This window comes from Providencia sp. PROV210, from assembly GCF_028479445.1.
Lineage (GTDB): Bacteria > Pseudomonadota > Gammaproteobacteria > Enterobacterales > Enterobacteriaceae > Providencia > Providencia rustigianii.
Window position 1 is genome coordinate 115344 of the sequence record NZ_JAMPNQ010000012.1, and the last position, 115343, is coordinate 230686.

106 protein-coding genes, 1 tRNA gene and 2 pseudogenes (2 of these 109 cut by a window edge) are annotated in these 115343 nt (G+C 40.6%); 45 read left to right on the forward strand and 64 right to left on the reverse strand.

Annotated elements, in window-relative coordinates:
• The 9 genes in view from PR761_RS09415 to PR761_RS09455 are tightly spaced (at most 23 nt apart) and all read right to left on the reverse strand, a layout consistent with a single transcriptional unit that may run on beyond the window.
• Positions 1 to 249 carry the 5' end (the start) of a FliM/FliN family flagellar motor switch protein gene (locus PR761_RS09415; RefSeq protein WP_006813897.1) on the reverse strand. It extends 681 nt beyond the left edge of the window, so the window shows 249 of its 930 coding nt (coding positions 1-249); the start codon lies at positions 247 to 249; its stop codon lies beyond the left edge, outside the window.
• Positions 250 to 251: 2 nt separating this feature from the next.
• Entirely contained in the window at positions 252 to 1397 is a 1146-nt protein-coding gene (locus tag PR761_RS09420) for a SpaN/EivJ family type III secretion system needle length determinant (protein WP_006813898.1), read from the reverse strand.
• Positions 1372 to 1827, reverse strand: a complete 456-nt coding sequence (locus PR761_RS09425; protein WP_230083576.1) for a hypothetical protein — start codon at positions 1825 to 1827, stop codon at positions 1372 to 1374. Before PR761_RS09425 ends, PR761_RS09420 begins: the two co-directional genes overlap by 26 nt.
• Positions 1824 to 3116 carry a type III secretion system ATPase SctN gene (gene sctN / locus PR761_RS09430; RefSeq protein ID WP_154610980.1) on the reverse strand — a complete coding sequence of 431 codons (1293 nt, stop codon included), beginning with the start codon at positions 3114 to 3116 and terminating at the stop codon, positions 1824 to 1826. The genes PR761_RS09425 and sctN overlap by 4 nt, the downstream gene beginning before the upstream one ends.
• 6 nt (positions 3117 to 3122) lie before the next feature.
• Positions 3123 to 3527, reverse strand: a complete 405-nt coding sequence (locus PR761_RS09435) for a type III secretion system protein (protein ID WP_006813901.1) — start codon at positions 3525 to 3527, stop codon at positions 3123 to 3125.
• An 11-nt stretch (positions 3528 to 3538) separates the two neighbouring features.
• Complete coding sequence (locus PR761_RS09440) at positions 3539 to 5605, reverse strand: EscV/YscV/HrcV family type III secretion system export apparatus protein (protein WP_154610979.1); 2067 nt, start codon at positions 5603 to 5605, stop codon at positions 3539 to 3541.
• A gap of 23 nt (positions 5606 to 5628) precedes the next feature.
• The gene (gene sctW / locus PR761_RS09445) at positions 5629 to 6726 is read right to left on the reverse strand and encodes a type III secretion system gatekeeper subunit SctW (protein ID WP_006813903.1); all 1098 of its coding nucleotides are present in this window, start codon (positions 6724 to 6726) and stop codon (positions 5629 to 5631) included.
• Positions 6717 to 8420 carry a type III secretion system outer membrane ring subunit SctC gene (gene sctC / locus PR761_RS09450; protein ID WP_006813904.1) on the reverse strand — a complete coding sequence of 568 codons (1704 nt, stop codon included), beginning with the start codon at positions 8418 to 8420 and terminating at the stop codon, positions 6717 to 6719. Before sctC ends, sctW begins: the two co-directional genes overlap by 10 nt.
• On the reverse strand, positions 8410 to 9186 hold the full coding sequence (locus PR761_RS09455; protein ID WP_006813905.1) for a helix-turn-helix domain-containing protein: 777 nt from the start codon (positions 9184 to 9186) through the stop codon (positions 8410 to 8412). The genes sctC and PR761_RS09455 overlap by 11 nt, the downstream gene beginning before the upstream one ends.
• Positions 9187 to 9435: 249 nt before the next feature.
• On the opposite strand from PR761_RS09455, the gene PR761_RS09460 reads away from it, so the two are divergent.
• The 12 genes from PR761_RS09460 (at position 9436) to PR761_RS09515 (ending at position 25546) form a co-directional block, all read left to right on the forward strand.
• Entirely contained in the window at positions 9436 to 10599 is a 1164-nt protein-coding gene (locus tag PR761_RS09460; protein ID WP_272519355.1) for a PrgH/EprH family type III secretion apparatus protein, read from the forward strand.
• Between the two features lie 9 nt (positions 10600 to 10608).
• The gene (locus PR761_RS09465) at positions 10609 to 10923 is read left to right on the forward strand and encodes an EscF/YscF/HrpA family type III secretion system needle major subunit (protein WP_006813907.1); all 315 of its coding nucleotides are present in this window, start codon (positions 10609 to 10611) and stop codon (positions 10921 to 10923) included.
• A 53-nt stretch (positions 10924 to 10976) separates the two neighbouring features.
• Positions 10977 to 11273, forward strand: a complete 297-nt coding sequence (gene sctI, locus PR761_RS09470; protein ID WP_006813908.1) for a type III secretion system inner rod subunit SctI — start codon at positions 10977 to 10979, stop codon at positions 11271 to 11273.
• Between the two features lie 3 nt (positions 11274 to 11276).
• The gene (sctJ, locus tag PR761_RS09475) at positions 11277 to 12026 is read left to right on the forward strand and encodes a type III secretion system inner membrane ring lipoprotein SctJ (RefSeq protein ID WP_006813909.1); all 750 of its coding nucleotides are present in this window, start codon (positions 11277 to 11279) and stop codon (positions 12024 to 12026) included.
• On the forward strand, positions 12010 to 12561 hold the full coding sequence (locus tag PR761_RS09480; protein ID WP_006813910.1) for a hypothetical protein: 552 nt from the start codon (positions 12010 to 12012) through the stop codon (positions 12559 to 12561). Before sctJ ends, PR761_RS09480 begins: the two co-directional genes overlap by 17 nt.
• On the forward strand, positions 12539 to 13183 hold the full coding sequence (locus PR761_RS09485; RefSeq protein ID WP_006813911.1) for a hypothetical protein: 645 nt from the start codon (positions 12539 to 12541) through the stop codon (positions 13181 to 13183). Before PR761_RS09480 ends, PR761_RS09485 begins: the two co-directional genes overlap by 23 nt.
• Positions 13173 to 13664 carry a hypothetical protein gene (locus PR761_RS09490; RefSeq protein ID WP_006813912.1) on the forward strand — a complete coding sequence of 164 codons (492 nt, stop codon included), beginning with the start codon at positions 13173 to 13175 and terminating at the stop codon, positions 13662 to 13664. The genes PR761_RS09485 and PR761_RS09490 overlap by 11 nt, the downstream gene beginning before the upstream one ends.
• 330 nt (positions 13665 to 13994) lie before the next feature.
• Positions 13995 to 14423 (forward strand): winged helix-turn-helix domain-containing protein, encoded by a 429-nt coding sequence (locus tag PR761_RS09495; RefSeq protein WP_154610978.1) that lies wholly within the window; start codon positions 13995 to 13997, stop codon positions 14421 to 14423.
• Positions 14424 to 14449: 26 nt separating this feature from the next.
• Complete coding sequence (locus tag PR761_RS09500) at positions 14450 to 14875, forward strand: YbaY family lipoprotein (RefSeq protein ID WP_006813914.1); 426 nt, start codon at positions 14450 to 14452, stop codon at positions 14873 to 14875.
• A gap of 321 nt (positions 14876 to 15196) precedes the next feature.
• A complete protein-coding gene (locus PR761_RS09505; protein WP_154610977.1) occupies positions 15197 to 22318 on the forward strand; it encodes an Ig-like domain-containing protein in 7122 nt (2373 codons plus the stop codon).
• A gap of 925 nt (positions 22319 to 23243) precedes the next feature.
• Positions 23244 to 23528 (forward strand): helix-turn-helix domain-containing protein, encoded by a 285-nt coding sequence (locus PR761_RS09510; protein WP_039854640.1) that lies wholly within the window; start codon positions 23244 to 23246, stop codon positions 23526 to 23528.
• Between the two features lie 776 nt (positions 23529 to 24304).
• On the forward strand, positions 24305 to 25546 hold the full coding sequence (locus PR761_RS09515; RefSeq protein WP_112835864.1) for a M20 family metallo-hydrolase: 1242 nt from the start codon (positions 24305 to 24307) through the stop codon (positions 25544 to 25546).
• A gap of 162 nt (positions 25547 to 25708) precedes the next feature.
• Here PR761_RS09515 and PR761_RS09520 read toward each other — a convergent pair whose 3' ends face one another.
• Together PR761_RS09520 and dcuC are read right to left on the reverse strand one after the other, a co-directional pair.
• Complete coding sequence (locus PR761_RS09520) at positions 25709 to 26974, reverse strand: amidohydrolase (RefSeq protein WP_112835862.1); 1266 nt, start codon at positions 26972 to 26974, stop codon at positions 25709 to 25711.
• A gap of 15 nt (positions 26975 to 26989) precedes the next feature.
• Positions 26990 to 28264, reverse strand: a complete 1275-nt coding sequence (gene dcuC, locus PR761_RS09525; RefSeq protein WP_006813920.1) for a C4-dicarboxylate transporter DcuC — start codon at positions 28262 to 28264, stop codon at positions 26990 to 26992.
• A gap of 805 nt (positions 28265 to 29069) precedes the next feature.
• Between dcuC and codB the strand changes: the two genes are divergently transcribed.
• The 6 genes from codB to PR761_RS09555 all read left to right on the forward strand — a co-directional run bounded on the left by codB (position 29070) and on the right by PR761_RS09555 (position 35540).
• Positions 29070 to 30317, forward strand: coding sequence for a cytosine permease (codB, locus tag PR761_RS09530; protein WP_006813921.1), 1248 nt, complete (start codon positions 29070 to 29072; stop codon positions 30315 to 30317).
• The gene (locus PR761_RS09535; RefSeq protein ID WP_265694397.1) at positions 30310 to 31596 is read left to right on the forward strand and encodes a cytosine deaminase; all 1287 of its coding nucleotides are present in this window, start codon (positions 30310 to 30312) and stop codon (positions 31594 to 31596) included. The genes codB and PR761_RS09535 overlap by 8 nt, the downstream gene beginning before the upstream one ends.
• A gap of 206 nt (positions 31597 to 31802) precedes the next feature.
• Positions 31803 to 32474: a response regulator transcription factor HprR gene (hprR, locus tag PR761_RS09540; RefSeq protein WP_006813923.1), complete on the forward strand. Its 672-nt coding sequence runs from the start codon at positions 31803 to 31805 to the stop codon at positions 32472 to 32474.
• Positions 32471 to 33835, forward strand: a complete 1365-nt coding sequence (locus tag PR761_RS09545; RefSeq protein ID WP_154610976.1) for a heavy metal sensor histidine kinase — start codon at positions 32471 to 32473, stop codon at positions 33833 to 33835. Before hprR ends, PR761_RS09545 begins: the two co-directional genes overlap by 4 nt.
• An 89-nt stretch (positions 33836 to 33924) precedes the next feature.
• The gene (gene msrP / locus PR761_RS09550) at positions 33925 to 34935 is read left to right on the forward strand and encodes a protein-methionine-sulfoxide reductase catalytic subunit MsrP (RefSeq protein WP_112835860.1); all 1011 of its coding nucleotides are present in this window, start codon (positions 33925 to 33927) and stop codon (positions 34933 to 34935) included.
• Positions 34935 to 35540, forward strand: a complete 606-nt coding sequence (locus PR761_RS09555) for a sulfite oxidase heme-binding subunit YedZ (protein WP_115163832.1) — start codon at positions 34935 to 34937, stop codon at positions 35538 to 35540. The genes msrP and PR761_RS09555 overlap by 1 nt, the downstream gene beginning before the upstream one ends.
• Positions 35541 to 35589: 49 nt before the next feature.
• Here the strand turns inward: PR761_RS09555 and dmsD are convergent, their stop codons facing one another.
• The 6 genes from dmsD to PR761_RS09585 all read right to left on the reverse strand — a co-directional run bounded on the left by dmsD (position 35590) and on the right by PR761_RS09585 (position 42905).
• Positions 35590 to 36204, reverse strand: a complete 615-nt coding sequence (gene dmsD / locus PR761_RS09560) for a Tat proofreading chaperone DmsD (RefSeq protein WP_006813927.1) — start codon at positions 36202 to 36204, stop codon at positions 35590 to 35592.
• A 102-nt stretch (positions 36205 to 36306) separates the two neighbouring features.
• Positions 36307 to 37164, reverse strand: a complete 858-nt coding sequence (locus tag PR761_RS09565; protein ID WP_006813928.1) for a DmsC/YnfH family molybdoenzyme membrane anchor subunit — start codon at positions 37162 to 37164, stop codon at positions 36307 to 36309.
• Between the two features lies 1 nt (position 37165).
• Positions 37166 to 37783 carry a DMSO/selenate family reductase complex B subunit gene (locus tag PR761_RS09570; RefSeq protein ID WP_154610975.1) on the reverse strand — a complete coding sequence of 206 codons (618 nt, stop codon included), beginning with the start codon at positions 37781 to 37783 and terminating at the stop codon, positions 37166 to 37168.
• 11 nt (positions 37784 to 37794) lie between these two features.
• The gene (dmsA, locus tag PR761_RS09575; RefSeq protein ID WP_154610991.1) at positions 37795 to 40239 is read right to left on the reverse strand and encodes a dimethylsulfoxide reductase subunit A; all 2445 of its coding nucleotides are present in this window, start codon (positions 40237 to 40239) and stop codon (positions 37795 to 37797) included.
• 568 nt (positions 40240 to 40807) lie between these two features.
• Positions 40808 to 42109 carry an anaerobic C4-dicarboxylate transporter gene (locus PR761_RS09580; RefSeq protein ID WP_039854644.1) on the reverse strand — a complete coding sequence of 434 codons (1302 nt, stop codon included), beginning with the start codon at positions 42107 to 42109 and terminating at the stop codon, positions 40808 to 40810.
• Positions 42110 to 42197: 88 nt separating this feature from the next.
• Complete coding sequence (locus PR761_RS09585; protein ID WP_154610974.1) at positions 42198 to 42905, reverse strand: aspartate/glutamate racemase family protein; 708 nt, start codon at positions 42903 to 42905, stop codon at positions 42198 to 42200.
• Between the two features lie 405 nt (positions 42906 to 43310).
• Here PR761_RS09585 and hypT point away from each other — a divergent pair, with 405 nt between their 5' ends.
• The gene (gene hypT, locus PR761_RS09590) at positions 43311 to 44219 is read left to right on the forward strand and encodes a hypochlorite stress DNA-binding transcriptional regulator HypT (RefSeq protein WP_006813934.1); all 909 of its coding nucleotides are present in this window, start codon (positions 43311 to 43313) and stop codon (positions 44217 to 44219) included.
• Between the two features lie 85 nt (positions 44220 to 44304).
• Here the strand turns inward: hypT and PR761_RS09595 are convergent, their stop codons facing one another.
• Entirely contained in the window at positions 44305 to 44793 is a 489-nt protein-coding gene (locus PR761_RS09595; RefSeq protein ID WP_039854645.1) for a cold-shock protein, read from the reverse strand.
• Positions 44794 to 44970: 177 nt separating this feature from the next.
• On the opposite strand from PR761_RS09595, the gene PR761_RS09600 reads away from it, so the two are divergent.
• A complete protein-coding gene (locus PR761_RS09600; protein ID WP_112835854.1) occupies positions 44971 to 45669 on the forward strand; it encodes an RluA family pseudouridine synthase in 699 nt (232 codons plus the stop codon).
• Positions 45670 to 45686: 17 nt separating this feature from the next.
• Here PR761_RS09600 and PR761_RS09605 read toward each other — a convergent pair whose 3' ends face one another.
• From PR761_RS09605 to PR761_RS09685, 17 genes are all read right to left on the reverse strand, one after another.
• A complete protein-coding gene (locus PR761_RS09605) occupies positions 45687 to 46226 on the reverse strand; it encodes a DUF2058 domain-containing protein (protein WP_039854648.1) in 540 nt (179 codons plus the stop codon).
• 155 nt (positions 46227 to 46381) lie between these two features.
• Positions 46382 to 46912, reverse strand: a complete 531-nt coding sequence (locus PR761_RS09610) for a fimbrial protein (protein WP_230083574.1) — start codon at positions 46910 to 46912, stop codon at positions 46382 to 46384.
• A 41-nt stretch (positions 46913 to 46953) separates the two neighbouring features.
• Positions 46954 to 47856, reverse strand: a complete 903-nt coding sequence (locus PR761_RS09615) for an MrpH family fimbial adhesin (RefSeq protein WP_126436179.1) — start codon at positions 47854 to 47856, stop codon at positions 46954 to 46956.
• 52 nt (positions 47857 to 47908) lie between these two features.
• Entirely contained in the window at positions 47909 to 48535 is a 627-nt protein-coding gene (locus PR761_RS09620; RefSeq protein WP_039854650.1) for a fimbrial protein, read from the reverse strand.
• A 34-nt stretch (positions 48536 to 48569) separates the two neighbouring features.
• Positions 48570 to 49310 carry a fimbria/pilus periplasmic chaperone gene (locus PR761_RS09625; protein WP_006813941.1) on the reverse strand — a complete coding sequence of 247 codons (741 nt, stop codon included), beginning with the start codon at positions 49308 to 49310 and terminating at the stop codon, positions 48570 to 48572.
• 76 nt (positions 49311 to 49386) lie between these two features.
• The gene (locus PR761_RS09630; RefSeq protein WP_154610973.1) at positions 49387 to 51912 is read right to left on the reverse strand and encodes an outer membrane usher protein; all 2526 of its coding nucleotides are present in this window, start codon (positions 51910 to 51912) and stop codon (positions 49387 to 49389) included.
• A 27-nt stretch (positions 51913 to 51939) separates the two neighbouring features.
• Positions 51940 to 52470, reverse strand: coding sequence for a fimbrial protein (locus PR761_RS09635; RefSeq protein WP_154610972.1), 531 nt, complete (start codon positions 52468 to 52470; stop codon positions 51940 to 51942).
• A 71-nt stretch (positions 52471 to 52541) separates the two neighbouring features.
• Positions 52542 to 53075: a fimbrial protein gene (locus tag PR761_RS09640; protein ID WP_006813944.1), complete on the reverse strand. Its 534-nt coding sequence runs from the start codon at positions 53073 to 53075 to the stop codon at positions 52542 to 52544.
• 82 nt (positions 53076 to 53157) lie between these two features.
• On the reverse strand, positions 53158 to 53511 hold the full coding sequence (locus tag PR761_RS09645) for a helix-turn-helix domain-containing protein (protein WP_006813945.1): 354 nt from the start codon (positions 53509 to 53511) through the stop codon (positions 53158 to 53160).
• An 894-nt stretch (positions 53512 to 54405) separates the two neighbouring features.
• Positions 54406 to 55341, reverse strand: a complete 936-nt coding sequence (locus tag PR761_RS09650; RefSeq protein WP_392397986.1) for a fimbrial protein — start codon at positions 55339 to 55341, stop codon at positions 54406 to 54408.
• Positions 55342 to 55355: 14 nt separating this feature from the next.
• Entirely contained in the window at positions 55356 to 55847 is a 492-nt protein-coding gene (locus PR761_RS09655) for a fimbrial protein (protein WP_039854653.1), read from the reverse strand.
• A gap of 34 nt (positions 55848 to 55881) precedes the next feature.
• Positions 55882 to 56385: a fimbrial protein gene (locus PR761_RS09660; RefSeq protein ID WP_006813948.1), complete on the reverse strand. Its 504-nt coding sequence runs from the start codon at positions 56383 to 56385 to the stop codon at positions 55882 to 55884.
• A 43-nt stretch (positions 56386 to 56428) separates the two neighbouring features.
• A complete protein-coding gene (locus PR761_RS09665; RefSeq protein WP_126436178.1) occupies positions 56429 to 59065 on the reverse strand; it encodes a fimbrial biogenesis usher protein in 2637 nt (878 codons plus the stop codon).
• A gap of 91 nt (positions 59066 to 59156) precedes the next feature.
• Positions 59157 to 59855, reverse strand: coding sequence for a fimbria/pilus periplasmic chaperone (locus tag PR761_RS09670; RefSeq protein ID WP_039854655.1), 699 nt, complete (start codon positions 59853 to 59855; stop codon positions 59157 to 59159).
• Positions 59856 to 59919: 64 nt separating this feature from the next.
• Positions 59920 to 60456, reverse strand: coding sequence for a fimbrial protein (locus tag PR761_RS09675; protein WP_006813951.1), 537 nt, complete (start codon positions 60454 to 60456; stop codon positions 59920 to 59922).
• A gap of 80 nt (positions 60457 to 60536) precedes the next feature.
• Positions 60537 to 61085, reverse strand: coding sequence for a type 1 fimbrial major subunit FimA (gene fimA, locus PR761_RS09680; RefSeq protein WP_006813952.1), 549 nt, complete (start codon positions 61083 to 61085; stop codon positions 60537 to 60539).
• Between the two features lie 150 nt (positions 61086 to 61235).
• Complete coding sequence (locus PR761_RS09685) at positions 61236 to 61511, reverse strand: helix-turn-helix domain-containing protein (RefSeq protein WP_006813953.1); 276 nt, start codon at positions 61509 to 61511, stop codon at positions 61236 to 61238.
• A 1513-nt stretch (positions 61512 to 63024) separates the two neighbouring features.
• On the opposite strand from PR761_RS09685, the gene PR761_RS09690 reads away from it, so the two are divergent.
• From PR761_RS09690 to PR761_RS09750, 13 genes are all read left to right on the forward strand, one after another.
• Complete coding sequence (locus PR761_RS09690) at positions 63025 to 65313, forward strand: FdhF/YdeP family oxidoreductase (protein ID WP_039854656.1); 2289 nt, start codon at positions 63025 to 63027, stop codon at positions 65311 to 65313.
• A gap of 786 nt (positions 65314 to 66099) precedes the next feature.
• Complete coding sequence (locus tag PR761_RS09695; RefSeq protein WP_039854658.1) at positions 66100 to 66423, forward strand: helix-turn-helix domain-containing protein; 324 nt, start codon at positions 66100 to 66102, stop codon at positions 66421 to 66423.
• Positions 66424 to 66789: 366 nt separating this feature from the next.
• Positions 66790 to 67332, forward strand: coding sequence for a hypothetical protein (locus tag PR761_RS09700; RefSeq protein ID WP_006813957.1), 543 nt, complete (start codon positions 66790 to 66792; stop codon positions 67330 to 67332).
• Between the two features lie 84 nt (positions 67333 to 67416).
• Positions 67417 to 68142, forward strand: coding sequence for a fimbrial biogenesis chaperone (locus tag PR761_RS09705; RefSeq protein WP_006813958.1), 726 nt, complete (start codon positions 67417 to 67419; stop codon positions 68140 to 68142).
• The gene (locus PR761_RS09710; protein ID WP_006813959.1) at positions 68126 to 68677 is read left to right on the forward strand and encodes a fimbrial protein; all 552 of its coding nucleotides are present in this window, start codon (positions 68126 to 68128) and stop codon (positions 68675 to 68677) included. Before PR761_RS09705 ends, PR761_RS09710 begins: the two co-directional genes overlap by 17 nt.
• Before the next feature lie 22 nt (positions 68678 to 68699).
• A complete protein-coding gene (locus tag PR761_RS09715; protein WP_006813960.1) occupies positions 68700 to 69281 on the forward strand; it encodes a fimbrial protein in 582 nt (193 codons plus the stop codon).
• A 21-nt stretch (positions 69282 to 69302) separates the two neighbouring features.
• On the forward strand, positions 69303 to 69881 hold the full coding sequence (locus PR761_RS09720) for a fimbrial protein (protein ID WP_006813961.1): 579 nt from the start codon (positions 69303 to 69305) through the stop codon (positions 69879 to 69881).
• Between the two features lie 13 nt (positions 69882 to 69894).
• On the forward strand, positions 69895 to 70662 hold the full coding sequence (locus PR761_RS09725; protein ID WP_119246295.1) for a fimbrial biogenesis chaperone: 768 nt from the start codon (positions 69895 to 69897) through the stop codon (positions 70660 to 70662).
• Entirely contained in the window at positions 70649 to 71446 is a 798-nt protein-coding gene (locus PR761_RS09730) for a fimbrial biogenesis chaperone (RefSeq protein WP_006813963.1), read from the forward strand. The genes PR761_RS09725 and PR761_RS09730 overlap by 14 nt, the downstream gene beginning before the upstream one ends.
• Before the next feature lie 81 nt (positions 71447 to 71527).
• Positions 71528 to 74272, forward strand: coding sequence for a fimbria/pilus outer membrane usher protein (locus PR761_RS09735; protein ID WP_154610971.1), 2745 nt, complete (start codon positions 71528 to 71530; stop codon positions 74270 to 74272).
• Between the two features lie 18 nt (positions 74273 to 74290).
• Complete coding sequence (locus PR761_RS09740) at positions 74291 to 75406, forward strand: hypothetical protein (protein ID WP_006813965.1); 1116 nt, start codon at positions 74291 to 74293, stop codon at positions 75404 to 75406.
• A gap of 68 nt (positions 75407 to 75474) precedes the next feature.
• Positions 75475 to 76596: an SPOR domain-containing protein gene (locus tag PR761_RS09745; RefSeq protein ID WP_230083573.1), complete on the forward strand. Its 1122-nt coding sequence runs from the start codon at positions 75475 to 75477 to the stop codon at positions 76594 to 76596.
• A 100-nt stretch (positions 76597 to 76696) separates the two neighbouring features.
• Complete coding sequence (locus PR761_RS09750) at positions 76697 to 77059, forward strand: YibL family ribosome-associated protein (RefSeq protein ID WP_039854928.1); 363 nt, start codon at positions 76697 to 76699, stop codon at positions 77057 to 77059.
• Positions 77060 to 77399: 340 nt separating this feature from the next.
• Here PR761_RS09750 and PR761_RS09755 read toward each other — a convergent pair whose 3' ends face one another.
• The 13 genes and pseudogenes from PR761_RS09755 to PR761_RS09815 all read right to left on the reverse strand — a co-directional run bounded on the left by PR761_RS09755 (position 77400) and on the right by PR761_RS09815 (position 86310).
• A complete protein-coding gene (locus PR761_RS09755) occupies positions 77400 to 77756 on the reverse strand; it encodes a DUF7079 family protein (RefSeq protein WP_148449423.1) in 357 nt (118 codons plus the stop codon).
• 20 nt (positions 77757 to 77776) lie between these two features.
• Positions 77777 to 77968: pseudogene (locus PR761_RS09760) on the reverse strand (hydroxyacid dehydrogenase); the annotation flags it as partial.
• Positions 77969 to 78409: 441 nt separating this feature from the next.
• A complete protein-coding gene (locus PR761_RS09765; RefSeq protein WP_154610970.1) occupies positions 78410 to 79102 on the reverse strand; it encodes a toll/interleukin-1 receptor domain-containing protein in 693 nt (230 codons plus the stop codon).
• A 285-nt stretch (positions 79103 to 79387) separates the two neighbouring features.
• Positions 79388 to 80431 (reverse strand): virulence RhuM family protein, encoded by a 1044-nt coding sequence (locus PR761_RS09770; RefSeq protein ID WP_154610969.1) that lies wholly within the window; start codon positions 80429 to 80431, stop codon positions 79388 to 79390.
• Between the two features lie 97 nt (positions 80432 to 80528).
• A complete protein-coding gene (locus PR761_RS09775) occupies positions 80529 to 80978 on the reverse strand; it encodes an IrmA family protein (protein ID WP_154610968.1) in 450 nt (149 codons plus the stop codon).
• 64 nt (positions 80979 to 81042) lie between these two features.
• Positions 81043 to 81531, reverse strand: a complete 489-nt coding sequence (locus PR761_RS09780; protein ID WP_132496407.1) for a hypothetical protein — start codon at positions 81529 to 81531, stop codon at positions 81043 to 81045.
• A 155-nt stretch (positions 81532 to 81686) separates the two neighbouring features.
• Complete coding sequence (locus PR761_RS09785) at positions 81687 to 82154, reverse strand: hypothetical protein (protein WP_154610967.1); 468 nt, start codon at positions 82152 to 82154, stop codon at positions 81687 to 81689.
• A 4-nt stretch (positions 82155 to 82158) separates the two neighbouring features.
• Complete coding sequence (locus tag PR761_RS09790; protein ID WP_068908467.1) at positions 82159 to 82344, reverse strand: hypothetical protein; 186 nt, start codon at positions 82342 to 82344, stop codon at positions 82159 to 82161.
• Positions 82341 to 83048, reverse strand: coding sequence for a helix-turn-helix transcriptional regulator (locus tag PR761_RS09795; protein ID WP_154610966.1), 708 nt, complete (start codon positions 83046 to 83048; stop codon positions 82341 to 82343). The genes PR761_RS09790 and PR761_RS09795 overlap by 4 nt, the downstream gene beginning before the upstream one ends.
• Positions 83049 to 83261: 213 nt before the next feature.
• Entirely contained in the window at positions 83262 to 84098 is an 837-nt protein-coding gene (locus PR761_RS09800) for a DUF932 domain-containing protein (RefSeq protein ID WP_154610965.1), read from the reverse strand.
• Positions 84099 to 84112: 14 nt separating this feature from the next.
• Positions 84113 to 84538 carry an antirestriction protein gene (locus PR761_RS09805; protein WP_068908472.1) on the reverse strand — a complete coding sequence of 142 codons (426 nt, stop codon included), beginning with the start codon at positions 84536 to 84538 and terminating at the stop codon, positions 84113 to 84115.
• A gap of 91 nt (positions 84539 to 84629) precedes the next feature.
• Positions 84630 to 85493, reverse strand: a complete 864-nt coding sequence (locus tag PR761_RS09810) for a GTPase family protein (protein WP_154610964.1) — start codon at positions 85491 to 85493, stop codon at positions 84630 to 84632.
• 52 nt (positions 85494 to 85545) lie between these two features.
• The gene (locus PR761_RS09815; protein ID WP_230083572.1) at positions 85546 to 86310 is read right to left on the reverse strand and encodes a hypothetical protein; all 765 of its coding nucleotides are present in this window, start codon (positions 86308 to 86310) and stop codon (positions 85546 to 85548) included.
• A 490-nt stretch (positions 86311 to 86800) separates the two neighbouring features.
• On the opposite strand from PR761_RS09815, the gene PR761_RS09820 reads away from it, so the two are divergent.
• The 4 genes and pseudogenes from PR761_RS09820 to PR761_RS17160 all read left to right on the forward strand — a co-directional run.
• Positions 86801 to 87388 carry an inovirus Gp2 family protein gene (locus PR761_RS09820; RefSeq protein ID WP_154610963.1) on the forward strand — a complete coding sequence of 196 codons (588 nt, stop codon included), beginning with the start codon at positions 86801 to 86803 and terminating at the stop codon, positions 87386 to 87388.
• A gap of 104 nt (positions 87389 to 87492) precedes the next feature.
• On the forward strand, positions 87493 to 87702 hold the full coding sequence (locus PR761_RS09825) for a helix-turn-helix transcriptional regulator (protein ID WP_154610962.1): 210 nt from the start codon (positions 87493 to 87495) through the stop codon (positions 87700 to 87702).
• Positions 87703 to 87764: 62 nt separating this feature from the next.
• A complete protein-coding gene (locus tag PR761_RS09830) occupies positions 87765 to 87914 on the forward strand; it encodes a hypothetical protein (protein ID WP_154610961.1) in 150 nt (49 codons plus the stop codon).
• A 107-nt stretch (positions 87915 to 88021) separates the two neighbouring features.
• Positions 88022 to 88503, forward strand: a pseudogene (locus tag PR761_RS17160) (integrase core domain-containing protein); the annotation flags it as partial.
• 119 nt (positions 88504 to 88622) lie between these two features.
• Here PR761_RS17160 and PR761_RS17165 read toward each other — a convergent pair.
• From PR761_RS17165 to PR761_RS09865, 8 genes are all read right to left on the reverse strand, one after another.
• Entirely contained in the window at positions 88623 to 88835 is a 213-nt protein-coding gene (locus PR761_RS17165; RefSeq protein ID WP_154610960.1) for a KTSC domain-containing protein, read from the reverse strand.
• Between the two features lie 16 nt (positions 88836 to 88851).
• Positions 88852 to 90612, reverse strand: coding sequence for an ATP-binding protein (locus PR761_RS09835; protein ID WP_154610959.1), 1761 nt, complete (start codon positions 90610 to 90612; stop codon positions 88852 to 88854).
• The gene (locus PR761_RS09840; protein WP_154610958.1) at positions 90602 to 91795 is read right to left on the reverse strand and encodes an SIR2 family protein; all 1194 of its coding nucleotides are present in this window, start codon (positions 91793 to 91795) and stop codon (positions 90602 to 90604) included. The genes PR761_RS09835 and PR761_RS09840 overlap by 11 nt, the downstream gene beginning before the upstream one ends.
• 5 nt (positions 91796 to 91800) lie before the next feature.
• A complete protein-coding gene (locus PR761_RS09845) occupies positions 91801 to 92268 on the reverse strand; it encodes a hypothetical protein (protein ID WP_195848290.1) in 468 nt (155 codons plus the stop codon).
• Positions 92269 to 92314: 46 nt separating this feature from the next.
• Positions 92315 to 92872 (reverse strand): SLATT domain-containing protein, encoded by a 558-nt coding sequence (locus tag PR761_RS09850; RefSeq protein ID WP_230083571.1) that lies wholly within the window; start codon positions 92870 to 92872, stop codon positions 92315 to 92317.
• Between the two features lie 63 nt (positions 92873 to 92935).
• A complete protein-coding gene (locus PR761_RS09855; protein WP_154610957.1) occupies positions 92936 to 94138 on the reverse strand; it encodes a tyrosine-type recombinase/integrase in 1203 nt (400 codons plus the stop codon).
• The gene (locus tag PR761_RS09860; protein ID WP_154610956.1) at positions 94125 to 94574 is read right to left on the reverse strand and encodes an Arm DNA-binding domain-containing protein; all 450 of its coding nucleotides are present in this window, start codon (positions 94572 to 94574) and stop codon (positions 94125 to 94127) included. The genes PR761_RS09855 and PR761_RS09860 overlap by 14 nt, the downstream gene beginning before the upstream one ends.
• Positions 94575 to 94728: 154 nt before the next feature.
• Positions 94729 to 94823, reverse strand: a tRNA-Sec gene (locus PR761_RS09865).
• 286 nt (positions 94824 to 95109) lie between these two features.
• On the opposite strand from PR761_RS09865, the gene prlC reads away from it, so the two are divergent.
• The gene (gene prlC / locus PR761_RS09870) at positions 95110 to 97152 is read left to right on the forward strand and encodes an oligopeptidase A (protein WP_154610955.1); all 2043 of its coding nucleotides are present in this window, start codon (positions 95110 to 95112) and stop codon (positions 97150 to 97152) included.
• A complete protein-coding gene (rsmJ, locus tag PR761_RS09875; protein ID WP_039854665.1) occupies positions 97145 to 97915 on the forward strand; it encodes a 16S rRNA (guanine(1516)-N(2))-methyltransferase RsmJ in 771 nt (256 codons plus the stop codon). The genes prlC and rsmJ overlap by 8 nt, the downstream gene beginning before the upstream one ends.
• Positions 97916 to 97995: 80 nt before the next feature.
• Here rsmJ and gdhA read toward each other — a convergent pair whose 3' ends face one another.
• Together gdhA and uspA are read right to left on the reverse strand one after the other, a co-directional pair.
• A complete protein-coding gene (gene gdhA / locus PR761_RS09880; RefSeq protein WP_006813981.1) occupies positions 97996 to 99330 on the reverse strand; it encodes an NADP-specific glutamate dehydrogenase in 1335 nt (444 codons plus the stop codon).
• 266 nt (positions 99331 to 99596) lie between these two features.
• Positions 99597 to 100031, reverse strand: a complete 435-nt coding sequence (gene uspA / locus PR761_RS09885) for a universal stress protein UspA (protein WP_006813982.1) — start codon at positions 100029 to 100031, stop codon at positions 99597 to 99599.
• A 417-nt stretch (positions 100032 to 100448) separates the two neighbouring features.
• Between uspA and uspB the strand changes: the two genes are divergently transcribed.
• Entirely contained in the window at positions 100449 to 100784 is a 336-nt protein-coding gene (uspB, locus tag PR761_RS09890; RefSeq protein WP_039854671.1) for a universal stress protein UspB, read from the forward strand.
• Between the two features lie 126 nt (positions 100785 to 100910).
• Here uspB and pitA read toward each other — a convergent pair whose 3' ends face one another.
• Complete coding sequence (gene pitA / locus PR761_RS09895) at positions 100911 to 102398, reverse strand: inorganic phosphate transporter PitA (protein WP_006813984.1); 1488 nt, start codon at positions 102396 to 102398, stop codon at positions 100911 to 100913.
• A 376-nt stretch (positions 102399 to 102774) separates the two neighbouring features.
• Between pitA and PR761_RS09900 the strand changes: the two genes are divergently transcribed.
• Both PR761_RS09900 and PR761_RS09905 read left to right on the forward strand, forming a co-directional pair.
• The gene (locus PR761_RS09900) at positions 102775 to 103977 is read left to right on the forward strand and encodes an NAD(P)/FAD-dependent oxidoreductase (protein WP_112835831.1); all 1203 of its coding nucleotides are present in this window, start codon (positions 102775 to 102777) and stop codon (positions 103975 to 103977) included.
• A 449-nt stretch (positions 103978 to 104426) separates the two neighbouring features.
• The gene (locus tag PR761_RS09905) at positions 104427 to 105125 is read left to right on the forward strand and encodes a pirin family protein (protein WP_112835829.1); all 699 of its coding nucleotides are present in this window, start codon (positions 104427 to 104429) and stop codon (positions 105123 to 105125) included.
• Positions 105126 to 105216: 91 nt separating this feature from the next.
• Here PR761_RS09905 and pckA read toward each other — a convergent pair whose 3' ends face one another.
• From pckA to PR761_RS09925, 4 genes are all read right to left on the reverse strand, one after another.
• A complete protein-coding gene (gene pckA, locus PR761_RS09910; protein WP_039854675.1) occupies positions 105217 to 106836 on the reverse strand; it encodes a phosphoenolpyruvate carboxykinase (ATP) in 1620 nt (539 codons plus the stop codon).
• 203 nt (positions 106837 to 107039) lie between these two features.
• Positions 107040 to 107912 (reverse strand): Hsp33 family molecular chaperone HslO, encoded by an 873-nt coding sequence (gene hslO, locus PR761_RS09915; protein WP_006813988.1) that lies wholly within the window; start codon positions 107910 to 107912, stop codon positions 107040 to 107042.
• A gap of 28 nt (positions 107913 to 107940) precedes the next feature.
• A complete protein-coding gene (hslR, locus tag PR761_RS09920; protein ID WP_154610954.1) occupies positions 107941 to 108351 on the reverse strand; it encodes a ribosome-associated heat shock protein Hsp15 in 411 nt (136 codons plus the stop codon).
• Between the two features lie 67 nt (positions 108352 to 108418).
• Positions 108419 to 110518 carry an IgaA/UmoB family intracellular growth attenuator gene (locus PR761_RS09925; protein WP_112835827.1) on the reverse strand — a complete coding sequence of 700 codons (2100 nt, stop codon included), beginning with the start codon at positions 110516 to 110518 and terminating at the stop codon, positions 108419 to 108421.
• A 299-nt stretch (positions 110519 to 110817) separates the two neighbouring features.
• On the opposite strand from PR761_RS09925, the gene nudE reads away from it, so the two are divergent.
• Positions 110818 to 111372 carry an ADP compounds hydrolase NudE gene (nudE, locus tag PR761_RS09930; RefSeq protein WP_006813991.1) on the forward strand — a complete coding sequence of 185 codons (555 nt, stop codon included), beginning with the start codon at positions 110818 to 110820 and terminating at the stop codon, positions 111370 to 111372.
• A 98-nt stretch (positions 111373 to 111470) separates the two neighbouring features.
• On the opposite strand, the gene mrcA is transcribed toward nudE, so the two are convergent.
• Positions 111471 to 114008 carry a peptidoglycan glycosyltransferase/peptidoglycan DD-transpeptidase MrcA gene (gene mrcA / locus PR761_RS09935; RefSeq protein ID WP_272519353.1) on the reverse strand — a complete coding sequence of 846 codons (2538 nt, stop codon included), beginning with the start codon at positions 114006 to 114008 and terminating at the stop codon, positions 111471 to 111473.
• 116 nt (positions 114009 to 114124) lie between these two features.
• On the opposite strand from mrcA, the gene pilM reads away from it, so the two are divergent.
• Both pilM and PR761_RS09945 read left to right on the forward strand, forming a co-directional pair.
• Entirely contained in the window at positions 114125 to 114952 is an 828-nt protein-coding gene (pilM, locus tag PR761_RS09940) for a pilus assembly protein PilM (RefSeq protein ID WP_154610952.1), read from the forward strand.
• Positions 114953 to 115343: the 5' portion of a PilN domain-containing protein gene (locus PR761_RS09945; RefSeq protein WP_006813994.1), read on the forward strand. Its footprint extends 149 nt past the window's final position; 391 of the gene's 540 nt are visible here — the first part of the coding sequence; the start codon lies at positions 114953 to 114955; its stop codon lies beyond the right edge, outside the window.

Here is a 115343-nt window from a genome sequence, read left to right on the forward strand (position 1 = left end):
GGTAAAAACCTTACACAGACTCTTGCCGTCTAACATATCCCATGCGTAATGTGCCAATTTCGGCCAACGATGGCGGCACCAATCCTCCGCAGCCAGAAATACATACGATTTTTGAGTATCACTCTGTAGGGTTAGTTGAAAATAACGTTCCCCTGCTTTCGGCGTTTGCAGTGTCATTTCGTTCTGGAAGCGTTGCTGCCATTCTTGAAGTTGTTTTTTTCGGGTACTGATTCGACGCAAATTAAGCATGATTACTCCTCATCGTTCTGCTGTTGTTGCTGTTGATGACGTTGTTGACCCTCATGCTCTTCGCGTCGAATAACCACTTTTTGTTCGCCGTGGAATAAATGCTGACTGTCTCGCAAAGCCTGTTGAACTTCATAACTGTAAGTGGATGCCACGACTTCTTCTCGATTCGCTAATGTAAAAGAGACCGAAGGCGTATTTTTCCAGTGGCTAAATGTATAACTCAGAGTTCGTGCCGGTACAGTTTCATGGTTGTCATTCGACATACCGGATGCCATTAATTCAGCCAACTGCACCGCTTTATCAGCAGATGATTGGGTCGAAGGCGTTGGTGTAGTTACAGGCGCCCGAACTGAAGACTCTGCCATCACCTGAGCTACAATATTTTTTGTAATATCAATTTGATCTGGCTGAATAATTTCTGATTGCTCCAACTGGAAGCTTTTGGCATCAGGAAAATGTTGCATTTGTGGCGCATCACTCGGTTGAGGCTTATCGGCAATGGCCAATGCGTCTTTGGCTTGAGTAATATTATTCTGTGTAGAAGCCTTATTTTCCGATCCCGCTAAATACGGCCCCGTTATCGCTGACAATTTTTTATTTTCAAATGATTTTGGTGATGATGAATCCATAAATGTTGTTTGTTGATTCAACGATGTTGCCAGCCATGATTGTTCAATTAACGACGTAGAATTTGTTTTATGTCCATAAGTCGGGATATTAGCCCCTAACTTTAAGGGGAAAATTTGATTTGTCGTCAATGGGATTGCCATAATATTAACCAATGGAATAACCTCCTCATCCTTCGATATTGGTGGTGATTCCGTCGCCGCTGTTTTCATCAGAAATTCAGTCGGCTGATCATTCGCTGGGGTCATTTGAGCGAATAACGCGATGTTTGACCCTGAACGAATGTTTTGAACATTGGCTGATAATGCCATCATGATGGGAACTCCACCCTCATCAACATTATTCTTGTTTTTTTTATGGCTGTTAGCTTGCTCCATCTTTTTTTGCACAATAGCTTGAGCCACTTTTTTCGCTGAGTGTTGTTGACCATACTTTTGATGGTTAAAACCTACCGATGTATTTTTACCTTCCGCTATGGAATTAAATTTACTCTCGTTAGGAATAGATTTTATTATCGACATGGACTAACAGTTCCTCAGTTTCGTTCTGTTGCCGATGCTCTAATTTTAACCATCTAGCACGACATTGTTGCTTGAGATATTTTCGGAATTTCTCGCACTTATTACGCAAAATGAACCCGCGCTCAGACATTTGCTGCTTCAATAAATGGTACTTAGATAATTCACTGACAATATTTTCTATTTGATACTCAAATTGGGCGATTTCTGATAAAACCACGGCTTTTAATCGTTGACGTTCCCAAAAATCAATTTGATTTAATTCTTCTGATTTTTCATACACCGTGACGTGGGTGAATAAAATGTCTATCTTTTGGCGTAAATGAACCTGTTCCTGCTGTAAATGAATCATCGCCAATCGCAGTTTCTTCTGTTCAAGCTGTACTCTTTCGAGTCGTTTTTCAGTTAACGCCAAAAGATTAGAAATCATCATGATGCTAGGTCACCTAATCGAGCCAAGGTTTCCTCTGCGCTGACAAAATCATCCATTGGCTGTTGTAAAAAGCGGGTTATTTCTGGTTGCTTATCTAATGCTCGGTCGTTTTCAGCACTTTCTCCACGCTGGTACTCTCCCAACTCTAGGTACAACTGAATTTGCTCCAATCGTGCTAAGTTATCTCGTACATCCACCGCCCACTGTCGATGTTCTGGTGTAGTCACCTTTTGGAATACACGGCTAATACTGTGCAGAATATCAATTGCAGGGTAATGCCCGCGCCCCGCTAGCTTATGGCTCAGGTAAATATGCCCATCAAGAATCGAGCGAATTTCATCGCCAATGGGGTCTGATTCATCTTCACTTTCTAGCAATACCGTATAAAAGGCGGTAATTGCCCCTTCTTTGATTCGCCCAGGACGTTCGAGTAATAAAGGGAGCTGTTCAAAAACAGATGAGGGATAACCGCGACGTGCCGGTAGCTCTCCCGTTGATAACGCCACATCCCGTAAAGCACGGGCATAACGGGTCATCGAATCCACATACAGTAAAACGTGACGTCCAAGGTCACGGAAATATTCCGCCATTGCGGTGGCTAATAGCGCCGCATTACAACGCTCAATTGGCGGGCTATCCGAGGTGGCATACACTAAAATTGTTTTATCTGCATGAGGTGAAGTTTTTAACTCTTCAATAAATTCAATAATTTCCCGACCACGTTCACCAATCAACGCCACAATATGAATGTCCCCATGGGCATGATTGATCAACATGTTCATCAGCGATGTTTTACCGCTTCCCGCCGACGCGAAAATACCGAGTCGCTGCCCCAATCCACACGTTAATAGCCCATCAATAGCGCGGATCCCCGTGACCAAAGGTTCACTTACAGGTCGCCGCTTAGTAACACTAATGGGAGGGTTATCAATCCGTTGTAAGCGATTTTTTAACTGAGAAATTTCAATATTTTCATCAACTAATGATCCCACTTGTTCACCTGCCGCATTGAAAATGCGCCCAGCAAGATGCTCCCCCATTTGGAAAACAAACGGGTATCCGCTAGGTCGGATAACCACTTCGCGGGTTAATCCTTGAGCTCGACCAATCAAGCTCAAGACAGTAATGCCCTCTTTAAAGCCAATCACTTGAGCTTTAGCAATCACCTCTGGCTGAGTGAGAGATTGCTCAACAAAACAAATCTCACCGATAAACACGCCATGAAGAGGAGCCTCGATTAGGCATCCATGAATGCGCACTGGATGTGCGCAGGAATCAAATAGTTTCATAATGAGTTACACTAATTGTGTTCTAATTTCGTTAGCTCGCTCGAAAAATTCTTCAAAACTATCGGCGAATAACTGCATGTTATCCATAGACTTTTCTTTTAATACCGCAGACAACACCAAGGTATTGTCAATGATATTTAATGCTGGCTGCCCCGGTTGAAAATTACGAGGTGGATACTCGATTAAGCTTCTTAACAGCGAGGCGCTAACTGAATCCAATCGGCTATAATTACATTCAGCTAAATTGCACCAAATAATTAATTCATCCGTGGATAAATCAATATTAATTGCCGGAGAATCATTCATCTCCAACTGAATATTTGAATGGCAATCTAATTGTGAATTAATTAAATCACTACGACCCATTGAATTTAAAAATTCATTTAATTTTTCGACAAAACGATACTTCATTGATAAGTTCCTTATATTGTTTTAATAACATTCACTTTCACCATTTCAGAGACTTCATTAAATGACAGCACCTCTAATTCTGGGAAACGACCTTCCAAGATTTTTTTCACAAATCGACGAATATCGACTGGCACCAACACGTTAATATCTCGTGTTGATAAGTAACTATTTTCTAAAGCTAATTCGGCGGCTTGAATCAGCTCATTGGTTTTTTCAGGTTCTAAGTGTAAATAGACTCCACCCGATGATTGACGAATTCCCTGACGAATGGTGTCTTCAATTTCCGCATTGACCATCAGCACATTTAAACGCCCATCCACGGAAAAACGTGACGATATATAGCGCGCCATTGAACTGCGGATATGTTCAACCAGCATCATGCTATCTTTCTCTTTTGGCACCCATTGCACCAAAGTTTCAATGATTAACTTCATATTTCGTACCGAGATTTTTTCCGTTAATAAACGCTGGAAAACCTCTGTCACTTTTTGAACCGTGGCGTGGCGATAACATTCTTTCAGTAATTCGGGGTATTTTCTTTCAAGATCATCCAGTAAATTTTTAGTTTCCTGTATGCCGAAGAATTCATTGATATGTCGAAGTAATAGCGTACTGACACAATCGATCATTTCGGTCACATCATCACGCGCCATTAATCCAAGCTGCTCAATATCCGATAAATATTGATGACCGAACCACGTACTTACGGAACCATATTCATCGGCATACTTGATTAATTCCATGCCGAGATATTCCAATTCATCGTTCGCCGTTAATAAGCGATGCCCATGGAAATAAACGTCGTATTCACCCGCTTTAACTTCATTAATCAGCACCACAATTTTATTTTCAGGCACAATGGGCGAGTAATTGATAGCAATATCCGGAATGCGATAGCCGTAGCGAATAAAGACATCTTTTTTCATGCGAGATAAAAAAGCGTTATCCTCAAGGTGCTGCTTATATTGCTGATTTACTGAGATAATGACGGGAAGAGTTTCTGGAATATAGTCATCGTCAAAATCGGCATTGGAACGCTGAGTTTCCCCTTCCGTCGCCTCTGTTTGTACATTTTCTCGATTAGAGAGCTGCTCGTTACGCTGGTTTTTACGTTTTTTAATGTAACGTGCCGCAAATAATCCCATTAATAATGAAGACAGGAATAAAAATATTGTTGTCGGGAATCCCGGTAAGAACCCCATAAAAAATACAATTAATGCAGTAATTAAAATGGTGAAATCATTATCAAATAATTCGGAAACAATATTTTCACCCAAGTTTTTATCATTGCCGCCTACGCGCGTCACAATAAAACCAGCACTAATGGAAATTAATAATGCGGGGATTTGCGCCACTAACCCATCACCGATAGTTAATAATGTGAAGGTGTTTAATGCCGTGGAAACATCCATGCCTTGCTGAGCTGTTCCCACCGAAATGCCGCCAATAAAGTTAACAAAAATAATGACAATACCCGCGATTGCATCCCCTTTAATAAACTTCATCGCACCGTCAAATGAACCAAATAACTGGCTCTCTTTTTCCAATTCACCACGCTTGATTTTGACCGTCGCTTCATCAATAACGCCAGCACGTAAATCTGCATCGATGCTCATCTGTTTACCGGGCATCGCATCCAACGAGAAGCGTGCGGCCACTTCGGCAATACGTTCAGAACCTTTGGTAATAACAATGAATTGCACAATCGTAACAATGGCAAATACCACCATTCCCACGACCAAGTTATCCTGAATAACAAACTTACCGAAAGTATCAATAATGTCTCCAGCATCGGCCTCTAATAAAATAAGTCGACTGGTACTGATGGATAATGCCAATCTAAATAACGTGCTAATTAATAGAATTGAAGGAAATGATTGGAAGTTAAGGACTCGGGTTATATAAAACGAGCTCATAAAAATCAGCACTGAAATCATAATATTCAGTGCAATTAGCAAATCAACCAGCACCGTAGGTAACGGGATAATTAGCATCGCAATAACCATGATCATGATGACTAAAACCATCAATTCTGGGCGATTACGGATTTGTAATAAAAATCCGGTGAAATTGTTCATGGGGTAATTTATTTCCTATCAAATCATGGCTGACGACGTAAGCGCTGTTCTTGCGCCAGTAATGAATCCATGTATATTTTTAATTGGTCGAGTAATTCTTCCCGCGCTTCTAGCGAATGAAATACGCCGACGGGTATGACTGAAAATGCAATAATCAGCAGCTGTAAAAACCGAGCCCGTAAATCGCTGGTCATGACCTGAAGTTCATCACGAATAAAGTGCATAACTTTGTCACTAAAACTGTCTTGGCTACGAATGCCACTGGTGAATAATTGGCTCAACACCTTTTCCAAATGGCTCTGCGATAATGCCGCTCGATGGCGAAACAGACCCGATTGGATAAATTGCTGACTAAAAATACGGTCTAAAGATTGCAGTTCTCGCAGTCGCCCAATGCGCGTAAAGAAACTTCCAAACTCACTAATATTCAGGTCGCCGAGAGGCAGTGCTTGCAGGTCACACGCCAATGCGCGGGCAAGGTAGCGCATCATATTTTCACGCTTCACCATTTCCATCTCTTCAGCCCATTGCTCGTACAGGTATACAACCGGACCGTCATAACCAATAAATTCGCGATATAACCCGCGTAAATTACCCGCACTTTCCCGCAATGTTTGCGCAAACGCTTTGGCAATCAGAGCCACATTGATCCCAGCTTGAGCAGTACGCTGGGTATCTTCAGCCAGTAACAAACTTTCTAATTCTTGTAAGCTATCAATTTGTTCTTGCTTGAGTTTTTTTCTATTAATTAATGCGGCTAATACCATCAATAAATCACTGGGATCCAAAAAAAACTGCAATAAAAAGGCACGTAATTGCTGAGGCGTCATTAATTGGCGATTTAATATTCCCTCAATGCGCAATACTTTTTCATCTGCATTATTTTCCAAAATGCGTTCTGCAAAACGCATCCATTCCTCTTCATTATCCTTTCGTGCATTACCTCGGCGAATATGACTCGCGGCTAGCATCGACATCGAGGCATATTCACTGGCACTGTCTATCACACCTAAACCACGAGCAACCTCACCAGCGTCATCACTGTTTTTGGTTGTTGAACGGCTTTTTTCTTGCGAGTTCAGCAACATCCGGCTGTTGTAGTTCAGTGGTGTTATTGCCATGAATCCCTCATGTATTGCTGCAAGAACTGCACCGTGCCATGTAGCTGACTATCTTTTTCAGTAATACGATGACTTTCTGAAAATTGTCGCCCATCCCATGCTTCGTTCTCATCTAATAAACGCGGCTGGATTAAAAAAATACGGACCATTTTTTGTTGGTTGGTCGATGTATGGCTGAATAAACGACCGACCCATGGAATATCCCCTAATAATGGAATTTTGCTTTCATTTTCAACATATTGTTCCCGAGTATATCCACCGATTAACAAGCTGCTGTTTTTCGCAATACGCGCCACAGTATTAATACTGGTACGGTTAACTGAAGGCAGACCTTCAACATTGGATGTTTTTCCGCTGCTATCGCGATTTTCTGCACCGTCTTCAATATTGACTTCCATTTCCACACTTTGACCCGCAGATATACGCGGCATCACGCTGATCATGGTTCCGTAAGTCACTTGCTCTAAGGTGGCAATACGCTCCCCTTGTAACTTGGCGTAGAAGCTGGTGTTGTTATCAAATAATGCCGGGACGTTTTCTTGGGTTAACAGCACGGGGCGGGAAACAATTTGGCTATTCCCATTTTTGCTCAGTGCATCAATTTGGACTAGAAACTTGCTGGTATCCGGTAATGTACTGCGGTTAAAAGAGATAGCCCCGCCACCCGCTTTAAAAGAACCGACTTCCCAATTGACTCCTAAGTTATCTAATTCAGAACGAGTGATATCGATGATCCATAGGGACAATTCAACTTGGCGACGACGGTTATCTAGGTTTTTTACCAGCTCACGCACATAGCGAATTTGCTCTGGGCTCCCTTTTACAATCAAACTGTTACTATCTGGATGAGCCACAAGAGAAAAGGTGCTTTTCGCGCCACCGCCACGTTTGATGACAACTTGTCGATTGTTTGTGTTAGTGCTGCCACCAATTGGGGCATCCATCAACGCATCAATATCATCGTCCGAGGAATTCAACCTGGCAGGTTCAATATCTAATGTTTCCTCAACCGTGCTACCCCCGCTTTTAAACAGTGAACTCATTACCGATAACATACCGGGTACCGTGACTGTTTGACCGCGTAATGAGTAACTACGATCTGTAACAGAAGCATGTTTTAACGGAATAACCGCTACATTGCCGCTGCCTTTTTCTTCTTGTTTAACTTGTTCACTAAGATATAACGCAGCACCTTTAATCAGTTCCACATATAATGGTGGGCCAGAAACAAAGAGCATGGTATCGCCACCTTGTGAACGCACAGGGAAGCGCGAGTCATAAATTCCATTACGTTGAATGTAGCTAATAACCTGCTGGCTACTCACTTTATGGGTTGGGATAATTAAGCTACGCATTTCACTATTGTCATAAACATAAATCCCTGCACCGTCGTCATACCAAACTAAGGCAATTCGGCGGGTTAATGCTTTAAACATCTCATCCGCATTCGCAAGATTAAAATTTCCAGTGACTTTCTTTTGTGCAGCTAACCGACTCAAAATAATCGGTTTATTGATTCGTTCTGCTACCGCATCAAATACTTTTCCTACTGCAATATTATTTGCAACGAAAGTATCGTAGTTTTTTTCCTGTGTAACTGGCTGTGCAATCATCATTTCTGATTGCGCAGTATTCATATTTACACTCAGTAAAAATAGCGATAAAACAACCGCTACGTATCTTTTACTGTTCATATAACATTGCTCCAAGGTGCCTTATCTCTGAGGGTGTTAAGCCCAATTCTTTTTTAATATCATTAGTAAAGTGAGATGCAGAGCAATATCCTGCCTCTAATCCCACATCAAGAATTGAATCTTCGCTTTCAATTAATTGCAAAATGGCATGTGCCATACGAACACTCATTATTTTTCGTTTAGCTGTTTTATTAAAATTCTCTCTGTATAGCTGTCTAAAATAAGAGGCTGAAATACCATAGCGAACACATAATTGGTTAATGTTGGCATTTTTATCTTTTTGCGCAAACGTAATTAAAAAACGCATCATGCCATAGGCTTCATAGCGTCTTAATACATCGCACCATTGTTCAAAGTGGATTTGATTTTTAATAATTAGGTCAATAATAATATTCTTTATTAATATTGGAGATGATATTTCATCTTCAATAAAAATTGATTCTGGAAAAGTATCTTGTTCATTTACTTTACGCTCTTTTTTTGCAAGAAAAGATTGTCCCATTGCAGTATCTATAATAGCGAGAGTCTCAACCAATTCAGATACGCTCATGGTATATATATCCCAAAATTCATTATCAACACTTAAATGTTTAAGCTGGCAAATAAAAATAGCGGGTTCTTGTATTTTAATATTCAAATTAGAATATACGGATTTATAAAAAAGCGTCGCTGTATTTCTTTTGGGGATTGACAAGACCAATGTGTCCTGTAAAGAAAAGCAACTATTTCTACTTTCCAATAATTTAGCAATCTCTTTATCTGACATTATAAATAGGCCTTAACCATTGATTTCCAGTGAGCGTAGAGTGGGTGATTAGATAATAAAAGACAAATGAATACTCCGGAATAAATCGGAATATGAAATGAAAATACAAAGTGTGAATGAATAAGATAAATTCAGCTGACTCAACAATGAATTTAATCTTTAATACTTTTTATTGATATCGAACAGACTTAATCAAATTTATTAGTTGAGATTATATTTATGATAGATACAAATAGCCGCAATTACATAATGAAAATTATTAGCGGCCCGATGAATGGTCAAGAATTAATGATAAGTATAGATAAAAATCTTATTATCATTGATAGCAACATTAGTTATCACACTGATGTCGATGAAAATGGATTAACTACCTATTATATCCCAAGTGATGGGGAGCGATGTGAATTTTCTATTGATTCTGATCCAGCTCAACAAGACACGCTATTTATTCGATTTAGTCAAGGTCGTAATAACTATATATTACCCGTCGTTTTTCAAGAAGTTTTATTAGCAGACTCATTTCCAATAGCAGTCAAGCCATTGAATGACAGATGGAATTCGTTAATTTCTCAGGCGCTGAATTTAAATGCACCTGAAATTAAAACAAACCCATCAAATCAATCTATCGTTAAACAAAAATCCAATTTTAATAAAAAAATCATTACAATCTTATTAATATTAGTCATTATTTTATTAATTATTTTTTCATTCCAAATTAATCCTAAAAATAATGATGATAAAAAATATCAAACACTAGAAAATATCCTAAATGATAGTCATCATCCAATATCATTCGCACAAGATAATAAAAATAAAACCTTGATCATTGTAAGTTCTCAACGTGATGAAGATTGGAGTAGGCAAAATTTAATAAAAGCTAAATACAATGAGAAATTTACAATCATCAATAGCTATAAACTAGAATCTGAAATTGAAGACACTCTTATTGATATTGTACCAAGCCTATTAAAAGTTGAAATTAAAAACCCTTGCAATCCTATTGTTAGAGTTATCAAAAATCAAAAAAATATCAATATTAATGAAGATATTGACCGAGTTATATCTAAACGTTTTAGCTGTTATACAAAAAGTAAAATTGAATATTTTAATTTTGATGATTTATTAAAAAAAGCCGAGCTAGGATTAACAGAAAGCAATGTTCAATGGAATAGAATAACCAAAGGTAATAAAGTTATCTTTGTTATAAGAGATAGTTTAAATGATAAACAGACGATCTCTTTAATTAACTTCACCAATTCATTTAATAAAAAATGGGGAAATAAACAAATTCAATTTTCTGTTTCCCTAGCAAATAATGAACTTGCTGGAAAATCGTTTATCACCCATGTCAATGGTTATACGCTTTTAGGTAAAAACCATTGGTTATTTAATGCAAATAAATTTAATCAATGAGGTATCAATATGTCAGGTATTGACAAAACAACGGGGAATTGGGTTGGGGCAAATTTTGAAAATACAGTCACATCTTCAGCAACCAGTAATGATAGCAAGTGGGGAATGATGTATCGCAGCACTGCAGGCGTTAGTGAAAGAACAAAAACTATTGCTGATGAATTAAAATCAATGCTGGATGATAAATCTCTGGAAGTTGATAACCCATTAGTACTCGGAAAAATTACTGCTCTGAGTGGTAATTATAATATGGCTCGTCAATTACAAAGTAACGTAATGAAATCGATTAAAGATGCGGCACAAGCGATTATTCGTAACGTGTAATTCCCCATGAGCATCGCGCATTTTGATGCTCTATTCCTTATAGGAAAAAATTTATGTTACCTATTATTTCGAGTATTGCAGTATCGAATATTGTAGACATTGATGCACTCACAGCACCATCGATGCCAATCGAAGAGAAAGTGAAAAAACTGTTCTCTGAATATACAACATCAGTGGGTCAGGAGAAGGCCGATATTATAGAAAAAGTTAATAATATCGATCCCAGTAATCCAGCAAAACTTCTGGAATTACAAAACCAAGTCGGTAATTACAGTCTAGCCATGAATATGATCAGCACACTGACTCATAAAAGTGTCTCGGCGATTGATACCGTTTTAAAAGCACAGTAGATCATGAATATATTGAAAAAGCTTCTCTTAGTGGGTTTTGTTGGCTTATTACTTGGCTGTGATAACCAATTGCTGTTGAGTGACCTCAGCCAACGACAAAGCAATGAAGTTCTTGCTGTTTTACAAGAGCATGGTATTGAAGCACAACGTAAACAAGACTCCAAAAACGGGGATTCAATCCGCGTTTCACCCGATGATTTTGTGATCTCGGTAGACTTGCTACGTCAATATAATTTGCCATCTAAGGGACCTGTAGAAATCATCCATGCCTTCCCGGGTGATTCGTTGGTTGCTTCACCTCAGGCGGAGCGAACTCGTGTGCTTTCATTAATAGAGCAGCGCCTCGAACAGTCTTTACTGACGATCCCTCATGTGGTAAACGCGCGAGTTCACGTCAGCTACCCTGTTGCTGGTAATGGTCCAATTAAACCAGTACAAAAAGTATCTAGTCTCGTGACTTATTCAGGGAATGAAGATCCTAAAGTCATGATGAATAAAATAAAACTGTTTTTAAACAATAGCTTTGCGGAAACTACCTATGACAATGTTTCCGTGGTTATCGTTAATCGCAAGCCATTAATCTATCAAACCAAGAAAGGGCCAGAACGTACATTCAATCCAGTCATTCTCACTGCAACAATTGCGGCGATTATCGGTTCATTAATTGCATTATTCATGTATTTACCGCAGAGATTAAAAAAACAGAATAATGAAGATGGAACGGAGAATCCAAAAGATGACCCAGTTGAATAAACTGCTAATTGATCAAAAGGATATTTTTTTAGCACCCGGATGCTATTTTCACCCAGAATTTAACCATGATAACTACCATCTGTTACCGGTGCCATTACAGCACCGGCAGAATCAAAAATTGATACAGCGGTATTCTCTCGGTTTACCTGATGAGAATACACAAATGTTGCCAGATGCAGTTGCTCAGAACTGGGCGCAATTACCTAAAGTGGCATGGGGTTTAGGTGTGATTCAATCCCCAAAACCACTTCCATGGTGGGGTGAGCTATCTCAATACCAAGAGCTGCATTCACAATTGAGCCATCCATTATGGCAGGTAAAAAATACGTTGGTAGCAACGCCACAAACATTACTCGCACTGGGTGCTTGGCAACTATTAACCTGTTTAGCCCCTTTTTGTGAGAGCTACTCCGCACGCGCAAAATATATGTTTAGTCGTTCAACTCAGCGGTTAATTGATACCTCTGAAAATGTGTTGTTACCTTGGAACATTATTGAAGAAACTTGCCATTATGTCAGAAAAAACAGCACCTAATATCCAGCAAACCATGATTGAGAATGTGCTGATTAAGCATCAAGCTTTAAGCACCAATCAATATGCTCAGGCAGTGATCAAGCAAGCACAGCAAAAGGCCAGTGACTGCCATCAGCAAGCTCAACTAGCTCAAGAAGCTATTCATGCAATCGCCTATCAGCAAGGCTATCAAGATGGCCTAGCCCAATTATTGCATGATTTTATTGATGCGATTGAAACCAGCGAAAAAGAGTATCAGAAGACCATTAACCAAACTGAAACTCATCTCGTGAATTCATTAACATCTCTGTTCTCTGATGAACGGTTGCAACAGATTGTCGCTGAGCACTTTACACAGTCATACCATCATGGAAGCAATGCAAGATTGCATATTCCGGCTAAGTTGCAGGCAAAAATTCCCAATAACATGGTAGGACTAACTGTAATACCGGCATCCGATAATACGATTGCTTTTGAAATTGATAATAAAATTACTTATTTTTCCCCAAAAATTGCGACTAAAAAAACACTACCACAAATATTTGCCATCTCAACCCGCTGTCAGATACACCAACAACATAAGCAAGCCTATAACAATTTAATAAAGCAATTACAGGTAATGGAAAACCACAATGAAGATTAGTACTTTTTCGCCACATAATTTTTCAACACCAGGTACTCATGAAGTGAAGTCGGTGAGTACACACGATCTACACACAAAAATGAGTAACCTTTGGACAAGCCGCAATATTATGAAAGATATACAGAATTATCACGCTAAAAACATTCCCCATATCTCTGAGGAAACAGATGTTAAGGTAACAAAATTCATTACGGAGTTACAAAATCATGATAATGAAAAAGCTCGATTTGCCTTTGTTTTTAAAACAATGATTAACCTAAATCGGAGTGAAAAAGAGTCATTTATTGAGCAAGTTGGAAAAACATTAAAATCTTCATCTGAAGAAGGTTCTCCTTTATATAAAGATTTTACTAAAGCTCTACAGCGATATATGGCAATCAGCTTAATGAATACTCCGTTTACTGACCAATTAAACAAAAATATGACGAATATTAATATAAATGATGACGCTGATGATGAGGACGATGACTTGTTTATATAAATCCCATGATTAGATTATTTCATTTCATCCAAACTCTATTAATCTCTCATCCGGCGAATATTGATAAGCTTAGGCTATATTTTCTATAGTCTAATTTTTTTCATCTATCAAATTTTAGAAATATAAAAAAAATAAATTTGAAATTGATATATACACCCACAGGTAGTAGTTTAAATTTACATCATCAAAACACCTTGTTCACTTTTAAAAAAACGATTTAATCTTTTATTTATCGTATACCTCATCGTTTTTTTATATTGAACACCACTTTACTGGCGGTTACGATGTATATAATTATTTTTCTATTTAACTATATTCGTGGGAATTATTATGAATAAAATGGAATACACACAAGTAGAACCAATGATTCTTTTATGTGATCAGGTTGTCTATGACCCACTGAAAAGAACACTTTCTCGCGGTAAAAAAACCATTAATTTATCAGAAAATGAATCCTGTTTATTAAAATTATTATTATTGAAAACCAATAGTAAGCGAGAAGTGATGTATGAAATTTGGGAGAAGCGAGGAACCATCGTGACTGAGAGCAGTTATTATAAGCTTGTCAGACAATTACGCCAATCCTTTAAAAAGGTTGAATTAGATGAAAATCTGATCATGACACTGCCAAGAATCGGTATATTATACACAGGCGAAAAAGCAGAAATGCCAATATTAACAAGGAATTATGAGAGAAAAAACATGTATAGCTATGTACGGTGCTTTTTCCAAAAAGTCTTTAAGCGTTCATTCCAATAATCTATTCATATAAAAGAAAGATAATCATGCCTAAATTTTATATCTCAAAAAATAGTCTATTTTTAATATTTATATTAGTGAGTAGTTTATTTTTATTAGCATGCAATACTCCACTAAATAAATCAAAAAACACATTTAATCTCAGAGGTGATATCTACTCCCAATCGATAGATATCCCTGCTGATGCTCTCATTACCCTTTCAGTATCCTCATTAAATGGTACTGATTACACAGAAAAAAGTCATTATGATTATAGCTTTACTACTCGCAAAGCAGGCCGAACCGTTAATTTCTCCATTAACTTACCCGAAGAACTATTAAATCAAGATCGTTATTTTGGGCTCAGTGTACGCGTTGAGGTACAAGGAGAATTATTGATGATGAGTAATCAAATCATTCCTGTCATTCGGAATTCCTCGGAAAGACTGTCATTAAGAGTTAACGCTATCTAACTCAGTTATATAAAAAACAAAATAATAGGCAATATTTAATTAGCTTAATTGCTAATAGATATTTATTTTTTGAATAGGGCATCCCAGTGAAAGCCCAGTAAATCACATTGATTATCTGAATATTCATTTAAATTCCAAAACAATTCCAAATTATTCACGCAGAACAAACAGAAATAATAAATATAATCACAACACGTTTATATCAAGGATGATTTTGAGTATTACCGATAAATAAACATCATTAAATATTCTTCGGAAAATGGATTTAAAAATCACTCACTTAAAAAATTTATTTTACCCATTTTGTTTCGGAGTTATTTAATGAATAGCGGATCAGGGAACCACATTCCTCATCGTTTAAAATTTATTGCATGGATAAATATTGCTATACAAATTATTTTTCCTTTAGCCTCTATTTTCACTCCTGTTGCCGTTCGTGCTTTTAATGAGCAAAACGATAAGCAACATGAATTTTTATTACCTAAAAATAACCGTTCCGTATTTAGAGAAACGCAACGCTATACGCTACAAGTGGGTGAAACAGCTCAAAGTATTGCAGACAAATATAATATTAACCTGCAACAATTACGAAAATTAAACCAATTTCGAACTTTCTCTCAAAATTTTGAAAATTTACAGCCTGGCGATGAATTAGACATCCCAATGGCTCCGCTACCAATTGTGGAATGGGATGATGATAAGCCTGAAATCGTTCTGCCTTCTTCAGCAAGTGAAAACGAAATACGCGTTGCTCAATTAGCATCTCAAGCAGGTAAATTTTTCTCCACCAATCCTGATCAAGAAAAAACGAAAGCTTTTGCCCGTGAACTGCTGACCACTGCCGCTAGCAGCTATGCTCAAGATTGGTTTAATCGCTTTGGTAGCTCACAAATCCACCTTGAGGCTGATAAGAAATTTTCGTTAAAAAACTCGCAGATAGACTTACTCATGCCTTGGTATGAGACAGAAGATAATCTGATTTTTAGTCAAACCAGTTTGCACCGAAAAGAAGGCCGCATCGAGACCAACTTAGGTCTCGGTGCTCGTTGGTATGGTGAAGGCCAAATGATCGGTGGCAATACATTTTTCGACTATGATATTTCACGCAAACATTCCCGTTTAGGGCTGGGTGTCGAATATCGTCGTGACTTCTTAAAATTATCTGCCAATAGCTATCATCGTCTAAGTGGCTGGAGAAGTTCTCGAGATTTAGCGGATCATTCTGCTCGTCCTTCCAATGGTTGGGATGTCCGTGCTGAAGGCTGGCTACCAAGCTATCCACACATTGGTGGAAAACTTACCTACGAACAATATTATGGGGATAGCGTTGCTCTATTCGGCACAAAAAATCTACAACAAAACCCTTATTCCATTACTGCCGGACTCAACTATACGCCAATTCCATTAGTCACATTTAATGCTGAGCACCGCCAAGGGAAGGCCAGTAAACAAGATTCCCGCTTTGGTCTCCAGCTAAATTACCAATTTGGTAAAACATGGAAACAACATTTAGACCCTGGATCAGTGACCACATTCCGTTCATTAATGGGTAACCGCTACGATTTCGTTAGCCGTAATAATCATATTGTTTTGGAATATAAGAAAAATGATGTTATTCAGTTAAATATCGCTAATTCTATAACCGGCTATGCAGGGGAAAAAATTCCACTGAGTTTCACGGTGGCCAGTAAATACGGTCTTAGCCATTTAAAATGGAACGCAGAGACTCTGGTTGCTGCCGGAGGTCATATTGTTCAAGAAAATGGTAAATATAGTCTTGTTCTCCCCGCTTATCGCAATGATGCCAAAAGTGCTAACAACTACACCATCAGCGCCGTTGCTATCGATAAAAAAGGGAATATATCACCCAATACCATGTTACGTGTTGTCGTCACCCAGCCGGCGATTTATCCCATAAAAAGTGCACTAACCCCCAGAAAGATCGACTTAATTGCTGATGGTAAAAATACAAAAAAGTTATCTCTCTCTATCAGAGATAAAGCGGGAAACTACATTGACCTCGCCGCAAATGAAATTGGCATTGAAAAAGTGGTGGCAAATAAGACAGCCGCACGAAGTGTAAATTCCGCTAATACTGCCAATTTAACAACCGTCAGTGGCTTTACCCGTATCGCTGCAGGACAATATGAAGCGATATTAACAAGCGGAACGACACCGGAAAATTTTGTTTTAGTGTCTAAAGCACGCAATGCCGTTTTTCCAGAAATCAAAGTTTCTGTCCTTGCTGATGGTGCCACAACGCAAATTGCCAAATTGATGACCAACATCTCGCAGTCACAGCCTGCTGATGGTAAAACGCCACTCGAAATCAAAACGCAATTAAAAGATGCTAACGGCAACCCACTGATTAACACACGGGTCACGTGGAGCTCAGACAAAAATCCGAATAAGGTCTCTTTCAGTAGCAACACCACCAGCACCGATCAAAACGGTTTTGCCTCTACCACTGTCACCAGCACCCTTGCTGGTGATGTACTGATCACAGCTAGCGCTGGTTTGGGGGAGTCTCAGGATCTCACAGTCACCTTTATTCCCGATATAAAATCAGCGATGATAAGGCCTCAAAATTTTCACGCATCGCAATCCCATACCCTCGCTGATGGGATAACACCCAATACATTAACCGTGACCGTAACGGATGCTAGCGGCAATATTATTCCCAATGTTGAAGTTCAATTTGCCACAGATAAAGGTCAGTTAACTAACGATAAAGTCGTGACCAATCATCAAGGTATTTCAGAAACACAGATCACCAGCACCCAGTCTGGTAGTGCAACTATCACAGCCTCAGTTGGTAATCACACTCTAAATAAAACCCTTTTATTCTCCGCAAATGGTCAAACTGCCAAGGTTGACTATGTGCTACCTGAGCCAAAAGCTAGCTATATTGCAGATGGCAGAACCTCTGTAACTTATACTGCAAAAGTCCTTGATACCAACAACAACCCAGTTTCTGATGTTGATGTTAACTGGTTATCTAACCTCAATGGATCTGAGCTTCACTTTGAGAAAGAAACATCCAAAACCAATGCTCAAGGGATTGCAACAACGTCAATCATCAGTAATAAAGCCGGAATTGTCATTGTGACTGCCTCTACCAATGGGAATGGACAATTGGCAGTACCTATTACTTTTGTCGCAGATAAAAACCAAGCCAAAGTGGCAACATTAGCTATCAATAAAGCGACTATCATCGCCAATGGGAATGACAAAGCCCAGCTGGATGTTATCGTCACGGATAATTTTGGTAATCCTGTTGAAGGTATCGACGTTCTATTACAAGCCAACAATGGCGCCACGATTACCACGTTAACTCCGTTCTCCAAAACCACCGTCGACGGTAGAGTAAAAGCGGAACTGGCCACTAACCAAGCTACGGGCGATATTATGGTTGCGGCAAATGTGGTGGGCTCACAATCACAACCTGTTGCTAAGCATATCAAAGCCCTCGCAGATAATAATACCGCTAAGGTGACTATCGTCTCTTCGACTGATCGAGTTCAAATTAGTCAACAAACACCAACTGTTATCTTAACGGCCACCGTAATTGACGATCAGCAAAACCCATTAATTGGTACTCCAGTGACATGGTTAACCAATCATAACCGGTTAAGCACCAACACCACCGTGACTGACCTAAGAGGGCAAGCTAAAGTTGAACTGTCTGGTTATATTTCAGGTGAAACACAAGTCACCGCACAATTGATGAATCGCCAAACAGCTCACCAGAATATCCAATTTATGGCGGACATTCCTCATCAACAAAACAGTGTATTAGAGATAAAACCACAAACTATCGTGGCAAATAATCACGAACAAGCGACAGCAACGCTCATCTTAAGAGACCAATGGAATAACCCAGTATTAGGGCAAAATATCCAATGGAGTAAGAACAACACCGGACTCAGTTTATCAGGAGCTAGAGAGCTGCCGAATAACGGCGAATACCAAGTTAATATCAGCGGTAATCTTGCTGGAACATTTGATATATCCGCACAAACGGGTTCTGTCACCAGCCAAAAAATGATTGGACTGATTGCGGATAGCAGTACCGCACATCTAAAAAATATTAATATAGTAGGAAAAACCACAGCACCTGCCGATGGTACAAATCCCATTACCCTGCGAGCGACAGTCACAGATGCGACCAACAATCCAGCACCAGCCGGCATTGCCGTTGGTTGGCGTAGCGATATTGGCGAACTTTCTCAGCCTGTTAGCTTAACGGACAATAATGGTATTGCGCAGATAACCCTAACTAGCACCGTTGCCGGGAAAGGTAAGGTCGCCGCTATCGTCGGGCAATCAACCAAAGAGACAACCAATCAAATTGAGTTTCTTGCAGGTACAGTGTCTCGTAGTGCCTCGAGCGTAACACTCGCAGTGCCTTCTATTATCGCTGCGACGGGTGAAACCAACATCACCATAATGTTAAAAGATAATGCTGGTAACCCATTAACTGGCTTAGCCAATAAAATTATTCTCGATTATTCAGCTAATTTAAGTATCGCTACTCCACGATTTAACGAAATCAGTAAAGGCGTTTATCGCGGAAAATTGAGTGGCGTTAAAGCTGGAAGCACATTGATTAAGGTAAAAGCAAATAATGTGACGTTGGATAATTCTGTGTCTCTAACTATCACTCCGGATAGCCAAACCGCACGTGTGAGAGGCGGGATCACCGCTAGCAAAACAACTGAAACCGTTGGTCGCTCCGTCACCTATAGTGCAATTTTTGAAGATGCTAATAGCAACTTATTAGGTGCTGGAGTACCTGTGTTTTGGGTGGGTAATGATAATACTCTATTATCCGATAACCAGACGATGACAGATACAACGGGCCGTAGCGCGATCCAAGTTCAACGAGATACCATCGGTGAAGCATTAGTCAGCCTTAATCTGATATCACAAAATAGTGCTAGAGCCCCAATAGTGGCTTTCGTTCAAGGCGCACTTGATGTCAGTAAATCATCATTGAATTTAACGCCAAGTACGGTCACTGCGGGTAAACCGACAACGTTAAAACTAGTATTAAAAGATCAATTTGGTAATCCATTGGTCAATCAACAAACAGCTATTCATGTTCGTAAGGATAAAAATCATGTTGTTATCTCGCCGGTAACCGTTGTAGATGACGGAGTTTATCAAGTTTCCGTCAGCAGCGAGCAAGCGGATACTGCTATTTTATCCGTCGATATTGGTACTCAATCTTTACCTCAGACCAAAACCTTAACGGTACAGGGAGATACTGCCAATGGTTCAATTTCTAGTTTGATGCCAAGCGTTAACCATATGCAGGCAGGAAACCAAACTGGAGTGACCTATTACGCCACCGTTGTGGATCAATTTAATAATCCACTCCCAAGTATTCATGTTTCATGGCACCTGCAAGGAAAAGCAGAGCCGTTTGCTCACTCGACGGTGACTAATGCCCAAGGTGTCGCACACGTAAAAGTCACCAGCCACCAAATGGGACAATTAGTGATGACCGCGGTGCTATCAAGCAGCCAAAATAAAGTGGCCACCCCAGTTCAAGTCAATGCGGGAGCCGTCAATAGCCAAAACTCGACATTTACTGCCAGTAAAATGGATATTGGCCCTGATGGTATAGAAGAAACCATCCTCACGATTAAGTTACAGGATGATTTTGGTAACCCACTCAGCAATGAAATAGTGACTATCAATAGTAATGCACCCAATACTGACTTCACTATTGCGAGAATCACCAATAACCAAGATGGTAGCTATACCTCTACGGCAACGGCCACCAAACAAGGTACGGTGAGATTAACCGCTAGAGTGGGCAGTGACATCATCGCTAACCCACTGAATATAAAAGTGGATGCTATCAATCCGACTTTACGCTTTGATAATATTCAAAAACGTTTAACTTACTCATCAATAACTGATAATGGACAGGTTATCAAAGGTTTACCCGCTGGAGCAGCCCCTGTTTGGTCAAGTGATAACACCAGTATTGCAACCGTGGATAATCAAGGGAAAGTGAAACTGAAAAAAGCAGGACGCACTAAGATTTGGGCGCGCATCGATGGAAATGGCGTGTATAAATCTGCGGCAGCTAACTATGAGTTAGAGGTTGAGAAAGCCAGACCAAATCTAACCTTAACCAGTAATAGTACAATTTCGGCAACTTGGGCGGATAATAACAATCATCCTATTCAATCTGCATTTAATCATACTGATGCAGCCAGTATCCCTGTGGAATATATCAGCCAAGATGCCAGTATTGCTCAAATTGATTCTGCTTCAGGCGCTATTACTCAAGTAAAACCTGGAGTGACCAAATTAACGATTCGTTCCAAAGAAACCGAACAGTTTTTATCGGAAAGCCAAGAGGTCACTTACAACCTAGCTAAAGCTCGCTTTAATATCGATTTTGCGCAAAAAGAGCAAGAAATTACCGATGAAAAAGGTCATTTTGCTCTACAAAATACTCAAATAACAGTGCCTTCCAAAGCCGATATTGTTTGGACTTCTGGCGCTGACAGTGTCGTTAATTTAGAAAAAAATGGTACGTTAAAAGACCTTGCGAAAGGTGAAGCGAATCTCATCATGACAGTAAAAGCCAACGATTATTTTGAGCAAACTAGTGGGGAATATCGTGTTAAGGTTTATACCAAACCAGCTATCAGCGCAAATATCATTACCTACGGAAATAATGGTAATAGACAAGATAATACAAGTAATTGGTCACCCGTCTATACCGATGATAATTTGGAAATTAACTGGTCATTAAATGGTAGCAGTGAATTTGATACCGCGGCGACAATCAAAGCTGTTGTTACCGAGCCAAATGGTAATACCTTTGAATATCCTGTCACAGTTCAAGCGGGTATTCAAAAAATTACGCTTCCACCTAAACGTGAATATTTCAGCCAATCGGGAAATTTAAAGGTCACAATTTCGGCGACAGGTAAATCGAGTCATAAACTCAAAAATGAATTTGTGGTGATAGATACTCCGATTCAGGTGACATCACCAAAAGAAATTGGTCAACAAACATTAGGGCACAAAGTTAAGTATTTTCTTGAAGGACAAACGAGTGAAAGAAACATTTGCGCTTATTATCTAACGGATAGAACTATCGACCTTGTGATTGCACCGACTATGAATATTAATACTAATGGCAGACGTTTGCTGGCGCCTATTTATGTCAAACATGAGATTCTCTCTAGTGAATATTCTGGAACGGGGGCTGCGGGCATTAGCTATCCTGAAATCAGTACTCCGAATACTAATGATGACTATGTTTACAGTAATAACGATATTTACAGAAAGGTATTGAAAAATAATTGTTATGAAAATCACAGTGGTAGCGGAAACATTACCACCACGTTAAGTTTCTTAGGAAGTAGTGATGAACTTAAACATCACTTTTCATGGAACGGAAAAAATAATTAATCAAAAACAGGGAGCTTTGCTCCCTGTTTTTACTAACAACCGCTTCCTTATCAACTGACTCTCCCTTTCTATCACTAAGATATAAGCATAATTACCTAACTTTGATGTAATATAATCACAAAAAAATTAATATACTTACAGCTCATCGTATAAATTTAATTGCCCACCTAACAATCTAAAAAAGTGTATTTTCATGTACTAAAAGAGAGGAATAGAAGCGTAGTTATCAAGAAAAATACGTTTAATGAAAAATTTATCAAAATAATGTTAACGATAACTTTTCATGTTAATTATCATACAAAATGGCTATATCTCTACATAATATCTTTAGCCCCAAAATCAGAATCAAACTAAAAACAAAAAAATGGAAAGACTCAATTGTAAATTTATTAATCAACATTCCTAGATATATTTAGTGTAATAAAAAATAAAATTGATCAAATAACGATCTTCTTAGTTTGACTCTTTAATCAAATAAACCAAAAATTGAAAATAACTAAGCTAAATCACATGAAATAAATAGATTGATTGAATATTATTCATGTTTTATTTTGCATTTTTTTGGATTATAATCCTGCAAGACAGTAAATGATCGAAGCATAAAACTGGATATTGGTCATGTATTAAAATTTCCATTTACTTACTCATTATATGAAATCAAATTTAACCCATTGAAAATAATAAATTTATCAAAGCTCAAAATATTAAAAAATATTGAACATAATAATTATAATATTTAAAAAGTCATTTTTTGACCAATTGAAAACAATTATAAGGATAGTATATCATTTACTTAGTGACTCCCAATGGTCACTATATATCCAGCTAAAAATGAAAACACAAAGACTATATAAAATGATATTTATAAGGTCTAAGGATTCATGTTTAACGTTATTCCAATAAAATAATTTAATAGAGAATGTTTATGAATAGAAAATTTCCTATTGCTTACGCTGTCGGGCAAAAAGTTAAATCATTAAGAAAATCTCAAGGTTATACTGTTTTCCAATTAGCACGAGAGTGCAATATCAGTGAACAACAGCTGTTTCGTTATGAGCGTGGTGTTAATCGTATTGATATTGATTGTTTAGCTCGAGTATCAAAAATATTGAATGTAAATATCAGTGATATATTCAGTGATATCTTCCAAGAAGATCTCGAGATTAAGCCTGTACATAAAGCCCAAGAATTTGTTGAATCTTTTGCATAAAATGAGTCATTACGCTTCATTTTTAAATAGGTGAAGATTTTGGTTAAAAAACAAAATTACTCTATATTTGAGTAACGTAATTCAATTTACTCTAATTATGATAAGTCAGCATAAAAAGTAAAAGCTAACTTGAAGGCTTTTACTTTTTATTTTACCTATCGACTCAATTTATTCAGCGAAACTCAGTAGCAAAATCAAGTGATAATAAGTAAAACAACCTAGTGTTCCATTCCATCCATAAACACCGACGTTCATCTTACCGAGATAATCACAGCTCCGCTTACAGCGGTTGAAAAATTCAACGTAACAATAATATTGCACTCTACTACAACTATTTAGATGCTAACAATTAAAGATAAAAAATAACAATTAATGACAGTATGAAAACAAAAATACAAATTATCTCTGTAAAATAATTATTTAAAATAAACGCCTTATTAAAATAGTAATTTAAAAATATAAATTCAATTCTAAATTAAAAAATAATTTAATTTTTAAAATTATTCTTTAATTATAACCATGCTCTGAACTGTGTTTTGAAAACGTAAATATTGTTATTTTTTCGTTTAATATCAGTAATTTGATAAATATCATACAATCCCTATCTTTCCTATCTTCTGTTTGACACATCCAACTTAGATTTGTCATATTGGTATATTCAATAGTCTCTTACTTATATTTATATAATTTTCAAACCTTATTTCTCACATTGCTATTTTTATTTTTAACACACCAAAATTAAATATATCCGATTACGTTTAATAAAAGAGGTTTTCATGACTAGGGAATTATTTTCTACTAATAAAATGAAATTATTATTTGAAAAATTAGCGTCATTTTCTTCTCATCCCAATAATAAAGGAGTCACACGTATAGCGTATACTCCCACTGACCAAGCAGCCCATCAATATATGATGGAAACCATGCAGCAAGCCGGGTTTATCGTTCGCCAAGATGCCATTGGTAATATATTTTGCCGCTTACCTGGTAAAAATCCTGATTTACCCGCCGTCGGTACTGGCTCACATCTTGATACTGTTCCCGATGGTGGAGCTTACGATGGTACACTCGGAGTCGTTGCTGGATTTTATGCCCTAATGCAATTTCAGCCACAGCAATTATCCCGAGACCTTGAGCTGATCGTCTTCCGCGCAGAAGAGTCCAGCAGATTTGGATTCTCATGTATTGGTAGCAAAGTGTTACTTGGTGCTGTAGACAACGAAAAATGGGCGTTAAATCTTGATGATAATGGGCAGAATTTCTTTGAGGTTATCGATGAGTGTGGCTATAACAGCCAGCAAATTGAACAATGTAAATTACCCGATGATTATTTTTCTGCCTTTATTGAGCTCCATATTGAGCAAGGTCGCCGACTGGAATTGGAAGAGAAAAATGTCGGTATCGTGAATGGGATTGCTGCCCCGACACGTTATAGCGTTAAAGTGACCGGTCACGCCGACCACTCTGGTGCCACGCCAATGTACCAGCGCCATGATGCTTTAGTCGCCAGCGCTGCCATTATCGATGATTTGAACCGAGCAGCCTGTAAAGAAGCAGTTTGGGGAACCGTCGGTACTATCGGAAAATTAAACGTTTATCCGAACTCCATGAATGTCATTCCCGGAGAGGTTAATTTTTTAGTTGATATTCGTGGCATCGAACCAGAAAGTATTCGCCGCGTCGCCGATCATCTTAAAGATTCCATAAAAAAATCTGAACATGACAACGAAGTATCCATCAATATCCGTGAAATTTCATCCGAGAATCCAGTGAAATTAGACAATGAAATTTGCCATGTTATTGAGCAGCATTGTATTGAAAAGCAATTGAAATATATGACTATGTTGAGCGGTGCAGGGCATGACTCCATGAATATGGCGAAAAAATTCCCAACCGCTATGATTTTTACGCCATCAAAAGACGGTATCAGCCATCATCCCGATGAGTTTACCGACTTTAACGATATTATTATTGCCGCCGATTTACTAAAAGAGACACTGTACTCCCTCGCTAAATAATTTTTCCAATCATAAATTATCGCAATGACCTTTATTTTTATTGTTTCTATACAATATAAAGGTCATTTTTTGACTTTGATAAATTAGAAATAAAAAAATAGCTGCAAGTCGAAAACTTCCAGCTATTTGATTCTTTATTTTAGAAAAATATTTCAGATTAATTTATAACAAAGATAATAAGCAACCCGTATAAAGTTTATAGGCGGTTAGCATCTCATTTTCATCAAAATCAAAACCGGCTTGGTGATGCCCAGCGGTTCTATCTGCACCCACCACAAAATAGAGTGATTTCCCACCGTTACGCTGTACGCGTTTAGCAAGGATAGTCGCGTCCTCACTCCCCCCGAAAGGTCGAGTCGCCACTGCGGTTAATTCCCCGTGCTGACCAACAACATTGGTGAGCGTATCAATCAGCTCTTGGTCATTGGTTAAATCAACAGCTTCCCCCATGACTTCGCTTTCCATTTCTAATTGGAAGCTATGTGCTGAACCCTCTGCCATACGAATGGCGTTTTCACTCATAAAACGGTTGATTTCTTCATTTTCACCGCGAACTTCAACCTGCATTTGTGCATAAGATGGCGTGACATTGCGACCTTCACCCGCATTCAAAACCCCGACATTGATGCGAGACATGCCTTTACCGTGTCGAGAAATTCCTAGCATTTGGGTTGTTGCATGGCAAGCACCTGCAAGCGCATTTAACCCTAGCTCAGGCTCTGCCCCTGCATGAGATGGCGCACCTTTGAAACGAAAATCCAGCTTAGTGGTACAAAGGAAATGCGTTGGATTAATCACAATTTCCCCACTGTTGGCGATAAAACCGAGATGCGCCCCTAAGAAATAATCAACATCATCCACAATCCCACTTTCTGCCATGGCTCTTGCACCACGCACGCCCTCTTCCGCTGGCTGGAACAGCAATTTTACTTTTCCGGTTAATTTATCTTTATTCGCCACTAACCAATGGGCAACAGCTAAACCAATAGAAATGTGCCCATCATGACCGCAAGCGTGCATTTCCCCTGGATGGCAGGAACTAAAATTATCCATTTTTGGTCGATGGTTTTCTTGACTGCTTTCCGTCACACCGACACAGTCAATATCAAAACGTAGAGCAACAGTTGGACCTGGTTTTCCACTATCAAAAATAGCGACACAACCGGTCAATTCCTGCATTTCAGCTAATAACGCCTCACTCACATTATGCTTTCTGGCGACACCTAATCCCTTATCCACCACTTTCTGCTGGCGACCAAAGGCATACTCGGGATTAATAACCGCAGTGCCCACTTTCACCTCTAAACCGAGGTCGCGTAATATATTAACGATTTTCGCCGTGGTTAAAAATTCAGACCAACCAATTTCAGGATATTGATGGAACTCGCGACGCCATTTTATCAATTGTTCTAATGTGATGACTGACATAGTAACTCCTTACAATTAAAGCATAATTAGTGCAATAAAGATCACCCCGACAATCATGCCAGGTGCGGTACGCTTAACAATTTCCATCGGGTTAACGTTGGCTAAACCCGCACAGACAATCGCGGCACCCGCCAGTGGTGACATGGTTCTTCCTAAAGCCCCTGAAATTGCAGAAGCCATACCAAGATCCGGTATTTCATAACCAAACTGTTGAGCAAATGGCGTCACGGTTTCATTAAAAGCAAATGCTGCCGCATCACCTGAACCGGTAATAATCCCCATTAAGAATGGACCCAGTGTTCCACCCCAGCGAGCAAATTCCGGTGAATGGATCAGGAAACTAATGAATGAATCAATTAAGCCTGAGGCTTTTAGACCCGCAGAGAATACAGCGGCAGCAATAATGATCCCCAAGACATCACCATAAGCATTTCCCATTCCTTTAAAGAATTCTTTGGTAATGGTTGATGGATTTGTACGAGTAATCACCAGTGCATAGATTGCCCCGATCACCATCGCAGCAGGTACGGTAATTTGATACGCTTTCAGCGCATCCATAAACGGTAAAATTAATAAAATTAAAGGAATAAAAGGGGCCGTTGCATACAGATAATTCGGTTGTTCTGTCGCAACATTTTGTCCTTGTTCCGCCGTTCCGTTAGTCTCTAAAGTCACTTTCATGTTGTACTCTTTCTTGACCAGAGCAACAACAGCTAAAGAAACCGCTGCAATTCCACCTACTGCGAGGCTATAAGGACCATGACGAGCAATTAAGTCAACGATGCTCATATTCGACATTTGAGCGACAAAAGGGTTATGAGACAGACCAGGGCTTAACATCGACCCAATGGTGCCACAGAGAACAGCCCCACCAGCAATCGCAGGATGAATACGTGCGGCAATCAATAACGGGATCAATGTTGCCCCTACTGCCGCGGCACAGCCTGCAGCGGAAGGAATCGCGATATTGATGAAGAATGTCAACACAACAGCGGCGGGGATCAGAAAGAATCCAAGACGACTTAATACTTTGGATAAAACCAAAACTAAATGTTTATCGCATTTGGTATATTTCATGACATAAGCGAAACCCATACTCGAACAGATCGCCTGAATCAATGGAGCGGAGACCATTCTTTCACTGAACGCCGCCAAGGCTTGCATCGGAACAAGGCTGATAATACAAAGCACCAGTCCAGCCGCAATTAATACCATCCGTGTTTCATATTTTTTTATTAAAAGATAAATCGTAATAACAATAACTAATGCCGCGATAAATTGAATTATCATGACCGCACCTCTTATATTCCCGGGTTAAATTGATAAGAATAAATAAAGAAAAAAATTTTTTTGGTTGGTAATTCATTGTGAGCATTAATTGTTTTATTTAATTGAGGGATATCAATTTTATTCTCCAATAGAGAATTCACCTGCTATTTTGTGACCTACCACAAAATTATCATGCGGTTATTTTTTAAGATTAAAAATATATTTTAATTCGAATTATATATTTAACCGGAGAGAAACATCTTATTTGTTTTTAATCTAACCGGGCTTAACCCAATTTAACCCAAGTGCCACAACCCTATAGTTTCAGTAAAATTTTACTGCTAAATTAACCATTTAAGAATTTGTTAAATTTAAACGATAACTCGGAGAATAAAATTCCAGCCAGAGTAGACATTTATTTCCCTATAATTTAAAAATTTAGCCTCATTCCCTATTTTTCGAATAAAAAACATCATATTTTATTAAAAATAATTTAGTTTTAATTTTATTACAAAATGAACAAATATAAATAAAAGGCATCATCAATTAACTCACTCTTATTCGGAAGCATTTTATTTTTAACTAATCTGATTTATCGGGTCTAAATTCTATTTACCATTTTTACACTTCAATTAATTTATCTGGCAGATAAATCGGCTAGAGCCCAATCCCACCTCCCTACCCACTACATTAGTCGAACGAAAAGCGTACAAAATCCGAATGCATTAATTATGTTTAACTAGAAAAGAAAACGTTTGCTTTTTATTTTGGTGGCTATAGAATTCGTCAGATTTTTTTGGCCTGAGAATAGTAACGGGAGGTAATTGTGTCTGGGGATAAAAATTACAGTCATGGGCCAGTGCCCATATCCGCGCGAAAAGGCGGACTCGCATTAACCTTTGTAATGCTGGGTTTAACGTTCTTTTCCGCAAGTATGTGGACCGGAGGTGCTCTCGGTACCGGTCTTAGTTTCAATGATTTCTTCCTCGCAGTTCTTATCGGTAATCTTATTCTTGGTGTCTACACCGCCTTTCTTGGTTTCATTGGTTCAAAAACTGGCTTAACAACTCACCTTCTCGCTCGTTATTCCTTCGGTATTCGCGGTTCTTGGCTCCCCTCTTTCTTACTCGGTGGTACACAGGTCGGCTGGTTCGGCGTCGGTGTCGCTATGTTTGCCATTCCAGTGGGAAAGGCGACGGGCTGGGACATCAATATGTTGATTGGCGTTTCCGGTGTTTTGATGACTGTCACAGTGTTCTTCGGGATATCAGCATTAACGGTGTTGTCGATTGTCGCGGTTCCGGCAATTGCCGTTTTAGGTAGTTATTCTGTCTATCTCGCGGTCACTGGCGCAGGCGGTTTGAGTACCTTGCAAGCTATCACGCCAGCACAACCAATTGATTTCAATTTAGCGCTTGCGATGGTTGTCGGTTCATTTGTCAGCGCCGGAACCTTAACCGCAGACTTCGTTCGCTTCGGGCGCAAACCAAAAATTGCCGTCCTCGTGGCGATTGTGGCATTCTTCCTCGGTAACTCATTGATGTTTATCTTTGGTGCTGCGGGCGCCGCCTCCCTCGGAATGGCAGATATTTCTGACGTCATGATAGCTCAAGGGCTGCTGATACCTGCGATTATCGTACTGGGTCTGAATATTTGGACCACCAACGACAATGCGCTGTATGCCTCCGGCTTAGGCTTCGCTAACATCACCGGGCTATCAAGCAAAACGTTATCTATCGTCAACGGCTTAGTGGGCACCATCTGCGCACTGTGGCTATACAATAATTTTGTCAGCTGGCTAACCTTTTTATCCGCCGCCATCCCACCAATCGGTGGCATTATTATTGCGGATTACTTAATGTACCGTCATCGTTATAACACCTTTGACGCAAGCAAAATGCGCGATGTGAATATGAGTGCGATAATCGCTGTCGCTGCGGGTGTTGCCGCAGGACATTGGCTACCGGGCATTGTCCCTGTGAACGCCGTTCTTGGCGGCGCTTTCTGCTATGTGATTTTAAATCCACTCATGAATCGCTTTCGCGTCACCAATTCGGAGATGACCCGTGCTTAATCAACAAGTCCAACATATCTATAATGTCCGCTTACCTGAACGTGATGGTTTGTGGCGTATCGATATCGAAAACCAAAAAATCACCGCCATTGTTCCTTATACAGAAGGTGAAATCTTACCTAATAGCCTCGATGGTGAAGGCGGTTTAGTCATTCCACCTTTTGTTGAGCCGCACATCCATTTGGATACCACACAAACGGCGGGGCAACCTAACTGGAACCAATCCGGCACACTGTTCGAAGGAATTGAACGTTGGGCAGAACGTAAAGCGCTACTGACCCATGAAGATGTAAAATCCCGTGCATGGCAGACATTAAAGTGGCAAATCGCTAACGGTATCCAACACGTTCGTACCCACGTCGACGTTTCTGATGCCACCCTCGTGGCGCTCAAAGCGATGCTGGAAGTGAAAAAAGAAGTGGCACCGTGGGTCGATATGCAAATCGTTGCCTTCCCACAAGAAGGCATCATGTCTTACCCGAACGGGGAAGAGCTATTAGAAGAAGCACTGCGTTTAGGTGCAGATGTTGTTGGCGCTATCCCCCATTTCGAATTTACCCGCGAATATGGCGTAGAATCACTGCATAAAACGTTTGCCTTAGCGCAGAAATATGACCGTTTAATCGATGTGCATTGTGATGAAATCGATGATGAACAGTCTCGCTTTGTGGAAACTGTTGCTGCCCTTGCTCACCGTGAAGGGATGGGCGCTCGTGTAACCGCAAGTCATACTACCGCGATGCATTCCTATAACGGCGCTTACGCTTCTCGTTTATTCCGCTTATTGAAGATGTCCGGAATTAACTTTGTGGCGAATCCATTAGTGAATATTCACTTACAAGGGCGTTTCGATACCTATCCAAAACGCCGCGGTATTACTCGCGTGAAAGAGATGCTGGCCGCCAATGTGAATGTCTGCTTTGGTCACGATGATGTGTTCGACCCATGGTATCCATTAGGAACAGCGAATATGCTGCAAGTGCTGCATATGGGTCTGCATGTTTGCCAACTGATGGGTTACGGTCAGATCAATGATGGTCTGAAGTTAATCACTGAGTACAGTGCGAAGACGCTGAACTTACAAGATTATGGCGTAACTGAAGGGAAACGCGCTAGCTTGCTGATCCTGCCAGCTGAGAATGGTTTTGATGCTGTGCGCCGCCAGGTTCCAGTACGTTATTCTGTCCGCGATGGTCGCGTAATTGCCACCACCCAGCCGACGGTTACCCAGATCCAACTCGACGACGTTGAAACTGTGCGTTACGGTTATCAACCGTAAGTTAGCGCAAAGTTTAATACCGTTATATTGCTCATCCTCCTTATGGATGGGTGAGCAATTTCAATTGAATACCGCTCTAAATTAAATTAATCGATAATTTTCACTTCTCAATCACCTCCTTGCTCCACCATAAATTTTTGATTGTTCAACCTCTGAAAACTTGATTAAGATGAAATTAAGCAAAATTGAGGTGATAGTTGGAGTGCATGAAAATACTATTAATTGAAGATCATCTGAAAACCCAAGGCTGGGTAAAAAATGGCTTAGAAGAAGCCGGCTTTCTGGTTGATGTAGCCACCGATGGACGCGATGGGCTCTACTTTGCCTTAGAAAATAATTACCAGCTGGTCATTCTCGACATTATGCTACCCGGTATGAATGGCTGGGATATCCTGAAAGTATTGCGTACCTCTAAAAATATTCCTGTCATTTGCCTCACCGCCCGTGATGCCGTTGATGACCGTATAAAAGGGTTAGAATTAGGCGCCAATGATTATTTAGTGAAACCCTTTTCTTTTTCTGAGTTATTGGCTCGGGTTAAAAATCAATTAAAAGTTCATCAACCCACCTCAACCAACATGACGATTGCCGATTTAAAAATCGACCTCGTCCGTCATGAAGTGGAACGTGGCGGCCAAAAAATCATTCTGACTCGCCAAGAATTCTCTTTATTACTGTTTTTTGTGCTGCATTGCGATGAAATATTACCCAGAACCTTAATTGCCAGTGAAGTGTGGGGCATCGATTTTGACAGTGATACCAATATTATCGATGTGGCCATTCGCCGACTACGCAAAAAAATTGATGATGGGTTTGACGTTAAGCTCATTGAAACCATTCGAGGAATGGGATATCGACTCAATAGGCCGACAGAATGAAAAAAAAGTCCCTACGCTTTAAATTAATCTCTCTGTTTATCATTCTGATGGTTGCCAATGCCAGCTTTGTGACTTGGATTTTGTATCACTCACTCAAAAGTGAGCTAGCAGAGCAGGATAATAATTTACTGGTTAATCGCGCGAACCAGCTATCTAAACTGATTGCCAGCGGCATTAATATCAAAACGCTCCCCATGTATTTTCAAAGTATGATGGACATGCGCCAAGATATTATTCAAATATCGGATGCATCAGGAAATATCTTGGTGGAAACCCATTCGGAACCCCTCAATACCCATCGCCTGCAACTCGTCAATCTTGAGCAACTGAATATTAATGCCATCAATCATTGGCAAACATCTCAAGGTATCCCAATTGCGGCGGTTTATTTCGAGATGAATTCGCCAATGGGTCAATTGTATGTGGTATTAGGTAAAGTCTCCGTCGACCGAAGCGGCGTGCTAAACCAATATTTGACCCAAAGTTTGCTGATTTCGGTCTTATCCATTTTACTGATGGGAATATTAAGTTTATGGCTATTGAAAAAAGGGTTATCCGATATTCAATCATTAAGCCGTATTACCGTAAAAACCGATGTTCACTCTCTTAATAATCCCATTGATATTGAACAACTTCCCCAAGAGCTGAAAGAGCTGGGGGAATCCATGAATATCATGCGCCAGCGGCTGAAACATGATTTTGTCAAATTGACGCAATTAGCCGACGACTTAGCCCATGAGCTGAGAACACCGATAAATGCTATTCGCGTACAAAATGAGATTATCCTGCAACGCTCACGCAGTGTTGAAGAATATGAAGCCATGATAATCAGCAATATCGAAGAGCTGGATAAACTGGCACAGATGATCCAAAGCGTGCTGTTTATTGCACGAGCAGAAAATAAAAACATCCCGTTAAATCGAGAAAACCTGTCTATATCTACGTTAGTTAATGAGGTTTATGAGCTATTTTCTGCTTATGCAGAAGAGAAACAAATTTCGCTATATTGCGAGCCATCCTCCCTATCGATATTTGTCGATAAAGTTCTGCTCACTCGGGTGTTAATTAATTTAGTTTCTAATGCCATTAAATATTCCGATCCTCAAACTCAAGTCATGACGACAATCAGCCAGCAAGATCGGTGCGTGATCATCCAGATCGAGAATCATGGTGAAATGCTGCTGAACAACCCTGAAATTTTTACCCGCTTCTGGCGCGGTGATAATGCGCGTACCACGGAAGGAACAGGCTTAGGTCTCTCGATTGTCAAAGCTATCGTCGAGCTACATGAGGGTACCGTTGATTTTGAACACCGTGAAGGCACTAGCACGGTAACGTTGCGTTTTCCAACAACACAGTAAGATGACAAATTTGTCATCTTACTGTCAGCTATTTTTGATTGCGCTTTCGGTATAACAAACCCAATAAATCTTTTGCTATGGAGCGCACAATGAAAAAGTCCCCTAAAATTCCGTCATCTCAAGTGACCTCTGAATCCGTCTTTTTTATGAAGCGTCGGGAACTGCTAAAGGTATTAGGCGTTGGCGCCGCAGGTCTTGCGGTTGCCTCGACCGCCAATGCGGGGTTATTTTCGTGGTTCAGTGACGATCAGCCTGCCGTGCCCACCGTGCCCAGAAAAGAACTGACTTTTATTCAACCGCAAGAGTATCAATCCTCTTCACTGGTCCTCACACCTGAAGATAAGGTGATTGGCTACAATAATTTTTATGAGTTCGGACTGGGAAAATCCGACCCAGCGGAGAATGCCCATACACTAAAAACCGATGAGTGGACACTGACTATCGAGGGTGAAGTCAATCGTCCACTCACCCTCAATTTAGATGATATCAATACAAAATTTCCCCTTGAGGAACGTATTTATCGCATGCGCTGTGTCGAAGCATGGTCGATGGTGATCCCATGGGTCGGCTTTCCTCTTGCGAAGCTACTCGCATTAGTTGAACCCACCAGCAAAGCCAAATATGTCGCTTTTGAAACCCGCTACGCACCGGAAGAAATGCCGGGGCAAAAAAGTCGCTACATTGGCGGTGGATTGCCTTATCCGTATGTTGAGGGACTCCGGCTGGATGAAGCGATGAACCCGCTAACATTACTGGCCACTGGGGTATATGGGAAAACGTTACCGAATCAAAATGGCGCGCCAATTCGCTTAGTCGTACCGTGGAAATATGGGTTTAAAGGCATCAAATCCATCGTCAAAATTCATTTAACTGAACAGATGCCACAAACCACATGGAATTTATCCGCTCCTAGCGAATACGGTTTTTATGCCAATGTGAATCCGAACGTTGACCATCCCCGTTGGTCACAAGCCACAGAACGTTGTATTGGCGCAGGGGGACTAGGACAAGTGACTCGACAACCCACCTTGCTATTTAATGGCTATGGTGAACAAGTGGCGAGTTTGTATCAGGGCATGGATTTACGGAGATATTATTGATGCCTCAAGAAAATCGCTGGCTCCTGTGGGGAACTAAAGCTTTTTTCCATTTAGTCGGGTTACTGCCCTTACTCTGGCTGATTTTTTTAATTGATTCGGGGCAACTCGGTGCTGACCCCGCCAAAGATATCCAACACTATACGGGAATTGCCACTTTACGTTTGCTAGTGCTTATCGCCCTAATTCCATTAGCGGTACGTTTATTGCGGTTTAACATCCTGTTTCAGACTCGAAAATTGCTGGGATTATGGTGTTTTTTCTGGGCGGCGCTGCATTTAAGTAGCTATTTATTATTGGAAATTGGCGTGAATAATTTAGCGCTATTTTTCGACGAGGTGTTTTCTCGTGTATATTTAATTCTCGGTATGGTCGGTTGGCTTTGCCTGTTTTTGATGGCGATCAGCTCATTCAATGGCATACGGATCCGCTTAGGTGTGTGGTGGAAAAGAATTCATACGCTGCTTTATCCCACCCTGTTACTGGTTATCACACACTATATTTTATCCATGAAAACCATGACACCCGAGCCGATTATCTATTTCGTGATTGTCGGTTGTGCGTTTGCTTATCGAACTTGGAGTCTGAAAAAACCAGCGGTGATATAGGGATTGAAAATGGTTGGCGACACGGAATGGTCGCCAACATAAATCCAGTTTAACGATAAAAAATAATTTTTTTATCCGCTACTATGTTTAACGTTTCCTGCCACGCAGCTAAGGTTAATTGGGCTAATTCCGCCAGCCCCACGTAAAATGGTGAATCGCCTTTTTCCTGCATTTTATTTAAATAGGCAAAGCCCCAAGGCAAAATATGCTGCGCTAATAGTTCTGTTAATTTATCTGGGCAATGTTCTGCCACCCAGGCGGTCATCATCAGCAGCAAGCCAAAATGATCTTCCGGTTCATTTTGCGTCAGCTGAATATCTATCTTATTGCGTTGCATCCACTCACGTAATTGCAACGTCGACTCACCAAATAACACATTTTCTTTATCTAACCACACCGAGCCCCAAGGTGGAGATGGCAGCGCATAAGGCCCGATAAATAATCGCTGATAAGCCTCGTCCAAGGTTTCATCATCACGTTGTGCCTTCGTCATTTTCTCAGTAATCGCCTGCTTTTGCTCGACGGAACCGTAGGGCCAATCCTCTACCCACTTCGACGAAATCAATAATTCGATAATATCAGGCACTTGGTCTGGCGCGTAATAAAATGCAGCACCAAGCACTCGTGCAGTTACGTCAATATCATTCAAGGATTGTTCGCTCATAGTGTCTTTGATTCGCTTATTATTAGTGACTTAGCTAATTAATATTATCCTACCAGAAAAAAGGCTTAGCGATATTCTGCTAAGCCTTTAATTCAATCTGGCTTAATTCACGGCCATTCCAACGGTCATATGCAGACCGTAGAACACTCCGCGCCCTACGATTTCACCCACCATCACAAGTAGGAAACCAATACCTAAGTTCAGTATGGATGGATTACGTTTTGCTATCATTGGCATGATCCAGCAACCCAATCCCATCGCCACTGCCACGATTTTAATATCCATTAAGAAACCGTAGTCAGGTACTAAATCTGTGGCTTTTTGTACCGATGTCTCAATACTCGCCAAGTCAAAACCTTGGGAAATAGCGGCTGCCGCGCTGACCAGTAACGCAATCACGCAAATAGCAGGAACGCGGCGAATACACTGTAAGTCAAACCCTGCCACACGCAATAACAAAGCAGCTAAAATCGGGCCACCGAGGAATGCGGTTAACACAAAGTTGATCATAGTGTAGTGGTTATTCCAAGTTGGCACGGTCGAGATTTGGTAGACTCGAGACGTTGCCACGACAAAAATAACCGCCAATACCGCCACCACCACCAGCCATAATTTACCTAGCGCCGCCGGCATCTTGTTTAATACAGCTAATAGCCAATATAAACCGCCCAATGCAAAGAATAGCGCCCCACTGGCAATTTCATTACTCAGCGAAGAAGCACCTAGGCGATTAAAGGCATTAAATGCACGCAGCGGCGTTCCCATGTGCATAGTAGATAACAGAAAACCAATGCCCATTAACACCCATAAACCAAACATGCTGTAATGCACTTTGCGATTAAGATCGACGGATAATTTGCCACAAAATAGCACCGCCGCCATCATCACAAATGCTCCCGCCACACTTTGACCAATGACCGTAAAAAACATCAATGGCCATTCATGAATTCCCGCGCCCATATTAAACTTCCTCCGGGTTAGCCAGATGCCCCGTGGTATCACCGACAGGTTTGCTATTGGCATTCAGTTTTAAAACAATATTCGGATGGGTATATTCCGCTGAAGGTAATGGTGCGATTTCCGCTAAATCGCCATATTTAGCGCGTAGCTCTTCAATCGGTGCCATATCCAATGCGCGCAGTGGGCAAGATTCCACACAGATTGGTTTTTTGCCTTCTGCCACGCGCTCATAACAACCATCACATTTGGTCATGTGACCTTTTTCTTGGTCAAATTGAGGTGCACCGTAAGGGCATGCCATGCTGCAATAGCGGCAACCAATACACACTTCCTCATCCACAACCACGAAGCCATCTTCACGTTTATGCATCGCCCCACTTGGGCATACTTTAGCGCAAGCTGGGTCGTCACAGTGGTTACAAGAAATAGACAGATAATAGGCAAAAACATTTTGCCCATAGACACCGTTTTGCTCTGTCCAATCCCCACCTACATATTCATAAATCCGACGGAAATTCACTTCCGGAGATAAATTTTTAAAGTCTTTGCACGCTAGCTCACAGGTTTTGCAGCCAGTGCAACGGCTTGAGTCGATATAAAAACCATATTGCGTTGACATAACTGACATCCTTAAGCTTTCACAACTTCAACAAGATTAGAATGTGATGGGTTGCCTTTCGCCAATGGCGATGGGCGCTGAGTGGTCAGCACGTTAATACTTCCCCCATGGTCAACACGATTACCATCTGGGTCATACCAAGCACCTTCCCCCATTCCCACCACACCCGGTAAAATACGTGGCGTCACTTTGACTTTAATTCGTACTTCGCCTCGGTCGTTAAATACACGCACTAAGTCACCCTGTTTTAGGTCGCGCTTAGCCGCATCTTGTGGGTTGATCCAGAGTTCTTGAGGACACGCTGCTTTCAATACATCCACGTTGCCATAGGTTGAGTGGGTTCGTGATTTGTAGTGGAAACCAGTCAGTTGCAATGGATATTTTTCCATCAGTGGGTCGCCATGGTGTTCAAAGCCCATCGCGTAAATTGGCAGCGGATGGATCACATCCCCTTCATTTAATTCCCACGTGTCTTGCAACTCCGCTAATTGCGCCGAATAGATCTCAATTTTACCGGATGGTGTGGTTAATGGGTTCGCAACAGGGTCTTCACGGAAGCTCTTATAGGCGACATGGTGTCCGTTAGGGTCACGTTTTTTGAAAATACCTTGAGCGCGGAACTCTTCAAATGTTGGCAGCTCCGGTAATGCTTCGCGAGATTGCTCATACAAATGACGTAGCCACTCTTCTTGGGTCCGGTTTTCAGTAAACTGCTCACCAACCCCCATGCGTTTAGCAATTTCGCTGGTCATTTCATAAATATTGCGGCTTTCAAAACGCGGTTTAATCGCTTGATCTGCAAAAATCACATAGGACATATTCCCCGCTGAAGCATCCAAGCAGAAATCCATTTGCTCAGAAGCTGTGCAGTCTGGCAGTAGAATATCCGCATATTTTGCTGATGCGGTCATGTGGTTATCAATCACCACAATCATTTCGCACTTCGATTCATCTTGAAGAATGTCGTGGGTACGGTTAATTTCTGAATGTTGGTTAACTAAGCAGTTACCCGCGTAGTTCCAGATCATTTTGATTGGTACATCCAGTTTATCTTTACCACGTACACCATCGCGGGTTGCCGTCATTTCAGGGCCACGTAGGATGGCGTCGGTCCACATAAACATGGAGATGCTCGTTTGCACTGGGTTAGTTAAGGTCGGCATCCGCACAAATGGAATACTGTATGAGCCTTCACGCGCCCCAGTGTTACCGCCATTAATACCAATATTGCCCGTTAAAATAGCGAGCATGGAGATAGCACGGGACGTTAATTCACCGTTAGAACGGCGCTGAGGCCCCCAGCCTTGTACGATATAAGCGGGTTTTGCCGTCCCAATTTCGCGAGCGAGTTTCACGATACGGTCTGCTGGGATACCCGTAATTGTGGCTGCCCATTCCGGCGTTTTCGCTTGCCCGTCGGGTCCATCACCTAAAATATACGCTTTATAGTGCGCATTTTTTGGTGCCCCAGCTGGCATCGTGGTTTCATCGTAACCTACACAATATTTGTCGAGAAATGGCTTGTCGACGAGGTTTTCAGTGATCATCACATAAGCAATGGCGTTCACCAGCGCGGCATCGGTACCCGGACGGATTGGGATCCATTCATCTTCACGCCCAGCCCCTGTATCCGTGTAGCGAGGATCGATGATAATCATCTTCGCGTTAGATTTTTCGCGTGCTTGTTCGACATAATAAGTCACCCCGCCGCCACTCATGCGTGTTTCACCGGGGTTATTACCGAACATCACCACTAATTTTGAATTTTCGATATCTGATGGGCTGTTACCATCCGCCCAGCCACCAAAGGTGTAATTCAAGCCTGCGGCAATTTGCGCGGTGCTGTAATCTCCATAATGGTTTAAGTAACCACCACAACAGTTCATCAGGCGAGCAATCAAGGTTGCGCCCGGTGGCCATGATCTTGTCATTGTGCCACCCAGAGTACCCGTACCATAGTTTAGGTAGATTGACTCGTTACCATACTCTTTGATGATGCGTTTCATGTTGTCAGCAATGGCATTATAAGCCTCTTCCCAACTGATCCGCTTGAATTTACCTTCACCGCGTTTGCCTACGCGCATCATTGGATAGCGCAGACGGTCTGGGTTATAAACGCGACGGCGCATGGAGCGACCCCGTAAGCACGCCCGTACTTGGTGTAGTCCGTCGTAAACGTCATCGCCGGTATTATCGGTTTCGACATATTTGATTTCACCATCAACCACATGCATGCGTAACGGGCAACGGCTACCGCAGTTAACGGTGCATGCACTCCAAACCACTTTTTCATCCCCTGCCGGGGCAGCTGTTTTTTGCTCGGTCTCCGCTGAGGCGCTGAACGGGAGAGAAAATCCTCCAGCCGCCGCAGCTAAACCCGTTATTGTTCCGGCTTTAACAAATCCACGACGGGTTAGAGGAGCAAAAACAGCGGCTTTCTCTTTGATATTGGCCATATATAACTCGCTCACTTAGATTGCTTAAAAGGGTATGACGTCTGTTCGCTATAATTATTTGAATGTAGGCACGCAACCTGCGTGCGATTAGCGATAAAACTACGAGCCACAAAAGTGGCAGTAATTAAAATTTTGATTTAATCAATATACCAATCACAAGAATTGAGGAGTTGTTTTAGGTCAAGAAAGTTATGGCTTATTAAGCGAATGAGATTTATTATCCAATTGATTTTATAAGTAATTTTTAGCCTTACGTTATATACTCGAATACATAAATAAGCGTTTTATACAAAAAATACTACTGATGGTTGTAGCGGGATGAATAAATTACTTTAGTTTTCTTATTCCATATTAGTTATTTCTATTCCAGAAAAATAAGATTCAGAGATCATAAAAAAGGCTTTATTTTTGATGGAAAAAATTTATTCCTCAAAAATAAAGCCAAGTCATCAAATTTAAATGTCATTTTGTTTAAGGATGTCGAACCTCTTAAATCAGCCAGAAATAGTTATCTTAACGTTTTCCTATTTCTGGCGATTATTCTCTGGTGCTGGTGATATTTAAACGGTTACACCACCATAGGCGCGATAATGAAACCGAATGCGACTCCAGCAATAATTCCGCCTAATCCCGGCAACATAAACGGATGATTTAAAATATATTTCCCTACCCTAGTTGAACCTGTTGAGTCAAACTCCATGGCAGCCAATGAGGTTGGATAGGTCGGTAAAACGAATACCCCCGTAACCGCAACAAATGATGCAAGTATCGCCCATGTTGGTACATCCAATGCGATGGCTAAAGGAATAATGAGTGGCGTGGTGGCCCCTTGGGAATAAAGTAATGCACAGGTAAAGAATAAAACTAATGAGAGTAAAATAGGATAGGAAGAAAGAACATTTCCTGCGATCTCTTTTATTTGTACCATATGAGCATCAACAAATGTGGTACCTAACGTGACAATACCTAATATGACGGCCAGTGAACTCATTCCAGAGCGGAAAGTCGACGCTAACACAATCGAGTTCGGTGATGTCTTACAGAAAACTACCATTAAACAAGCCGCACTCAACATGCAGATAATAATGATGTCTCGCGTCCCCATTGGTTTTCCAATATCAAAACCAGGACGTAATTGAGGGAATGCCGCCAGAATAACAATACCGATAGTTGCAATAATAAATAAGATGACAGAGAATTTTTCTTTTGGTGTGCTTTCCCCTTTTTTCTCTTCATATTTATGGATTAAACCTTTCTGTAAACGGTCTAAATAAACTTCATCATCCTCTAATTCACAACCTTGACGTGACGCAATGAATGCCGCAACCATTGCCGCGACAAAAGAGGCTGGTAAGCATACAGACATCACGGTAATAAATGTGACGCCATTGCCTTCCATGATGGTGAGCATTGCTGCCATTGCGGCACTAATTGGTGAACCTGAAATTGCAATCTGCGATGCCACAACTGAGCCAGCCAGTGTTCTTGACGGTCTAACACCAGAGTCTTTCGCAATCTCGGCAATAACGGGAAGCATGGAGAACACGATAAAGCCTGTTCCCGCCATAATGGTCATTACCCACGTTGTAATCGGCGCAATGATATTGATATATTTTGGATTTTTCCTCATAAATGTACCCGCAAGGCGTACGAGGTAATCCATTCCTCCCGCCGCTTGTAATGCGGAAGCGGCGACAACAACAGTCATGATGATTAAAATAACATCAACCGGGGGAGAGCCTATCGGTAAACCAAATCCGATGGTTAAAATCGCTAATCCTAATCCACCACATAAACCGATACCGATTCCTCCCATTCGTATCCCGAAGAAAATCGCCCCTAATACAACAATGATTTCTAGAAAAACCATAATCGTCTCCAATAGACAATATTTTGTCATTAGTAATATGAGAATTTATTTTTGTATTAATTTAGTTTTTAAATAATTATTGTTATTTTTAATTTATTTTACCGATTCTTTTTTTATACCAATTAATACCCGCCCGAACTAATGCGCCCGTTGAGTCGATATATTTATCAGGATGAGATTTAACTTCATTAGAAAGAATGACTGGAACTTCAGTACACCCTAAAACAATAATTTCAGCACCATTTGAAAATAAAATATCTGCTTGTTTTTTCATAATGTCTTCTGCTAAAGAAAATTCACCTGATTTTAATAAATAAATACTTTTCATTATCATTTTTTGGTTTTCATTATCAGGTTTAATACAAATCAAACCTTGGTCTTCAATACTCTTCTGATACAGCCCCATATGCATGGTGGCATCAGTAGCTAATAAACCAATTTTATTTTTCTGTGTAGAAATAACTTCATTCATTGTCGCTTCAATAATACTTAATATTTCAACATGGCATGATTTCTTAAGCTCATCAAACCAAAAATGGGCGGTATTACAAGGAATAACGATGCATTCTGCGCCTGCCACTTCAAGTCTTTGAAGATAGTCCTCCATCAATGGAAGCGGTGAAACCCCATGATTGAGTAGTGCCTCTGTACGGTCTGGAATATCTGGGATAGATGATATTATTAATGGAATGTGTTCCTGATCCTTACTTGCATGATTAAAAGTAACAAATTTATTAAATAAATCGACAGTTGCCGCGGGTCCCATTCCACCTAGAACACCAATCAAACCTTTCATAATTAAAACTCCCAATATTTTATATCTTAATTCTTTGATTGAAATATTTGAATATTTCAAATGAACTTAATTATTAATTTGTTCAATAAATTAAATCATGAATAAGATTTATCAGTATTCTGAGCGTAAGAGAAATGCAAGTATGTATAGGCTGATGCAAAAAGTGCATAGCAAATTTATTGGTTATTTCGATTTACTTCATTAAACTCGTGGTTAATAACTAATATTTATCACTTTTTATCAAAATAAAAAATAGAGTTTGATTTTTATTAATGTTTGAAACGTTATCGGCATGCATAATACGAATAATAGCGCCACAATAAATATTGAATAGTGTAACTAATAATTAACGTTAAACATCATTGTTATTATCTTTCCGTTTTATGTCATTTTAAGGCCAAGCAAATGAAAAATATTGAAACTAAGTGGCTGTATGACTTTTTAACGCTAGAATCTTGTCGCCACTTTTCTCATGCAGCAGAACAAAGAAATCTATCTCAGCCCGCATTTAGCCGACGAATTAAAGCGTTAGAAGAGGCAATCGGCGTAGAGTTATTCGATAGAACAACATCACCCTTACAGCTTTCTGAAGAAGGTAAAATATTTCATTCACAAGCTCGCAGTCTTTTGCAGCAATTGGAGTGCAACCTTAATGAGCTGTCAGGGCATAATATTTTGAGCCTACCGAATATCAAAATTGCCGCAGCACATTCATTATCGTTAGCTCTGCTACCCAAATTAGTGCATTCATTGTCTGATTATGGTGGGGAGTTTGTTTATCATGTGGAAGCCATCGATGTCGTGCAAGTGGTCAACACACTAAGGGAGGGTAAGAGTGATTTTATTATCTCTTTCTATGACGAAGATTTAATGCAATCTCCTTTTTGCTGCTTAAACGTATTTGAATCCGAGCTATACCCCATTTGTGCGACAGATAAAAATGGAAAGCCCCTTTTTGATATTTACCAGCCCGAAGTTCCGTTATTGAATTATACCAGCGCCTCATATATGGGAAGGTTGGTCAATCGTCGGTTAAGTGAATTTGGAGCCATCAGTTCTAAAACTCTGTTTATGTCTTCAATGAGTGAGTTATTGAAAAACATGGCATTAGATGGGCATGGTATTGCTTGGTTACCCATTTATTCTGTTATCAACGAATTGAAAGAGAAGAAACTAGCCTGTTTGAATACCCCTGAACTGACAATTCCTATCCAAGTTTATATTTATCGCATGAATACGCGATTAAATAAAACCGCAGAAGATTTTTGGCGGATCTTAAAGAAAAATATACCCGAAGATTTAAAGCATCTATAGCAGGTAAGATAGGCAACTAGTGATAGGATGGAAATGCAAAGATTTTGCCGCCAGCACAACGCTAACGGCAGAATATTGGAAGCAATTATTTGATAGATTTTAACTGCTTGAGCGTATCATCGACATCAATTTCGTCTTCGGTAAAAGTCAGCGTCGTGCCATGAAGCGTCTCGATAATTAATTTTTTCAGTGTACGCATTTGACCCGGCTTAATGTCAGATTTAGGTTTGATACTGTTCATCAAGGCGCCAATAGACAGCACCGTATTTTCTTTATCAATACGGGTATCTGCGGGTACATCTTCATAATAAATACGGAAGGATTTTATCGCAGTCAGTTTAATGCGCTCGCCTGCAATATAAATATATTTGCTTTCCGGTATGACTTTAACGGCATAGGCAGACAAACCTTTGGTATTGGTAGTCGGTTCGAAAGTCACCGCCGCATCTTTCTTGATCAGATCAGGATTGGAGACCTTAATCACATGAAAATAACGGTTATCCCCATTTTCATCTTTGATAAAGCCAAAACCTTTCTCTTCAAACCACGTTGTGATTATTCCGTTCATCGTTATTACCGCCTACTTAATATTTACTCAGTGTTCACAGCGCGCAGTATAAAACACAATGCTTGTACAGACCACGCCTTTGGTTTAAGTCTAGATGATAATTTTTTGGTGCGTGAATAGTGGGTTCGCTAGTCTGATTAAAATTGGTTATCATCCAGCCTCACTCTTCGTCCGGATAGCCCGATGTCTACCATTATTGATACCTTTATTGCCCCATTTTGCCATGATCCGATTGAGTATCTCTATCAGGATGACCACCTGATATTAATCAATAAGCCCTCGGGGCTACTTAGCCTGTCGGGAAAAAACCCCCAAAATTTGGATTCAGTGCATCATCGTATGGTCAAAATTTTTCCTGAATGTACGCTGGTTCATCGTCTCGATTTTGGGACATCAGGATTGATGGTGGTGGCTCGCAATAAAGCCATTAATGCCGCCCTTTGCCACCAATTCAGCCAACGCACTGTAGGCAAAATGTATAGTGCGCTACTTTGTGGGCATTTGGATGATGATGAAGGTGTGATTGATGCACCGATAGCTAAAGATCCCGCGCTGTTCCCGCTCATGTCGATTAGTGCAATTAATGGCAAGCCCGCTCGCTCCCGCTATCGCGTTATTGAACGTTTTTATCGAGAGTTGGATGATGGGGGGCAGTTACCGTTAACTCGGGTGCAACTTACGCCAGAAACGGGGCGGACTCACCAACTCCGTATTCATTGCCAGCTGTTAGGGCACCCGATTTTGGGCTGTGATTTGTATGGTGGGCGCCTGTTATTAGGAACCGAACAGACTCCGCGATTAATGTTACATGCCTGCGAACTGGATTTTATTCATCCGGTCACCGGCGAACCGCTCAATACCCATAATGCTAGCCCGTTCTAAGCGGATATTATTGCGAATTACCACATCAAATCATCAGGGATTTTAAAGTCTGCATATGGGTCGTCTTCGTCTTGCGCTTCCTGACTCAATGCATTATTTAATACGATATAGCTCTCATCACGTTGAGCAATTTTGTCGGCAACAACCGCAGGGATAATCGCGTATTCATTCACTTCTGGGTTGTCCGTTAATAAACGCGCGATGGCGAGACGCCCACTAATGAGCTGAGCTTGAGTGGTTTTATCCACAGAGACGTTTTTAATGAGATTATTATCAGTGAAGTTAAAACTGATATCGCCTCTTGCGATATGAATTCTATTCATTTCAATCAGCTGCTTCACTTGTGCTTTTGCTTCTTTCGATAACACCGCTTGTTTTTGTTGTTCGCTTAGCTGCTTATCGCGCTCAAGCTGTGCTTTTTTGTTTTCTTCTACGGCTTCTCTAGCTTCTCGAGCCTGAACTCGTGATTTTTTTGCTGTTCTTTGGACTTTCGCCATTTTTTTGCTGGTGACGAGTCCCGCTTGGAGCATCTGCTCTTGTAAGGTAAGTTTTGCCATATTGGTTTTAAGCCCATTGAATAAGATTTGAGGGATTATACCTGTTATTTCAGCGGGAGTGTTAGGGAATGGGGAGCAAAGGCTCTGACTGTCCCCATATCGCCAATATCCAAGTGACATTAAGTCATGGGCTATTTCTATACGTAAAAAAGAGATTATTGATATTCCACCTTGAGCCTTCCTATTGCCGTGAATGCCCCAAACTCGATCTTTTTCCCTTCATCAAAAACCGGAGATACACTCAGTAATGGCTTGTTAGAATAGGTAAAATTACGGTACTCATTAGGGGATAATAACTTATTATCTGCTTGAATTTTTAAACCTAATTTTGGATTTGATGTCTTCACTAAAGTGGCATCAAAATCTGAAATATCACTCTCAAACTTGAGTTTTAAATTTGGGTTACTCGATGTATTACCACCGCAGTCTATAGCGTAATGAATATCTCTGGTATACCTTTCGCGGGTGAAACCATTCAAGTTCATTTCACCAAATGAAACCTCAATAGGGTTACCTGGTCCATCATTACCATAAATATCACAGGTACTTTCAATCACATCAACTTTAATCGTCAATGAATACGTTTCTGCAAAACAAAAACCACTAAAAAAAATAATCAACGTGTTAATAAATACTGTAAATAATAAAAAGACTCTTTTTTTTATTATTTTAATAAAAATCATCATAGCGATTCATACTCCAATCGTTATAGTCAATAAGCTGCATTTTAATTAATCACAATCGATAGAATGACATTTCCAACCCTCGAACCAGGCTCAGGATTCCCCAATGCAGATAATGTTGAATTAACGGAGAATGCTAAATGGGTATTTTTCTTTATCTCGGCTTGAACCACATTATTCGACATGCACTTTCCTGAAACACACACATCCAATTGGCTTTTGACACCTTGTGATAAATCAACTTCATTTTCAGGTAAAAATTGAAATGTCGCACTCATGTCCCCAGTACATGTGATATCACCATTAACCTTGGCAATATTACCGTTCACATTATTTGCATTCACTTCACCGTGAGATAGGGTTAATGGCATAAATATATCGCAAGAAGGCAATACCGGAATTTCTGGAACATGGATTGAACACGTTGTGCCCACATTTTTATCATTGATGATGATTTGTAAACAGGTATCTGCATAACCCGTTAGTGATGCATTATAATCAAAAAAGTTTATATACTTAGCTGCAAATCCTCCAAATTTAACGCCAAAATCAGGTAATATGTCTCTACAGTGCTTTGTTGAATTTCTGGTAACTGTGTACGATTTCACTACCCCAGTGATACCATAGATACTACTGAAACCATTTAGAAGGTAAGAAGATGGTGTTGTGATAGAAGTAACGGTTCCTGTTGATGACCTTCCTGTTACAATAGCTTTAATATTACACTCTGAAATAGAGCTATTTTTAATATCATCAGGAATATACAAAAAATAAGGCCCTAACGTTCTTGGCTCTGTATAGTATGAATTATTAATCTGTGGATGCTTTATACTAGTGGTATAAATACTATTCGGGTTTAATGGGTTTGCACCCACATTAAAATTAATTATAAATAATAAAATAAGTATAATCGATTTTATAAAAAAAATATTTTTGTTTCTTAGCATTACGCTATTACCTATTCATTTTTATCAATCAGTATATTTAAATACGATGGAATTAATCATATAGCATTTCAAATGCAATCAATGCAGAGAAAGCACCGGGAATAAGTGGGCCAGACGTTCTTATTGCAGAGACATAATATATTAGGCTATTTTGACCCGATGAGATTAACGTAGGATTACTCGCTTTTCCTATTGGCAACATTTGCCCAGCTGAATTGGCGACTTGTAATCCAAAACCATGCGCACCATTAATACGAATAATATTAGCGTTTTCAGGTACGCTTGCTGCTAAAAATTTAACTTTAACCGCGGGTTGTGTGCTACTCCACACTGATTGCCCCGTTTGGAAATTTTGCAGCTCAGTTTGGACTTGTAAGCAATTTAACAACTCAATTTTGAATGGCACAGGTTGCATTGTTCGCTCAGAATGATTCAGCTCACTGAATGAAATATTGCCCAGCGATACCGATTGGTTACTGGACTCCATCGCTAATTCGCATGGGTTTTCAGTTAAAGACCCTGAAACATGAATGACACCATGTTGGCCATCAACCTCCCAGCCATCTGTAGGCCGGAATAAATAACGGTTATCATTGGCAACCGCGGGCAATACGGCAACTAAGCAAAGTGCACCGATGGTATATTCTTGGTACAGCCAGCGATATATAGTTGAGATCATAAAGATATCTCCATTTAGCTTCATTTTGATTTTATTATTTAGTTAATGAGTTTGCTGCAACGGAGCATATTGTATTTTTACAATCAAACGTCAATTTTGGGCGACCACCATAGTCATTGATATAGGTAATGACTGGTGTATTTCCTAACTGTTCACTTGTTATTCCTATATTTTCCTCACCAAACGGTGCGATCATGATGGGATTAAATTCTTTTGCATCCGTATTTGCATGAGCACCAGCATTAATTATTGTGATGTAATAAGGCGTTGAGTTCTTAGCAATAACAAGATTCCCTTTTTTTTCAAGCTGCATTTTTTCTTGCCATGGTGCGCTATTTTGTTGTGGTGCAATGGCAGCCGGACGATAAAATAATTTTATTTTTGTTTGTAATGCAATTTGTAATGTATTTGGTTTATCACTTTTAGGCGGAATTTCACGCATATTAAAATAGAATAAAGATTCTCTATCCTGTGGTAAATTTTTTATACTGGGTAGAGATTCAATTTTCATTTGGCTTGATTTCCCTGGTTCTAATCGTTGAACTGGTGGAAGTACAATTAATGGCGACGTTATTTTTTTACTTTCTTCATTTTCAATCCATCCCTGTGCAAGATATGGAAGCTGTTTATTATTATTATTAATACTTAAAGAAACTGACTTATTTTCCCCATCAAATATAATTCTTGTTCTATCTAATGATACTGCAGCCTCGGATAGGTTAATTAGGGCTAAAGATCCAAAAATACCACTAATTAATATCGTTTTAATATTCATTTGGTTATTACCTCTATCTATAACTTTTATCTGGTTAAATTCAATAATCTTTGAAAATGAGAACTGATTAAATTTCTTAGCTTTTAATTACTTCATGGCAAGGAAGTAATAAGCTATCTTGGATTTCTCGATTCATTAATTCAGATGGGAAAATAATTTCACAAGACCTATTTTTACCCCATGAGACATTCATAACTTCGGAGGAATGAACACCACTAATATAGGTATTACCTAAATCACCAACAATCCCAACATTTTGTTTTTTGTGATTTGTTACCTGAGCACCCAATGGTGGATGAGAGCTATCACTTAATGCAATTACGGTCATTATTTTTTGACCTGAAATAACGGAAAATGAACGATAGCCTACCGCTCCTTCTGTTAATGTTGCTTGAACAACTGACTGCTGGGCATCAACATCATCAGGCAGCTTATTTAAATCAATTTGAGCCTTATTACGATAATAGCTACTGACATCGGAAATAACCGCTTTCCCAAATCGATTCGATGCGACTGGAGCACCAACACCGCGAATAGCAATATCGGGAACACTATCCGTATCAACAAGTAGGCGAGTTCCACCTAGATTATTCATGCGGTGAGCTACCGCACCTTCTGTCGTTAAAGTAAAGCCACCAGCGGCAGACAAACCAACTGCACTGTATTGATTATTCGTATGACTCGCATTTGCTGACCAACGAGCATTATCACCTTGATGAGTAATAAAGGCACTTGCGGTGCCGCCTTTTCGATTTGCTCCAGCACTGATTTGATAATTTGTTCTATCACCTAATCGATCATAATAAGAAATTCGGTTGGTGGTATCATCGCGGCTTGTATTCATCGAATAGCCAACATTGGCCCCGTTACTTAATGGGAAAGATAATGATACATAAGCGCTATCATCTTTAACTCCATTATAAAAATTACGATTAGCAGATACACTGATACTCACATTTTTAATCGAACCGATATCCATATATTTCGATAGCATCAAACTATAATAATCATTGTCCGGTCGATCCCAATATGTCTGATGGTTGTAGTTTAAATATAGCGATAGTCCTATATCGTTGAAATTTTTATTCATTGATATCGTGTACAATTCCTTACTACCGTAATAGCGCTCACCCGTTTTTTGGGCATTCAGAAAATCACTCATACTCATATAGCTACGCTCCGAAAAACGATAGCCTGCAAATTGTATTTGGCTATCGAATTGTTCAAATCGCTTAGAGTAGTTGATGCGATATGAGCCACCACTTAATGTATCTTCGCCCGACAAACGAGCAATAGACTGTGTTACATCAAATGAAAGCGCGCCAAAGGCAAGTAAGTCACGACCAAGACCAATAGATAACGCATTATAATTTTGGCTATTTAAACTACCGCCAATTAAAGACCAACCGTTGCTTATACCCCAAGAGAATTCTCCCGTAATAAAATTTTCCCCTTCACTCTGACGGTCGATATTCGTTGGCTGTCCTAACGCTAATTTATATTGAATTTGTCCAGGTCTTGTCAGATAGGGCAAGTTTGCTGTATCGACCTGAAATTCTTGCACAGAACCATCTTGTTCTTTAACAATGACATCCAACGTTCCCGTTATGGCATCACTTAAATTTTGGATACGAAAAGGTCCTGAAGCAACTTGGGTTTCATGCAATACTCGCCCTTGTTGCATGATAATTACCGTCGCATTACTTTTTGCTATCCCTGTTATTTCCGGAGCATATCCACGTAAGTTCGGCGGCATCATACTCAATTCAGATTGGAGGCTAGCACCAAGAAATCGGAATCCATCAAAAATATTTGAGGCCAGATAGTCTTCACCCAACACTAATTTAGCCTTTAATGCCGACAATGCTCGATAAGCATAAAAACGGTTCCAAGTGAAATCAGTTTGGTTGCTACCTTGTCGACCCGTGGTATGAGTATAACGACTCTGCCAGTCTGCTCTAAACCGCCAAGCGCCCAAATTAATCCCCGTCACCCCATTGCTGTTTACCGAGGAGGAGTCTGAGCCTCCGATGTAGGAGCGTGTTGTATTAGCATTGACATTATAATCAAGAAGTAATGCCGATATTCCATCATCCCAACGGGAAGGCGGATCCCAATTTGGTGAGGTATATTCCATATAAGCTTGAGGAATACTGACATATAACGATGACGTAGCTAAATCCCCTCTCAATAATAATCCGGGTAAGCTATTCTCATTAAGGCACAGCCCATCATGCCACCATGTCAATTTTTTCAATGACTCGGGTGTTAATTCTAATTGATTAACCAATTCAGGGGATAAACAAGGCAAACTATTCTCGGGGTCATGCTCACTTATATAGTAAGGTATCTCGACATCAGAGATCTGTTCATTGTTAACTTTTAACGTAAAATTATAAATACCGGGCATAATATACCCAGCACGAGAGAATTGGTTTAAATCAATGTTATTTTTGTCTTCTAAATCTAAAACGTCAGTATTAAATTCCATATAATTAGTCGCAGTCGCTGCTGACGAAATAAAACCGACCGTTAATCCAAGAATAATACTTAAACATTTTAATTGCGGTGTATAAATAGGTAACGAAGACATAAAAAACATTCCTAAAATCTGTCAATAATTTATTATTTAGTAGTAATCAAGTTTAAAGCGGATCGATGCCTGATATTCCCCAGCACGCAACGGTGTCCTATCTGAAACAATTTTAAATTGGTAATTTAAAATGTTATTTCCAGATTTTATATTTTTAGGAAGTAGTTTTCCCCCTGGGTAAATTGATTCCCCAGCAGAATCCGTTAATGATAATGCAACACCTTGAGCAGAGCCTGACACAGAAAACCAATTACCATTAACTGGCCCCTCAAAGGAAATATCAAAAGTTTTCCACAGTTCCCCAGTATAAGATGTTAGCTTGCAACCAATTAATGTAATAAAAAAATCCTGAGCTTGTCCCTGACCTTGATTCTTTATTAATGAGAGAGGCAAAACTCCCATATCAATAGATTGTTCATAAGATCCCGTATTAATAGCGCATGCGGTATCCATAATGCTACCTTGCATTATGAGATCCATTGAGTTTTTTGCAAAAGAACATCTGGAAAACATTAATATTAAAAAAAATGGTAATAAAAAAATAACTTCTTTTTTCTTTATTCTCATATTATAGCCATTAAGATATACACCACGAGTCTCATTAACTCGTGGTGAAGGAGCATCTTATAAAGGTTTATTTAGTTATATGCTAATGTAAAGTTAGTCACCGCTTGGAATTGGCCTGGTGTAACAGGAAGAGGTTTACTATCTTTATCAACTAATTGTAATCCAATTAATGATGCTTGGAATTTTAATGTATTATTTCCTTCAACATAATTTTGTTTAGCACTAGAGTTAACTTTAATCTGAGCGCCGGATCCATTCATGATCTTTACTGCTGCACCAGTTGCATCGCCCGTGATTTGTAAATAACCCGTATTTGTTCCCGCTTCGGTTCCTTTGAAGGTGACGGCAACTTGATTATCACCTTTGAGATTACAACCTTCTAATTTAATCTGGAAAGGTTGTGCCGATGACTCGCTACCATTATCTAAAGTCACATTAGATACTTGGCCCAATGCAACTTCTTGGTTTTCTTCACCCGGAGCAATAGAACACGGTGCTTCAATAATAGAACCAGAAAATGTTACTGTTCCGCTACCTGCATCAACAGCTAATGCAGATGAACTCATTACGCCAGAAATCAGTGTTGCTAAAATAATCTTTTTCATACTTTCCTCAAACGATAGATATAGATACACATATAACTATTTATATGTGTTTTACATAAATAAATAATTTTATTTAATTTGGTTAATAAAAATAAATCATATCAGACGCTGATATTTTATTTTTTAATATAGTTGCATTATCTGAAGGAGATTTTTGAACTTCAGAAATCACAGTTTTGATTAATCTTTCAAATGGAATATTTAAAGCAACTGTTATATCAAATAACATGTCAATACTAAACTTATTGATTCCACGTTCGTAACGGGACATTTGCTGCTGTGAAATATTTACTTTTTTTGCTAGTTCACATGCAGAAATACCATTTTCTTTTCTAATTTTTCTTATAACTAGCCCACAATATAAGGAAAATACATTCTCTGATGAATTGTATTTTTTTAAATCTAAATTAATTTTATTCATAATTAATAACTGCATCTCAAATTAACATCTTTAACTTAATTGGTTTTAAGAATAATTGCCTTAAGTGCTTACAATTATAAGGAGTGATTATTTTAAATCAAATGTATGGAAATATGAGACTCCCCCGAAATAGCTATATTTACACTTTTTACAATTCAATTATGTTTTTATATAACAGCACATTATGTAATATTAAAGTTTTTATTCTTTTTAAAGAAATCAGATTTAGACATTAACATTCCAATATTTATATCTATAAAATTAATAAAAACAATATTTTTACCTAAAATTAACATTTTTTAATAATTACTCGTGATTAGTAACAGAAAAACTTGATTTTCATCAAAAAAACACAAATAGAGAGTAATTGAAACATTAAGAAAGAAAGGATAAAACAAAAAAACCAAAATAAATCAAATCATTAAGCCTCACTCTTTTTACAGGTGCAAATCTACAAAAAACTACAATTAAATTCTTGTTATAAATAATGAATCACTGTAATTAAGTGATGTAATTCGCTTATCTTAAAAAATACCATTTCAAATAAAGACATTAGAAATTGAATAAAAAATCTCATTGCACATCAATTTATACCCATATCCTTTGAATGCAACAGCGTCATCCTCCAAAAAATTGATGACGTTATATCTAAGCAACGACTCTAGATAACAGAGGGCAAGTTCAACCATGATAATATCTTTATACAGATAAAATACAGTCTATTGAATATAGATGGGATAATAAATAAGGTTTCTTTTTTCTAATATTAGATGAGTGCTAGAGAGTAAAATAATCAAGAAAAAACGGAGTGAAAACTAAGCTATTCGAGGTGAGTAAAAAATAGTATATAAAGATAGCAAACCAAAGAACCACAATACTCCCAGCGTATTGCGGCTCCTTGATGTACTTCTAGTCGTACATGAAAGTTACACCAATCACAGATTGCACCTTTCCGGCCGTAACTTGCCCTTTCGTTCTAGCATAATTGGTCGTTAAACCTAAATTTACTGCCGATGTTCCGACTCGCCCCAACTGGACATTCTGATTAGCAGAGATCGCCGTTCCATTACGCAATATTTGAATTCCAATTCCTGTTGCCGTATTAGTACCAGAAAGCGTATTCGCAAATATCGAGGTACTGGTATCCGTCGCACCAGATAAGTAATAAGAAATATTTTGATTGGATGCACAATGAATAGAAATAGGGACAGGCTGAGCACTGCCTGGATATTCAGGTAATGTCACCACAACATTACGAGAAGAAACATCGCAGCCACCCGTAGGAACAACCACATCATTATTGGCGTATAAGTTCCATGTAAATGTCGATGTATTGATATTTCCGCCACCGGGGATATCCGAGCCGACTTGGTACATAACCAGCGTCGCAAAATGCGTTCCTTTTTTTAGTACAACGCCCCCCGCCGCTGAAACTGGCGTCAGATACAACTGCGTATTCCAAGGCGTAAAACTACCTGAATTGAAATTTTGTTGATGGGTTGCGGAATTTAATGGGAATGGATAGCTAGAACCATAGTACCTTAATGAACCTGTAAAATTTGTTAAGACACCACCATAAGCAGAGCCTCTGGTCATACTCACTAAGTCTTTTCGTCCTGTAGGATCATCGTTCCGACAAGAAATGGATTGCGATAAATCGACAACTAAGTTTTGTCCCGTTTGAACACTGGGTACCAGATTAACGTAGGCATTTGCAGTCGCAGGACTTTGAGTGTAACTCAAGACGTTGCCTGTTGTGTCACGGCAGGTAAATGCAGATGCTGAAGAAATCCCAGCAAAATAAATAAACGCGTTAACCGACAGTAACTTCAACACTTTTTTTATATTCATAACGTAACTCACTGATAAGTGTAGGTGACATCAATAGTCGCTTGTATGCTTCCTTGCGTCGCACCGCCTTTCACCGACAATGCTCTAACCTGTAACGGGAAACTTGTCGATAATGTAGAGTCATTGACCTGTAGTTTTTTCTGAACGCCGTTATTTAAATTGTTACCCGCGGTATCTTGTAATTGCAGTTGGATATTCGTCGCCGTTCCCTGATTTTTGTAATATCCCGTGGTATCCGTCGTTCCTTTGAATGTCGCCGTTACCGCAGATGTTCCAACCGGGCAATTCACTAAATCCAACGTCACCTCATGCCATTGTGAGGCAGCACCTGGAGACACCAAATTAAAGGTATACAGATCCCCTAAATCCACATTCGCGGTTGTTGTCGCTACCGTACAAGGCTTAGCAACCACACTTCCATTAACCGTAACAGTTACATCTGCTGCAAATGTTGACGTGATGGATAACGAGATCAATCCCAATATCAGTGCCGTCCTCATTTTCCATTTCTTATTTATCATGACATCCCCCCGCTTACTGAAATTCAAGAGTAAAAGTTGCGGTTGCACGAATATGCCCAGCCACGACAGGCGTTTTAGAGGCCATTAATCGGGCATTGAAATGTAGCGTATTACTCTTACCAGCCATCAAGGGTGTCCATGAAATATTATTGCTATCTGCATTGAGTACCAGAGGCGTTCGAGCACCATCTAAGATCTGTATTCCCACGCCAGAAGCATTGGCACTACCCGCCTCCAAAGCAAGTAATGACTTATTATTTCCATCTGCAATGCCCACAAAACCGACTTTGACCGCTGTCACCGCTGTCCCACAAGGCGTGAGGTCAATACTAAATGGAACAAGCGGCGTCACTTCGCCGTTAGAATGCAGCTGTTTAACCGCATTTATCAGTAAATCAACAACTTGATTTTGTGATCCTGGGGCAACGGCACAGGTATTATCCTTAATATTGCCTTTAATATTTATCGTACTGTCTGCGGCAAATGCATTTTGACATAGCAGCATAAATGTCAGCATCGTGGCAGAAAAAACGGTTGATTTGTCAGACACTATTCGCTCCTTAGAGGCATTCTGCACGGTACTTACTGAGTATTTCTTGCTGGCTCTGTTCCGGCAAAGTGTAGTTAACATGGCACTGTGCATCAGGACCATCGCCCCAACGAGCAATAAGCTGTCCCGAGAGTGGTAATCCGGTTAAGTAAACTTGACCATCATCCGCAACAATACTGCCGCCGCTGTTCTCTTCTGAGGAAACGACCGCACCAAATGGCACGGGTTTTCCATTTCGCAGCAATGTCATCAATACCTTCACACCGACTTTAGGGTGGAAATCTGCACGGACAACCGCACCACGAGTAGGAACAACACTCACAACCGGATCTTCGAGGTCAACATTATTCGCCAAAGTGTTTGTGTTGAGAGCAATGCGATTTTCACGATACTCGGTGGCATACGGTAAAACCGCATAGCCACGCCAATCTGTCTCTACGCCAGTTTGATTCTCAACTTTGACATGCCCAGCACCCGGTGCTTTGACCAATACCACAGTGTCATTCATCGGCTGACTCAGTGTGACGCCGTTAGCATGCGCTAAAATGCCGCCGCTAAAGCCGTAATAAATTTGGCGGAAGCTATCGGTATAGCTATAACCGACGTTCGCATTACCATATGCCCCACGGTAATTCAACGAGGTATACCCAGTCGCCGAAGACGTCCCTTGCCCACCTCCGGAATACCCAGTTTGTACGCTATAACTTAAATTATTATCTTCTAGCAATGTGCCATACAAACCGGCGGTGTTGGTCATTCGCCCTTTCAGATCATTGGATACGTTGTAGCTAGCACTGGCATTGCGCCAGATAGACTGACTATCAGAACGAAGCCAATGACTAAACGGAATATTCACGTTCAGCGCCAACATTTGGTCATTCGATTCTTGCCAAGAATTCTTAGATAAACTGTAACTTAAGCCCCAGTTAATTCCTTCAATTAGCGTATTAATACCAACCTGTAATTGCTTATCAGATTTACTAGTATTCCAATACGTTTCATGACTTCCCGTCACATATAAAGTGGATTGCTCTCCGATTTGCTGAGTTAAACTCAACTGAACTTTTTCACGCTTGTTGTACGCTAAATTGTAATAATCTGAGAATTTTGGCGTGACATAGATGACACCATCTTGGGTTGCCAAGTTGTACCCATCCATGCGCTTGTAAGTCGTATCCGCAAATGAGTAATACCCTTTTGTGGAATAGCGATAACCAGCAAGCTGAATAATTGTGCCCGTCTCATTCAAAGACTTGTTATATAGGAACCGTATTGATTGCCCTTCATGGTTACTGTCATCTGGCAACTTAGCATTCGCATGAGTAATATCGACAGATAGCGCCCCAAATATGCCAATATTTTTACCGATACCCGCATTAATCGCTTGATAGCGATTTGCCAATTGCGTTCCACCATATAGTGTCCAACCATATGATAAACCACGCATTACTGTACCTTGTAAAAAGGTTGGTTTTTCTTGTTGCCCATTACCCGAACGGTAATCACCCACCGTGACCGCATATTGCGTGTGACCTTCACGTTGTAATAAAGGTACGGATGAATAAGGCACTGTAAAACTTTTGGTTGAACCATCTGCTTCAGTGATCGTGACTTGAAGGTCGCCACTGCTCCCTGCGGCATAGAGATCATTAATAACAAATGGCCCCGGCGGGAAAGTATTACGGTAGATTTCATAACCATTTTGTTTAATGGAAACATCTGCCGTACCTTGTGCCATCCCACGAATAACGGGCGCAAAGCCTCGCTGACTTTCCGGTAACATATTGTCATCCGACGCTAATTGAATACCGCGAAAATTAAAGCTATCAAAGATGTCACCTGGCGTATAACTGTCACCAATCGTTAAACGGGAACGAATCTGATTAATCCCACGTTCAAGATAAGTATTAATATGCTCCCAACGCGTTTCACTGTTCGCACTCCCTGTACTGTGACTCCATGTCGAGTTATCACGTAAGCGCCACGCCCCAAAATTTAATCCACTTTGCAGGTTTAAATAGCTGTAGCTGCTGTTTTTACCATCTTGGTTACGTGCATTACTTCCTGTCAGGCTATAGTTTAAAATTCCAGCTGTAATACCCGAATCCCATAATTCTGGCGGAATAAAATCTCGAACCCTATCCTTCATAAATAATTGAGGAACAGTGATATTTAAACGCTGTAAACCAACATCGAATCTCGCGGTTGAATCGGTGACCAATGAAGTTAAAGGCTCACAAGTATCCTTGGCTATTTTACTGATCTCAGGAATAGCGAGCGTATTTACCCCCATTTTGGCTAACTCACTTTGAGTTACACATGGCGATAATTCTTTATTATTTCCATCAATGACAAAGCGAACATCACGTGTAAACAGATAGCCATCATTAAGATAGACATCCACACGGTAAGTACCTTCTGGAACCTCTTGCCCTTTTTCAAAAGCCGATAAGTCAGCCACTGCGGAAGGGTCGTCTGCCAAAAAGCGCGGATTAAAATACAGCTCAGCCCCTGCCCAAGAGGGATACAGAGATATGCCAATAAAGAATGTCAATGGAATTAAGGGAAAACGCAGATCAAATCTACATCCCAAAAATGATCCTTTTTCCGAAATTAATTGCCTTTTTTCAGATGCCAGATATGACATGATCCCTCCAATCCGATCAATGACGTCTCTCAGTAAACTCTTTGATTCAGAATGATATTTAGCGCTTTATTAAGAATAAGAAAGCCAGCCTTTACTGAGTTTTCCCTGTCATTTTCGCAGTTAACGCACCGTAATCATTGATGGTTTTATAGCTAATCGCACCATTCGCATTTACAGGCACATTAATAGATACCTCACCAAACGGAGGAACGAGGGTATTTTCCAATTTCACTGAACCGACATTGAGATCTGTCACTGTGGCGTAATACGGTGTTGGATTGATAACAGACAGCACTTGAGCTTGTCGTTTGAAACGCAATGCTTCAGCAACGGTATCCGGAGAAACCGATAAACCGGTTGGGCGATAATACAATTTGATACGGCTGATAATGGCAAGTTGCAGCGTATTTTCGTTCATCTGAGCCTTATCCATCGCCGGTATCGCTTTAACGTTTAACCAGAAAAGGCTTTCTCTATCTTTCGGTAGCTGGTTATTTGTTGCATCAATAATGCGTAACGTATTTTCTTTTTTACCTTTCATCGAAAACAGTGGTGGTGTAATCGCAAATTGGTTATCTTTCTGGCCGTTAGCGTTTTCTACCCATGATTGGATAAGAAATACACTTTTGTCATCATTATTTGTTACGGCAAGTTGAACCTGCTTTTGATCCGCAGGATAAATTACGCGAGTTGCACCTAATGCAACCCCTGCATAGACCTGAGTGGATACACCAGAACAGAGTAAGATAAATAAGGCTGTAATAAGTTGACGAGTTATTCTTGTTTTCATGTTTACATCTGTCCTTCTTTGACTAAAAAAATTTAAAATATCTGTGACTATTTTTTTTAGATTCTTATTCATAGGTTAGCGAGAACAATGCTTGTGCATTGGCCTTTCCACCGGTAATTTCATAGCTAGTCGCACGATACTTAGCGACAAAATGTAATGTCATATCACCATTGGTGATGCGATCAATTCTTCGAGGTGTGCTGTTTATAGGAATCAACGTATTGGTTGAATCAAAAATAGCTAATCCCACGCCTTGCGCAGTATTCGGTTCATCACCAACAGAAAATATATCGGGGTTCTTATCATTCGCGACCCCAGAAAAAGTGATGGAAACATATTCACTGACAGCCTGAGTACATTCTCGAAGATGAATATCAAAGATAACGGGTGCCGTATCTTGACCCGGAGCATGCAACATATTGGTTCGCAGTTGCCCCATGTTAACGGTCAAAGTTCGATCTGACGTTTCGACACTACAAGCCTCTGCAATCAACACCCCTTGAAAGCGCATTCCGCCGCCGGGAAGCTGAACTTTCCATTTATTTCCAGCTTGCAGAAATGGGGAAAACAGAAGCAGTAGACCAAGCATCAGCCCTCTCATGAATATTCACCTTTTTAGTTTCGTTTATAAAAAACCATCCTTGGTTTATCTAACTCGATATCCTTAACGTTTTTTAGTGATTATTCGTATTGAACAGCAAATGTTGCATCCGCATTAGCAACACCCGCAGTGGTTGCACCCAATGCGAAGTAGCGAGCTTGGAATGGCAGCACGTTAGCACCATCATTTAACGTAATCGGGCTACCAAATGTTGCGCCATCCAGACCTAATGGTACGCTTTTACCATCTAAAATTTGGATACCAACATTTGTTGCTGCACCTGAAGCAGAAGAAGCAACGGATAATACTGTTGGGTTAGCTGCGTTAGCAGATACGCCGGTGAAAGCAACTTTTGCAGAAGTTGCAACTTCAGTGTCACAGTCATTCAGCTGGATATTGAAACCAACAGGACCACTGGTATCGCCTAATTTTGCCAGCTTAGCGGTACGAACTTGACCAAGGCGAACAGTTTGCTCTACAGAGCCAGCATCAACAGCACACGCTGCGTTTACTAACTCACCTTTAAAATGTACAGTGCCGCCATTAACTGTTGTGGTTGCAGCAAAAGCAGCAACTGAACTTAAAGACAGAGCAGAAACAACAACAAGTGCTAATGATTTAACTTTCATAAAGATTCCTTATGTTTATGTTTATTTATTGCAAAAATTAATAATACAAGAGGGTTAAATGACGCCTGATAACACCATAATTAAAATGATCGAATTTAATTGAATTACGATTTTATAATTCAATTAAATTTAAATGTTTTTTAGATGCTATTACCTGTTTTTTGAGTTCCCGTGTTCATAGGGATCAGCAAAGCATTTTATTTGCTCAAAGAAAATATCGATATCATATCTATTCATCTCTAGAGCATTGAATAGGATCATTAGCTTATCAAACGTTATATTATTAACACCATTTTCATAACGTGATATTTGCTGTTGGCTGACATTAATTCTTTTCGCTAATTCAGTTCCGGTTAATCCAGTTCTCCTACGATAAGACTTCAACATTTTGCCAATATTATTTGATAGCGGATCATTCTCTTGCATACTAAACCTCTCAAATCATTTTAGTTGACTAATTTTATGTATTGTCGATAAAGGAAATATTCGTCAACTCTTATTAAGGTATAGAATGATACTTATAGTTAAAAATTGGTTTTTCCGATCAAATAAGTGATATTTGATAGCCAGTAACTATTATGAGTGCTAATTTTGATCGGTTTTTTCGATCAACTCAGCTAGAGAGTAAAAAAAAGTCTTTATTTATTATAAGTCTAACCAAAGTTAAATTTGACACAAAAAATGAAAATCGAATTTAGACATTTAGACGTTAAAAATCAATTACGCGCAATTCGCGTAATTTAGAAACAATAATTTACAATAAATAAGTAAATTCCACATAAAATAGAAAAAACAAAAAACTTGATCTAGATTTTGAATATTTAATACAAAACAAAAATATCCGAAATAAGAGTTTTTTTAATAAGCAGTCATAAAAAGACTGATTGCAAAATAAGATAGATAAAAGAATAAAATAATCAAAACAGAAATAACCAACAATTATAGACGCCAAAACAATACACTAAAAAGTTATAATTATGTAAAAAAAAATATAAAAAAAATGACCTCGATCAATAATCAATATAGTTTACTAATATATAAAATGACATTTTAATTAGAAAAAAATTCTATATTTATAATATTTGAAAGGTTATTAATAAGTTGTTCTTCATTTAGAGGCACCAACTCACCATGAGAGTATTGTCAATAATTATTAATGATTCGCATTCACAACGCTTTCAGGGCAATCCCACCATTCTAGATTTCCCCCCTAATCCATAACCGTTCCAATAGGTAAGAATAATTTTAGAATTTTAATGAAAGATTGAAATCTGATGTGAGCACTTCACAGGAAAAATGAGCATTGAAAAAATAGACTATGGACCATCACGAAGGGTACTAATGAGACTACGCTTCCAATATGGCAAGTAATTAGCCCGTACTTTTCTAGCCAAACGTATAAAAATATTGCTGATAAATGTCAAAATACGATTTAGCCTTTTGCTCAATAACATCAACTAATGAAAAAATTCGTAGTAAAAAAAGAATGCATCCACCCCTAAATTTTTATTTAAAATAAGATAAACCAAAGGATTAGCATATTTACTATTATGATGAAACGGATAAATGCTTAATTGAAAATAGTCGAATTCTTGATGGGAATTTTAGATTCCATTATCGAAATAGGCCTAAAAACAACTCAATCAAGAATAAAACCCCAGTATTTTCAAGTGATTGAGATTATCTTGAGGTATATCAAATCAATCTAAGGTCAAATGAAAATTTGATTTGCCTTTAATAAATTATCACTTTATTAATATAAGGTAGTCTCTTATTGTTATTATTAATATTTGATATGTTTTTATTGGTTATGAATTTAGTTTCTCATCATAATTAGACTGTAATAAACCGATGTTTCTCGCTCTATTCAAATCATAATTAGACTGTAATAAATCAATGTTTATTTTTTGTTATATTTAAATTAGAAAGAGTAATGCAAATGAAAGAAAAAATTGAAGATTATACTGGGCCTGCTGCAGGCTGGGGGGCAGTTAAAGCCGTTGCTGAAGCGATACGCGAGCAAATGGAAATAGTGCCAGATATTATTACCATGTTTGAAATGAATAAACCGCAAGGTTTTGATTGCCCTGGCTGTGCATGGCCAGATCCTAAACACAGTGCATCATTTGATGTTTGTGAAAATGGTGCGAAAGCCATGGCATGGGAAGCGACAGCAAAAAAAACCACACCTGAATTTTTTGCGAAACACACTGTCAGTGAATTGTTAACATGGGCAGATTACGATTTAGAAAATGAAGGGCGCTTAACTCACCCAATGAAGTACAATGCTCAAACCGATCATTATGAACCCATAGAATGGAATGATGCATTCAACCAAATAGGTCAACTCTTATCCCATTACCCCGACCCAAACTCTGTCGAATTTTATACCTCCGGTAGAACCTCTAATGAAGCCGCATTCTTATATCAACTTTTTGCCCGAGAATACGGTACCAACAATTTCCCTGACTGCTCGAATATGTGCCATGAACCAACCAGCGTTGGTCTTGCTGCTGCGATAGGGGTCGGCAAAGGAACGGTGTTACTGGAAGATTTTGATAAAGCGGATTTGGTTATTTGCATTGGTCATAATCCGGGCACTAACCATCCCAGAATGCTCAGCTCCCTACGGGAAATATCAAAACGTGGCGCTAAAATTATCGCCATTAATCCACTTCGAGAGAGGGGATTAGAACGATTTACCTACCCTCAAGATCCGATCGAAATGTTAACGCTTGAGTCTACCCCTTTAGCAGAACATTACTATAAAGTGCGCATTGGTGGGGATACCGCTCTAATGAAAGGTATCATGCGCGTAATTATTGAGCTACACGATGCCGCAGTAGCCAAAGGGCAAGCCCCAATATTAGATAATGAATTTATACAAAACCACACTGTTGGTTTTGATGCGCTTAAACACGATATTCTGTCTACCCGCTGGGAGGATATTTTATCTATTAGTGGTGTAACTCAAAGTGAAATAGAGCAAATCGCTCAGCTCTACATTGAAGCAAAAAGCACCATAATTTGTTACGGCATGGGAATTACTCAGCATCAACATGGTACTCAAAATATTCAGCAACTTGTCAACTTACTGTTATTAAAAGGTAATATTGGTAGAGATGGTGCAGGAATTTGTCCATTACGAGGTCATTCGAATGTACAAGGTGACCGAACTGTTGGTATCACAGAAAAACCAAGCCAAGCATTTCTAGATAAAATTGAACAACGTTTTGGCTTTAAGCCGCCAGCAGCTTTTGGGCATGCTGCGGTTGCAAGTCTGCAAGCCATTTCACAAGGTAGTGCGCGGGCGCTGATCTGTATGGGTGGAAATCTCGCGGTTGCAATGCCAGATAAAGATGCCTGTTATAGCGGAATGAAAAAACTCGATTTAGCCGTTCATATAGGAACAAAGCTCAATCGCTCACATTTGTTAACCTCAAAAAATACCTTTTTATTCCCTGTATTAGGGCGTACGGAAAAAGATATTCAAAAATCTGGACCACAAAGTATTACCGTTGAAGATTCAATGTCGATGGTACATGCCTCCCACGGGAAATTAAAACCTGCCAGCCCACATTTGAAATCTGAATGTGCAATTGTTGCTGGACTCGCTAAAGCGACTCTTCCTCACACGAAAGTTGAGTGGGATGAGTTTATTGATGATTACGATAAAATTCGTGATGCCATGGAAGCTATATTACCGGGTTTCGAAGATTATAATGCACGAATTCGTGTTCCTGGTGGTTTCCATCTAACCAATGCAGCCTCACAGCGTAAGTGGTTAACATCATCTGGAAAAGCTAACTTTATGACAACCAAAGGGGTTATTGAAGATCCCAAATCCGCAATACACAGTGAGTTAATTTTGGCGACGCTACGCAGTCATGACCAATATAATACGACGATTTATGGGATGAATGACCGTTATCGTGGTGTTTTTGGGCAACGAGATGTGATGTTTATTAGCGAAGCTCAAGCCAAAAAACAAAATTTATCTGCGGGTGATCGCGTCAATATTATCGCTTTAGATAATGAACAAAAGCGCACAAATCGCCGTTTAGATAATCTGAAGGTGGTGATCTATGATATGGCCGATCGCTGTGTTGCTACCTATTTCCCTGAAGCCAATAATTTAATTGCGCTCGATAATTTTGATCCTCAAAGTGGTATTCCAGCTTATAAAAACATTCCAATTCTTTTGGAAAAAGTGGATGTTGCCAGCTAGTTATTGTGCCCAGATAAAGCGGTCTTGATAACACATCGAGGCTGCTTTTTTTGAAATGCTAGGCATATAAATGTCATTTTTGGGAATAATGGTTTGATACAAACTGAGCAGTGTAAGTTATAGCGCCCTTATCCTAGCTTTCAGACTGATATTGAAGGCTATACCACTAAATTCCTCATTTTGACCAGCCTCCCCCACTTAAATTTGTTTCAATACCATAAATGAAACAACAGTCTTAAAGCCATTGTGTTATTTTTAATCCAATCAAATGTGATTTACATCACAATCAATCACCCCCTAAGTCAAATTAAATGTTGTTTAATGTCATAAAAGTCACATTTCGACATATTTTTTTATACCTTCGATTTTAAATTCATAATTGTTACTAAGCATGTATCTATAAAATAAAGCATAGATGATTGAATTTTATTGTTTTTTTTAACTTCAATTAGAGGGCACCCTTTTAACATCAAGATTTCAAAATGTAAGTGTTAATAAATGTTATTTTTAATACTTAATTCTGTATTCGACTCTTAAAGTGACAAAAAATGAAGTTTATCACTACCAATTTTAAGCACATTACGAGTAAGGATATCGCAACCTTTTGTTATTTATTTAATTTAACAAAGCTAGCGTGTTAGTAATATGTAAATCATGCTTTAAATGAACAAACTCATAAATTTCCTACTATTGTTTTTACTCATATATTGTTTAAAAATAAAAACAGATTCGTGCTTACGCATTTGTTTAATATGTTTTGAAATTGATTCTTATGTAAGGTTTATGATGAGTTTGAAAAAAATAGAGAGAATTACAGAATCATTTTCTCAAGCTATCGCAGATGAAATTGCAAGCTTAAGAAGGAAAAGATTATTATCAGGTAGACAATTAGGTTCACTCATTGGAGTTTCCCAACAACAGATTTCACGCTATGAAAATGGTATCTGTGAAATAACGTTATCTACTTTATGTATTTTGCTTCATTACTTGGGTGTATCTTTAGAAACATTCTTCTTCTTTGTTTCTGAACGTATAGAAACTAAGGAACCTGAGCTTTACGGTGAGTTTAATTTATTATTTGAGCAACATGGTGCTCTAATTTCAAAATAAATCACAGTGGATTAATAACACTATATTAGCGTTAAATTTAACTTTATTTAAATTAAACCAACTTATTAATTAAGATTAATATTATTAATCCATAAAAACCATTAAATTAAAAATCCATTTCTCATGGATATTTTCTATTTATTTCAATAAATATTTTTAATATGGCTTTATTTAAAGCTATCTATTTTTTTAATTAATTAAGTCAAATTAGATTAATACAAAAATCATTGTAGACACGCTTGCTTTTAGCTCAATGAGCGCGTCTGTTTTTGCTGTGAATGTGGGTAAATGTATCGCCACCTTCACTGGTTTCTTGAAGTACGTTTTATTTCGTTTTTTATTTTTTATATATAAAGGAATTTCAATATGGCTTTTAAAAAATTAGCGTTAACAACATTATTCGCTGGCGCTTCCTGTGTAAGTTTAAACGCAATGGCTGCACCTTCTGCAGAAGTGACTTTGCAAGGGATCCTGACCAACACAACTTGTGATGTCACTATCAATGGCGGTAAATCAGTCTTAAACGTAGGTGTTTTAAAAACCTCAGTGGGTGAATCAGATTCAGACTTTGCTGCTGTCAATGCAATGTCCTCTACACCCGTTGATATGCCGGTTACTTTAGTCGGTTGTACCAAGGGTGAAAACGGCAACCTGATCATTCAAGGTATTACTTCAGTGGGTAACAACGAACATAACCTCTTTGTTTCTGACGATTCGAAAACCGTTGGTTTTATGATTAAAAACGAAGCTAATGCCACCGTCACTAATGGCGAAAAAATCGCATTTGGTGTTGGTGCAGAAAATACTGACGCTCAATATACCTTCAAAGTCGGTATGGCAACGACAACAGATTCACCTGATGCAGGTTCCTACAGTGCACCCATCTTAGTTGCTTATATCGTTGACTAATTCGATTTAATTAACTCAGTAGACTGAGGTAAGGCGGGCGCCGTCTTACCTACATTCTGCCACAAAGACTATGAGGATAGACAAATGCGAAACAACCGATTTATACAAGGGATCTGCGCTGGCTTGCTATTGCTATCTGGTTCATCGATAGCAGGGATCGCTATCGATACCACTCGAATTATCTTTTCAGAAAGTGATAACACCACCGGAAAAAGTGTGGGGATCACCAGCTCGAGTCAATCACTCACGCCTTATTTAGTCAAAGCACAAATTTTGCGAACCCCCTATGGTGACAATGGTGAGACTCCCTTTGTGGTGACTCCTTCGTTATTCCGATTAGAGTCAGGTTCGACCAATCAAGTTCGCATAATGAAAAAAAACGTGGTGCTCCCGCAAGATAAAGAATCTGTTTTTTATTTTCGTACCGTCGCGATGCCGACCAGCGAAAAAGGGCTGAATACACCACAAAATAATATTGATGGCGCCGTACAAGTTTCGACGGGAAATGTCATCAAGCTGTTTTATCGCCCGAATCATTTAGGCATGACTCAGCAACAAGCCATGAAATCGCTGAAATTTTCAAGTGTGAATAATGGGGTTCAAGTGTCCAATCCTTCCCCGTACTACATCACATTAGACAGCGTAAAAATTGCCAATAAATCCGTTCCTTTGAGCACAACAAAAGGAAATAACATGATTGCGCCTTTTGGCAGCATCACCTATTCCCACGTTCAACGACAAGGCACTGTTGAATGGAAAGCCATTAATGACTATGGCGGAAAGGACCAGTTTCATGCGCAAATTCAATAAATTACTCATTGTTTTTTTTGCCATGTTACTTAACAGCTGGCACGTGGCACTGGCAGAAAATACCGAGATTAAAGCAGTAATCACCGATGATGTCGGGTGTGAAATTCGCATCCCCAATTCATTGCAATTTACACCGATGCGTACATCCGATTTTCAAGGCGCGGTTACCACGCATCAAATTAAGCCATTGAAAGCACAATTTATCTGTGTGGATAAAACGGGAAATCTCACCCCAAAAATTACGTTACAGGGAAATACCCCCTATAACGAAAGCACCATTTTCTTGGATGGAACCCCAAACAGCACAGGGTTTATGTTACGCCTCAGCGACGGCACGCCGCTCTCCTTGAGTGATTTTTATGACACAAGCAAAGCCTTTAAACGCGGTGAACAAATTGCCTTAACACCACTGACCAAAGAGAACTATCACCAAACTGAAGAGACTTTTCTCGTGGGTTTAGTGGGGCCCGTGGATGGGGAGGCTATCCCCGGTGAGTTCTCAGCTTCGTTGACGTTTAACCTTATTTTTCAGTAATACCTAAAAATAGGAACTCATCATGACACTGACTAAAAAGTCACTCTATTCCCTGCTCATTCCCACCGCATTGTATGCGGCAAGCATGGGGCAATCCGCAATGGCGGCAACCACGGCAACCACCAAAATCAGTGCCAGCATTGTCGGTGGTGGCTGCCAAATTACGGCGCCATCTACCGTATCAATCCGTAATGGGGATCTGATTCCCGCAGAAGAAATCACAACGACCAGCGATATTAGCGAGCCCTTTGATATCACTATCCTTGGCTGTAAAGGTTACGGATTGACCCCCTCGATAACTATCGAAGGGGACTCTGATAGCACCTCAGGAAAAGACCTTTTTGTCAGTACAGGCAGCACCAGTACAGGTTATGGCATTTTATTATCCACAGAAGGTAATACTAATTTTACTGCTAATGACAACCTCGCTACCGATAAAAAAATCACGGCGCTAGCCACCAAAGAATGGTCTAAGACCTTTGCCAACACATTGGATGGAAAAATCCCACTGAAGGCGGCGGTAAGCTGTGGAACATGCACCGCCAATGACTTACAAGGTGGTGAACTGACCGCCTCATTAACATTTAATTTTTTCTATAACTGATTTTGAAGGCTGTTAATAACAATGATACGAAAACTTTCTTTCTTTAGCGTGATTGTAGGGTTGCTATTACCAGCCGGTGAATTACAGGCAGGAAGTGCCTCAACGACCGTCTCATTTTCAGCTTTTTTTTATGGCGGTAGCTGCGATGTGACAGTACCAAATACCGTCACGTACAACAATGGTGCGCCACTGCCCTACGATGAGCTCCCAAACAATAAGCAAAGTAGCCAATTCACGTTAACCCTCACAGGGTGCCAAGGCTATTTTTTAACACCCAGAATTGCGGTCAAAGGAAATACGTTCGCCGCAGATAACAATGAACGGCTCTATGCCGATGCATCCAGTACCACAAAAGGCTATGGCGTTAGGCTATCCACCCCCGGAAATACGCTTTTTAATGCCAATGACAATACTGCGAAATCCGGCAATGAGGTCATTACCATCAAGACATGGCCATCGGGTGGAACCAGCAATGTGGAGAGATTAAATAGCTCACTTGATTTTACTGCCGTGCTTGCCTGCGGCACCTGCACGGCCAGTGACAATTTGCAAAATGGTGAACTCACCGCAACCGTCACGTTTAGCTTCTTATATGACTAATTGGGTAATAAGTATGTTTTCAAATCGTTTCTCTGACTATCGCGCTCTAATTATTTTATTGATATGCAGCAATTTTTCGGCGCTATCTTTCGCAGCAGAAGGCGGACTGCGTTTAGCCCAAACTCGCGTCATATTCGATGCAGCAAACCCAAATGCCAAAATTGCCATCAAAAATAGCAGCCCACAGGTTTACTTAATCAAAGCCGATGTCATCAATACCCCCGAGGGAAATGCACACAAACCCGCGCCACCATTTATTGCGACACCACCGATGTTCCGCTTAGAAAAAGAGAGCCAAAACACGCTGCTCATTGTTCGTAATGGTACCGCGGAGCTACCTACGGACCGAGAATCCGTATTTTATTTAAGTTTATTAGCGATCCCCGCCACCACAAAAGCTAACGCCCCCGAAGGCGAGATGACTAGCGCTCAAGTTTCTGTGGGGATCCGCAACGTTATCAAACTATTTTATCGCCCGAAAGGGTTACCCATGAGCATCGAAACTGCCTCAAGCCAACTGACTTTTCGCCATCAAGGTCAACAGCTCGAAGTCAGCAACCCAACGCCTTATTACATCACGTTAGCGCAGTTGAGTGTCAATCAGCACCCCATTGATGTACGAGAACTGGGCCCTATGATCGCGCCCTTCTCCACACAAACTTACCCCGTAAAAGGCGGTGCCACACACGCAGAGTGGAGAGTCATCACCGATTATGGGGATATGAGCACTGCCTATCAGGGGAATATTCAATCAGGAGCTACTCGCGATGAACAACATTAATTTATTGAAGATTAAAAAGCCTGTGTTATATCGCCTGGTTAGCGGAGTCGCCCTATTGACTGCACTTTTTACCCAGCCTGCATGGGCAAATAACCTACAAGACCAAATCAATGGGCTAACGCTGCATTCAACCCGTGTGATTTACCCCCATGATGCCAAAAATGGGGTGACGTACACGCTCACCAATAATACCGCGATACCCTATTTATTACAGGCGCGCCTATTACCGTGGGAAGGGAGTTCATCAAGCAAAACTACGGGCGATACAGCAGATGCAAACCTGACGGCATTTATTGCATTACCGCCGTTACAACGCTTCGAACCGGGCGAAACGCTCACATTGCGTATTCTTCAAAAGCATAATTTATTAACGCAAGATAAAGAGTCGATTGCGCAGTTGTCACTGACTGCGATCCCCGCACAATCAAAAGATGCAGCTGAAGGCGCGCAAATGATCCTTGCGGTACAAAATAACTTGAAGCTGTTTTATCGCCCTGCGGGATTACCGGAACATAATCTCGATAATATCGCCGAACAGCTGCAATTTCAGCGCACGAAAAATACGCTAACGCTGAAAAACCCGACGCCTTTTTATGTCACGTTAGCGTCACTGTCTGTGGGGAAAAACGCCCTGAATTTAAGTCCCTCACGCATGGTTCCCCCCTTTGGTGAGGCGCAATGGCCCCTTGATGCCAGCCATGTCGCAAACGACATTCATTGGCAGTTAATGGAAGACGATGGCGGAACTAACCAAATGAGAACACGCCAACTCTCAGCAATGTAACCGCACTATACAGATAAACAAATTCACCCGATGCTCATAAGCAACGGGGGGGTTCTTGCATTCGCAAGATAAAGGAAGACCATGAAGAAAGCCCATAAAATTGCGGGACATCAGCCAAAAATTCCCTTTTTCCGTTATCACCCGCTGGCGTGTTTATTGCTATTTGCAATAGCCCCAACACAAGCAGAAGATTACTTTGACCCCAGTTTTTTAGGGGTGGTTGGTGAAAACACAAACGTGGATTTATCCGCCTTCTCACAAGCCGGTGGCGTTGCCGAAGGGGAATACACCGTTTCCGTTTTTGTTAACCAACAAGATGTGGGGCAATTCACACTCAATTTTATCAAAAATGCCCAAGGTGAGATTGCGCCTGAATTAACCCCTGCACAGTTAGATACTTTTGGTGTCAATGTGCCGCAAATTCCCGTACTGAAAGACTTACCCAATGACGAATTTATTTCAGATCTCGGGGCATTGATCCCGCAAGCAACAACGCGATTAGATTTATCACGCTTGCGATTAAACATCAGCGTGCCGCAAGTGGCGATGCAATCTCAAGTCAATCGTAATGCAGATCCTTCATTGTGGGATGATGGTATTCCCGCATTAATGGCAAACTATAACGTCAGCGCAGGTCGCACAACGAGCCGTTATGATCACGGCAAAAAAAACCAAAATACTAACATATTTGCTTCCGCACGATTGGGCGCTAATGCGGGACCGTGGCGTCTACGCAGTAACCTCACACACTCTCGTTTCGAATACAGTGGGAGCGGTAATCAATCCGCCACAACCAATACCCAAACCTACTTTTCAAATACCACGCTATCACGGGATATTCGTGCATTGCGCTCAACATTGTTAGTCGGTGAAAGCAGTACGGGCAGTGATGTGTTTGATGGCGTTCCCTTTAAGGGCGTGCAGCTGACCTCCAACGAGCAGATGTTGCCAAGCCAATTACGCGGCTATGCTCCAGCAATTAGTGGCGTTGCCAACAGTAATGCCCGCGTCACTATTCGCCAAAATGGCAATATCGTGTATGAGGCCTATGTGGCACCGGGACCCTTTTATATCAATGATATCCAGCAAGCGGGGTTATCTGGAGATTACGACGTCACGGTCACGGAAGCTGATGGTTCAGAACGCCAGTTTGTGGTGCCTTATTCATCCCTTCCCGTTATGTTACGCCCGGGAGGTTGGAAATATGAAATTGCCTCTGGTCGTTATGATGGCGGCTTAACCACGAGCTCCCGTCGCTCTGACTTTATTCTCGGTACCGCCGTTTATGGACTGCATAACGATGTCACGGTGTATGGCGGTGCTTTGCTGGCAAAAGATTATCAATCACTGAGTGCAGGAGCTGGGGTCTCTTTAGGGGACTTCGGTGCCGTCTCCACTGACGTCACTCACTCATCCGCAAAATTTACTTACTCTAACCAAGTTGCCAGCTCCAGTGAGCGAAAAACTGGGCAATCCTACCGTATCCGTTACTCAAAAAGCTTAATGGCAACAGGCACGTCGGTGGATTTAACCGCATTACGTTACTCCACGGAGCATTTCTATAATTTCAGTGAATTTAACAGCCAAGGTTATCGCCTTGAGGATGGTCTCAGCCCATGGACTTTGCAGCGTCGTCGTAGCAGCTTCCAAACCCAACTCAGCCAACAGATGCAACAGTATGGCTCACTGCATTTTCGCGCTAATCGTGATGATTACTGGGGTAGCAGCCGAACCTTAACAGGCTTATCCATGGGCTACAGCAACAGCTTTAAAGGGATCAGTTATGGTGTGAATTACAATATCGACCGCGTAAAAGACAGCCACAATAACTGGCCGGAAAACCGCCAGCTCTCCTTTAACTTAAGCGTGCCGTTTAGTGTGTTTACCCAAAACCGTGATTTACAGTCGATTTATGCCACCTATTCCATGAGCCAAGACCAAAATGGTCGCACACAAAATAATAGCGGTCTCAGCGGCAACATGATGGATGGCAAGCTGTCTTATGGCGCGTCACAAAGCTGGGGAAATAAAGGGCAAATTGCGAACACCAACCTGAATGCCGGCTATCAAGGCAACAAAGGCAGCGTCAGTGCAGGTTATAGCTATAGCAATAATTCCCAGTCAATCAATATGAACGCCAGCGGTGGTGCTTTGCTGCATTCCGAGGGGCTAACCTTAAGCCGCTCCATGGGGGATTCTGTCGCGCTGATCAGTGCGCCGGGTGCCGAGGGTGTCAGTGTTAATGGCGGAACTGCCGTGACCGATTGGCGAGGCTATGCTGTGGCGCCTTATCTGTCCGACTATAACAAAAACAGCATTGGCTTAGACCCAAGTACGCTACCTGAAAACGTCGATTTACCGCAATCCAATACCAACGTTTACCCAACCAAAGGCGCGGTGGTGAAAGCGAATTTTCGTACCCGTATCGGCTACCAAGTGTTAATGACCTTAAAACAAGGTGCCAAATATGTGCCATTTGGGGCGATTGCCACCTTAACGTCCGATAACAGCGCTGAAAATATTAGCAGCATTGTCGGGGATGCAGGGCAGGTGTACCTCACGGGATTACCCGAAACGGGGGAATTGTTGGTGAAATGGGGGGAAGCTGCCGCACAACAATGTCAGGTGAGTTTTGATTTGCGCTATGTTGACATCTCTGCAGACATGCCAATTCGTCAAGTGACCTATACCTGCGGTACTGAAAGTAGAGCTGAAGTGGTGTTACCTGCGAAAGAACCCGTTAGCTTTGCTTCAGAGATACAGACATTAGATGACCTAGCGAATGAAGAAAAATCTCCATTTTCACAATGGACAAACTTTGGGTAATAAAAGGATTAATAAAATATGAAATATTATTTTTATAAATTGATTGGGAGTATTTGTTTCTTTTTGCTAGGTCAGCCTCACGCTTTATCTCTTAGCGGACCTTCTGGTGAATATGATATAGGCGATGGTTTAGTATGGAGCGATGCTGTTAATGATACATATCGTTCAGCAACAGGTTGGGGGTACCAAACTTTGATGGATCAAAGCTGTTTTGCCTTTAATATTCGTAGTACAGATAATAATACGGTTTTTAATAGTGCAAGTACAACATATACATCCTCAGATGGTAAATATACGGGATTAAAGATTGCTGAAGACATCCTTTTTATTGTAAAGGATGCTACAGCCAATACCTCTGGAGGAGGAGGGCAAAATGGTGGAGCCACGTTTAATTCTTATGGAAAGACGACTGCTACCGGTAGCGCAGTGATCCAAAAGTCTCCATTTACATATTGTGTTACAGGGACATCTTATAATAGTTTTCCTAACCCGATGGGGGCAGGAAGAAGTCTCTCTTTTAATGGGACGGTGGCTATTTATGTGGGGCCTAATGCACAGTCAGGGAAGTATAGCATCCCTGCTTTTTATGCTGGCCTATACATGGAAACAGGGATCCCCCTTTCCTCAGCAGGATATATTACAGTAAAAACGCCGTTATCTTGCTCTATTTCTACACCACCTACGATTGATTTCGGCAAGGTCAATGTTTGGGATTGGGAAGGTAATACCTCTGGTACACCAGGGGGGAATCGTAAGGATGTTTTAGGGGTGGTTGATGGCAATTTTTCCATAAATTGTACTGGTAATAATAACGTTGTTACTCCCGCTAAATTAACACTTACGGGAACACTTCAAACATACTCGAACGACTTAAAAATGACGATGGATGCCACTGGTGAGGTTGCTCCTGCAACTGTACGAGCCTCAATTAAATCAATAACTTCTCCCTGTAATATATCTGGGACCCATTTTGGTTCTGGCGGCCTGACCCCACCATCAAATGAAGTTGATTTAGGCGTGCTCACTACCGGTTCACACCAAGTGCCTTACCGTTTTAGCCTCTGTGCGCTTGGGGAAGGTTTTAAATCTGGCGCCGCTTCTGCCACTGCCACCGTCACCATTGATTGGGAATAACCTACCTAGCTGCTTAGTGGTTTTAACAACAAACCACTAAGTTTTTATAATCCAAAGATAAGAATCTCATGATATTTACTCACCACCACTGGTCTTTCCCATTATTGCTAATGGGAATTTCGCTTCTATTGTGCCGCCCTGCACTTTCAGTCACATCGCCAACATCCTTAGAGCAAATTCACGACCTCGGCGTGCAATCCATCAATGGAGATGGCGTGCCTATCGATCTCGCCAAAGGGCGTTACTATATTCAGCAATCCGCATTGCAGGGTTACCCTCTCGGTCAATACCATTTGGGAATTCTGTTTTTCACTGGTGAAGGCGGCCCTCAAAACTCAGTCTGTGCAACGTGGTGGCTGGAAAAAGCCATCGACGCGAATAATGAAGTGCGTGAAAGAGCGCAACAAGCCTTGAATGACATTCAGGAAGATATCGTTATCACAACAAAAGTCGTTGATGAACAACGTTGCCAACAATATTCATACAACTTAATCAGTTTACCTATTGCCAAGCCTGCTCAAACAGAACCGCAAGTTAACGCTATCGAACTCTCCGCCGAGGAAAATCATGCGCTACTGGAAGCTTTAAAAAACCGCCAACCGCACCGGATTTATACCACATTGCGTCGACTGCAAAATGCGCTGACTAAAATATGGCAACCTATTGCCGAGCACCGTGAACGCCTGATGCTAGCCGCTGCACATAAAGCTCATACTCAGCAACAAACTATACCAGCAGAGAACAAAACCGTTTCTGACGAACCGACTGAAGTGATCATTCCCCTTGTATTACCACCGTCAGAACAAAAAGGTAAAACTGAACGGGTAGAATCGATGTCAATCGACATGCCTAGCAAACCCATAGAAGAGACGATCCCAGCAACGAAAAACGCCTCTGTACATACTAATTTAGGCGGCGATATTCGCTCTGCTGCTCCTCGCCATTACACATTACAATTAGGCAGTGCGGGCAGTGCTGAAGGGCTTTATGACCGCGCTCGTCGACATAAATTGAGCAATTATTTGGTGTATGAGGCCATCAGAAATGGTCAACAATGGTATGTTTTGGTGTATGGAGAGTATCCAACGATGAGTGCAGCCAAACAGGCCTTAATAGCACTGCCGCGGGGTCTACAAAAAGATAAACCTTGGGTCCGTAGCCTAAAACACGTTCAATCTGAATTGCACTAAACCTATTTTATGGGATCGTTTCAAAATCGTATCCCTTTCCCCCTCTAATCCAGAATGATGTATACTTGCCAGCAGGAAATTTATTCACGGTTAAATAATGATGAAAGAAACTGAAAAAACACAAATCAAAACGCTTAGCGACCGCTTAGACCTTGTTCGTCACCAGATGGCAAGTATGCAGCTGACGAACGAAGCAGAAAAGTACGCAGAGCTTGAGAAAGAAAAAGCGACACTGGAAGTTGAAATCGCTCGCGTGAAGGAAACTCGTAACAAGAAGCTCAGCAAAGAAGCACAAAAGTTGATGGATATGCCATTCAAGCGCCCGATCACGAAGAAAGAGCAAGCGGATATGGGCAAGCTGAAGAAATCCGTACGAGGCCTCGTTATTGTCCACCCCATGACGGCATTAGGTCGCGAAATGGAGCTGGATGCTATGACAGGTTTTTCTAAAACTGATTTCTAGTTAGAAAATCAACCTAACTAAAAATTTATCATGACCGACTAATACTGGCAGGTTCTTAATCTCCTTTACGTTATTATGAACTGTCAGTCATTAGCCCCAATATTTGCTGTGTCCGCAGTTGTTTGGTAAAACCGAATCTTCAACTAACCCCCTCAGTAAATACCTGACTAATATGCTCGCTGAGCGTGGCTTTACCCTAAAGTTCACAAATCATGGTTTGAGACAACCACAACGTTTCGTATTCAAAGCGGCATTCGACTATATTCTCCGCATCACTTAGCAACAGAAAAAACGTGGTTTTTAATGGTAGTAAATACCAACTTTTATAGAGAGAAATCAGCTAATCTTGCAAAAAACACATTAATTCTTGCCACTCTGGCTTAAGTCTATTTTTGAAATATAACGTACAGAGATCTCTTTTAAATTTACCAAATATGCTTTGCTCTTTATTTTTCAATATACCAATATCTTCCCATAATTCATCCGCATCAAAATAAGTCCATACCGAAGGTACAGGAGATAACAGATTACAGTAACAAATAGGAGCAACATACCGACACAGCATGACTTGAACATACTCAACGGGAAAATGTTTTGCGACTGAGGCGATATATTGATAATCCACCCGATTGTCCACAAATATGTCGGATAATGCCGCACAGAGGTCTTTGTCTGTAAACAGTTGACTTGTATTCACCACATCACTTCTTTTGCTTACTTGTTTTCAGTAAAAATATTGCTGATATGCTCACTAATCGTGGCTTTAGCTTTACCGTAAAGCTCACAAATCCAGGATTGAGATAACCACAGCGTATCGGATTCAAAGCGGCATTCGACGCGAGCCTGACCATCAACACTACGAAATAAAACAAATTCACCCTGTGGTGCTTCCGGAAGATTTTCACTCATCAAATTGCCCCCCAATTTACGTGCTAAGAATAAATTATGACCAACAATATACTATGTCACCACAAAAGATAAGGCTGACAAAAATAGCCATATTCTCCGCATCACTTAGCGGCAAAAAAAAACGCTATTTGTGATGGTCGTAAATACCAACAAACATTCGCAAATTAGGACAAGCTCTAGAGAATTGGATTGATTAATTAACAAGAAGTTTTTGAGACGTGACGAAAGAAGCAAATCGTGGCGATCACAGGAGTCGCATTTAATGGGTAATAGTGTTGATATTAAATGAGTTTGCTGAGTTGGATAAATAGCAGTGCCCCCATTTATGCCCCCAGATTGGTTTTTGAGGTGGAGATAACTAAATAGTAGTAGGACAAAATTAAAGCTAACTTTGAGTTAAGGGATGAGCTTTCGCCCTCTCCCTCGGATAACTTTGAGTAATTAGACTGCAACCAATTCAGCGAGCTTAACTGCAATATCTGACATTTGCTCTTCTGCTGTACTTAATCCGCTCCGAGAGCCTAACAATGGGCTAACATCGCGAAGTGCGTCATATGTAGTATTGTGTACAATAGGGACGAGCAGATCGCGTGCTAATAACGCAGAAAGTTCTTTATCAGCAATACCCTCACCTTGGAGGCGTTTTAGTAGTGCTGGGGTCACTAGTACAATCCCGACGCGCGACTTCACAAGCCCCTTATCTATTTCGCGAAGTAATGACGAACCAAGAAGGACATCTTTCTCACTGAACCATACCGAAACACCGCACGATTCAAGTAAATCATGCAGCTCTTTGGCTGCGCCTTTCCGATCATCCCATGCATGGCAAAGAAAGACATCCCGAAGATCGGGTACAGACACTCTCTTCTCAACGTTTTCTCGTACTGGTGTGAGAGTCCGAACCTGGGCTGGTGTATACACTACAGATGAACCTGCTTTCGACCAACTCGGTCTTGAGCTACTGCTGGAGCTACTGCTGGAACTTCCACCACCACTGTTTGGTGAGAAATATGACGGGCGGTAATTTTCGTTGCGATAGCTACTACGATAGCCACCGCGAGCACTGCATGCGGGACATTCTGCTGCTGCAGCTGCTGAACGATGTCCGCGTACTGGCGCTGTACATCTAGCCATGTTGAAATTCTCCTTTCAAACGTGATTACGCTTATTTAATCAAACGCTAACAATTAATTGAATTTCAATAAATCAGAACTATCAGCGTCGACTGCTATAACTATAAATACGGTTATAACCCAAATAATCATCTGATACAACTGAACGATATACAGTAGATTTTTATTTAAAATTTTTAAGAATACGCAAAATATATTACCAACTATTAGATTAAACTTCATCCAAACCAGCAACAATGCTATGCAGTGACCTTTGTTTGTAAACCGTCTACTTGTATTCACCACACTACTTCTTTTGCTTACCTTTTTTCAGTAAATCTTTCAGCGCCGCAATATTCACCCTCGCCCCTTCAGCTTCTTTTAACTGTCGACGTTTTTGTGCATAGATATCAAATATCTCTTTCGCTTTTTCATCAGCAGCTTTCTTACTAATCCCACCAGCGCCTTGCAATACGTCACGGTCATTAAAACTTAAAAACTGATCCAACTTAGTATCCCAGTCCTGTAAGAAAACTTGCTTACGGCGCAGTGCTTGATCTTCGGCAAAGTCGAGCCACATATTGACAATACGGTTTAATTCTTTGAGCTCATTTTCACGCAGATAATTCTTCGCAACCGTCACATCCGTTTTACGAACTTCGTCCGACTTATAGCTGGTTAATCCCATATCCGGCTGACTAGCATCTGCCCGACTAACAATAAGCTCAGCGGCAGTCATACCCGTACAAGCAAAATGCAGTTTGTTTTGGATGGTTTGGAAAAAACGATTGGTTTCTTTATTCGAGGGTTCATAATCCGCTGCCATGGTGAAGATCTCTTTCACTCGTAAATACACGCGCCACTCACTGGCACGAATATCACGGATGCGTTCGAGCATCTCATCAAAGTAATCCGGCACCACTGTCTGACCGACAGGCGGATTCTTCAGCCGCTCATCGTCCATCACAAACCCTTTGATTAGGTACTGCTCCAGCGTTTGCGTTGCCCACTGGCGAAATTGTGTGCCGCGAACTGAACGGACACGGTAACCAACAGCAAGAATGGCGGGTAAACTATAGTGGTCTATCTCTCTGGAAACCTGACGATTTCCCTCTAATCGAACTATCCGGAATTTCCGGATGGTTGCGTTTTGAGCAAGTTCCCCCTCAGAAAAAATATTAATAAGGTGCTCGTTAATTGTACGAACGTCTTTTCCATACAGCTCAGCAATTGATGATTGAGATAACCACAGAGTATCAGACTCAAAGCGGCATTCGACGTGAGTCTGACCATCTTCACTGCGGAACAAAACAAATTCGCCCTGTGGTGCTTCAGGAAGATTATCGCTCATTACATTGCCCCCCGCTTTACTGGTAGTAATCTCAACCAAATGAAAATCAATGCTACCAATATACCCTGAAAAATAAATGTTAAAATACTTAAATCAATTAGTTGCCTGCTACCGACATCTTCGCCAACTCTGGATTATTAGCCTGAAAGATCGATAGTGGTAATTCAACTTTATGTCCATTTTGATCTTCTACTGCTTTAATTACTTGAAACTCAGCAACATCTTCACAAGGAATTTCTAACCCTGTGAATGAGGCTCGGGTTGCGCTAGAATCACCAAAAGGTTCCACTTCCAGTACCGTATCCCCTAATACTTTTCCTTGTCCATCTTTCATTCGCAGCGTTAGTTCAAGTGCACCAAACTCCGCGTGGTCTAACACCATATGGTTACCGCCATTATCAAGGGTAAATGAGTAGCCACAGTAACCTTGGTTAATAAAATTTGAGCTCGTATGTGTGATGCTAGCATAACGCTGTTGTTCTTCAGCCAAACTAAATGCACTCACTGCCAATAGTCCTATCGCAAATAGGCTTTTTATCTTATTCATTACGTTACCTTTTGTTATCTTATATCGTCCTCGCTACTGCAAGTAACGGTAGCGAGAATGTTATTTATTGTTGATTGGTTTGCAACCCACCTTTTGTACGGTCTTTTTCTTTCCAACGTGGACGTTTTTTGCCTGATAATTCTTTTTGTTGGTTCCAATAACCAATCGGGTAGCGTTTGACGATCGTACCGTTGACGCCAATATCAACTGACGAATATTGCCCGTTACTAATGTATCCTTTTTGGACATATGCATTGGGGCTACAAGTGCCCGTATCGCGTTGTTGCCAGTTTCCATCTGTTCTTGCCACGATATAAAAATCACCAAATGCGCAGCCCGAAGCGGATTTATGATTCAGTACAGCAACATAGTGCTTGGTTGAGCCCACAATCTTACAAGTACTATTTTGGCTTCCACATACTTGCCATAACGTTTTACCACCATCCCCTTTATATTCCCAAATGGTATCTTTGGGCGGTTGACTGGCAGCGTAGGCTTGTGACGTAATAAAACACAATGAAGCTAAAGCGGTTACAACTAAATATTTTTTCATTTTAAATTCCTTTAAACATAAATAGAGACGTCAACATTGACGCAAAATGAACACCGTCTAATGGGTGCTTAGTTTTCCCTGATATGGCGTATTCGGTGGTTGTCTGGTGAATTGTGAATAAGGCATCCACAATAAATTGCTGACCATTCTTAATGTTATGGCTGGCTGGGTAGTCGTACTGAAACCCAGTGACGAATTCGCCTATGAAGATAAAAAGCGATACCACAGGCAATGAGTAACTCAATCAGCAATATCGTTGTAGCGACACCTTCACCAAAACCGAATAGCCAATCGGATGTCATGACAACCAATATGCTTGATAGGCCTAAACCGATAATGATAGAAGTGATGATGGCAACTAATCTCGGGTTGAAACGGATTTTATAATCAATCCCCTTAAAGGCACTCAAAACCCATAAACCCAATTGAGCCAAGAGTTGCGGGATAATCAAAGCCAAGAGATATAAAACGAAGTAGGTCAATATGATCCCATACGGATTCATGATGAGGGCAATAAGCTGGAAATGTGTTAGCAATACGCCAGTGATCCAAAGGCATAACAAAATACTAATAACGATAGCTATTCGTTCTAAACCCAGTTGTAAGTGTGAAACGGTTTTCATATTTTCAGGCTTCCTTATGTGATGATGAATTCACGGCGTAATGGTTATTTTGGATAGACATGACCCATTCGTGGCCACAATCACGACACATCCAGCCTGAGCCCCATGCAATGATGTCTTGCTCAGAAGAACAGTGAGGGCAATGTGTTGGATGCGTTGAGTATGCTGCTGGTATGTTTAATAAAGTCATGATGAACTCTTTTCGTTATATGATGGAAAAGGGGTAAGTAATTGCGATATCAATCGAAAATGAGGTAATGCCGCGATAAAACTGTTCTGTTGTGATAACTGAATAACGTCATTTCGTGGGGTAAACGTGGTATTAAGCGGTTGAACTTGTTGAATATCGTCTAGCAAAAACACATGAATTTGTTGATGATATTCCGCCAGCAAGTACCATTGCCCTTCACGGTAAATCAGTTGGTATGGGTAAAGCGGGTTAAAGCGACGTTCAAGTGTCAACAGATTGATTGCATGTCGCCCGATGATGGCATACACCAATTGATAGAAATGGTCGGCATGTAAAGCGGAAATCTTATGCGCGTGATGCCAAATCAAACAGGGGGCATGGGGCTGCTGTGTTAACAGTAAATTTAACAAGCGGCTGTCTAACCCCGGAAAAAGTCGGGTCATCCCGATTTGTTTCACAAAGGTAAGAATGTCTTTATCGCGAAAGGCGTTCAGTATATTCATCGGTAGACGATAAGTGCCTTGCCGACCTTCCACACCGAGATAGGCAAGGCGTTCACGTAAATCCCGCTGTAAGGTGCGTTCTGACACATTGAACTCTTTGGTTAAATCAACGAGCACGAGATTTTCTCCCGCCATTAAGCGAGCAATCAGCGCAGAGAGTCGCACTGCCATGCGGTCATATTTTCGGTTGGTCTGAAACATAACGTATTGCTCTCAATAATAGACATTAAGAAATTACAAGAGTGAAGGAGTTTAACTTAGGGGGGTGACAGGTTATGTCTGTTGGGAAAAATTCTCATTTAGCTATTTGATGATAAATAGCTCATGCTAATAAATTGATAAATAATATTATGATGTTTATTTAGACAATGAGGAAAACGGAGTACGACGACACAACCTGTCGGGGCGGGATAATTAGTTAGGCTGGCGGGGAGCGAGTTGGTTAAATAATGTATCTGCCATTACCCATAGCGCTTTATTGAGTTTGATATCACCATCGATGCCATTCACTGCTCGAGTGCGGGAACGTTTACCTTTTGCCGTTCTGCCTGATAATCCACCTTTAATCAGATTTTCTTGTAAACGTTGGTACACTGTCCAGAGGTCTTCTTTCTTATCCTCAAAACGTCGAGGCTGTAGAATTTGCTCTCGCGTTACCGGTTGGAACTCTTCGCCAAAGCGGTAGGTCAACGCTGCTTCAGCAAAGGCTTGCTGGGCTGGTGGGAGTAATAATAACGACTGCATACTTTCGCGTTTTTCTGCCACTTGCTCAAAGGTATCTAATACCTCATACGCCCCTTCAATGACTTTACTCACCACATCTCCTTTGTGAGGGACCCGCACTTCCCCCAATACATCGCCGTAAATCAGCCCATTTGCACAGACTTGACGAAATAATCCCGGCAGCATTTGATAGCTACTCGAACCATCATGGCTATTGAGTAAGATGATTTCAGGGACTTGGTTCCCCGTGATTTGGTCATGACGGCGTAATCGAAGCATATGTTTGGTGTGCTCTCGGCGGCGGATATCACGAACGCGAGTTTGACACGCAAAAAAGGGCTGGAAGCCTTCTCGTTGCAGGCTTTCTAACAGCGAGGCGGTCGAGATGTAAGTGTATTTTTCACTGCGTGAAGCGTGTTTTTCTTCGGAGAAAATACTGGGTACAGTGCGAAATAATTCTTCAATAGTGAGTGGGCGGTCACGACGAATACTGTTAGCTGTGCCAAAGCGAGATGCTAATAAACTCATGATAAGACTCCGGATTAATCAATAAAATGGAAAATGGCAGCAGACTCGGCATGCTGTAAGGCATACTCACGCAACTGATAAAAGCGGTCGCACATTACTTCGCTTTCGGTTTTAAACGACCAAATGCTGTACAGAATAAGACACACGGCAATCCCGGCAGCTTGTTGGCTCATCACCGCTTCGTTGCCGTTGTGGGGATTGAACAGCGTTAGAGTCTCATCTGAGATATCCGGGTAGATAAATGTACCGCCATTACTGAGCGTACCGTACTCCCAATAGCCCCCATGATAATCATCGCAAAACTGTCCCATCGTCGTGAATATTACCACTTCAAAGGTGGTCCAGCCTTTCACTCTACCAAAGTGGTTGAGCCAAAAATCAAGGCGTTGTTCATCAGGAACGAGTGTCATTGTGATAGTGCATTCGGTTGAATTATTCATAAGTTGAGTCTCCAATAAAAAGAAATAAAAAAGCGCCAATCCCATAAAGGACTGGCGCTGATTATGAACAATAATGAGTTAACGTAAGTGGTTAAAAGAACACGCTCCACAGGGATTTAGCGACGGATACGAGGCTGTTTTTGACGGTGCTAATCGTATTTTTTATTAGCGGTGCGAGCGGAAGAATATCGATTAAGGTATCAACAATGTCACTGATACATTGCCCAAAATCATTACGTGCCGAAGTTTCTATAGAGGCAGTTCGATAAGTGGTATTCAGCTGCCTAGTGACTCCGCTACTGGCTTTCGCTGGTAGCGCCAGTATGAGCTGTTCGGCTAATTCAGTGAGTTGATAGTTTTCGACCGCAGACACGACCATCACCGGGTGATGGGGCTTAAATGTCGTTATCACGGCTTGTTGCTTTAATATCAAATTATCGGATTGTTCAGAGGATGGCTGGTGGATCAACGCATCCCACTGGCGACAGGGCTCCATCTTGTCGGCTTGGTTCAATACAAACAGGAAACGCTCAAGCTGATAACCGCATTGTTCGGTAAGGAAGTGATAGCACTGTTCATCCGAAGACCACGCTCTATCATCGGCTTTGAGTACCCAGATGATTAAATCCAATTCAGGCAATAAGTTACGGTATAGCGAGTGGTACTCGCTATCTCGCTCAAGGCTTTCTCCCACACCGGGTAAATCAATAAAGGTAAGTGTGTAGTTGTTCATAGTCATATTGAAGCGCTGAGCTTGCCGTGTGCAGCCAGAGGTATCGCTCACAGGCGATAGTGAGGACTGGAATAGTGCGTTGATTAAGCTTGATTTTCCCGCCCCAGTTTTACCCATAAAGCCAACGGTGGGGGAGTAGTTGATAAGCTTATTCAAATGAAATAAAAACGCATCCTTAGCTCCTTTCGGAAGAAAAGAAAAATGACTTTCGAGTTCCTTCATCATTGCAACCTTAATATGTGTTAAGTTCACATTGATAATATATATTTGAAATTTATTTCATTTTTTCATACTCATCAATAATGAAACTATTCAACCATTCCGACGCGGGCACGCCATAATTAAGGGCTAACTCTGTCAATTTAGTTTTTGCCTCTGCTGAAAGTTGGATTTCTTTCGGTGATTTTTTTGGCCTTACCGAACCTTTTGATTGGCTAATTTTTCTGTGTTTTCGCTCATTTCGAGCTAAGAGTAATTTTTTATAACGGTTATCTCTTTCCTCTTGAGATGATGGATTCCATAAATAAAACCCCGTCAGAATATAAAGATAAAGCTCTTCATTATCTTGATACTCCGTCTTATCAATTACTTTACTCTTGACCAGATAGTCATAAACCCACTCACAGGTTTTATTATCAGATACTTTTAACCAATCAAAATATTTGTAGTTAGATTTTATTTTAATGAATTTATTTCTTAAGTAATAAAGCATGTGATGAATACCCCAAGCATATTCATCATATTGGAAAATAAGAAGTTTATTATACATAAAGCTGGTGTACTCAGTACTTTCAATATATCTGCCTTCATGACTTTTGGGTTCAAACAAAAATGTCTTATCAGAAATAACGTTCTTAGCTGAGTTTATTGCATGGCTCAAATCAGCATGAAGAGTAAAGTTCCCTGAAAAAACTCGGGCTTTATGAAAATAAAAATTACTGGCTGAAGGACTCTTCAATATACGCCAAACGAGATAGCAAAAAATTTTATTTTTCCTCATATAGCCATAAACTTCCTTCTCTAAATATGAATAATCCATCGCCATTGACACCTCATTTTTATAACTTTTAACATAATTAATTCATATTTTTATTATGAATAAAATTCTAATATAAAGCTAATTTTTACACCAATTTATTCGTGATTTTTACATGATATTGAATTCCTACCTTGGCGCTATTTTAATGGGTTTTACATAGATTATTAGGTTTTTCTTAGTACTATAATTTGCATTCACTGATAAGCACACTAAAAAACAATACTAATGTTGTAAAAGTGACGTTGTTATCCATTTCCCTTTAGCAAATTAATATCAGAGTACTTTCTAATGAGATGACTCACCGAATCCTTGATGCGTCAGACTTCTGTGTACAAAAACGACGCTGGTATAGTTATATATATTTACTATATTAAATCGAGTAAGTATGGCATTTCATTGACCTAAAAATCCCCCTAGCAATCTTGACTAACCTACCTATTTTTTACATCCATCGAACTAGATATGACTTAAAAACCTTAAGGAATAAATCATGTCTAGCTATACCTACAATGAGGACTATCTTCGTAAGATAGATCGTACTATCCGTAAATCTCTCCTAGCCTATAATCGTGTTACAGCCATTCGTGTAGATTTGCGTTTTCCATCATCGACAAATTGTTACCATGAAGATTCAACTGCTATAACTCGTTTCATTGAATCCCTAAAAGCCAAAATAGATGCCGGCCTAAAACGCAAAAATAAAGCATGGGATCGTAATTTTTCATGCCACTTATCTTATGTTTGGGTAAGAGAGTTTGGTGAGATCAGTTGTCGAAAACATTATCACTTATTGCTACTAGTCAATAAGGACGTCTATTGGAGACTAGGTGATTACACTAGAACAGACGGAACGCTCTATGCTTTACTAGAGCAAGCATGGTGTAGTGCTCTTGGTGTAAACTACCCTGCGGAGCGTTATTTAGTTCATATCCCAGACAACGCCGTTACTTGGCTAGATAATAATAAAGCCAACAATGAAAACTCTATTTTTGAATTAAACCAGCGCTGTAGCTACTTAGCCAAAGAACATACGAAATATTATGGTGATGGTGAGCGTTCATTTGGATGCAGCCGTTAATCTACCAATAAAAAACATGAGGGGGATATCTTTTGGAAGAGAGATATCCCTAAAAACTTATCGATATCCCTTCTGCCTTTAAACCTAAAGACAGAGGATTAAATATGCATACGCAATCTATTTCGTTATTAGACGACCAATTTGTTGATATAAAATTCATTACCTGTTTAACCGGATTATCCGACAAATGGTTTTATAAACTGATCAAAGATGGCGAGTTTCCGAAGCCAATCAAACTGGGTCGAAGCTCTCGCTGGCTGAAGAGTGAGATTGAAAACTGGTTGCAGGAGCGCATTGCCAAATCCAGAGCCTAATCATCACATCACTCCCCTTCCCGCACTAACCGCAATATCTAAATTACATCGGAAATTCAACTATGAAAAAGTATCATGTCCGCCATGAGGCATTACTACGCCATTACCAACACTGGTTGGATAGCTTTACTAAACTCGCCGTTTGTCAGGGAATGTGCCATCCCCTCATCAAGAATAGCCACCATCAGCTGGTGGCTGATATCGCCTTCTGATACCGGCAGTCGTTCCTGCATGTCTATACCGCTTAATACACGGTAAAACGCACCCTGAGCCATTATCGGTGCAATCTGATATAGATGTGAGCCTAGAGGTCGATATCCTGATGCAACGCACCGTCCTGCGGAAAGACTGCTGGCGGGAGCCGCTGGTACTGCACACAGATAATGGGGCAGCGATGAAATCACAGATATTACAGATGAAACTGCACGAGCTGAATATCACGCCATCCCACAGCAGACCGCAGTGAGTAATGACAATGCGTATGCGGAATCGCTGCTCCGGACACTGAAATATGTGCCGCAATGGCCGTCATTGGGGTTCAGAACGTTGTAGGACGTGCCAAAATGGGTGGAAAAATTTACCCGTTGGTATTATCACGAAACACACCGCTACAGCGGGATACGGTATGTGACCCCGACATAGCGCCATCGCGGGGAAGATCTCACATTACTGAAGCCACGTGATGCACTGTACAAGCGGACAAAAGAAGCGCGTCCAGAGCGATGATCAGGAAGAACACGAAACTGGCAACCGAAAGGCTCAGTAATACTGAATACGGAACGGGAAAAGCAGGCGACTTAAATCAACCAGGGGTAGCAACTATCTTTACACTTATCGCTTACCAGCTCCCGCATATTTTAGTAGTGACTACTGCCACCGAACTATATAACTATATAGTTCGGTGGCAGTTAATCCATAAGTTATCCCACTTGAGACTCTCGATAATTATTCTTTATGGAGCTATGAAAAAATTTACCGTGTGATTCCGCCCCATCAAATTCATACCAACTTGTAAGGGGAAAATCATGGTAATGCCATACTGCACCACTATTAAATTCAATCTCTAATGTAGAAATAGATTCGTCGTACCCGATACTCCGAATCATACTTGATGAAATACTTCTTCGTTCCATTTTTACGCTCCTTTGGTTATATTTTCTGTTCACGTATTTTAGTTACAACAATTTTATAATTATCAGTATCGAGAGAAAATGCTTTTGTCCAACATTCAATTAACTTTGGATCTTCACTTGTTGGCCTTGGGTGATTCAATTTCAATCGAACTCTAGATGGAATTTTTATAGCCTCACCTGAAATAACGGCCTCACCTATACGTAAAGATGAAAGAAGATCCATAAGACTATTTAGATTATCGGGGGCAGATGATTTCACTATAGATTGATCACTTGAATTGGTAAGCCTAAGAGCTATCAACGTACCAATTTGGGAAATTATAGTCTCTGACAATTCAGAGGGGCGTTGAGAAATGACTAGAGCTCCTACGCCAAATTTTCTACCCTCTTTAAATATTTTTTCAACTGCGGCTTTTGAATAATTACTCTTATCATTTTTCCCTAGATACGTATGAGCTTCCTCGAATGCCAAGAGCAGTGGTCTTTGCTTACCAGTATATGACTCTTTACGTCCCCAGAACATACTGTCGTAAACAAACCGCGTAATCAAACCTATGGTTATGTCTAGAACCTCAAATGGGACACCGCTAAGATCTAGTATTGTTAATCTCTGCTCACATCCTATCCAGTCAGCTAGTAAATCATGCAAATCTTTTTCAGAATCTGCCGTTTTATAATCCCCTGGATTGAATAGAAAGTCATATCTCGTATCTTTAAGACGAGAAAGTAATTTTTTCTCATAAGTAAAATACTCTGTATGCTTGGACTTATAAGGAGCAGCAGTACTCATTGAGTAAGGCTCAAATGTCGCAGGTGTCAATGTTTCTGCATCTCCAGAATTCTTTTCTTGAGCAGTTTTCTTAGTTTGTTCATCTTTCGTTGTAGAAGAAAATGATGCATTAAGATACCAATTCATCTCATGCCACAACCGCCTTGCACTAAAAGGGATTGGTGAATCTGCTGTAACAAGATCTCCATTAACAATACCAGCCTTTAAATTTATATTTTCCTTCTTTAGCTTAGTTACAAGGTCCCTCAGTAATCGATATTCTATTTTTTGTTCATCACGATGATCTGCCCCCACTAAAAAATATGCAAGCTCCTCAAATGTCATAAGCCAAAAAGGTATTACTAATGGAGACCCTGCCTCATTAATTCTAAGCACTTTGGCATCAGGAAATGCAGATGCATATTCACCGTGCGGGTCTACCAATATAATTCTTGAACCAACATAACCATGTAAAATAGATTTCAAAATACTGACAGTAGTATTGGATTTTCCGCTACCTGTTGAGCCTAAAATGCCACAGTGGCGTAAAATTAAATTATGAGTATCTACATAAACACCTAAGTTTTCAGATGAAGAATGTTTTCCAATTTCAATGGAGCCTACATCCTTTTCACCATAAATTTCAAATAAGTCGTGTTCAATTACAAGGTGTACTTCATCACCTATTGTAGGATAAGTACCCACTCCTTTTTCAAACTCACTGTCACCTATTTTTTCGCCAATCAATTGTACTGAAAGAAATTTTGAACTTACCCTATACTCATCATCGCTACTATCTGTGAATGGTCTGTCACTGACCGCAGCAACGATAGCGTAGATAGTAATATTTCCCATTGGCATTTTTACAAATGTGCCGATCTGGCCAATTTTATACAGTCGTCCATTTATTATTGGCGCAGCGGAAGGTATTTCTGATGAAACTTCTACCTCTACAGTGCTGGAATCCACACGAATAACCTTTCCTAAATATGTAGAATCAGTCTTCATTTATAGATACCTCAATCTCACTACTACGACCAGAATTGCCCACTAAGAACTCAACCAAATAATTAAAATCACCAAGCAAGAATTTTTCATCTTCGGCATTCCAAAAACTATCACATTTTTCTTTGTTTTTTAGCTCAGATTGGTCAAAGGACCATTTCCCTAACGTTCCGTTTATAATCGCAGTTGTTGGTCCGAATACAGATAGATTTAGATATCCTGCCGAAAGTGAATGCAATTTTTTAACTTCACTGTCTGTATAAAAAAAGACTACAACACTAAGCCTGTTGTTTTGCCTCAAGCAATTAAAAATAATTTCATTTATATGCTGATCTAAAAATGAGTATCCGGTAAAAATGAATAGAAGTTCACCACTTAGTAAATAGCTTTTAAGGCGGTCGAAGTAAACTAAAAAAGGTTGCCTACGAGATAGATCATATTTTTCTTTTGATGGGTAAATGACTATCTCATTTTTCTCTTCTTCAATTTTATCTATTTTCCCAAGACGTATAACTTTATGCGACTTCAGATTATCTCTTTTTTTCCAAAACCAGCTAAGAGAACCATGTATCTTCCATAATCGAATCCAGTTCTGAGTTAGATCATTTCTACGAACAAGTGTTTCGACACTTTCTTGCCAAAAAAATGGTTCATAAGAACCAACGAAACCGTCAAAATACGGCGCACGAATAGCTTCAAGGGACTTTTCTATTATCAGATCATAATTTGTAGTAAAAATCTCTTTTGAAAAATCTCGGTTTTGCATGTTTAACCACGCAAAAAATTTCTTTGGAGCAGTCAGATTAGCACTAACCTCTTTCTCCGTGATTAAATTATAAATGTTTTTACAAATTTCAATATCTAGTTCACGCGCGTTTATGCCAGAAACGCCAAGGAATTCTCTATCAGACCTTTCTTCAGTAATTTCGCGAATCCGTCTTATCTGATTAAGAATATCTTCAATGCTAATTGTTTCATCAGGCTTCGATAAGTCAGTTTTAATAACATTAAAATCATTCAACAATGATCCTGTTAATACACTTTCGACGTCAACAGTCAACTGAGATATATTTGGCAAACCTAAAGCACAGGAGGTACCGGCACCCATAAAGAAACCAATATTTTTAGCGTAGGATAGTTGACTTTTTAGCTCTCGAATTTCTTTAAGTAGATTTATTTCTTCCATAGCTTTTAATTCCCTATAATAATTTGTTGTATAACTTGCTCTCTGCTTAGAATAGTTCTTTTAAAATCATGGTTAGTATTACCTTTTTGAGGGGTTTCCGATTTTTTTAACCGAAAATAAGCAGCCCGAGAAACCTCCGCCTTTTCTAGAGTTATTTTTTCCGATTGCTTCTGATTGATAAGTTGTCTGATAAGTGCTGCTTTCGAGTACGGTCTCCGTCCAAATTTGACACCGGATGCCATCGCAACAATTCTGCCATCATTAATGCGTTCCAGATGCGTTCTCATTTTAAAACAAATATCCCCACCGATAGGCTTATTTATCTTTGTCGCTAACATCTCGTTTTTGTATTCATCATCTAAATCTTTTAATCGTAGCCAAAGAGTCGGAAATAAACCACTAGAAGCACCAGAACTGATAAGAAAATTCAGTTTACGCTGACAAATTCCGTTCAAATGTATACTTATTGCCATTTCAAGTTATTCCTCTTAGCACATATCTGACAAAATGTAATTTTTGTCAGATTATCAATAAGAAAAACATTATCATAAATAAAAATGTTATCAGATGGATGCCATAGCGGCATGTTCGAGTTGGATTATGTGGTGTTAATAAAGAGTCTTCAGACAGCTTATTCCACTCGTGGATAATGGAGTTAATGTTTTGCAATAGCTCACTATGTTGCATTAATTCCATTTGTTGTTTGACTTGGAGTTCTTCGATATCCCTAGCTAAATTAGCGTAGCGAGCCCCTGATGAACGATGCATTTCAGCTCTCTCACCAAATCTAGCTTGAGTTACTATTCCTGAAATAACTGCTGCGATACAGCCAACTAATATGACAATATGTTGAGTAGTTATATTCCAAAAAATAATTTTTTTTTGGTCGTGTATAAAAAACGAAAAAACCGTAACGAATACAGTAGAGTAAATAAGAACATAGCCAAGTAAATTAGATAATTCAAAGAGCCTCTCAGCTCTGTTATAATGCCCATCACGAGCATTTTTGCAGCGCTCTAGCCATGAATTCATCATGATATTAAACGGTGGTTCTGTATTTTTACTATCCTCTAACATCTTTTATGACCTTTTGGACTTAAAAATACATTCTATGAAATATTTCATAGTTTTAATATCCAGCTAAACCACAAAACTAGTATTTATATAACTCCCCTCCAACTCATCCATGTAATCCGCATACCACTGCATCATTTCCCTGCGCCCATCCATATACTGAGCATGGTTATACGTCCCACGAATCGCATTTTTATCGATATGCGCGAGCTGGGTTTCAATCCATGCTGAGTTATAGCCCTTCTCATGCAAAATCGTGCTCATCGCATGGCGGAAGCCGTGTCCTGTCAGCCTTCCTTTATACCCAAGCAACTCAATAACCTGATTTACGCTTTCCTTACTGATCGGCTTTCTATGGTCGTTACGGCCTATAAAGACAAGCTCATAATGCCCTGACAGTGGTTTGAGTGAATTAAATAACTCGATTACCTGTTTTGATAATGGTACGACATGCGGTCGCTTCATTTTCATCACTTCAGCAGGAATCTCCCAGATACCTTTTTCTAAATCAATATCCTGCCAGCGAGCGAAACGTAGCTCTTGTGTTCGTACAGCCGTGAGCAGAATAATTTTAGTCGCTGTTTTTGTGATCACACTACCTGTATAACCTGCTAAATCTTTTAGAAAATAAGGCAACTCTTCAGCGGTTAAGAATGGGAAATGTTGTTTCTTCGGAGGGGTAAGCGCTGAAGCCAGATCGGGTGCAGGGTTATATTCAGCTCGCCCTGTAATGATTGCGTACCTGTAGACCTCACCACAGCGCTGGCGGACTTTACGCATTTTCTCTAAGGCTCCACGCTTCTCCATTTTACGCAGGGTTTCCAGCAGCTCCAGAGGCTTAATTTCAGCGATAGGACGTTTACCAATATAAGGAAATATATCTTTTTCGAAGGTATCGATAATTTCATCACGGTAACGCAGTGACCAGCGATCAGCTTTTGATGTATGCCATTCACGGGCTACTGCTTCAAAGGTATTTTCAGCATTTGCTTGTTGAGTCGCTTTTGCTATTTTCTTTGCTTCAGCCGGATCACTTCCTGAAGCGAGTAGTTTTCTTGCTGCGTCTCTTTTTTCTCGTGCTTCCGCTAAAGTGACTTCGGGATAAACACCGAAGGCCAATCTCTTTTCTTTACCTAAGAAGCGGTATTTCATGCGCCAGTAGCGCGAACCGTTGATAGCGACTTCGATATACAATCCGGCACTATCTCCAAGTCGATAAACTTTTTCTTTGGGCTTCAATGTTCGCAATTTTGCGTCAGTCAGTGCCATGAGTTACTCCTGCATTTAAGAATAGACGCACTGCTTCCGTTTGTTCCGGTGTAAGTGCTAACTTACTATTTTTTAGTTTTATGGTTAACCCACCGTTATCAGAGAGCGAGAATTGAAAAACTTGTTTCGCTTTTTCGACTCGTTTACTTTCTCTGTCGATTGCTTTGTCTAAAGCGGGGTCATGACCTACACGCAATTTGCTCTTCGCTTCATCCCTTAACTGTATGGCCTGTTCAAGAGATGTATCGGGGTAGACACCAAAGGATAAGCTTTTTTCTTTTCCGTCGATTCGGTACTTCATACGCCAGTATTTAGCGTTATTAGGTTTCACTAACAGGTATAGCCCTTTACCCACAGAAAACTTGTAGGCCTTATCCTTAGCATCAAGTGATGCTATCTTTTGATTTGTAACTGTTTTTTCTATTTTTGGTGGCATGGGTTTTCTCCACAAAAATAAACATACCCAAACATGCCCCCATAAACTCATTGATAAACGTAGAGTCCAGTTGACAAGTGGAGACTATAAGTTGGCTTAATAGCTGGTATTATAAGGGATTAGTTGAGCTTTGTGGAGTTGAATTGAACTTGCGTGGCGGAAGATCACAGGAGTCGAACCTGCCCGGGACTGCTGGCAGCCCCAACTGGATTTGAAATCCAGCCGCCTCACCGGAGACGACGATCTTCCTCTACTTGGTAGGAGTTCGATTATAAACTGAATTATTTATTTTCCAAGGTATTGTAAGAACAACCATTCAAATTCTTGATACAAACCAATAACCCGTGCCACAATTTGTTAAACCGCAATAACAAAAAGCACAATTGTGATATTGAGCTTTGCATATCTGCCCCCATATACTTGCTTATATTCATAACGGTGCACTGATTTATTTAACGAATCATTCCACCTACTTTTATTGTCAGCACAGTAAGCCTTGGCCTTCGAGCGCAAGCCTGCATCAAGGATGTTTTTTATGACAAATTCATTATTGACCGATTCTGCACTACCACGTTTTTCAAGCATTGAACCTGCGCATATTTTTCCAGCCGTACAACACGTTTTAGGCGAATATCGCCAAACTGTTGAAAACCTACTGGCTGCCAATGACCAATACACTTGGGATAACCTGTGCCAACCATTAGAAGAAGCGAGCGATAAACTGTCCCGCGTTTGGTCTCCCGTTAGTCACCTGCATTCTGTCAAAAATAGCCCAGAACTGCGGGAAGCTTATGAACAATGTCTTCCTTTACTGTCTGAGTTCAGCACTTGGATGGGGCAACATGAGCCACTGTATCAAGCTTATAAATCCCTTAAAGAAGGCGATGAATTTAATAAGCTAACCCGAGCACAACAAAAATCAATTGAAAATACCCTGCGTGATTTTGAATTATCCGGCATCGGCCTGCCCGTTGAAAAACAGCAACGTTACGGCGAGATCGTAGCACGCTTGTCAGAAATCGCCTCTAAGTTCAGTAACAACGTGCTTGATGCGACCATGGGTTGGAGCAAGCTTATCAAAGATGAAAGCGAGCTAGCTGGAATGCCAGAAAGTGCTATTGCAGCCGCCAAAGCCATGGCTGAGTCCAAAGGTGAAGAAGGGTATTTACTCACACTGGATATGCCAAGCTACCTGCCTGTGATGACTTACGCGGATAACGCAGAATTGCGCCGCGAAATGAGCCAAGCCTACAGCACCCGTGCATCTGACCAAGGGCCAAATGCAGGTAAATGGGATAACAGCGAACTGATTGAAGAGTTAATGGCACTGCGCCATGAACTGGCTCAATTACTCGGTTTTAAAAACTTCGCAGAAAAATCTCTCGCTACCAAAATGGCTGAATCCCCAGAGCAAGTATTAAGCTTCCTGAATGGGTTAGCCGATCGCGCGCATCAACAAGGTAAAGACGAATTAGCAGATTTAACCGCCTTTGCTAAAGAGCATTATGGTGTCGATACCCTCGAATCTTGGGATCTCGCCTACTACAGCGAAAAACAAAAACAGCATAAATTCTCATTAAATGATGAGGAACTACGCCCTTATTTCCCGGAACAGCGCGTATTAAATGGGCTGTTTGAAGTGGTTCACCGTATCTATGGTTTAACCGCCAAAGAACGTCATGATGTTGAAACTTGGCATGATGATGTGCGTTTCTTTGAATTATATGATGATACCGACACACTACGTGGTAGCTTCTACCTCGATTTATATGCCCGTGAGAATAAACGTGGTGGCGCGTGGATGGATGACTGTGTTGGCCGCATGGTGCATAAAGATGGCACCCTACAGAATCCTGTCGCCTATTTGACTTGTAACTTCAATAAGCCTCTTGGTGATAAGCCTGCACTGTTTACTCACGATGAAGTCATTACGCTGTTCCATGAGTTTGGCCACGGTCTGCACCATATGCTGACCCAAATTGATGTTGCTGATGTTGCTGGCATTAACGGTGTTCCATGGGATGCCGTTGAGCTGCCAAGCCAATTTATGGAAAACTGGTGCTGGGAACCTGAAGCGCTGGAATTTATCTCCGGTCATTATGAAACAGGCGAACCACTGCCAACCGAAATGCTGAACAGCATGCTAGCGGCAAAAAACTACCAATCAGCAATGTTTGTCCTACGCCAACTAGAGTTCGGTCTGTTTGACTTCACGTTACATGCAGAATATGACCCAGCGAAAGGCGCACGCGTCATGCCAACCCTGTACGCTATTAAAGAGAAAGTTGCGGTTGTACCATCCCCTGAATGGAGCCGATTCCCTCATGCATTTAGCCATATTTTTGCTGGTGGCTACGCTGCGGGTTATTACAGCTATTTATGGGCGGATGTTTTGGCAGCTGATGCATTCTCGCGTTTCTCCGAAGAAGGTATTTTCAACCGTGAAACGGGTCAATCATTCCTCGATAATATTTTAAGTCGTGGCGGTTCAGAAGAACCAATGGCGCTGTTCGAGCGTTTCCGTGGCCGTAAACCAGAATTGGATGCGATGTTGAAGAGCTATGGCATTCATGGCTGATCACATTGCAATTCAATTAATCTGTGAAGAGGGTGCCGATGCCGGCACCCTATCCCAACTCGCTGAAAAATGGCAGTTAGTCCATACTCCAGATGCGCTAATGGCGCTGGTCTTAACGCCTGAAAATCTACAATTACGTAAAATGGATGAACCTAAATTAGGTGGCATTTTTGTGGATTTTGTTTCAGGGGCAATGGCACATCGGCGCAAATTTGGCGGCGGTAGAGGTGAAGCCGTTGCCAAAGCGGTTGGGATCAAAAAAGACTATTTACCGGATGTGATTGATGCTACAGCGGGTTTAGGGCGCGATGCGTTTGTGCTGGCAGCGCTGGGCTGTAAAGTCCGCATGCTAGAACGTCATCCTGTCGTCGCGGCACTGCTGGATGATGGCTTGCAACGCGGCTATCAGGATCTTGAAATTGGTCAATGGCTACAAGCACGTATGTCACTGATCCACGCGTCGAGTCTCCATGCATTAGCAGAAATTACAGATGCGCCAGACGTGATTTATCTCGATCCAATGTATCCACATCGGCAGAAGAGCGCGTTAGTGAAAAAGGAAATGCGGGTATTTCAGTCATTAGTGGGTGCCGATGATGATGCAGATTCTTTACTCGCTCCTGCAATCGCGTTGGCAAAACGCCGTGTTGTGGTTAAACGCCCTGATTATGCGGAACCTCTAGCGGGACAAAAAGCACCTTCCGCGGTTACGACTAAAAGCCATCGATTCGATATTTATCCATGCATTAAAAACAGTGATTAAAACGTAACGGCGAAGGGCGTTTTGTACAATTGGCAATAAACTTGTACTACCGCCCTTTCGCGTACGTTTTCAGTTAACTATTACACAACACCTTGTGCAAACATAGCGTCAGCGACTTTGACGAAGCCCGCGATGTTCGCACCTTGTACATAGTTGGTTTGTTTACCTTCGCCACCAAACTCAACACAATGGTGGTGAATATCCAACATGATATGGTGCAGACGAGTATCCACTTTTTCAGCTTTCCAGCTTAAGCGCGCTGCGTTTTGAGCCATTTCCAGACCTGATGTTGCCACACCACCAGCATTAGCAGCTTTACCTGGTGCAAACAGAACACCCGCTTCAAGGAATAGGTCAGTTGCAGGAATTGTTGTTGGCATGTTCGCGCCTTCCGCAACCGCTTTCACGCCATTTTGGATCAATACTTTAGCGGCTTCGACATCCAGCTCATTCTGCGTTGCACATGGTAGTGCGATATCCACAGGTACACACCAAGGCTGTTTGCCCGCTAAGTAAGTCAGCCCAAACTCTTTCGCGTACTCTTCAACTCGACCATAATTATTTTTGATCTCTTCTAAGCGCGCTAATTTTTCGAGTGTAAAGCCATCTTCATCGACAACTGTACCGCTAGAATCTGATGCAGTAACCACTTTCGCACCCAGTTCCAGACATTTTTCAATCGTGTATTGAGCAACGTTACCTGAACCTGAAACAGCAACACGCATGCCTTCAAAGCCTAATCCGTGACGTTTTAGCATGGCATCAGTGAAGTAAACTAACCCGTAACCGGTTGCTTCTGGACGAATTAAACTACCACCGAAAGACAAACCTTTACCGGTAAATACACACGCCGTATTGTTAGACAGCTTTTTCATCATCCCTGTCATAAAGCCAACTTCACGTCCACCAACCCCGATATCACCAGCGGGAACATCAGTATCTGCGCCTAAATGACGATAAAGCTCAGTCATCAGAGCTTGGCAGAAACGCATAACTTCACCGTGACTTTTACCTTTAGGGTCGAAGTCAGAGCCACCTTTTCCGCCGCCCATAGGCAGGGTTGTCAGTGCATTTTTCAGGGTTTGTTCAAAGCCTAAAAACTTCAGAATGGATAAGTTAACCGATGGATGGAAACGCATTCCGCCTTTAAACGGACCAATGGCAGAACTGAATTGGACACGCCATGCACGGTTTACTTGTACTTTACCGTGGTCATCAACCCAACAAACGCGAAATTGGATCACTCTTTCTGGTTCAACAAAGCGTTCCAGCAAAGCTTGATCACGATATTTTTCATTTTGTTCGATAAAAGGCCACAGGGAGGTGAATACTTCACGCACTGCTTGTAGGAATTCAGGTTGTGAAGGGTCTCTTTTTTGGACAGACTCCAAGAACGAAGATAGTGTTTGAGCCATCTTTGACTTCCTTTTTTATGTGGATATTGTTGTGAGGAGCCTCACTATTTCTTATCTTTTTTTTTGCGAAATGTGAGGTCGATTTGTGTTTGCCTATTGAATATATCACTAGTTTGTATTCTTAATTCAAGGTTTTTTTTTACTCATTTGCAAAAAAAATTTCTTGACCTGCCAATCATTCCCTTTCACCGAGTAATTTGGCGTAAAAAAAACGCCTGCATAAGCAGGCGTTTTTAGTGAATAATTATCAAGTTAGAGATTACAGATTATTCTTCTTCGTCATTCAATGGAACAATCAGCATATCCACATGAACGGTATTAATTAACTGGCGAGCAGAGGACATTAACTTGCTCCAGAAATCTTGGTGATGTCCACAGACAACTAAATCCATATCGTATTTTTTGATAGCATCCACTAACACTTGACCTAAATCGCCGCTACCACTGAGGGTTTCTTGGATCTCATAACCTGCACCAGCAGAGAGATCTTTCAGTGAGTTACGGGTTTCATCAGTGATACGTTGCTGCATGTCACCCAGATTCACATCGATAAGACCGGTATAAAGATCCGAGTAGTTTACATCAACATGGATCATGGATACTTTGGCTCCGTACGGTTTAGCCATTGAAACAGCCTTATCCAGTAATACTTTACTTTCAGGTGACAAATCTACCGCAACAAGAATATGTTTATAAGCCATAAGTAAACTCCTTCCAAATGCTGATTTAACTGGTGGTTAACGACATTCACCAATATCTTATGAATATACTATACCTGCAAATAGTGATGAGTAAGTGTCGTCGTGATCACATCTAGCAGATTAAATTTTTAACGATAAATAGACATAACATTTGATAAAACAATAACATCATTCATTCAATTTTAATATACATCCACCCAAAATTCGAGCTTCCGTGATATATCTAAGTGTAATTAACCATCCCTAAATTGAAAGTCGATAAATATCCATCCCTAGAATGAAAATTTTGAGTCAATTGCACTTTTTTTAAGCAAAAAACTATCCTACAATAAAAATTAATCGAGTAAGTGCAATATTTTGGCTTTGTTTCCTTTAGTGACAACGGCGGTTTGATCAGTTCGTTCTAAGGAGGGGATTATGTTCAGTATGGTTGCATTATTTTGGGCACTCTGCATTCTGTGCATTTTAAATATGATGCGCTATTTTTCTTCTATTCGTGTTTTATTGTCTATATTGAGGGATTCCGATCCTTTACTCTATCAATCCGTTGATGGTAATGGCTTTTTTACCACTCATGGTCAACTTAATAAACAACTTCGCTTAGTTCGCTATATCAATAGCAAACAGTATCTTGAACACTACGATCCCGACGTCATTTTTCGTTGTGAACGGATCCGTAAACAATTTATGCTCATCAGTCGATTGAGTATTTTGGTCGTTGTGAGCCTGATTTACCTTCTGATAGTCAATTAGTTGTAATTTATCGTGTAACCCATTCAATATAAAAAATAGTGATGACCGAAACCGATCATCACTATTCTAGAATGTTTCTATTTTGCATAGAGCCCAAATATTATTTTCGAGCTCTACGGAAGACCATTAAATAATCTTCAGTGCGATCCAATATAAAGCACCTGATAGACAAATTGAAACTGGCAGCGTTAGTAACCATGCTAGAGCGATACTCTTGATAGTTTTACTCTGAACACCACCACCATCAACTACCATGGTACCTGCAACCGCAGAGGAGAGAACCTGAGTCGTTGAAACTGGCATACCCGTATAACTTGCTACCCCGATAGAAACTGCCGCAGTCACCTGTGCAGAAACCCCTTGAGCGTAAGTCATTCCTTTTTTACCAATTTTCTCACCGATAGTCACAGCCACACGCTGCCAACCAAACATCGTTCCCAGCGCCAATGCCAGTGCGACGGCAATGATGATCCACAGCGGTGCATACTCAACGGTATACAGCAGGTCATTGCTTAGTTTCTTCAGTAAGCTAGCATCTTTCGCGCTAGTTTCTGGCAACTTGGCAACTGCATTTGCAGTATCAGAGATACACATTAGCAGGCGGCGAGCTTGGTTACGTTGTTCTGGTGTCAGCTCATCATAGCTTTGAATCCCGCTCAGCATTTTCTGAGCTTGATCTAAGATGACTGGCGTACGTGAACTGTCGCAGTGAAACTCACCCTCTTCAGGTTTGTTTTCTGCTAACGCTGGGGTATTTTCAATCGCGTGGTTTAATGCTGGTTTATGTGTCTCATAGTATTGTTGCAGATGAACAACAGCGTCATGAGTTCTTGCGATATCGTAACCGTTAGAATTCATATTGACGACGAAGCCAGCTGGTGCAACACCAATCAGAACCAGCATGATAAGACCGATACCTTTCTGCCCATCGTTCGCACCGTGAGAAAAACTCACACCGACTGCAGATAGGATCAACGCAGTACGCGTCCAGAATGGCGGCTTACGCTTACCATCATTTTTCTCACGTTCTGCTGGTGTTAAGTGAATTCGGCGACGCTTTTTAGTTCCGCTCCAATAACGGCGCAAAACAAAAATCATCAGCCCTGCAATCACAAATCCGATAGCGGGTGAAAGAATTAACGACATGAAAATACTGATCATCTTCGGTATGTTTAATGCATCAACCACGGATGAATCAGTCACCAATGCGTTGGTTAAACCAACACCAATGATTGCCCCGATCAGGGTGTGAGAACTTGATGCAGGAATTCCGAGATACCAGGTTCCAAGGTTCCAGATGATAGCAGCCAATAGCAATGAAAAGACCATTGCAAGGCCGTGAGCAGAGCTCACATTGAGTAGAAGGTCTGTTGGTAAGAGGTGAACAATGGCGTACGCAACGCTCAACCCTCCCAGCAAGACGCCGAAAAAGTTAAAAACTCCCGCCATGACAACTGCGAACTGAGCTCGCATTGCTCGGGTATAAATAACCGTCGCGACCGCATTTGCGGTATCATGGAAACCATTTATAGCCTCATAGACCAGCACAAATAACAGTGCTAGAACTAATAATAGACCCGTGTAAAATTCTAAACCTGTAAAAAGATGTAGCATAGACGTTAAGCCATTATAGGTTGGACATGAACGCGGCGCATTATCATTGACAAACGCTAGCGGTGGAAGCGAAATCTGACCTTTTTTTGATTTAACTACCCATCAAAAAAACACCAGTTAGACATTATCCCTTAAATATCATAAAGTTACCCAAATCAAAGTTATTCTGAATTTTTGAAACTTTTTTAGGATAATTTCAGATTATCGAAGGCAAAATAGTCTTTTTTCGCAGTTTTCCCTAATTATAATACGTCTGATATACTTTTCATCAATTCTTCTCTAATCCATTGCATTACAACCGCGATCTAATAGCGTAAAATACCCCCATCAGTAATATCAAATATATTAAAAATCAAGTATATAGAGAATTTTAATCGTGAGAAATATCGACGTTATTATTTTAGGGGCTGGTGCCGCTGGACTATTTTGTGCTTCACTCGCGGGTAAGCGTGGTTTAAATACCTTGGTACTGGATAACGGCAAAAAATTAGGTCGAAAAATTCTTATGTCAGGTGGTGGCCGCTGTAACTTCACTAATATGTACGCCGATCACAGTAACTACCTTTCGACTAACCCTCACTTTTGTAAATCAGCCCTTGCACGTTATACCCAATGGGATTTTATTTCTCTCGTAAGCAAATATCAGATTCCTTATCACGAAAAAACACTCGGACAGTTATTTTGTGATAATAGTGCGCAAGATATCGTCGATATGCTGCAAAATGAATGTAATTTACCCAATGTTAGCATCAAACTACGCAGTGAAATTACCCACGTAGAAAAAATAAATAACGAATATATCGTCACCGTTAATGGCTCTCAAGTAAGTGCTCGCTCACTTGTTGTAGCTACCGGAGGGCTCTCTATGCCGGGGCTAGGAGCAACGCCATTTGGTTATCGTCTCGCAGAGCAGTTTGGACACACTATCGTGCCAACCCGAGCCGCCTTGGTACCGTTCACGCTTCATAAGCCCCTATTGGAGACTCTACAGGTACTGTCAGGGGTTTCCGTCCCAGCTACCGTCACCTCAGCCTGCGGCGTGGTGTTTAAAGAAAATATTTTGTTTACCCATAGAGGCTTATCTGGCCCTGCCATTTTACAGATTTCGAATTACTGGCAACCGGGGGAGTATGTGAGTATTAACTTACTTCCAGAAACTTCTGTGAGGGAATTCCTGACCAATGAAAAGCAACACCGTCCGAATCAATCATTGAAAAATACCTTAGCGACATTGCTACCGAAACGCTTGCTTGATGTTCTTCAACAACTAGGGCAACTCCCCGATTGCCCACTCAAACAACTCAACCATCCGCAGATTGAGGCATTAGATAACCTACTCCATCACTGGCAAGTTCAACCTAATGGAACCGAAGGATATCGCACTGCTGAAGTGACTTTAGGCGGAGTCGATACCCATGAAATTTCCTCTAAAACCATGGAATCGCTTAAAGCTCCAGGCCTGTATTTTATAGGGGAAGTGATGGATGTCACTGGCTGGCTTGGTGGGTATAACTTCCAATGGGCATGGAGTTCCGCCTCTGCTTGTGCTGAAAGTTTACCAGCATCTCAAAATAGCTAACTATTTGATAATTTTATTTAATCCATTGAAAAATAATGGATATTATTTAATTACATACAAATCATACAGTTGAGAATTAGGTTCTCATAAATATCAAATTGGTTAAAAATAACCCTTTACAAACGATAGTGATAACTATTATCATTATCACATCTTCCGCAGGGTGCTTAACTTAGTCAGCATCTTGTTGGAGGTACGACATTGCTCACATTGCTTCCAGTGTTTACTTTAGCCAGCTTACATGCTGGCTATTTTTTTATCTCCTCGTCATATATCTCTATTTCTTGATACAAAATTTTCTTATTAGCGACCGAAATCTTATTCAAATTTTTTGGATCCTATGATTAATTTCCCCTACTTCTCTCTGGCGTTAATTTGGCTAAACTATCATCAACAAGTTTAGAAAAAGCCCAATGAAAGTTGGATATACGCTTTTAGGAGATGACTCTATGATCTATTTACGCCAAGCAAATCAACGTGGGCACGCCAACCATGGCTGGCTCGACAGTTGGCATTCTTTTTCATTTGCTAGCTATTACGATGAAAAATTTATGGGATTCTCTGCATTGAGGGTCATCAATGAGGACTATATTGCCGCTGGACAAGGTTTCGGTACTCACCCACACAAGGATATGGAAATATTGACTTATATCCTTGATGGCGCAGTTGAACATAAAGATAGCATGGGCAATATGGAACAAATCCCTGCGGGAGAATTCCAAATCATGAGCGCGGGCACCGGTATTCGTCACTCTGAATACAACCCGGATAATGAAAAAGCGCTGCGTTTATACCAGATTTGGATTATGCCAAATGCCAATGGTATCGAGCCACGCTATGAACAAAAACGTTTTGACTCTAAGAATGGTAGGCAGCTTGTACTGTCCCCAGATGCCCGTGAAGGGTCGCTAAAAGTCCACCAAGATATGACCTTATGGCGCTGGGCATTGTCGGCCAAAGAACACGATACTTATGAGATTGCCGATAAACGCGTCGTCTGGATACAAGTCGTGAAAGGTAGCATTGAAGTTAATGGTCAAAAAGCAACGACCAGCGATGGTTTAGCTGTTTGGCAAGAAAGTCAGCTGACTATCCATGCTGATGATGACAGTGAAATTCTGTTATTTGACTTGCCAGCAATGGAATAAATACAGATGTGAATAAGTACTCACTTATTTTTAAGGCAAATAAGGCGCTATCTCGGTAGCGCCTTATTTTTATCACGGAATTTCGATGCGATTACAATTTTGGACCGGCTTTAACCAGTGCAGCTCCCGCTGGAGTATCTGTGTATTTATCGAAGTTCTTCGTAAAGCGGTCAGCTAAATCTTTTGATTTCTCATCCCATTGTGATTTGTCCGCGTAAGTATTACGTGGGTCAAGGATATTCGTATCCACACCCGGTAATGCAGTTGGGACTTCTAAATCAAAAACTGGCAACTTAATCATATCCGCTTTCTCAATATCTCCACTTAAGATAGCGTCAATAATTGCGCGTGTATCTTTGATAGAAATACGTTTACCAGTACCGTTCCAGCCTGTGTTAACTAAATAAGCTTTCGCACCAGCAGCTTCCATTCGCTTCACTAACACTTCCGCATATTGCGTTGGGTGTAGAGATAGGAAGGCAGCACCGAAACATGCAGAGAATGTTGGTGTTGGTTCCGTCACACCACGTTCAGTACCTGCTAATTTCGCCGTGAAACCTGACAAGAAGTGATACTGAGTTTGTTCTGGCGTTAAGCGAGAAACTGGTGGTAACACACCGAATGCATCTGCCGTCAGGAAGATAACTTTAGTCGCGTGCCCCGCTTTAGAAACAGGCTTAACGATATTTTCGATGTGATAAATTGGGTAAGAAACACGCGTATTTTCAGTTTTTGAACCATCATTGAAATCAACAGAGCCATCCGCCAATACCATGACGTTTTCCAGTAATGCATCGCGCTTGATAGCACCATAGATATCTGGCTCAGCTTCTTTAGACAGGTTGATTGTTTTCGCGTAGCAACCGCCTTCAAAGTTGAATACACCGTCGTCGTCCCAACCGTGCTCATCATCACCAATTAACTTACGTTTTGGATCGGTAGACAGTGTTGTCTTACCTGTACCCGATAAGCCGAAGAAAATAGCAACGTCGCCATCTTCACCTACGTTAGCGGAACAGTGCATTGATGCAATGCCTTTTAATGGCAGCAGGTAGTTCATCATAGAGAACATCCCTTTCTTCATCTCGCCGCCGTACCATGAGCCACCGATTAACTGCATACGCTCAGTCAAGTTGAATGCAACAAAGTTTTCTGAATTCAGACCTTGCTCTTTCCAATTCGGGTTAGTGCATTTTGCGCCATTCATCACGATAAAGTCAGGCTCAAAACCGACTAATTCTTCTTCAGAAGGACGAATGAACATGTTTTTAACGAAGTGAGCTTGCCATGCAACTTCCGTAATAAAACGGACTTTCAGACGCGTATCTGCGTTAGCACCACAGAATGCATCGACAACAAACAGACGTTTGCCAGAGAGCTGCTCGGTCACTAAGTGCTTCAGGCTGCTCCAAACCTCTTGGCTCATAGGTTTGTTATCGTTTTTACCTTTACCTTGGTCTGCCCACCAAACGGTATCACGAGTTATATCATCGCGAACGATATATTTATCTTTTGGAGAACGACCCGTAAAAATACCGGTATCAACAGCAACAGCACCTAAAGTCGTTACTGTACCGCGTTCATAACCTTCTAGACCTGGCTTGGTTTCTTCCTGAAATAACAGTTCATAACTAGGGTTATAAACAACTTCTGCGACGTCATGAATGCCGTACTTTTCGAGATCCTTCAGGGTAATGCTTTTAGCGCTCATTATATTGCTCCTGGTAAACATAGCTATTCTGCCGACGATCATAAATCTTTACGACTAATTAACAGCGATAGCTATCAAAGAATTGAAAAAGCATAATTTTTTTTAATTCATAATGAGACTTAGAGCACGTTATAATCCTTTAAATTTGTCAAAAAAGGGTGCAGAATTGCACCCTCGTCACATAAATAGGTTGCTAAATCGTATCAGTGAAGTTGCTGATTACGCTCATTATTTAACCCTTCAATATCGGATTCAATAAATACGTAGTGTGTGCCACAGAATTCACACTCCATATCAATTTTTCCATCTTTGTGTAAAATTTCCATAACATCTTCGTTGGAAAGTGTAATCAATGAAGCTTCACAACGTTCCCGAGAACATGTGCAACGAAACTCAACAGATTGAGGGTCATACAGCGTCACATCTTCTTCGTGATATAAACGATGTAGCACTTCTTTGATATCTAACTCGCTAAGCTCTTTGCCTTTAATCGTGGCTGTCAGTTGTACTAGATGATCAAAAAATTCATGGCTAGAATTTTCCGCTGCTGGCAGAACTTGCAGCAACATACCACCCGCGATACCTTTGCCATCTAACTCACCAACACGAATAAATAAGCGAGTTGGTAGTTGCTCAGACTGACGGAAATAAGCATCTATGCTTTCTTCAATACTGTTGCCTTCAATAGCCACAATACCTTGGTAGCGCTCGCCTTGTTTTGGCGTGATAGTGATGACAATAAAACCATTACCGATCATCTGTTTTAAAGTGCTACCCGCAACTACCGGACCATCAACGCGTGCAACACCACGCATTTGCTGTAAGTTATTACCATTAATAACCGCTAATTTTACGGGGCCATCACCTTGAATTTGAACGGTAATATCACCATCAAATTTCAATGTTGCAGTCAGTAAACTGGTCGCAACCAGTAACTCACCCAGCAGACCTTTTACCGCTTCTGGATAATCATGATTTTGTAAAATATGATGAAAAGTCTCATCGACAGTAATCATTTCCCCACGCACAGCATGCTGTTCAAATAGAAAACGATGAAGTTGGTCTTGTTTAGCCATAATTTCTCTCTATTACTCAGACCGTCTATTAAGACGGTTCATTGGAATTAGTTTGTTTAAATTTTAGCAGAGTTCGACGCTCTTTTTTATCAGGACGTCGGTCTGGATGGGGCATAGTTAACGCATTCATTTTGCGTGCTATCGCCATTTTTTCACGTTGTTCGATGCTTTCAGCTGTTTCACGATACAGTAATTGAGCTTCCGGAGCGCCTTTACGCTGATTGCTGATCTCAAGCACTTCAATGATACGCTCATCATTTCCTTGCCGTAGTTTGATCAAGGCGCCTATCTCAACAATTTTCCCGGGCTTAGTTCTCTGTCCATTATAGTGAACCTTCCCGCCATCTATCATCTCACGGGCCGTTGAACGTGTTTTATAAAAACGTGCAACCCATAACCATTTATCGAGGCGAACGGGTTCTACAGATGATTGTTTCATGATGCCTCCTCAATATCAGTTTGAATTAAAACCAAAATGAGGCTTCCATTATATCGGAAGGATAATACTATCTAGGCGCGGAAGGATTATCGACCTCATAGCATTTATCGTAATATTCAGTGATTTTACGTAAACGCCTTTTGTTATTCAAAACTCGTATAATTATTAATGAACCATTGATTACAACACATATTGCCAGAAAAAGAATAAACATAGCCCGACAAACAAAGAGCGGTAACGCATCTTCATTTAATGCCTCATGGAGCGAAATATACAGCGTTCCATTTGCATCAACCGATAAATTCGTCACGACACCTTGCACGTCAAACGGTGTGTTATTCAAAATACTCGCTAAGCGTTGAAGTTCATACCAACGCTGTAACTGCGTCATTTCATTGAAGGAATTTATTGGAATCAAATCAACTAATGGATGATTTTCATCGCTAATCAACAACACGCCGCCTGGAGGGGGGCTATTGAGTTTACGAATTTCTTTTTCAATTTCTTTCCTGATGAAATCATATGTGGTGTCTTCAACTAACTTTTCCAAGGCCTCAGCACTTCCTGCACGTAATAAAACGTGTGCCCCGCTTAATTTTCCTGATGATGCTTTTTTCACTAGAGTAGACCAATCATCCGCACTACCACCGAGGTTAGATAACGCATTTTTGAGTTTAACGCAACTCTCTGATCCACCACATAATGCATTGGTTTTTAATATTATTTCCGAAAAATCAAAGATAATATTCATCCCTGACTTCATAATTTCTCGTTGTAATCTGGGGTTAATTCCTGGGGCATCTTTATCAGGGTGAAGCTGATTTTTAACACTATTAAGTAAATCAATGGCATGATTTACCGTTTCAGACTGTGGCTCAGTCACCAAATTGATGTTGTTCCAATACATTCCGGAGCAGTCAAAAGGCACAAAAAGTGCCTGATTTTCATCATTCAAATTTGGGGGGCGATAACACATACCCACCCCTTTTGCTAACAGCGTATCCCCAACCTTAATTTTTTTTATGCTCAATTCCATTGGGTCTGTAACAACGACTTTTTGAGTACCCTCTAACCATGCAATACCGAGTTTAATTGGCAAACTAATGGGTTGATAAGTCATCGTAAGTACCAAAAAAAGTAAGGCACTAGAGAACATCAATATGTTCTTTTTAAATCGCTTGTAAGGGTAATAACGCTCTTCTTCATGAATGGAGAGACAGCGACCATATTTCACTACCTCCCCCGAAGAATAGAGGTCAATATTAGTTGCTTGATTTAATTCATATTTTAGATAAGGAGTCCAATAAGAAGGATAGTGAAGATCTACCCCCCCAATAGAGACTGTCGATGAATACTTTTTATCTAACTCACCATAGAGTTCCCAGCGTTTGGGTTGCCCATAAATGCACTGTACATCTTGATAAGGCTTGGGAAGAATTCGTAACCGAAACAGTAAAAATACGCCAATACAAAAGACGATTATCGCAAAAGTCAGTCCCCATCCTTGTAAAACCGGGATAGAAATCATCGTGAGGTAGCCTAAAAAGAAGCTTAGACTCACCACTATGGCTCCTAGCCATCCCGATGAATTGTGTAGCCGATGCTCTTCTTTACTCTCTTTGCGTACTTTTAATAATTGAATCGTGTTTTGCTCGCCTTCTTGGATAGCGGCTTCTGGTAACACAGACTCCACAGAAGAGGACGCAGACCACTCATGACTAAACTCTTTCAGGGAGTGGCTATTCAATGCCACAATGAGCGGTAGATGGTCAGTATCAATGATTTCCATCACGTTTTGCCGCTGCAAAAAGGGTTCGAGTTGTTCAGGCAATTGCACTTCAACCGTATCAATAAAATAGCGCCAGCTATTTCCTTGTTCTTGCCGAAGATTAAACCGAGTGACGGCATTGCAAATCGTTGCAACAATCGAATTTCGTTTAATTTGCCAAGCAGGTTGTGACGGTACGTGAATATTTTTTGAAGCGTTATGATTGAGATACTGCGATAGGATTTGGTAGTCTGACTCAATCATTTTTTTAAATGAAGGAGCGGCTAACGAGGGTATTTGATAGACGCTAGAACGCCGTCCCCGCCTGAAGAATAGGAAGAGAACCATTATAATTAGGCTAGCTACAATCAGAGCCAGTATAATGATAGTGTTTAGCATGTTTATCCCAATGGAACTGTCTACCAGCAAGCATAGCAATTCAATGTGAATCCCTATATCAGCCAATTCCTATTCTATTTTCAGTTTTGTTCTACTTTACAATACCTTGTAAATATAATTTTTTACTCATTCTGCGATACTCTTTTTCTAGGTAATTATACTAGCAGTATTTTCTCTGCCTTATAATCTCTATCATTTTTTTTTGATATGCGTCATAGTTAAGGACAAGGTAAAGGCCATCTTTCTCATCGAAAAAATGCTTTTATCCATAGATTCAATCATCTGGTTCGGAAATCGTTATGACGGAACTCAAAAAACCAAAAATCCTGAATATTCAAGATATCGCACAGTCCAAATTATTCAGCATCCAATCTGTTGATCTCGAATTCAGCAACGGTGAAAAACGCGTTTATGAAAGAATGCGTCCAGCAAAACGCGAAGCGGTTCTCATTGTTCCGATCATCGATGACCACCTAATCTTGATTCGTGAATATGCCGTTGGTATTGAAAATTATGAGCTGGGTTTCCCCAAAGGAGCTGTTGACCCTGGAGAAGAGCCTCTTGATGCTGCCCAGCGCGAACTCAAAGAAGAAATTGGCTATGGTGCCCGCCAAATTATTCCTTTGGCAAAACTCACCATGTCCCCATCTTATTTCTCTAGTAAGATGAATATCCTCATTGCTAATGACCTATTCAATGAAAAGCTAGAGGGCGATGAACCCGAACCATTACAACAAGTTAAATGGCCGATAGCTCGAATGATGGAGTTACTCGATCACCCTGATTTCAATGAAGCTCGTAATATTAGTGCGCTGTTCTATGTTGAGCGTTATCTAAAAAATAACGCGGGGTAATACAAAATATTATCCATCTCTGGCATTTACGTAGCTTTAAAATAATTACACCCCATGTTAAGAAACGATGGGGTGTAATAAAGACCACAATAACGAGATTAGAATAGTTCTTGGCTTGATCCGCCATCTGTTGAAATCATCGTTCCAACTTCTTGTACCGCACGTTCTTTCGGCTCAGTACCTTCAATAAAGTATTCACTTCGTGACGGCCCACCTGATGACAATTTACCTGTTCGCGTATCGATGGAAACTGAAATAATACCTTTTGGTGGCTTCATGGTTTTAACGGGAACACCGTCAAGAATGACTTTCATAAAATCATCCCAAATCGGCTGCGCGCTCTTAGCTCCGGCTTCACCACCACCCGCAGCCGTTCGGCCTAGAGTACGTTTGTTATCATCAAAGCCAATCCAAGCAGATGCAACCACATCAGGCCCATATCCGGAGAACCACGCATCCTTCGAGCTATTGGTTGTTCCTGTTTTACCGCCAATATCCCGTCGCCCAGCTAAATCTCGTCCAGCTCGCCAACCCGTACCAGACCAACCTGGCTCACCATAAATATTGGTAACCATCGCATCACGAATTAAGAAAGATAACGGAGTACTAATCACATGAGGCGCATACTTATCCTCTGAACGAACCTGCTCAGCCGCAGCTGGAACGTCCATTGTTGGTTCCTGATTAACGACGCTGCTGTGAGATTGTGTCACTTCTTCCGTTGCATCATCTTCTGAATCCCTGATTGCAATAGTACGCTCCGTATCCCCATAAATAACTGGAATATCGGTACATTCCGGACAGGCCAGTTTTGGTTCCGCCTCAAAAATCACTTCATCATTATGATTTTCAATTTTTAAAATGTAGTAAGGGTCTATTAAATATCCCCCATTAACCATCACCGCGTAGCCACGAACCATCTGCATTGGTGTAAACGACGGAGCACCTAACGCCAACGCTTCTGTGCGGTTAATATTTTCTTTTGGGAAACCAAAACGGGTTAAATAATCTGCGGCGTAATCCACACCCATTGCACGCATAGCCCGCACCATCAGCACGTTTTTCGACTGCCCTAAACCTTGGCGTAAACGAATGGGACCATCATACCGTGGCGGTGAATTTTTCGGACGCCAATCTGAACCAGCCCCTGCATCCCAGCGACTAATCGGCACATCATTCAATAATGAGGCTAGCGTTAAGCCTTTATCCATCGCTGCGGTGTACAAGAATGGTTTAATGTTCGAACCGACTTGGCGCAGAGATTGGGTGACGCGGTTGAATTCACTCATGTTGAAATCAAAACCGCCCACTAACGCTATCACAGCCCCATCATTTGGATTCAATGCCACAAATGCGGCATTAACATCCGGAATTTGTGCTAACCACCAGCTATCTTTTACCTGACGAACCCAAATTTGTTCTCCAACCTGCACCACTTTATTCACCGCAGTTGGTGTTCCACCCTGTTGAGTATCAGAGATAAATTTACGTGCCCAGCGAACACCAGCCATAGAGATTTGAATGTCTGAACCATCGGCTAACATCACTTTCGCATCGGTACTATTTGCCGCAATGACAACCGCAGGGATCAATGGGCCATATGTGGGTAGTTTTTTCAGTTTTTCAACAATCTGCTCTTGCGTCCACGGGGTTTCATTGGCTGTCCATAGCACTTCAGCAGGACCACGATAGCCATGACGAATATCGTAATCAATCAAGTTATTGCGGACCGCTTCAGTTGCAGCCAATTGATCTTTACGCACCACCGTTGTGTAAACTTTATAACCGTCGGTATATGCGTCTTCACCATATTTTTCATACATAGTTTGGCGCGCCATTTCGGCTAAATATGGGGCAGAAAAATCAACCTTCGGTGCATGGTATGACGCTTCAATTTTTTCACTCTTCGCTTGTTCGTACTGATCGCGCGTAATGTATTTCTCTTCCAACATTCGCATCAGTACAACGTTACGTCGGTTAATCGCGCGTTCATAAGAATACAGCGGGTTAAACGTCGATGGCGCTTTTGGTAACCCCGCAATCATCGCCATTTCACTTAAGGTCAACTCATTGACTGTTTTACCAAAATACACATAAGCCGCGGCACCCACACCATAAGCTCGGTTACCTAAATAAATTTTATTCAGGTATAGCTCCATAATTTCGTCTTTGGTGAAAAGCTGCTCTATGCGAATGGCAAGGAAAGCTTCTTTTGCTTTACGCATCAATGTCTTTTCAGGACTTAAATAGAAGTTTCTCGCTAATTGCTGGGTGATTGTACTCGCCCCTTGAGAAGCATGCCCCGATGATGCCATAACGGTAACCGCTCGGAAAATACCAATCGGGTCAATACCATGATGGTCATAAAAGCGGCTATCTTCAGTCGCAATAAAGGCATGCACTAACATCGGTGGAATGTCAGTTAGTGGCAATGGAATACGGCGTTTCTCACCATATTGGGCGATCAGTTCATTATCTGCACTGAATACCTGCATTGGGGTTTGCAGACGGATGTCTTTCATTGTTGCGACATCAGGTAACTCGCCCTCGACATATTTATACATGCCATAAATCGAAGCGGTTCCCAAAAAAATGCAACAAACCACAAGAATCAAAAAATATTTTACGAACTTCACCGAAGAATTCCCATACTCAACTGACAGGCGGGTTTAGATATCACAGCCGCATAGTATAAAGCTTATACAGCGCAATAGAAAACGTAATTTAATTGTTAATGATAAGGACATTATGTATGTACTCACCAAAATGGAACATTGGAATTGAACTTTCTCAGCATCACATTCAACTTGTTGCTGCTAAAAAACACCGAAAATACTGGTCATTATGTGAATGCTGGCAGCAAAAATTACCCACTGAGATAAATCATTTAGTCCTTGAGGAGCAACGCGTAATTTTACTGAATATTTTAAAGCAATGGCGTCAGAAATTACCGAAAAATTGTTCAGTTTCCATTGCACTACCTTCAATGAGAACATTAAAGCAGCAAGTTAGCCTACCCAATCAAATGAATTTGCAACAACCAGAATTAGGCTGGTATTTACAAACTCAAATCGAAAAACGGTTTCCGATGCAAGCGGAAGACCTTTCGGTGGATTATCGCATCATCAATCAACAAGTCTATTTCAATGCGGCTCGCCAATCCGATATCCTATTTTGGCAACATTTACTCAAGGAGAGTGGCTATTCACTCTCAGCTGTAGATATCGCACCGATTGCACTTCGCTATCTCGCTAAACAAGCCCATCTTCCCGATGAAAGTTGGCTAATCCATTACCGGAATGGCGAATGGTTATGGTCTGGCCCTATCAGCCAACCTGTAAATTATAACCATATTCAAGATAATCAATTGACCGACATCACCCAAATAATTCCATTATTAACTAATGACCTCGAATATTTAAAATTACCCATCTATTACATTAGTGACCATTCACAACCTGATTCACCTCCGCAATGGGATTTACTGCAAGCTTTTCATCACTATCCCATCAAACTTCCTCGCCAACTAGGGGATTTTGTGATTGCAGCCGGATTAGCACTTCGTCATAAGGATATTTGAATGTACCAAGTAAATTTTCTTCCGTGGCGCACACAGAATACCCTTAAGCAGAAGCGACTATTTTTTATATTCGCTTTTATGATGACCGTTCTCTTTGTGAGTTTAGGGGGGTACTGGACTATCTTGCAAACTCTTGGTATAGCACAATCCAAAATTCGTCATGCCCATCATCAAGAACAACGACAAAAATTACAGCAGCTAAAACATCAAGTTAATGAAAAACAGCAGCAATTAGAAAAGCTATTGAATCGCCGAAAAACAATTGATCTAGATGCTCAATACAACCAATCGTTATTAAATTTATTAACCTCGCTCACATCCATAATACCCGAAAAAAGTTGGCTTTCTTCTTTCCAGCTACGGGAGCAACGTTTGGAGCTAAAAGCCCATA

Excerpts from the sequence above, each read along its gene's own strand:
- PR761_RS09555 (WP_115163832.1), top strand. The coding sequence starts at position 34,935 with ATGCCTCAAGAAAATCGCTGGCTCCTGTGGGGAACTAAAGCTTTTTTC.
- PR761_RS09745 (WP_230083573.1), top strand. The coding sequence starts at position 75,475 with ATGATATTTACTCACCACCACTGGTCTTTCCCATTATTGCTAATGGGA.
- PR761_RS09645 (WP_006813945.1), bottom strand. The coding sequence starts at position 53,511 with ATGCAGTTATTAATTATGAATAAAATTAATTTAGATTTAAAAAAATAC.
- sctW (WP_006813903.1), bottom strand. The coding sequence starts at position 6,726 with ATGGCAATAACACCACTGAACTACAACAGCCGGATGTTGCTGAACTCG.
- pckA (WP_039854675.1), bottom strand. The coding sequence starts at position 106,836 with ATGAGCGCTAAAAGCATTACCCTGAAGGATCTCGAAAAGTACGGCATT.
- PR761_RS09925 (WP_112835827.1), bottom strand. The coding sequence starts at position 110,518 with ATGCTAAACACTATCATTATACTGGCTCTGATTGTAGCTAGCCTAATT.
- uspB (WP_039854671.1), top strand. The coding sequence starts at position 100,449 with ATGTTCAGTATGGTTGCATTATTTTGGGCACTCTGCATTCTGTGCATT.
- PR761_RS09635 (WP_154610972.1), bottom strand. The coding sequence starts at position 52,470 with ATGAGAATAAAGAAAAAAGAAGTTATTTTTTTATTACCATTTTTTTTA.
- PR761_RS09630 (WP_154610973.1), bottom strand. The coding sequence starts at position 51,912 with ATGTTTTTTATGTCTTCGTTACCTATTTATACACCGCAATTAAAATGT.
- PR761_RS09740 (WP_006813965.1), top strand. The coding sequence starts at position 74,291 with ATGAAATATTATTTTTATAAATTGATTGGGAGTATTTGTTTCTTTTTG.
- PR761_RS09835 (WP_154610959.1), bottom strand. The coding sequence starts at position 90,612 with ATGAAGACTGATTCTACATATTTAGGAAAGGTTATTCGTGTGGATTCC.
- dmsD (WP_006813927.1), bottom strand. The coding sequence starts at position 36,204 with ATGAGCGAACAATCCTTGAATGATATTGACGTAACTGCACGAGTGCTT.
- PR761_RS09435 (WP_006813901.1), bottom strand. The coding sequence starts at position 3,527 with ATGAAGTATCGTTTTGTCGAAAAATTAAATGAATTTTTAAATTCAATG.
- PR761_RS09565 (WP_006813928.1), bottom strand. The coding sequence starts at position 37,164 with ATGGGCGCGGGAATTCATGAATGGCCATTGATGTTTTTTACGGTCATT.
- PR761_RS09695 (WP_039854658.1), top strand. The coding sequence starts at position 66,100 with ATGAGTTTGAAAAAAATAGAGAGAATTACAGAATCATTTTCTCAAGCT.
- PR761_RS09580 (WP_039854644.1), bottom strand. The coding sequence starts at position 42,109 with ATGGTTTTTCTAGAAATCATTGTTGTATTAGGGGCGATTTTCTTCGGG.
- sctI (WP_006813908.1), top strand. The coding sequence starts at position 10,977 with ATGTTACCTATTATTTCGAGTATTGCAGTATCGAATATTGTAGACATT.
- PR761_RS09725 (WP_119246295.1), top strand. The coding sequence starts at position 69,895 with ATGTTTTCAAATCGTTTCTCTGACTATCGCGCTCTAATTATTTTATTG.
- PR761_RS09810 (WP_154610964.1), bottom strand. The coding sequence starts at position 85,493 with ATGAAGGAACTCGAAAGTCATTTTTCTTTTCTTCCGAAAGGAGCTAAG.
- PR761_RS09805 (WP_068908472.1), bottom strand. The coding sequence starts at position 84,538 with ATGAATAATTCAACCGAATGCACTATCACAATGACACTCGTTCCTGAT.
- PR761_RS09710 (WP_006813959.1), top strand. The coding sequence starts at position 68,126 with ATGCGCAAATTCAATAAATTACTCATTGTTTTTTTTGCCATGTTACTT.
- PR761_RS09820 (WP_154610963.1), top strand. The coding sequence starts at position 86,801 with ATGTCTAGCTATACCTACAATGAGGACTATCTTCGTAAGATAGATCGT.
- PR761_RS09830 (WP_154610961.1), top strand. The coding sequence starts at position 87,765 with ATGAAAAAGTATCATGTCCGCCATGAGGCATTACTACGCCATTACCAA.
- PR761_RS09855 (WP_154610957.1), bottom strand. The coding sequence starts at position 94,138 with ATGGCACTGACTGACGCAAAATTGCGAACATTGAAGCCCAAAGAAAAA.
- PR761_RS09850 (WP_230083571.1), bottom strand. The coding sequence starts at position 92,872 with ATGTTAGAGGATAGTAAAAATACAGAACCACCGTTTAATATCATGATG.
- PR761_RS09495 (WP_154610978.1), top strand. The coding sequence starts at position 13,995 with ATGAATAAAATGGAATACACACAAGTAGAACCAATGATTCTTTTATGT.
- PR761_RS09425 (WP_230083576.1), bottom strand. The coding sequence starts at position 1,827 with ATGATGATTTCTAATCTTTTGGCGTTAACTGAAAAACGACTCGAAAGA.
- rsmJ (WP_039854665.1), top strand. The coding sequence starts at position 97,145 with ATGGCTGATCACATTGCAATTCAATTAATCTGTGAAGAGGGTGCCGAT.
- PR761_RS09730 (WP_006813963.1), top strand. The coding sequence starts at position 70,649 with ATGAACAACATTAATTTATTGAAGATTAAAAAGCCTGTGTTATATCGC.
- PR761_RS09570 (WP_154610975.1), bottom strand. The coding sequence starts at position 37,783 with ATGTCAACGCAATATGGTTTTTATATCGACTCAAGCCGTTGCACTGGC.
- PR761_RS09545 (WP_154610976.1), top strand. The coding sequence starts at position 32,471 with ATGAAAAAAAAGTCCCTACGCTTTAAATTAATCTCTCTGTTTATCATT.
- PR761_RS09600 (WP_112835854.1), top strand. The coding sequence starts at position 44,971 with ATGTCTACCATTATTGATACCTTTATTGCCCCATTTTGCCATGATCCG.
- PR761_RS09515 (WP_112835864.1), top strand. The coding sequence starts at position 24,305 with ATGACTAGGGAATTATTTTCTACTAATAAAATGAAATTATTATTTGAA.
- pitA (WP_006813984.1), bottom strand. The coding sequence starts at position 102,398 with ATGCTACATCTTTTTACAGGTTTAGAATTTTACACGGGTCTATTATTA.
- PR761_RS09490 (WP_006813912.1), top strand. The coding sequence starts at position 13,173 with ATGAAGATTAGTACTTTTTCGCCACATAATTTTTCAACACCAGGTACT.
- sctJ (WP_006813909.1), top strand. The coding sequence starts at position 11,277 with ATGAATATATTGAAAAAGCTTCTCTTAGTGGGTTTTGTTGGCTTATTA.
- PR761_RS09505 (WP_154610977.1), top strand. The coding sequence starts at position 15,197 with ATGAATAGCGGATCAGGGAACCACATTCCTCATCGTTTAAAATTTATT.
- PR761_RS09665 (WP_126436178.1), bottom strand. The coding sequence starts at position 59,065 with ATGTCATATCTGGCATCTGAAAAAAGGCAATTAATTTCGGAAAAAGGA.
- PR761_RS09605 (WP_039854648.1), bottom strand. The coding sequence starts at position 46,226 with ATGGCAAAACTTACCTTACAAGAGCAGATGCTCCAAGCGGGACTCGTC.
- PR761_RS09675 (WP_006813951.1), bottom strand. The coding sequence starts at position 60,456 with ATGAGAGGGCTGATGCTTGGTCTACTGCTTCTGTTTTCCCCATTTCTG.
- PR761_RS09420 (WP_006813898.1), bottom strand. The coding sequence starts at position 1,397 with ATGTCGATAATAAAATCTATTCCTAACGAGAGTAAATTTAATTCCATA.
- PR761_RS09715 (WP_006813960.1), top strand. The coding sequence starts at position 68,700 with ATGACACTGACTAAAAAGTCACTCTATTCCCTGCTCATTCCCACCGCA.
- PR761_RS09485 (WP_006813911.1), top strand. The coding sequence starts at position 12,539 with ATGTCAGAAAAAACAGCACCTAATATCCAGCAAACCATGATTGAGAAT.
- PR761_RS09785 (WP_154610967.1), bottom strand. The coding sequence starts at position 82,154 with ATGAAAACCGTTTCACACTTACAACTGGGTTTAGAACGAATAGCTATC.
- PR761_RS09750 (WP_039854928.1), top strand. The coding sequence starts at position 76,697 with ATGAAAGAAACTGAAAAAACACAAATCAAAACGCTTAGCGACCGCTTA.
- PR761_RS09460 (WP_272519355.1), top strand. The coding sequence starts at position 9,436 with ATGAAAATTATTAGCGGCCCGATGAATGGTCAAGAATTAATGATAAGT.
- PR761_RS09770 (WP_154610969.1), bottom strand. The coding sequence starts at position 80,431 with ATGAGCGATAATCTTCCTGAAGCACCACAGGGCGAATTTGTTTTGTTC.
- PR761_RS09640 (WP_006813944.1), bottom strand. The coding sequence starts at position 53,075 with ATGAAAAAGATTATTTTAGCAACACTGATTTCTGGCGTAATGAGTTCA.
- dmsA (WP_154610991.1), bottom strand. The coding sequence starts at position 40,239 with ATGGCCAATATCAAAGAGAAAGCCGCTGTTTTTGCTCCTCTAACCCGT.
- PR761_RS09800 (WP_154610965.1), bottom strand. The coding sequence starts at position 84,098 with ATGAGTTTATTAGCATCTCGCTTTGGCACAGCTAACAGTATTCGTCGT.
- PR761_RS09795 (WP_154610966.1), bottom strand. The coding sequence starts at position 83,048 with ATGTTTCAGACCAACCGAAAATATGACCGCATGGCAGTGCGACTCTCT.
- PR761_RS09840 (WP_154610958.1), bottom strand. The coding sequence starts at position 91,795 with ATGGAAGAAATAAATCTACTTAAAGAAATTCGAGAGCTAAAAAGTCAA.
- PR761_RS09765 (WP_154610970.1), bottom strand. The coding sequence starts at position 79,102 with ATGGCTAGATGTACAGCGCCAGTACGCGGACATCGTTCAGCAGCTGCA.
- PR761_RS09670 (WP_039854655.1), bottom strand. The coding sequence starts at position 59,855 with ATGAAAACAAGAATAACTCGTCAACTTATTACAGCCTTATTTATCTTA.
- nudE (WP_006813991.1), top strand. The coding sequence starts at position 110,818 with ATGACGGAACTCAAAAAACCAAAAATCCTGAATATTCAAGATATCGCA.
- PR761_RS09620 (WP_039854650.1), bottom strand. The coding sequence starts at position 48,535 with ATGATCTCAACTATATATCGCTGGCTGTACCAAGAATATACCATCGGT.
- PR761_RS09480 (WP_006813910.1), top strand. The coding sequence starts at position 12,010 with ATGACCCAGTTGAATAAACTGCTAATTGATCAAAAGGATATTTTTTTA.
- PR761_RS09520 (WP_112835862.1), bottom strand. The coding sequence starts at position 26,974 with ATGTCAGTCATCACATTAGAACAATTGATAAAATGGCGTCGCGAGTTC.
- PR761_RS09845 (WP_195848290.1), bottom strand. The coding sequence starts at position 92,268 with ATGGCAATAAGTATACATTTGAACGGAATTTGTCAGCGTAAACTGAAT.
- PR761_RS09440 (WP_154610979.1), bottom strand. The coding sequence starts at position 5,605 with ATGAACAATTTCACCGGATTTTTATTACAAATCCGTAATCGCCCAGAA.
- hprR (WP_006813923.1), top strand. The coding sequence starts at position 31,803 with ATGAAAATACTATTAATTGAAGATCATCTGAAAACCCAAGGCTGGGTA.
- PR761_RS09500 (WP_006813914.1), top strand. The coding sequence starts at position 14,450 with ATGCCTAAATTTTATATCTCAAAAAATAGTCTATTTTTAATATTTATA.
- hypT (WP_006813934.1), top strand. The coding sequence starts at position 43,311 with ATGAAAAATATTGAAACTAAGTGGCTGTATGACTTTTTAACGCTAGAA.
- PR761_RS09625 (WP_006813941.1), bottom strand. The coding sequence starts at position 49,310 with ATGAATATTAAAACGATATTAATTAGTGGTATTTTTGGATCTTTAGCC.
- PR761_RS09610 (WP_230083574.1), bottom strand. The coding sequence starts at position 46,912 with ATGATGATTTTTATTAAAATAATAAAAAAAAGAGTCTTTTTATTATTT.
- uspA (WP_006813982.1), bottom strand. The coding sequence starts at position 100,031 with ATGGCTTATAAACATATTCTTGTTGCGGTAGATTTGTCACCTGAAAGT.
- PR761_RS09510 (WP_039854640.1), top strand. The coding sequence starts at position 23,244 with ATGAATAGAAAATTTCCTATTGCTTACGCTGTCGGGCAAAAAGTTAAA.
- PR761_RS09660 (WP_006813948.1), bottom strand. The coding sequence starts at position 56,385 with ATGCTGACATTTATGCTGCTATGTCAAAATGCATTTGCCGCAGACAGT.
- PR761_RS09775 (WP_154610968.1), bottom strand. The coding sequence starts at position 80,978 with ATGAATAAGATAAAAAGCCTATTTGCGATAGGACTATTGGCAGTGAGT.
- PR761_RS09705 (WP_006813958.1), top strand. The coding sequence starts at position 67,417 with ATGCGAAACAACCGATTTATACAAGGGATCTGCGCTGGCTTGCTATTG.
- PR761_RS09585 (WP_154610974.1), bottom strand. The coding sequence starts at position 42,905 with ATGAAAGGTTTGATTGGTGTTCTAGGTGGAATGGGACCCGCGGCAACT.
- PR761_RS09690 (WP_039854656.1), top strand. The coding sequence starts at position 63,025 with ATGAAAGAAAAAATTGAAGATTATACTGGGCCTGCTGCAGGCTGGGGG.
- PR761_RS09860 (WP_154610956.1), bottom strand. The coding sequence starts at position 94,574 with ATGCCACCAAAAATAGAAAAAACAGTTACAAATCAAAAGATAGCATCA.
- PR761_RS09780 (WP_132496407.1), bottom strand. The coding sequence starts at position 81,531 with ATGAAAAAATATTTAGTTGTAACCGCTTTAGCTTCATTGTGTTTTATT.
- gdhA (WP_006813981.1), bottom strand. The coding sequence starts at position 99,330 with ATGGCTCAAACACTATCTTCGTTCTTGGAGTCTGTCCAAAAAAGAGAC.
- PR761_RS09905 (WP_112835829.1), top strand. The coding sequence starts at position 104,427 with ATGATCTATTTACGCCAAGCAAATCAACGTGGGCACGCCAACCATGGC.
- PR761_RS09790 (WP_068908467.1), bottom strand. The coding sequence starts at position 82,344 with ATGACTTTATTAAACATACCAGCAGCATACTCAACGCATCCAACACAT.
- PR761_RS09815 (WP_230083572.1), bottom strand. The coding sequence starts at position 86,310 with ATGGATTATTCATATTTAGAGAAGGAAGTTTATGGCTATATGAGGAAA.
- sctN (WP_154610980.1), bottom strand. The coding sequence starts at position 3,116 with ATGAAACTATTTGATTCCTGCGCACATCCAGTGCGCATTCATGGATGC.
- fimA (WP_006813952.1), bottom strand. The coding sequence starts at position 61,085 with ATGAAAGTTAAATCATTAGCACTTGTTGTTGTTTCTGCTCTGTCTTTA.
- hslR (WP_154610954.1), bottom strand. The coding sequence starts at position 108,351 with ATGAAACAATCATCTGTAGAACCCGTTCGCCTCGATAAATGGTTATGG.
- PR761_RS09465 (WP_006813907.1), top strand. The coding sequence starts at position 10,609 with ATGTCAGGTATTGACAAAACAACGGGGAATTGGGTTGGGGCAAATTTT.
- PR761_RS09825 (WP_154610962.1), top strand. The coding sequence starts at position 87,493 with ATGCATACGCAATCTATTTCGTTATTAGACGACCAATTTGTTGATATA.
- msrP (WP_112835860.1), top strand. The coding sequence starts at position 33,925 with ATGAAAAAGTCCCCTAAAATTCCGTCATCTCAAGTGACCTCTGAATCC.
- PR761_RS09655 (WP_039854653.1), bottom strand. The coding sequence starts at position 55,847 with ATGAGGACGGCACTGATATTGGGATTGATCTCGTTATCCATCACGTCA.
- dcuC (WP_006813920.1), bottom strand. The coding sequence starts at position 28,264 with ATGATAATTCAATTTATCGCGGCATTAGTTATTGTTATTACGATTTAT.
- pilM (WP_154610952.1), top strand. The coding sequence starts at position 114,125 with ATGTACTCACCAAAATGGAACATTGGAATTGAACTTTCTCAGCATCAC.
- PR761_RS09720 (WP_006813961.1), top strand. The coding sequence starts at position 69,303 with ATGATACGAAAACTTTCTTTCTTTAGCGTGATTGTAGGGTTGCTATTA.
- PR761_RS09700 (WP_006813957.1), top strand. The coding sequence starts at position 66,790 with ATGGCTTTTAAAAAATTAGCGTTAACAACATTATTCGCTGGCGCTTCC.
- prlC (WP_154610955.1), top strand. The coding sequence starts at position 95,110 with ATGACAAATTCATTATTGACCGATTCTGCACTACCACGTTTTTCAAGC.
- PR761_RS09685 (WP_006813953.1), bottom strand. The coding sequence starts at position 61,511 with ATGCAAGAGAATGATCCGCTATCAAATAATATTGGCAAAATGTTGAAG.
- hslO (WP_006813988.1), bottom strand. The coding sequence starts at position 107,912 with ATGGCTAAACAAGACCAACTTCATCGTTTTCTATTTGAACAGCATGCT.
- sctC (WP_006813904.1), bottom strand. The coding sequence starts at position 8,420 with ATGAACAGTAAAAGATACGTAGCGGTTGTTTTATCGCTATTTTTACTG.
- PR761_RS09735 (WP_154610971.1), top strand. The coding sequence starts at position 71,528 with ATGAAGAAAGCCCATAAAATTGCGGGACATCAGCCAAAAATTCCCTTT.
- PR761_RS09455 (WP_006813905.1), bottom strand. The coding sequence starts at position 9,186 with ATGTCAGATAAAGAGATTGCTAAATTATTGGAAAGTAGAAATAGTTGC.
- PR761_RS09615 (WP_126436179.1), bottom strand. The coding sequence starts at position 47,856 with ATGCTAAGAAACAAAAATATTTTTTTTATAAAATCGATTATACTTATT.
- PR761_RS17165 (WP_154610960.1), bottom strand. The coding sequence starts at position 88,835 with ATGGAACGAAGAAGTATTTCATCAAGTATGATTCGGAGTATCGGGTAC.